This window comes from Clostridium sp. LS3 (genome assembly GCF_055330225.1).
This window is the reverse complement of the sequence record NZ_CM143921.1, coordinates 3,520,456-3,632,500: the sequence shown is the minus strand read 5'-3', so window position 1 is coordinate 3,632,500 and position 112,045 is coordinate 3,520,456. Positions and strand designations below refer to the sequence as shown.

Annotated in this window: 100 protein-coding genes, 7 tRNA genes, 1 rRNA gene and 2 riboswitches (2 of these 110 running past the window's edge); of the genes, 91 read left to right on the top strand and 17 right to left on the bottom strand. The window is 29.2% G+C overall.

Annotated features, from left to right (window positions below; genetic code table 11):
- From ACZJV1_RS17090 to ACZJV1_RS17055, 8 genes are all read left to right on the top strand, one after another.
- Positions 1-1,443 (top strand): 23S ribosomal RNA (locus ACZJV1_RS17090) (it extends 1,463 nt beyond the left edge of the window).
- 59 nt (positions 1,444-1,502) lie between these two features.
- A tRNA-Asn gene (locus ACZJV1_RS17085) sits at positions 1,503-1,577 on the top strand.
- Positions 1,578-1,771: 194 nt separating this feature from the next.
- Positions 1,772-2,761 (top strand): polysaccharide deacetylase family protein, encoded by a 990-nt coding sequence (locus tag ACZJV1_RS17080; protein ID WP_463650878.1) that lies wholly within the window; start codon positions 1,772-1,774, stop codon positions 2,759-2,761.
- Between the two features lie 90 nt (positions 2,762-2,851).
- A complete protein-coding gene (locus tag ACZJV1_RS17075) occupies positions 2,852-3,526 on the top strand; it encodes a response regulator transcription factor (RefSeq protein ID WP_411169049.1) in 675 nt (224 codons plus the stop codon).
- 2 nt (positions 3,527-3,528) lie between these two features.
- A complete protein-coding gene (locus ACZJV1_RS17070) occupies positions 3,529-4,917 on the top strand; it encodes a sensor histidine kinase (protein WP_460289407.1) in 1,389 nt (462 codons plus the stop codon).
- A 1-nt stretch (position 4,918) separates the two neighbouring features.
- Positions 4,919-6,391 carry a hypothetical protein gene (locus ACZJV1_RS17065; protein ID WP_460289406.1) on the top strand — a complete coding sequence of 491 codons (1,473 nt, stop codon included), beginning with the start codon at positions 4,919-4,921 and terminating at the stop codon, positions 6,389-6,391.
- A 1-nt stretch (position 6,392) separates the two neighbouring features.
- The gene (locus ACZJV1_RS17060; RefSeq protein WP_463650877.1) at positions 6,393-7,772 is read left to right on the top strand and encodes a TldD/PmbA family protein; all 1,380 of its coding nucleotides are present in this window, start codon (positions 6,393-6,395) and stop codon (positions 7,770-7,772) included.
- Positions 7,773-7,783: 11 nt separating this feature from the next.
- On the top strand, positions 7,784-9,127 hold the full coding sequence (locus ACZJV1_RS17055; protein ID WP_463650876.1) for a TldD/PmbA family protein: 1,344 nt from the start codon (positions 7,784-7,786) through the stop codon (positions 9,125-9,127).
- Between the two features lie 115 nt (positions 9,128-9,242).
- Here ACZJV1_RS17055 and ACZJV1_RS17050 read toward each other — a convergent pair whose 3' ends face one another.
- Entirely contained in the window at positions 9,243-11,102 is a 1,860-nt protein-coding gene (locus ACZJV1_RS17050) for an LTA synthase family protein (RefSeq protein WP_463650875.1), read from the bottom strand.
- A gap of 222 nt (positions 11,103-11,324) precedes the next feature.
- Between ACZJV1_RS17050 and ACZJV1_RS17045 the strand changes: the two genes are divergently transcribed.
- Positions 11,325-12,278, top strand: coding sequence for an NAD(P)/FAD-dependent oxidoreductase (locus ACZJV1_RS17045; RefSeq protein ID WP_463650874.1), 954 nt, complete (start codon positions 11,325-11,327; stop codon positions 12,276-12,278).
- A gap of 20 nt (positions 12,279-12,298) precedes the next feature.
- Here the strand turns inward: ACZJV1_RS17045 and ACZJV1_RS17040 are convergent, their stop codons facing one another.
- On the bottom strand, positions 12,299-12,886 hold the full coding sequence (locus ACZJV1_RS17040) for a GDSL-type esterase/lipase family protein (RefSeq protein ID WP_463650873.1): 588 nt from the start codon (positions 12,884-12,886) through the stop codon (positions 12,299-12,301).
- 14 nt (positions 12,887-12,900) lie between these two features.
- A complete protein-coding gene (locus ACZJV1_RS17035; RefSeq protein WP_463650872.1) occupies positions 12,901-13,539 on the bottom strand; it encodes a RusA family crossover junction endodeoxyribonuclease in 639 nt (212 codons plus the stop codon).
- A 226-nt stretch (positions 13,540-13,765) separates the two neighbouring features.
- Here ACZJV1_RS17035 and tsaD point away from each other — a divergent pair, with 226 nt between their 5' ends.
- The 5 genes from tsaD (at position 13,766) to eutH (ending at position 18,957) form a co-directional block, all read left to right on the top strand.
- The gene (gene tsaD, locus ACZJV1_RS17030; RefSeq protein WP_411169040.1) at positions 13,766-14,776 is read left to right on the top strand and encodes a tRNA (adenosine(37)-N6)-threonylcarbamoyltransferase complex transferase subunit TsaD; all 1,011 of its coding nucleotides are present in this window, start codon (positions 13,766-13,768) and stop codon (positions 14,774-14,776) included.
- A 21-nt stretch (positions 14,777-14,797) separates the two neighbouring features.
- On the top strand, positions 14,798-15,826 hold the full coding sequence (locus tag ACZJV1_RS17025) for an alpha/beta fold hydrolase (RefSeq protein ID WP_463650871.1): 1,029 nt from the start codon (positions 14,798-14,800) through the stop codon (positions 15,824-15,826).
- A gap of 92 nt (positions 15,827-15,918) precedes the next feature.
- On the top strand, positions 15,919-17,163 hold the full coding sequence (locus tag ACZJV1_RS17020) for a S1C family serine protease (protein ID WP_411169038.1): 1,245 nt from the start codon (positions 15,919-15,921) through the stop codon (positions 17,161-17,163).
- 192 nt (positions 17,164-17,355) lie between these two features.
- Entirely contained in the window at positions 17,356-17,766 is a 411-nt protein-coding gene (locus ACZJV1_RS17015) for a carboxypeptidase regulatory-like domain-containing protein (RefSeq protein WP_322459093.1), read from the top strand.
- 108 nt (positions 17,767-17,874) lie between these two features.
- A complete protein-coding gene (gene eutH / locus ACZJV1_RS17010; protein ID WP_463650870.1) occupies positions 17,875-18,957 on the top strand; it encodes an ethanolamine utilization protein EutH in 1,083 nt (360 codons plus the stop codon).
- 11 nt (positions 18,958-18,968) lie between these two features.
- Here the strand turns inward: eutH and ACZJV1_RS17005 are convergent, their stop codons facing one another.
- Positions 18,969-20,012 (bottom strand): FAD:protein FMN transferase, encoded by a 1,044-nt coding sequence (locus ACZJV1_RS17005; RefSeq protein ID WP_463652174.1) that lies wholly within the window; start codon positions 20,010-20,012, stop codon positions 18,969-18,971.
- A 113-nt stretch (positions 20,013-20,125) separates the two neighbouring features.
- Complete coding sequence (locus ACZJV1_RS17000) at positions 20,126-20,557, bottom strand: FMN-binding protein (RefSeq protein ID WP_411169036.1); 432 nt, start codon at positions 20,555-20,557, stop codon at positions 20,126-20,128.
- A 318-nt stretch (positions 20,558-20,875) separates the two neighbouring features.
- Between ACZJV1_RS17000 and ACZJV1_RS16995 the strand changes: the two genes are divergently transcribed.
- The 4 genes from ACZJV1_RS16995 (at position 20,876) to ACZJV1_RS16980 (ending at position 24,843) form a co-directional block, all read left to right on the top strand.
- Positions 20,876-22,753, top strand: a complete 1,878-nt coding sequence (locus ACZJV1_RS16995) for an FAD-dependent oxidoreductase (RefSeq protein ID WP_411169035.1) — start codon at positions 20,876-20,878, stop codon at positions 22,751-22,753.
- A gap of 142 nt (positions 22,754-22,895) precedes the next feature.
- The gene (locus tag ACZJV1_RS16990) at positions 22,896-23,276 is read left to right on the top strand and encodes a NusG domain II-containing protein (RefSeq protein WP_460289398.1); all 381 of its coding nucleotides are present in this window, start codon (positions 22,896-22,898) and stop codon (positions 23,274-23,276) included.
- 9 nt (positions 23,277-23,285) lie between these two features.
- Positions 23,286-23,798, top strand: coding sequence for a Gx transporter family protein (locus ACZJV1_RS16985; protein ID WP_460289397.1), 513 nt, complete (start codon positions 23,286-23,288; stop codon positions 23,796-23,798).
- A gap of 79 nt (positions 23,799-23,877) precedes the next feature.
- Complete coding sequence (locus tag ACZJV1_RS16980) at positions 23,878-24,843, top strand: polyprenyl synthetase family protein (protein ID WP_460289396.1); 966 nt, start codon at positions 23,878-23,880, stop codon at positions 24,841-24,843.
- An 8-nt stretch (positions 24,844-24,851) separates the two neighbouring features.
- Here ACZJV1_RS16980 and ACZJV1_RS16975 read toward each other — a convergent pair whose 3' ends face one another.
- A complete protein-coding gene (locus ACZJV1_RS16975; RefSeq protein WP_411169032.1) occupies positions 24,852-25,739 on the bottom strand; it encodes a LysR family transcriptional regulator in 888 nt (295 codons plus the stop codon).
- A gap of 137 nt (positions 25,740-25,876) precedes the next feature.
- On the opposite strand from ACZJV1_RS16975, the gene ACZJV1_RS16970 reads away from it, so the two are divergent.
- A complete protein-coding gene (locus tag ACZJV1_RS16970) occupies positions 25,877-26,983 on the top strand; it encodes an ABC transporter substrate-binding protein (protein WP_463650869.1) in 1,107 nt (368 codons plus the stop codon).
- Here the strand turns inward: ACZJV1_RS16970 and ACZJV1_RS16965 are convergent.
- Complete coding sequence (locus ACZJV1_RS16965; RefSeq protein ID WP_460289393.1) at positions 26,980-28,101, bottom strand: glycosyltransferase family 4 protein; 1,122 nt, start codon at positions 28,099-28,101, stop codon at positions 26,980-26,982. The genes ACZJV1_RS16970 and ACZJV1_RS16965 overlap by 4 nt on opposite strands.
- A gap of 153 nt (positions 28,102-28,254) precedes the next feature.
- Between ACZJV1_RS16965 and ACZJV1_RS16960 the strand changes: the two genes are divergently transcribed.
- From ACZJV1_RS16960 to ACZJV1_RS16950, 3 genes are read left to right on the top strand one after another with little or no spacing between them, the layout of a single operon-like run.
- Entirely contained in the window at positions 28,255-29,250 is a 996-nt protein-coding gene (locus tag ACZJV1_RS16960; protein ID WP_460289392.1) for a CotS family spore coat protein, read from the top strand.
- A 9-nt stretch (positions 29,251-29,259) separates the two neighbouring features.
- A complete protein-coding gene (locus ACZJV1_RS16955; protein WP_460289391.1) occupies positions 29,260-30,012 on the top strand; it encodes a hypothetical protein in 753 nt (250 codons plus the stop codon).
- Between the two features lie 15 nt (positions 30,013-30,027).
- Positions 30,028-31,074: a CotS family spore coat protein gene (locus tag ACZJV1_RS16950; RefSeq protein ID WP_460289390.1), complete on the top strand. Its 1,047-nt coding sequence runs from the start codon at positions 30,028-30,030 to the stop codon at positions 31,072-31,074.
- A 62-nt stretch (positions 31,075-31,136) separates the two neighbouring features.
- Here ACZJV1_RS16950 and ACZJV1_RS16945 read toward each other — a convergent pair whose 3' ends face one another.
- Positions 31,137-32,255 (bottom strand): glycosyltransferase family 4 protein, encoded by a 1,119-nt coding sequence (locus tag ACZJV1_RS16945; protein WP_463650868.1) that lies wholly within the window; start codon positions 32,253-32,255, stop codon positions 31,137-31,139.
- 105 nt (positions 32,256-32,360) lie between these two features.
- On the opposite strand from ACZJV1_RS16945, the gene ACZJV1_RS16940 reads away from it, so the two are divergent.
- The 27 genes from ACZJV1_RS16940 to rho all read left to right on the top strand — a co-directional run bounded on the left by ACZJV1_RS16940 (position 32,361) and on the right by rho (position 65,664).
- Complete coding sequence (locus ACZJV1_RS16940; protein WP_463650867.1) at positions 32,361-33,362, top strand: CotS family spore coat protein; 1,002 nt, start codon at positions 32,361-32,363, stop codon at positions 33,360-33,362.
- A gap of 86 nt (positions 33,363-33,448) precedes the next feature.
- Positions 33,449-34,339 (top strand): sporulation peptidase YabG, encoded by an 891-nt coding sequence (gene yabG, locus ACZJV1_RS16935; RefSeq protein ID WP_411169024.1) that lies wholly within the window; start codon positions 33,449-33,451, stop codon positions 34,337-34,339.
- A gap of 259 nt (positions 34,340-34,598) precedes the next feature.
- Positions 34,599-34,835, top strand: coding sequence for a Veg family protein (locus ACZJV1_RS16930; protein ID WP_322413704.1), 237 nt, complete (start codon positions 34,599-34,601; stop codon positions 34,833-34,835).
- A 375-nt stretch (positions 34,836-35,210) separates the two neighbouring features.
- Positions 35,211-36,794 (top strand): DUF3794 and LysM peptidoglycan-binding domain-containing protein, encoded by a 1,584-nt coding sequence (locus ACZJV1_RS16925; protein WP_463650866.1) that lies wholly within the window; start codon positions 35,211-35,213, stop codon positions 36,792-36,794.
- Between the two features lie 144 nt (positions 36,795-36,938).
- Positions 36,939-37,775, top strand: a complete 837-nt coding sequence (locus tag ACZJV1_RS16920; protein ID WP_463650865.1) for a cyanophycinase — start codon at positions 36,939-36,941, stop codon at positions 37,773-37,775.
- The gene (gene cphA / locus ACZJV1_RS16915) at positions 37,756-40,380 is read left to right on the top strand and encodes a cyanophycin synthetase (RefSeq protein WP_463650864.1); all 2,625 of its coding nucleotides are present in this window, start codon (positions 37,756-37,758) and stop codon (positions 40,378-40,380) included. The genes ACZJV1_RS16920 and cphA overlap by 20 nt, the downstream gene beginning before the upstream one ends.
- Positions 40,381-40,501: 121 nt before the next feature.
- On the top strand, positions 40,502-41,344 hold the full coding sequence (gene ispE / locus ACZJV1_RS16910; RefSeq protein WP_460289384.1) for a 4-(cytidine 5'-diphospho)-2-C-methyl-D-erythritol kinase: 843 nt from the start codon (positions 40,502-40,504) through the stop codon (positions 41,342-41,344).
- A 60-nt stretch (positions 41,345-41,404) separates the two neighbouring features.
- On the top strand, positions 41,405-42,058 hold the full coding sequence (gene spoIIR / locus ACZJV1_RS16905; protein ID WP_463650863.1) for a stage II sporulation protein R: 654 nt from the start codon (positions 41,405-41,407) through the stop codon (positions 42,056-42,058).
- Between the two features lie 92 nt (positions 42,059-42,150).
- Complete coding sequence (locus ACZJV1_RS16900; RefSeq protein ID WP_463650862.1) at positions 42,151-43,140, top strand: tRNA 4-thiouridine(8) synthase ThiI; 990 nt, start codon at positions 42,151-42,153, stop codon at positions 43,138-43,140.
- Positions 43,141-43,153: 13 nt separating this feature from the next.
- Positions 43,154-43,570 (top strand): YwiB family protein, encoded by a 417-nt coding sequence (locus ACZJV1_RS16895; protein WP_460289380.1) that lies wholly within the window; start codon positions 43,154-43,156, stop codon positions 43,568-43,570.
- A gap of 133 nt (positions 43,571-43,703) precedes the next feature.
- Positions 43,704-44,006, top strand: coding sequence for a hypothetical protein (locus tag ACZJV1_RS16890; protein WP_463650861.1), 303 nt, complete (start codon positions 43,704-43,706; stop codon positions 44,004-44,006).
- A 172-nt stretch (positions 44,007-44,178) separates the two neighbouring features.
- A complete protein-coding gene (locus tag ACZJV1_RS16885; RefSeq protein WP_460289378.1) occupies positions 44,179-45,783 on the top strand; it encodes a CTP synthase in 1,605 nt (534 codons plus the stop codon).
- Positions 45,784-45,911: 128 nt separating this feature from the next.
- The gene (locus ACZJV1_RS16880) at positions 45,912-47,663 is read left to right on the top strand and encodes a sensor histidine kinase (protein WP_460289377.1); all 1,752 of its coding nucleotides are present in this window, start codon (positions 45,912-45,914) and stop codon (positions 47,661-47,663) included.
- 11 nt (positions 47,664-47,674) lie between these two features.
- Positions 47,675-48,424 carry a response regulator transcription factor gene (locus ACZJV1_RS16875; RefSeq protein WP_463650860.1) on the top strand — a complete coding sequence of 250 codons (750 nt, stop codon included), beginning with the start codon at positions 47,675-47,677 and terminating at the stop codon, positions 48,422-48,424.
- 203 nt (positions 48,425-48,627) lie between these two features.
- Complete coding sequence (locus ACZJV1_RS16870) at positions 48,628-49,710, top strand: BMP family lipoprotein (protein WP_463650859.1); 1,083 nt, start codon at positions 48,628-48,630, stop codon at positions 49,708-49,710.
- A gap of 14 nt (positions 49,711-49,724) precedes the next feature.
- The gene (locus ACZJV1_RS16865; protein WP_411169011.1) at positions 49,725-51,029 is read left to right on the top strand and encodes a pyrimidine-nucleoside phosphorylase; all 1,305 of its coding nucleotides are present in this window, start codon (positions 49,725-49,727) and stop codon (positions 51,027-51,029) included.
- A 37-nt stretch (positions 51,030-51,066) separates the two neighbouring features.
- Positions 51,067-51,732 (top strand): deoxyribose-phosphate aldolase, encoded by a 666-nt coding sequence (deoC, locus tag ACZJV1_RS16860; protein WP_463650858.1) that lies wholly within the window; start codon positions 51,067-51,069, stop codon positions 51,730-51,732.
- Between the two features lie 59 nt (positions 51,733-51,791).
- Positions 51,792-52,616: a transketolase gene (locus ACZJV1_RS16855; RefSeq protein WP_460289373.1), complete on the top strand. Its 825-nt coding sequence runs from the start codon at positions 51,792-51,794 to the stop codon at positions 52,614-52,616.
- Positions 52,617-52,618: 2 nt separating this feature from the next.
- On the top strand, positions 52,619-53,542 hold the full coding sequence (locus tag ACZJV1_RS16850) for a transketolase family protein (RefSeq protein WP_460289372.1): 924 nt from the start codon (positions 52,619-52,621) through the stop codon (positions 53,540-53,542).
- Positions 53,543-53,638: 96 nt separating this feature from the next.
- Positions 53,639-54,661, top strand: coding sequence for a LacI family DNA-binding transcriptional regulator (locus tag ACZJV1_RS16845; protein ID WP_460289371.1), 1,023 nt, complete (start codon positions 53,639-53,641; stop codon positions 54,659-54,661).
- A gap of 109 nt (positions 54,662-54,770) precedes the next feature.
- Complete coding sequence (locus ACZJV1_RS16840) at positions 54,771-55,859, top strand: BMP family lipoprotein (protein ID WP_463650857.1); 1,089 nt, start codon at positions 54,771-54,773, stop codon at positions 55,857-55,859.
- Between the two features lie 76 nt (positions 55,860-55,935).
- A complete protein-coding gene (locus tag ACZJV1_RS16835; RefSeq protein ID WP_463652173.1) occupies positions 55,936-57,456 on the top strand; it encodes an ABC transporter ATP-binding protein in 1,521 nt (506 codons plus the stop codon).
- A complete protein-coding gene (locus ACZJV1_RS16830) occupies positions 57,456-58,547 on the top strand; it encodes an ABC transporter permease (protein WP_463650856.1) in 1,092 nt (363 codons plus the stop codon). Before ACZJV1_RS16835 ends, ACZJV1_RS16830 begins: the two co-directional genes overlap by 1 nt.
- Positions 58,547-59,494: an ABC transporter permease gene (locus ACZJV1_RS16825; protein WP_411169004.1), complete on the top strand. Its 948-nt coding sequence runs from the start codon at positions 58,547-58,549 to the stop codon at positions 59,492-59,494. Before ACZJV1_RS16830 ends, ACZJV1_RS16825 begins: the two co-directional genes overlap by 1 nt.
- 23 nt (positions 59,495-59,517) lie before the next feature.
- The gene (gene fsa / locus ACZJV1_RS16820) at positions 59,518-60,165 is read left to right on the top strand and encodes a fructose-6-phosphate aldolase (protein ID WP_463650855.1); all 648 of its coding nucleotides are present in this window, start codon (positions 59,518-59,520) and stop codon (positions 60,163-60,165) included.
- A gap of 233 nt (positions 60,166-60,398) precedes the next feature.
- Complete coding sequence (locus ACZJV1_RS16815) at positions 60,399-63,932, top strand: 5'-nucleotidase C-terminal domain-containing protein (protein WP_463650854.1); 3,534 nt, start codon at positions 60,399-60,401, stop codon at positions 63,930-63,932.
- 307 nt (positions 63,933-64,239) lie between these two features.
- Complete coding sequence (gene rho / locus ACZJV1_RS16810; protein ID WP_460286520.1) at positions 64,240-65,664, top strand: transcription termination factor Rho; 1,425 nt, start codon at positions 64,240-64,242, stop codon at positions 65,662-65,664.
- Between the two features lie 38 nt (positions 65,665-65,702).
- Here the strand turns inward: rho and ACZJV1_RS16805 are convergent, their stop codons facing one another.
- Positions 65,703-66,803, bottom strand: coding sequence for an MGDG synthase family glycosyltransferase (locus ACZJV1_RS16805; protein ID WP_463650853.1), 1,101 nt, complete (start codon positions 66,801-66,803; stop codon positions 65,703-65,705).
- 174 nt (positions 66,804-66,977) lie between these two features.
- Complete coding sequence (rpmE, locus tag ACZJV1_RS16800; protein ID WP_008676589.1) at positions 66,978-67,184, bottom strand: 50S ribosomal protein L31; 207 nt, start codon at positions 67,182-67,184, stop codon at positions 66,978-66,980.
- A 151-nt stretch (positions 67,185-67,335) separates the two neighbouring features.
- Between rpmE and ACZJV1_RS16795 the strand changes: the two genes are divergently transcribed.
- From ACZJV1_RS16795 to mreB, 24 genes are all read left to right on the top strand, one after another.
- Positions 67,336-67,923 (top strand): thymidine kinase, encoded by a 588-nt coding sequence (locus ACZJV1_RS16795; protein ID WP_411168999.1) that lies wholly within the window; start codon positions 67,336-67,338, stop codon positions 67,921-67,923.
- A gap of 17 nt (positions 67,924-67,940) precedes the next feature.
- Positions 67,941-69,704, top strand: a complete 1,764-nt coding sequence (gene prmC, locus ACZJV1_RS16790) for a peptide chain release factor N(5)-glutamine methyltransferase (RefSeq protein WP_463650852.1) — start codon at positions 67,941-67,943, stop codon at positions 69,702-69,704.
- Positions 69,705-69,767: 63 nt separating this feature from the next.
- Positions 69,768-70,853, top strand: a complete 1,086-nt coding sequence (gene prfA / locus ACZJV1_RS16785) for a peptide chain release factor 1 (RefSeq protein ID WP_411168997.1) — start codon at positions 69,768-69,770, stop codon at positions 70,851-70,853.
- A gap of 52 nt (positions 70,854-70,905) precedes the next feature.
- Positions 70,906-71,493: a hypothetical protein gene (locus ACZJV1_RS16780; protein ID WP_411168996.1), complete on the top strand. Its 588-nt coding sequence runs from the start codon at positions 70,906-70,908 to the stop codon at positions 71,491-71,493.
- Between the two features lie 20 nt (positions 71,494-71,513).
- On the top strand, positions 71,514-72,563 hold the full coding sequence (locus ACZJV1_RS16775; RefSeq protein WP_463650851.1) for an L-threonylcarbamoyladenylate synthase: 1,050 nt from the start codon (positions 71,514-71,516) through the stop codon (positions 72,561-72,563).
- 77 nt (positions 72,564-72,640) lie between these two features.
- Positions 72,641-73,090 (top strand): ribose 5-phosphate isomerase B, encoded by a 450-nt coding sequence (gene rpiB, locus ACZJV1_RS16770; protein ID WP_463650850.1) that lies wholly within the window; start codon positions 72,641-72,643, stop codon positions 73,088-73,090.
- A gap of 31 nt (positions 73,091-73,121) precedes the next feature.
- On the top strand, positions 73,122-73,751 hold the full coding sequence (upp, locus tag ACZJV1_RS16765) for a uracil phosphoribosyltransferase (RefSeq protein ID WP_411168993.1): 630 nt from the start codon (positions 73,122-73,124) through the stop codon (positions 73,749-73,751).
- Positions 73,752-74,241: 490 nt separating this feature from the next.
- Positions 74,242-75,393, top strand: coding sequence for a non-hydrolyzing UDP-N-acetylglucosamine 2-epimerase (gene wecB, locus ACZJV1_RS16760; protein ID WP_411168992.1), 1,152 nt, complete (start codon positions 74,242-74,244; stop codon positions 75,391-75,393).
- Positions 75,394-75,501: 108 nt separating this feature from the next.
- Positions 75,502-76,683, top strand: coding sequence for an acetyl-CoA C-acetyltransferase (locus ACZJV1_RS16755; protein WP_463650849.1), 1,182 nt, complete (start codon positions 75,502-75,504; stop codon positions 76,681-76,683).
- Between the two features lie 636 nt (positions 76,684-77,319).
- Positions 77,320-77,682 carry an ATP synthase subunit I gene (locus ACZJV1_RS16750; protein ID WP_460286530.1) on the top strand — a complete coding sequence of 121 codons (363 nt, stop codon included), beginning with the start codon at positions 77,320-77,322 and terminating at the stop codon, positions 77,680-77,682.
- Positions 77,683-78,381, top strand: a complete 699-nt coding sequence (locus ACZJV1_RS16745) for a F0F1 ATP synthase subunit A (protein WP_322412599.1) — start codon at positions 77,683-77,685, stop codon at positions 78,379-78,381.
- Positions 78,382-78,456: 75 nt separating this feature from the next.
- A complete protein-coding gene (gene atpE / locus ACZJV1_RS16740) occupies positions 78,457-78,687 on the top strand; it encodes an ATP synthase F0 subunit C (protein WP_008676605.1) in 231 nt (76 codons plus the stop codon).
- Positions 78,688-78,726: 39 nt separating this feature from the next.
- Complete coding sequence (locus ACZJV1_RS16735) at positions 78,727-79,209, top strand: F0F1 ATP synthase subunit B (protein WP_411170729.1); 483 nt, start codon at positions 78,727-78,729, stop codon at positions 79,207-79,209.
- Positions 79,209-79,748 carry a F0F1 ATP synthase subunit delta gene (locus tag ACZJV1_RS16730; RefSeq protein WP_460286531.1) on the top strand — a complete coding sequence of 180 codons (540 nt, stop codon included), beginning with the start codon at positions 79,209-79,211 and terminating at the stop codon, positions 79,746-79,748. Before ACZJV1_RS16735 ends, ACZJV1_RS16730 begins: the two co-directional genes overlap by 1 nt.
- A 10-nt stretch (positions 79,749-79,758) precedes the next feature.
- On the top strand, positions 79,759-81,273 hold the full coding sequence (gene atpA, locus ACZJV1_RS16725) for a F0F1 ATP synthase subunit alpha (RefSeq protein WP_411168988.1): 1,515 nt from the start codon (positions 79,759-79,761) through the stop codon (positions 81,271-81,273).
- A 36-nt stretch (positions 81,274-81,309) separates the two neighbouring features.
- The gene (gene atpG, locus ACZJV1_RS16720; protein ID WP_460286532.1) at positions 81,310-82,161 is read left to right on the top strand and encodes an ATP synthase F1 subunit gamma; all 852 of its coding nucleotides are present in this window, start codon (positions 81,310-81,312) and stop codon (positions 82,159-82,161) included.
- Between the two features lie 15 nt (positions 82,162-82,176).
- Positions 82,177-83,568 (top strand): F0F1 ATP synthase subunit beta, encoded by a 1,392-nt coding sequence (gene atpD / locus ACZJV1_RS16715; RefSeq protein ID WP_411168986.1) that lies wholly within the window; start codon positions 82,177-82,179, stop codon positions 83,566-83,568.
- A gap of 11 nt (positions 83,569-83,579) precedes the next feature.
- Entirely contained in the window at positions 83,580-83,984 is a 405-nt protein-coding gene (locus ACZJV1_RS16710) for an ATP synthase delta/epsilon chain alpha-helix domain-containing protein (RefSeq protein WP_411168985.1), read from the top strand.
- A gap of 205 nt (positions 83,985-84,189) precedes the next feature.
- Positions 84,190-84,837 carry a hypothetical protein gene (locus ACZJV1_RS16705; RefSeq protein ID WP_460286534.1) on the top strand — a complete coding sequence of 216 codons (648 nt, stop codon included), beginning with the start codon at positions 84,190-84,192 and terminating at the stop codon, positions 84,835-84,837.
- 21 nt (positions 84,838-84,858) lie between these two features.
- Positions 84,859-86,118 carry a UDP-N-acetylglucosamine 1-carboxyvinyltransferase gene (gene murA / locus ACZJV1_RS16700; protein ID WP_411168983.1) on the top strand — a complete coding sequence of 420 codons (1,260 nt, stop codon included), beginning with the start codon at positions 84,859-84,861 and terminating at the stop codon, positions 86,116-86,118.
- Positions 86,119-86,491: 373 nt separating this feature from the next.
- Complete coding sequence (spoIID, locus tag ACZJV1_RS16695) at positions 86,492-87,538, top strand: stage II sporulation protein D (protein ID WP_463650847.1); 1,047 nt, start codon at positions 86,492-86,494, stop codon at positions 87,536-87,538.
- Positions 87,539-87,809: 271 nt separating this feature from the next.
- Positions 87,810-88,541 carry a peptidoglycan DD-metalloendopeptidase family protein gene (locus ACZJV1_RS16690; protein ID WP_411168981.1) on the top strand — a complete coding sequence of 244 codons (732 nt, stop codon included), beginning with the start codon at positions 87,810-87,812 and terminating at the stop codon, positions 88,539-88,541.
- Between the two features lie 95 nt (positions 88,542-88,636).
- Positions 88,637-88,888, top strand: a complete 252-nt coding sequence (gene spoIIID, locus ACZJV1_RS16685) for a sporulation transcriptional regulator SpoIIID (protein WP_195262752.1) — start codon at positions 88,637-88,639, stop codon at positions 88,886-88,888.
- 138 nt (positions 88,889-89,026) lie between these two features.
- Entirely contained in the window at positions 89,027-90,061 is a 1,035-nt protein-coding gene (gene mreB, locus ACZJV1_RS16680; RefSeq protein ID WP_411168980.1) for a rod shape-determining protein, read from the top strand.
- Between the two features lie 60 nt (positions 90,062-90,121).
- Here the strand turns inward: mreB and yyaC are convergent, their stop codons facing one another.
- On the bottom strand, positions 90,122-90,643 hold the full coding sequence (gene yyaC / locus ACZJV1_RS16675; RefSeq protein ID WP_463650846.1) for a spore protease YyaC: 522 nt from the start codon (positions 90,641-90,643) through the stop codon (positions 90,122-90,124).
- A 109-nt stretch (positions 90,644-90,752) separates the two neighbouring features.
- Between yyaC and ACZJV1_RS16670 the strand changes: the two genes are divergently transcribed.
- The 8 genes from ACZJV1_RS16670 (at position 90,753) to metK (ending at position 93,579) form a co-directional block, all read left to right on the top strand.
- On the top strand, positions 90,753-91,187 hold the full coding sequence (locus ACZJV1_RS16670) for a hypothetical protein (protein ID WP_463650845.1): 435 nt from the start codon (positions 90,753-90,755) through the stop codon (positions 91,185-91,187).
- 299 nt (positions 91,188-91,486) lie between these two features.
- Positions 91,487-91,571, top strand: a tRNA-Tyr gene (locus ACZJV1_RS16665).
- A 25-nt stretch (positions 91,572-91,596) separates the two neighbouring features.
- Positions 91,597-91,671: transfer RNA gene (locus ACZJV1_RS16660), tRNA-Thr, on the top strand.
- Between the two features lie 6 nt (positions 91,672-91,677).
- Positions 91,678-91,762: transfer RNA gene (locus tag ACZJV1_RS16655), tRNA-Tyr, on the top strand.
- Between the two features lie 22 nt (positions 91,763-91,784).
- Positions 91,785-91,860, top strand: a tRNA-Val gene (locus tag ACZJV1_RS16650).
- A gap of 17 nt (positions 91,861-91,877) precedes the next feature.
- Positions 91,878-91,952, top strand: a tRNA-Thr gene (locus ACZJV1_RS16645).
- A gap of 5 nt (positions 91,953-91,957) precedes the next feature.
- Positions 91,958-92,042: transfer RNA gene (locus tag ACZJV1_RS16640), tRNA-Tyr, on the top strand.
- A gap of 150 nt (positions 92,043-92,192) precedes the next feature.
- Positions 92,193-92,301: riboswitch (SAM riboswitch) on the top strand.
- Between the two features lie 102 nt (positions 92,302-92,403).
- On the top strand, positions 92,404-93,579 hold the full coding sequence (gene metK, locus ACZJV1_RS16635; protein ID WP_411168977.1) for a methionine adenosyltransferase: 1,176 nt from the start codon (positions 92,404-92,406) through the stop codon (positions 93,577-93,579).
- 39 nt (positions 93,580-93,618) lie between these two features.
- Here metK and nagA read toward each other — a convergent pair whose 3' ends face one another.
- Positions 93,619-94,749, bottom strand: coding sequence for an N-acetylglucosamine-6-phosphate deacetylase (nagA, locus tag ACZJV1_RS16630; RefSeq protein ID WP_411168976.1), 1,131 nt, complete (start codon positions 94,747-94,749; stop codon positions 93,619-93,621).
- A gap of 122 nt (positions 94,750-94,871) precedes the next feature.
- On the opposite strand from nagA, the gene recD2 reads away from it, so the two are divergent.
- The 6 genes from recD2 (at position 94,872) to prfB (ending at position 103,601) form a co-directional block, all read left to right on the top strand.
- Entirely contained in the window at positions 94,872-97,100 is a 2,229-nt protein-coding gene (gene recD2 / locus ACZJV1_RS16625) for an SF1B family DNA helicase RecD2 (RefSeq protein ID WP_463650844.1), read from the top strand.
- A gap of 14 nt (positions 97,101-97,114) precedes the next feature.
- Positions 97,115-98,140: a hypothetical protein gene (locus tag ACZJV1_RS16620; RefSeq protein ID WP_411168974.1), complete on the top strand. Its 1,026-nt coding sequence runs from the start codon at positions 97,115-97,117 to the stop codon at positions 98,138-98,140.
- Positions 98,113-98,757 carry a ComF family protein gene (locus tag ACZJV1_RS16615; RefSeq protein WP_460286541.1) on the top strand — a complete coding sequence of 215 codons (645 nt, stop codon included), beginning with the start codon at positions 98,113-98,115 and terminating at the stop codon, positions 98,755-98,757. The genes ACZJV1_RS16620 and ACZJV1_RS16615 overlap by 28 nt, the downstream gene beginning before the upstream one ends.
- A 442-nt stretch (positions 98,758-99,199) precedes the next feature.
- Positions 99,200-99,736: a ribosome hibernation-promoting factor, HPF/YfiA family gene (hpf, locus tag ACZJV1_RS16610; RefSeq protein WP_411168972.1), complete on the top strand. Its 537-nt coding sequence runs from the start codon at positions 99,200-99,202 to the stop codon at positions 99,734-99,736.
- 178 nt (positions 99,737-99,914) lie between these two features.
- Entirely contained in the window at positions 99,915-102,428 is a 2,514-nt protein-coding gene (gene secA, locus ACZJV1_RS16605; protein WP_411168971.1) for a preprotein translocase subunit SecA, read from the top strand.
- Positions 102,429-102,499: 71 nt separating this feature from the next.
- Positions 102,500-103,601 (top strand): peptide chain release factor 2 gene (prfB, locus tag ACZJV1_RS16600; RefSeq protein ID WP_460286544.1). Its coding sequence is split into 2 segments (ribosomal slippage): positions 102,500-102,574 and positions 102,576-103,601, totalling 1,101 coding nucleotides; the frame shifts between segments, so codons are not numbered across the junction.
- Positions 103,602-103,630: 29 nt separating this feature from the next.
- Here prfB and ACZJV1_RS16595 read toward each other — a convergent pair.
- On the bottom strand, positions 103,631-104,986 hold the full coding sequence (locus ACZJV1_RS16595) for a M28 family metallopeptidase (RefSeq protein ID WP_463650843.1): 1,356 nt from the start codon (positions 104,984-104,986) through the stop codon (positions 103,631-103,633).
- Positions 104,987-105,071: 85 nt separating this feature from the next.
- Complete coding sequence (locus ACZJV1_RS16590; RefSeq protein ID WP_411168968.1) at positions 105,072-105,413, bottom strand: hypothetical protein; 342 nt, start codon at positions 105,411-105,413, stop codon at positions 105,072-105,074.
- A 209-nt stretch (positions 105,414-105,622) separates the two neighbouring features.
- Here ACZJV1_RS16590 and ACZJV1_RS16585 point away from each other — a divergent pair, with 209 nt between their 5' ends.
- From ACZJV1_RS16585 to ACZJV1_RS16570, 4 genes are all read left to right on the top strand, one after another.
- Entirely contained in the window at positions 105,623-107,797 is a 2,175-nt protein-coding gene (locus ACZJV1_RS16585; RefSeq protein WP_463650842.1) for a Tex family protein, read from the top strand.
- 50 nt (positions 107,798-107,847) lie between these two features.
- Positions 107,848-107,965, top strand: a riboswitch (FMN riboswitch).
- Positions 107,966-108,178: 213 nt separating this feature from the next.
- Entirely contained in the window at positions 108,179-108,781 is a 603-nt protein-coding gene (locus ACZJV1_RS16580) for an ECF transporter S component (protein ID WP_460286548.1), read from the top strand.
- Between the two features lie 204 nt (positions 108,782-108,985).
- On the top strand, positions 108,986-109,399 hold the full coding sequence (locus ACZJV1_RS16575) for a MarR family winged helix-turn-helix transcriptional regulator (protein ID WP_463650841.1): 414 nt from the start codon (positions 108,986-108,988) through the stop codon (positions 109,397-109,399).
- A gap of 43 nt (positions 109,400-109,442) precedes the next feature.
- Entirely contained in the window at positions 109,443-110,819 is a 1,377-nt protein-coding gene (locus ACZJV1_RS16570; RefSeq protein WP_463650840.1) for an MATE family efflux transporter, read from the top strand.
- A gap of 30 nt (positions 110,820-110,849) precedes the next feature.
- On the opposite strand, the gene rimI is transcribed toward ACZJV1_RS16570, so the two are convergent.
- The 3 genes in view from rimI to tsaE are tightly spaced (each overlapping or abutting the next) and all read right to left on the bottom strand, a layout consistent with a single transcriptional unit that may run on beyond the window.
- Positions 110,850-111,308, bottom strand: a complete 459-nt coding sequence (rimI, locus tag ACZJV1_RS16565; RefSeq protein ID WP_460286551.1) for a ribosomal protein S18-alanine N-acetyltransferase — start codon at positions 111,306-111,308, stop codon at positions 110,850-110,852.
- Entirely contained in the window at positions 111,292-112,008 is a 717-nt protein-coding gene (tsaB, locus tag ACZJV1_RS16560) for a tRNA (adenosine(37)-N6)-threonylcarbamoyltransferase complex dimerization subunit type 1 TsaB (protein ID WP_463650839.1), read from the bottom strand. The genes rimI and tsaB overlap by 17 nt, the downstream gene beginning before the upstream one ends.
- Positions 112,005-112,045, bottom strand: partial view of a tRNA (adenosine(37)-N6)-threonylcarbamoyltransferase complex ATPase subunit type 1 TsaE gene (gene tsaE, locus ACZJV1_RS16555; RefSeq protein ID WP_463650838.1) — the final stretch only. It continues 421 nt past the right edge of the window; 41 of the gene's 462 nt are visible here — the last part of the coding sequence; its start codon lies beyond the right edge, outside the window; it ends in the stop codon at positions 112,005-112,007. The genes tsaB and tsaE overlap by 4 nt, the downstream gene beginning before the upstream one ends.

Sequence of the window (112,045 nt, the reverse complement as noted above, 5' to 3'; positions counted from 1 at the left end):
ACGGAGAAGGATAGGATGTGCTAGCGATTGGAAATGCTAGTCTAAGCATTTAGGGAGTTAAGACAGGAAAATCCGTCTTAACAATTCTGAGGTGTGATGGGGAAGGCCAATTTGGCCGAAGTATCTGATTCCATGCTTCCAAGAAAAGCATCTAGAGAGAGAAGTAGTGCCCGTACCGCAAACCGACACAGGTAGATGAGGAGAGAATCCTAAGGCCATCGGAAGAATTGCAGTTAAGGAACTAGGCAAATTGACCCCGTAAGTTCGCGAGAAGGGGTGCCTGCGAGAGCAGGCCGCAGAGAATAGGCCCAAGCAACTGTTTAGCAAAAACACAGGTCTCTGCTAAAGCGTAAGCTGATGTATAGGGGCTGACGCCTGCCCGGTGCTGGAAGGTTAAGGGGAACACTTAGCGCAAGCGAAGGTGTGAACTTAAGCCCCAGTAAACGGCGGCCGTAACTATAACGGTCCTAAGGTAGCGAAATTCCTTGTCAGGTAAGTTCTGACCCGCACGAATGGCGTAATGACTTGGGCACTGTCTCAACTGCAAATCCGGCGAAGTTGTAGTGCGAGTGAAGATGCTCGCTACCCGCGATTGGACGGAAAGACCCCGTAGAGCTTTACTGTAGCTTAGCATTGAGTTTCGATATTGTCTGTACAGGATAGGTGGGAGACTGAGAAGCTAGGGCGTCAGCCTTAGTGGAGTCATCCTTGGGATACCACCCTGACAGTATTGGGATTCTAACCGGACGCCATGAATCTGGTGACGGGACATTGTTAGGTGGGCAGTTTGACTGGGGCGGTCGCCTCCAAAAAAGTAACGGAGGCGCCCAAAGGTTCCCTCAGAACGGTCGGAAATCGTTCGAAGAGTGCAAAGGCAGAAGGGAGCCTGACTGCGACACCCACAAGTGGAGCAGGGACGAAAGTCGGGCTTAGTGATCCGGTGGTACCTCGTGGGAGGGCCATCGCTCAACGGATAAAAGCTACCTCGGGGATAACAGGCTGATCTCCCCCAAGAGTCCACATCGACGGGGAGGTTTGGCACCTCGATGTCGGCTCGTCGCATCCTGGGGCTGTAGTAGGTCCCAAGGGTTGGGCTGTTCGCCCATTAAAGCGGCACGCGAGCTGGGTTCAGAACGTCGTGAGACAGTTCGGTCCCTATCCGTCGCGGGCGTAGGAAATTTGAGAGGAGCTGTCCTTAGTACGAGAGGACCGGGATGGACTGACCTATGGTGCACCAGTTGTTCTGCCAAGAGCATGGCTGGGTAGCTAAGTCGGGAAGGGATAAACGCTGAAAGCATCTAAGCGTGAAGCCCCCCTCAAGATGAGATTTCCCATAGCATAAGCTAGTAAGACCCCTTGAAGAACACAAGGTTGATAGGTCAGAGGTGTAAGTGTGGTAACATATTTAGCTGACTGATACTAATAGGTCGAGGGCTTGACCAATAATTAAAGATTTTGGCTCTAATTCATGTGCAATTTTCAGGGAACAAACTCTGAATTATTCCGTGGTAGCTCAATGGTGGAGCACTCGGCTGTTAACCGATAGGTTGGAGGTTCGAATCCTCTCCACGGAGCCATTTTAATTTTAAGAGTTTTATAAGAGTAGATTTAAATCTATTGTTATAAAACTCTTTTTTGATGTGGTTAATTGGAAAAAATGTAACTTTTTTGTAACTTTTAGTTAACGAATTGTAATGACTTGTAGAAAAAAATTATATATAATTAAATTATGGGACAAGCAATATCTAAAAAAAGAGAAAGAGTGGGTTTTATGGCTAATAGAAGTAGAGTAATGAGAAAGAAAAGATTTATTATATTTACAGTTGTCTTAATAGCATCTATATTTGCATTATCATTGATTTTTTATGAACTAAAGGAAAATATTTTTTATATAAAGGCAGAGACTTTAGGCAGCAATGTTGAAAATTCTAACGATAAGAAAAATGAAGAAAATGATATAGATTCTGAAAATACTAAACATTCTGACGAACAAACAGATAATATAGTTAATGCTGAGGAAGTTGAAAGTGAAGATTTAAATACTTTAGATAATTCAGGTTATCTGCCACTAGATAAGGATCCAAATGCAGATGATGCTTCAGTAGTTCTCCCTAAAACTATGTATGAATGGAATTTTTATAGAGAAGATGGAAGAAAAATTGCGTATCTTACTTTTGATGATGGACCTTCTAAACATGCAACTGAAAAAATTTTGGATATATTAGCAGCAAATAATGTAAAGGCTACATTTTTTACATTAGGCAGTTCAATTGAGCATAATAATCAAGCAGCAGATATATTAAAAAGGATTGCTAGGGAAGGGCATTCTATAGGAAGTCATGGATATTCACATGATTATTCTATACTTTATCCTAACAGAACAGTAAATGTAGATGCTTTTATAAATGACTTTGAAAAAAATGATAGAATATTGAAGGAAATATTGGGAAAAGATTTTAATACAAGATTAATAAGAATGCCTGGTGGACATGCTAGCTGGAACGGAACAGCAGCATTGGATGAAGTATTGACTAAAAAAGGAATTTATCAAACGGATTGGAATTCATTAAATGGAGATGCAGAAAGTAAGGATTTTCCAACGGAGCATCTATTGAACAAATTAAAGGAAACTGTTGGGGATAAAGATGTAGCAATTGTATTAATGCACGATACTGATGCTAAAAAAGGAACAGTTCATTATTTACAAAGTGCTATAGATTATTTAAAATCAGAAGGATTTGAGTTTAGAACCTTGAAATAAAAAAGGGACGGATATCCGTCTCTTATTTGCATATATAAGAGTATAAATCATTAAAAAAGTTAATAATATTATATATTTAGGGGGAATAAGATGAGTAAAATATTACTAGTAGAAGATGAAGAAAGTATAAGAGGATTTTTAAAAATAAATTTACAAAGAAACAATTTAGATGTAATTGAAGCTAAAAGTGGTGAAGAGGGTCTGAAACTTGCAGCTATAGAAAAGCCTGCAATTGCAGTTTTAGATGTTATGTTACCAGGAATAGATGGCTTTAAAGTATGCAATAAATTAAGAAATGATTTTCCTGACATTGGAATAATAATGCTAACAGCAAAAGGTCAAGATATGGATAAGATTATGGGATTAGAATACGGGGCAGATGATTATATTGTAAAACCCTTTAATCCATTAGAGGTTGTTTTAAGAATAAAAGCATTGATGAGAAGGCTTGGAAATGAGAAAAAGGAAAAGTTGCAATTAGGAGCATTTTTAATAGATATGTATTCTCAGAAGGTTTTAAAGGACAATATAGAAGTAGATGTAACTCCAAAAGAATATTTGTTAATGAAGATATTTTTAGAGAATCCTAATAAAGCTTTCACTAGAGATGAGCTATTAGATTTAGTTTGGGGAAAAAACTATTTTGGAGATGCAAAAATAATAGATGTTAATATTAGAAGGTTAAGGGCAAAAATAGAAGAAAATCCTTCAGAACCTAGATATATAGAAACTATATGGGGCATAGGATATAGGTGGAAGTCATAAGAATGAAGAGTATAAAGAATGAGTTACTAAAAGGAATATTTATAATTATTTTTTCAACTGTTATGTTTTTAAATATTTTACTAATGATATTTATTCGAAAATATTATTATGATAATACTGAAGATCTATTAAAAAATAGAATACAAGTATCTATAAACTTTTATACTAAGTATTTTTCTTCAAAGTCATTAGCTGAAACTATTTATGATAATGTTGATACTTTTTGGAATGATAATAATGCCCAAGTTGAAATTTTTGATTCAGAAGGTAATTTATTAATGGATTCTATTGGAATTAATGATAGTAAGTTAATCAATACACCTGATATAACTAAAGCTATTAAAGGTGAAGCAGCTAGGTGGATAGGAAAAGTTGATTATTATGATAGTAAAGTTATGGCAGTATCATATCCATTAATTATAGATGGAGAAATAATAGGTGTAATTAGATTTATAACTTCATTAGAAGCTATAGATATGGTAATAACTAATATAATCCTTATATTTTTTGCTATATCAATCGTTGTTTTAATATTGGGAATAGTATTAAGTATATTACTATCAAATAGTATAATCAATCCAATTAAATATTTAAATAAAGTTGCAGAAAAAATGGGGAGTGGAAATTTAGGAATTAGAAGTAATCTTAATAGTGAAAATGAAATTGGACAATTATCAAATACTTTAAACTTCATGGCAAATGAGATAGAAAAAAGAGAACAATTAAAAAATGAATTTATATCTTCAGTGTCCCATGAATTAAGAACACCGTTAACAGCTATAAAAGGTTGGACCATAACCCTAAATAATGATGAAACTGATAAAGAAACGTTAAAGTTAGGTTTTGAAATAATAGAAAAAGAAACGGATAGGTTATCCTCAATGGTAGAAGATTTATTAGATTTTTCTAGATTAATAAATGAAAAAATAACGTTAGACTTAAAAAGTATAAATATAATTGAGTTCATGAATCATATAGAATCTTTTATAAAACCTAGAGCAAAAAGAGAAGGTATAAATTTAAAATTTGTAACAGAAGCTGAAGGTTGTATGTGTGTAGATAGTAATAGATTGAAACAAGTATTCATTAATTTGTTAGATAACTCATTTAAATTTACTGAAGAAGAAGGTAGTATAATTTTTACAACGATAAAAATTAATGATAAAATAAAATTTATAATAGAAGACAATGGTTGTGGAATATCTGATGAAGACTTACCTAGAGTAAAAGAAAAATTTTTTAAAGGAAAGAATTCTAAATCTCAAAGTGGCATAGGATTATCAATTTGTGATGAGATAATAAAATTGCATAAAGGTATATTTAATATATATAGTAAATTAGGAATAGGTACAAAGATTGAAATTATTATTCCAATAAGTAAGGAGCAATAGTATGAAAAAATTTTTATTTATATTTGTTATACTAATACTTACTATGAGTATAGGTTGTAGCAAAGTAAGTGGAAAAGATACACAGGCAATAAAAGCTCCTGATAATAATAATCTTAAAATAAAAGGAGTATGGAGTATAGAAGATATTAGTATACTAGATAATGAAATTGAAAATAAAGAAGAGATAATGAATTTAAAATCTTCTTTAATAAGTATAACAAACAATAAATTTTCTATACTTAATAAAGTGTATTCAAATCCAAAATACAAATTAAAAGTTGTTGATGAGACGTATGTTTTGTCATATGAATTAAATTTAAAATTAGGAGATGTATTAGAGGAAGAATCAAAACTAGATTTAATATCAATAATAGATTCTAATACAATTGTAGGAGACTTTATTTCAGTAGATGATGAAAATGGATATATATTTTATGATGGAATACTATTTAAATTAGTCAAAAAGGAGAGTAACCCAAAAGATATAGATTATGAAAATAATATGGTTGAGGCAGAGGTAATAAAAGAAGATTACAATAGCGATATAGGGGTTATGATAGCTTTAAAGACCCCTAGAAAAAAATTAGATAATGGTACCTTTACAGAAGAAAAATATAAAACATTGTGGATATCATTTAAGAATGATAAGCTACAACCTGTTTTAGAAAAGGAAAATATAATATTCCCAAGAATGAATGGAATATGGAGTATTAAAAGTAATTTAATTGAAAATAATGCTGAGCATATAGAATATTTTACTGCTGCACCTTTAGAAGGGAAGCAAGAAATAAAACTAGAAGCAAGTGAGCCTAAGGATGTATATAAAAATATAAACTTCATCTCAAATGATTATATTTCTATTGAAAAATATGAAGGAGATAATTTTCAAAACATATTTCCTATATATCAGACTATTCCTATAGATAATATAAATTCAAAGAAGGGACTTAATATTGAAGAAATATACTCAATTGAGGCTAAAGAAAAATATAAAAAAGATTTTAATTCAACTCTCGATACTTTGTCAGAAGAGAAGAGAAACAGTTTAAATAAAGATATAAATTACAGTAATTTTACTATAAAAAGAGTTGAAGGGAAATGGAGCTTAGTTGGAAATATTCCATCAATTAATACAGATTATAATGGAATAAGTTATAGAATATCTTTAAATCCAAGTAAGAAAATATTAAATTATGATACGCTATTAATTTCATGGAAGGATTTAAAATGGAAATTTCCTTTCATAAAGGATGCTTATACATCTCCAACTGGAAGGTTAGCTGTAATATTATCCAATAATAAATTATTGGTATATGAAATGGAAGATCGAGATGTAAAGGGTAGTCCATTAATAAGTATAGAATTAAATGAAGATGAAGAAGTAATAATGGCTGAGTGGGCTAGTGGTAGTTATGTAGATTCATGGGCAAAGGCATTTAAAGATGGAAAAGAGATAGGCATGGAGGAGGAGTAATATGTTATCAAAAAATATATTGTCTAGTGTTTTAGCTAGATGTTTAATAACAGGTGGAGATTTTGCAGAAATTTTTGAAGAAGATACAATAGATACTTCTATAAGTATTTTAAATGGAAAGGTAGAAAATTCTATATCGGGAAGAACTCATGGAATAGGTATAAGAATTTTTAAAGGTTTTAAAAGTGTTTATGCATACACTAATAATATTAGTTTAGATGCTTTATTAGATACAGCACAAAAAGCAGCATTAGCTCTTGGAGAGTTAAAAGAGGATATAAGTGTAGTGCTTAATGAAAAAACTATATATAATAATAATCCAATTATATATATTCCTTCTTCAATAAGTGCGCAAAAAAAGATAGAAGTTATGAAAATTGGATACAAAGCAGCAAAGGAATATCATGATGAAATAAAGCAAGTATCAGTGGGGTATTTAGATAAAGAACAAAATGTATTAATAGCTAATACAGAAGGTTTATATACAGAGGATAGAAGAGTTAGAACAAGACTTTCAATAAGCTCAGTAGCATCATTAAATGGAGAAAATCAAACTGGTTTTGAAGGACCAGGTGCACATAAAGGATTTGAGTTATTTAATGATATAGATCCAGAGTATTATGGTAAAGAAGCATCTAGAGTTGCTTATACAATGTTACATGCTAAGAATTGCCCAGCAGGTAAAATGCCTGTAGCAATAGATAATGGATTTGGTGGTGTAATATTCCACGAGGCTTGTGGACATTCTTTAGAGGCAACAGCTGTTGCAAAAGGAAACTCAGTATTTACAGATATGCTTGGTAAACAAATAGCATCAACAAAGGTGACTGCAATTGATGATGGAACTATACCTAATGCATGGGGGTCATTAAATATAGACGATGAAGGAAATAAAACTAGAAAAAATGTGTTAATAGAAAATGGTATATTAAAAGGATATTTAATTGATAAATTAAATGGAAGAAGAATGGGGATGGAGGCAACAGGAAGTTCAAGAAGACAAAATTATAAGTTTGCTCCTACTTCAAGAATGACAAACACATATATAGCAGCAGGAACTGATAACGAAGCTGAAATAATTAAATCAATATCAGATGGTTTATATGCAAAGAAAATGGGTGGAGGTTCAGTAAACCCAGTGACAGGAGAGTTTAACTTTGCAGTATCTGAAGGATATATTGTAAAAAATGGTGAAATACAAGAGCCAGTTAGAGGTGCAAGTTTAATTGGTAAAGGTAGCGAAGTATTAATGAATATAGATATGGTAGGCAAGAATTTAGAACAAGGTCAAGGTATGTGCGGATCAATTTCAGGAAGTATCCCAACTAATGTAGGTCAACCTATGATTAGAGTAAAAGAAATTACAGTAGGTGGAAGATAGGGGGAGTAGATGTGGAATTAAAAGTATTTATAAATAAATTATTTGAAGAAGCTAAAAACTCTGGCTTCAATGAATACGAAGTTTATTATGTAGATAGAGAAAGCTTAAGTATAAATGTATATAATGAAGAAGTGGAAAAATACAATTTAACTACCTCATATGGATTATCTTTTAGAGGAAAAATAAATGAAAAAATAGGATATTCATATACAGAAATACTAGATGAAGACGCAATAAAAATGCTTGTTAAAAATGCTAAAGAAAGCGCATTAGCTATTGAAAATGAAGATATACAATTTATTTATGAAGGAGATAAAGAGTATAAAGAGGTCAACACCTATTATAAGGCTTTAGAAAACCTTCCAGCAGATAAATTAATAGATTTAGCACTAAGTATGGAAAGAGAAGCAAAAAAATTAGACGATAGAGTAGTTAGCTTTGGAGGATGTGGAATAGGATATAACAAAGCAAAGTATGGAATAATTAATTCTAAAGGGTTAAATTTAGAGAATAAGTCTAATTTATTAAGCGCTTATGTAGTTCCGATAATAAAAGATGGAGAGAATATGCATGATGGAATAGGGTATATTACAGCTAAATCTTTAGATGAAGTAAACTCAAAAAAATTAGCTGATGATGGAGTTAATGAAGCATTATCAAAAGTTGGAGGTAAATCAGTCCCTTCAGGAAAATATAAAGTAATTATAAATAATGAAGCAATGGTTTCATTATTATCTACATTTGCAGGGGTGTTCAGTGGAGATGCAGCTCAAAAAGGTTTAAGCTTATTAAAAGGGAAAGAAGGAGAGATAATAGCAAGTAAAAAAGTAACTTTATTAGATGATCCTCACTTAGAAGATGGATTAGCATCAGTTCCATTTGATGATGAAGGGGTTTCAACAAAGAAAAAGGATATAATACATGAAGGAAAGCTTATTACTCTTTTGCATAATTTAAAGACAGCTAACAAAGGTAATACAAAGTCTACAGGTAATGGATTTAAAAATTCATATGGATCTCCAGTAGGAGTATCTCCAACTAATTTATACTTAAAGAATGGAGAAAAATCCTTTGATGAATTATTAAAAGAAGTAGGAGAAGGTTTAATAATAACGGACTTTGCAGGATTGCACTCAGGAGCAAATTCAATAACAGGAGATTTCTCACTAGCTGCAAAGGGGTTTTATATAAAGGATGGTAAAAAAGATTGTCCAGTAGAACAAATTACAGTAGCAGGAAACTTCTTTAATCTTTTAAAGGACATAGAAGAAGTAGGAAATGACCTAAAGTTCCCTATGAGTAGTATAGGAAGCCCATCTGTTAAAATTAGTGAATTATCAGTAGCGGGAAAGTAATAAGAAAATAAGAAGTAATAACTAGAAGTAGAAGTTTTAGAAAATATATAAGAGCTTTTTAATATATAACAAAAGCGAAGGTATTATCCTTCGCTTTTGTTATATATAATTTTAATTATTTATTTTCTAAATAGTTGCTTCTTATCATTTTATCTGATAATTCAACTATATTTGTATACATTTCTTTTTCTTCATCAGTTAAATCTTCACCTATAACACTTTGGTTAGTAAGCACTGCAAAGGACTTATTAGTATTTAATAGATTTCTACCCAAAGCAGTATTTATATATTTATCATTTGGTACGCCCATTAGGTATAGTAAAGTAGGCATAATATCAACTTGTCCACCTATAGTTTCAAAAGTCTTTGGTTCTTTAATATCCTTTGACCAAATTATAAAAGGTATAGTAGGATTTCCATTATCTGAATACCAATCTTCTTTATTAGTAAGCTTATCTATTGAATTGTTATAGTATTTATGAACACCAGTATGATCGCCTTCAATAACAACAACTGTATTATCTAGTAAACCTTCTTTATCTAGAAGCTCTAAGAATTTACCAATTTGAGTATCTGTGTACTTAACACTTTCAAAATATCCACCAAGTTCGTTTTGATCAAGCTCTGGATCTAAGTTTAGAACTCTTTTTTCTTTAGGTAAGTCAAAAGGTCCATGGCTAGTTAATGTAACTGTAAATGCATAAAATGGATCCTTTAGATTTTTTAGCATTGGAGTAACTTGTCTAAAGTAGCTTTCATCAGATAAACCAAGACCGATTTCTTCGTCTATATTAAATGAATAGTAATCAACAAAATGTTTAAATCCAATACCTGTTAATCCATTTACATAGTTCCAGAAAGAGCCCTTATCAGGATGGATTGCTATAGTTTCATAACCATCTTCCTCTAATAAAAGAGGTAATGAGTTGTACTTAGTTGAAGGATATCTAAAGAAAGTACTTCCTCTTCTTAATGGGAACATAGAAGTATTAATCATTAAATCTGAATCGGAGCTTGTACCTTCATTAACTTGCTCATATACATTAGGGAAGTACAATCCTGTTTTAATTAGTTCATCCATAACAGGAGTTATTTTTTGACCATTTGTTTCTTTTCCTATTATAAAGCTTTCTAAGGATTCAACTTGTATAACTAAAAGATTTTTGTCTTTAAATATCCCCTTATATTGATTATCAGGTAAATTTTCTTTTTGATTAAAGAATTCATCTATCTGAGCTTTTTCATTTTTAGTTAGTTCATACGGCTTAGAATCCTTATAAACATTAACTACATCAAATATGTGGTAACCTATAGATGAAAAGTATCTTGCAGTATTAGTCGGATCATAATTTGAAAATATATATCCATTTTTAACATCTTCATTTTTAAGTACATATAGATTAAAAGGAACGTATCCTATATATAAAATACTTGATAGTAGTATAACTATAAAAGTAATAGGGGCTCTCCTTTTAACTTTTGTATAAGATTTTCTAGTAAAGAACACAAATATTCCAAGCACTATAAAATCAATAACTAATAAGAAATCCTTATTGCTAAACATTGAAGATATGGTACCACCCATATTATCTAAATTTGCTGTTTGAGTTAGTAATAAGGCTGAAGGCATTGTTAAGAAGCCTCTAAAATACCCTAAATCTAATAGTATTAGCAAAGTTATTATTAAATCTATAATAAATAGATATATAACTCGTCCTTTACCTTTAAATAGTAGTGAGAAACTAAGAAAAATTAAAGCAAAGGAATAATAATAATTAATAAATGGCTTTGCTGAATTATATCCAAGAGTAATATCTAAAGTATAAGGATCTTGATTGACTACAAATCCCTGGAACAAGATACCCTTAAAAATAATAGCTGTAAGGGGAATTAAAAATAGTATGGCTCTTATAATGGTATCAAAGCTAAGAGTACTATAAAAATAGTTTTTTATTTTAACAAAAAAATTGTTCAATTTATCACCTCGTTTATATATAATGCTATGCTATTTATGTTTACAATACTTAAATTATATTATAGTAATTTTCATAAAGCAAATTACATTAATATTAATTTTTTAACCAATATAAAAACTAATTTCAATAACAGAGATAATTTTACAAAATATATTATAACTTAAGAACATTATGTTATAATAATTATATGTTTTTATTTAACATTGATATGGAGGTTATATATGCTTCAATATGATTTAACTATAATTGGAGGGGGAGCATCAGGACTTTCAGCTGGAGTTTCTGCTCTAAGAAATGGAATTAAGAAAGTTTTAATTTTAGAAAGAGAAAATGATTTAGGTGGAAATTTAAACTTATTTATACATATGGGCTTTGGAAGGTATTACTTAGAAAAAGATGTTACAGGACCGGAGTTAAGTAGCAAGCTTATTAAAGAATATAAGGCTTTAGGTGGTGTATATAAGGTAAATACAGAAGTACTAGAAGTAACAAAAAACAAGGTTGTTTCCTATGTTAATCCGCAAGATGGAATACAGGAGATAAAAGCAAGCTCTATAATACTTGCTTCTGGGCGAAGAGAAAGATTTACTGGAAATATAAATATACCAGTTCATAAATATACAGGTATATTTACATTAGCTTCAGCACATAGGCTTATAAATTTACAAGGATTTTTACCAGGAAAAGAAATTGTTATAATAGGAAATAACAACTGGTCATTAATTATAGCAAGAAGGCTATTAATAGAGGGAGCTAGAGTAAATGCTATTGTAGATGATTCTAGGAATGGATTTTTAGATGAAAATGGGATTAAATTTATAGAAGGTTTTAATATAGATATAATAAAAAACTGTAATGTTCTTGAACTTTATGGCAATGAAAGAATAGAAAGTATAGACATAGAAAATTTAGAAGACGGAAGTATAAAAAATATAGGTTGTGATTCCTTAATATTAACAGTTGGATATTATCCCGAAATATCTTTTATGAGAAAAACAAATATATTATTAGAGGAAAATAATATACCATTAGTTAAAAATTATGAAACCTCTATAAACGGAATTTTTGCATGTGGTACACTTTTAACTGGAGATAAAGGTATATTAAATAGTGGAGAAAATGGTTATGAAGTTGGAAAAATAGTATCAGAGTATATAAAAAAATATATGTATTAAAGGATAAGGGGAATGAATTTTTAATATACATTCCCCTTAATATTTAATGAATTTATAAATTCATTAAATATTAATAATTGCCCTTTAGCATTTAAATGGATTCCATCAATAAATATATCATTATGAGAATGGTTTAATGTAACAGTATAAAAATCAACATATTTAATATTATATTTATCGCAAAGTTCAATTATACAACATCTTAGTAAAGGAAGTTGTTTTTCGCAATAATCATACGTAGGAGAAGGCATAAATAAATTGTAGGCATCTTCTTTTAATATAGTAGGGGGAATTCCTATTATTATTTCTTTAGTTAAAGTTAATGCCTCCTTTATTATTAATTCTATATTTTCTAATACTGCATTTATTGGTCTATTGGAAAGAAAATCATTAGTTCCTCCCATAATGAAAATCTTTTGTGGTGAAAGGTAGAGGACATCTTCTGTAAATCTATTTAACATATCTGTAGTTGTATTTCCGTTTACACCTTTATTTATTATAGTCAGTGGTTCAATATTAATTAATTTTTCAACCCAATTAACATTCTTATTTACTCCATATCCATAAGTTAAACTATCTCCAATAAAGATAAAAGAATTTTTATTCAATTAAAAGTTCCTTTCTAAAACAATTTATTAAAACAAGTACGGCAAATTAATGTTTTACCACTATTAGCTTTAATAATATTGCTATCATTAATTTTTTTGCTACAAAATTCGCATATTAATATTTTAGTAGTATCGTCAGATTTAATACTAGAAGATTTAGAGTTAATATTTTTTGATGTCTTAGATGCACCTTTTTTTATTGAAGAATAAATCTTTTTAAGACTAGTTTTTTTTCTGGGTAAAATCGAATAAGAAATTTCAAATTCACTTTCTCCAAAAAACTCTAATTCGAAACGTGGATTTTCCTTGTCATAAAATTCCTCTGTAATAATTCTTCTTATTTGCGCATCATTAACTATGAGACCGCTTTTTTCAATCCCGTCAAAAATACTTTTAGTTATATTGGCAGTATCAGGATGCCTTTTTTCACTCTTATAATAAACTTTAAGAACAGCTATAAGTGACTCTTCTAGAACTATATCTGGATTTTGTATTCTGGAATAGTATGCAATTTCTTCTTCATAAAGTGCATACCTATCATGAGCTTTTCCAGTATTATAAGGAAGTATTGCTCTACCATCCTTATTATGTAATTTAAAATTAGATTTAGATATGGGTGAACCTGGTACAATTACTTTTGCATAAGAACTCATTATGAAAACTCCTTTAAAATAATATTAATATATCCTTAAAAATCCATTAATTCTAATAAAAAATAATGAATAATTTGTTTATTCAGTATATAATAAACAATGGTAATAATACGAAATAAGCTTTATTTTAATATACAATAATGAACTTATTTTAACAAGAAAACAAATATAAATATAAATTTGTAATATTTTAATATAAATATAATTAGATTAAGAGGTATTAGTTATGGAAAGTAAATTAATATTATCAATAGAATCAAGCTGCGATGAAACATCAGCAGCTGTAGTTAAAGATGGAAGAGAGGTACTATCTAACATAATAGCTTCTCAAATAGAAACCCATAAAAAATATGGAGGGGTAGTGCCAGAAGTTGCATCTAGAATGCATATAGAAGTAGTAAATGGTGTTGTAATGGAAGCATTACAAGAAGCAGGAGTAAGTTTAAATGATATAGATGCTATTGGAGTTACTTATGGGCCAGGATTAGTAGGAGCCTTATTAGTTGGACTACAATATGCTAAGGGGCTTGCATATGCAGCTAAAAAGCCTTTAGTTGGAGTAAATCATATAGAAGGTCATATTTGTGCTAACTATATAGAACATAAGGATTTAAAGCCTCCTTTCGTATCCTTAGTAGTATCAGGAGGACATACCTTTATAGTTCATGTTAAGAATTATGGTGAATATGACGTTATAGGGCAAACAAGGGATGATGCAGCTGGAGAAGCTTATGATAAGGTTGCAAGAGCTCTAGGATTAGGATATCCGGGAGGCCCTAAAATAGATAAATTAGCTAAAGAAGGAAATGAAAATGCAATAGAATTTCCGAAAGCTAATTTTCATGATGAAACACTAGATTTTTCATTTAGTGGAGTAAAATCAGCTGTATTAAATTATTTAAATAAATGTAAAATGCAAAATATAGAAATAAATAAAGCTGATGTTGCGGCATCATTCCAAAAGGCTGTTGTTGATGTGTTAAAACAAAATGTATTAAAAACTTGTAAGAAAAAGAAGGTTAATAAAATTGCAATAGCTGGTGGTGTAGCATCAAATTCAGCACTTAGAGCATCTCTTATTAAGGCAGCAGAAGAAGAAGGGATAGACGTATTATTTCCTTCACCAATATTATGTACAGACAATGCAGCTATGATAGGTAGTGCAGCTTATTTTAATTTTATTAGGGGAGAAGATAGTTCTTTAGATATAAATGCAAAGCCAAATTTAAAGCTATAATCTATAAGGGGGAGTGGTATCGTGAAACTTTTACCACATTCAAATGGTGTTTATAAGGTAAATATGAAAAATAAATTAAAGCCAAAGGATATAATAAGAAATGTAGTAGTAGGCATAGGAATATTAATTACTATAGGATTCCTGTATCAAAGAATAAGTAACTTCGTAGCAAAAGAAAAACTTAAGCAAAGAGTAGATTATGCTAGAGTAGACGATAAAAGATTAGATTATAGAATGAGTGGTGAGGGAAAATATACTGTTATATTTGATGGAAATATAGGAGCTAACTTAAATCAATGGAATAGTATAACAGATACGTTAACTACAGATTATAGTGATATAACTACATTTGTTTATAATAGAAGAGGATATGGATATAGTGATGGTGGTAGCATAAGAACTCCAAAAGAACAAGCAGAGGATTTAAGAATATTACTTAGAAAGTCAGCTGCTCCAGCTCCCTATATATTAGTTGGAGAAGAATATGGAAGCTTAGTGTTAACTGAGTTTGCAAAGGCTTATCCAGATTTAGTAGCAGGGGTTGTTTTAGTAAATCCGTTAGTTGAGGATAGTATTAATACTGATGAATTTAGAAAGAGTCTTATTGTAGAGAATATAAGAAGAGATATAGAAAAGGTTGGTTCAAGCATAGGATTTACTACATTAATATACAAATTGAATTTGGCTTGTGATACAGAAGAATTTGAAAGTAAACTAGATGAAATAAATTTAGAAGAATTTAAAGTACATAGAACAAAAAGAGATTATACAAGTGCAGTTTGCAATGAGTTAGAGAATATAACTAGTGGGAAAAATAATAGTCAAGAAGATAGCGTATTTAGTGGAAAGCCATATTATTTAATAGCTAAAGAAGGTCAGGAACAGTTAAAATCACTAGGAGATGAATCTTTAACAAAGGTATATAATACTACATCTAAAAGCAATATATTATCTATGTACGAGCCTGACGCAGTTATAACAGGAATAAGGCAAGTTGTTAAGCAAGCAAATGAAATTGAAAGAGCAGAGAAAAAAATAAATAAGAATTAATTACTATAGAGTATATGTCATATAATTGTCACAAAAAAGGGGTATATTAATAACTGTAAAAGTGATTTATAAATGCTTAGGAGGAGTTTGTGATGAGTGATAATAACATATATGATGTAGACAATTATGAAGAGGTTAGTAATGAAAGGTCTTCTTTAGAGAATACTACAAAGGAAGATTATATTGAGGAAGATACATTACTAGAAAAAAATACTACTTTTGATATGAATAAAAGTAATGGGAATAATAAAAAGGAAAAGAAAAAGGGAAGCTTTAAAATAATAGCAATAGCGCTTATAGCAGGTCTTCTAGGAGGAATTATAGGTGGAGGAAGTATATATTATGGAATGAAGGATAGTAATATAAAGAATCAATCTAGTAACCTTACACCTAATCCGCAAACATTTAATACTCAAGAAGGGGCACTAACTGCAAGTGAGGCTTTCGAAAAAGTTGCTCCAGCAGTAGTTATTGTTTCAGCAAATGGAGTAACAGATTATAGTGGAATTATACCTCAACAAGTAGATGGTATTGGATCAGGATTTATAATAAATGAGGAAGGTTACATACTAACTAATTACCATGTTATAAAAGGAGCAAAAGAAGTTGTTGTAACTTTATCTGATGGTAGGGATGTAAAAGCTAAAGTTATTAATTATGATGAAAATCAAGATATTGCAATGTTAAAGCTAAATGATGATAATATTAAGGTACCAGCAATAGTTCAACTAGGTGATTCTGATGTATTAAAACCAGGAGAACAAGTTTTAGCTATAGGGACACCTTTATCTAAAGATTTTAACCAAACTATAACAGGAGGACTTGTTAGTGCTGTTAATAGAACTGTTGAAACAAGTAATGGAGTTAAACTTAATTTAATACAAACAGATGCAGCTATTAATCCTGGAAATAGTGGAGGACCACTTATAAATACTAAAGGTGAGGTAGTAGGAATAAATACATTAAAAATGTCAGGTGGAGCAGAAGGAATAGGATTCTCAATTCCAATAAATGAAGTTAAAGATAGAATAGATGCTTTATCTAAACCAATATTAAATTTAGGGGTATCAATAAGAGAAATAGATCAAAAACTTGCAAAGCAATATGATATGCAAGAAGGGTTATATATAGTTGAAGTATCAGATTTTTCTCCGGCAGAAAAGGCAGGATTAAAGAGTGGGGATATAATAGTTAAATTCGATGGACAAAGAGTTAAGACATTTAATGAATTAAGAACTATTAAGAATACTAAAAAGGACGGCGACGTAGTTAAAGTAGAAGCTGTTAGAAATGGTGAAAATAAAACTTTCGATGTTCAATTAGAAGCAAAACAATAATAGTTATATAGTATTAATAACTTAAATATTAAAAAGACTAGTATTTAGAAATAAAATATATCTAAAGATAGAGTATATTTTATTAAGACTAGTCTTTTTTTATTAAAACTATTATTACTTAAATCACAATTTATGGATAACGGAATAGATTATACTATGAGAATTTAAAATTTAAACTTAGGAGGCAAAGTTATGAGCGGAAGAATAGCATCATGCGAATTAAAAACAGGGTGTAATGAACAAATAGAAGCAATCGTTAGATTACCAGAGGAGAAGAGATCAGTTATATTTGGAACAGTTTTGGACAGTAACAGAATGCCTGTAGCAGACGCAGTAGTAAAATTATTACAAATAGTTGATGGATGTAGATATCCTTATCCACTAACTCATACCTTTACAGATTGTCATGGTCAATTTTTATTAGGACCTCTATGTCCAAATACAAAATATATGCTAAAAATATATAAAGACAATATAGTGATAAGATGTGCAGAATTAGAAACTTCATCATACAACGGAAAATGTATAGGCAAACCAGATAATGGTGGACACAAATCTCCGAAACTATTTCAAGACAAAACCTCAAGTGAATGTGATTGTTAGATAACTGAATAGGTAGTAACAAAAAAAAGCTTCTTAATTAATTTAAGAGGCTTTTTTATTATTAGAAATTTTGGTAGAATTGTTTTAGATTAATTAAGGGGAGATAATATGGAAAAGATAATGCTATATATAGTAGGGGTATTCTTTGCAATAGGAGTAGTAGATTATATATTTGGAAATAGATTTAATTTGTTTAAAGGAATAGAAGATGGAGTAAAAAGTATGGGATCATTAGCTTTATCTATGATAGGAATACTTTCTATAATACCTATTATTTCAGACAGTATTACTAAATATATGTTACCTATTTTTAAAAATAGTTTAGTAGATCCATCAATAGTGATATCTTCGTTTATTGCTGTCGATATGGGAGGATATAAAATTACACAAGCTATAGCTATGGATAAATCAATGATATATTTTTCAGGAATTTTAATATCATCAATACTAGGGTGCACTATAAGTTTTACTTTACCATTAGCATTAGGAATTATTGATGAGAAGTATTTAAACATATTATGTAAGGGTATTCTATGTGGAATAGTTACATTGCCAATAGGATTATTTATTGGTGGGATTTTATTAAAGATGAATTTAAGTAATATAATAATTAATCTTTTACCTATTATTATAATATCTATATTAGTAGCTGCAGGATTATATAGAAAGCCAAATAAAATGATAAAATACTTTACTTATTTAGCAAAAATGATTGTTATATTAGGGGTAATAGGGTTAGGAATACAAGGTTTTTCATCAATAACAGGAATAGTAATAATAAATAATTTGCTTCCACTTGAAGAAACATTAACTATAGTTGGAAAAATAGCAATTTTTTTAGGTGGAGCCAATGTAATGCTAGAGATTATAAAAAGAGTATTTAGAAATAGTATAAGTAATTTAGAAAAAATTTTAGATATTAATTCAGACTCAGTTGCTGCATTAATTGGAAGTTTAGCTTCAGCAGTAATAGTATTCACTGATTTTCATAAGATGGATGATAGAGGAAAACTAATATGTTCAGCCTTCTCAGTTTCAGGTGCTTATGTATTTGGAGGACAGTTAGCATATGTTGCCATAGAGGCTAAAGAAATAGTATTAGTATATGTATTAGTAAAACTAATAAGTGGATTTTTAGGACTAGCATTAGCACTTAAAATAAGTAAAAAAGAGTTAAGAAAAGTTTCTTAACTCTTTTTAGACTAATTAGCTAATGTAAAATCTGTATTAGTTAATTTAAATATATCTCTGATTCCATCAGTAATATAAATTTTATTATCTTTTGTTACAAAGATTGCATCTGTATTTGGTAAAGTATTTACAAACTTCATTCCTTCCTCAACACCCATTGCAAAAACAGAAGTTGATAAAGCATCACCATCAATTGATTTATCACTTACAATGGTTATTCCAGCAATTTCATTATCATATGGATAGCCATTTTGGGGACTTAATATATGGTGATATTTAACTCCATCTTTTTCAATATATCTTTCGTAAATACCAGAAGTAACTATAGATTTATTTTTTACTGTAATGGTACCAATTATATCACCACGATCGGAAAATGGATTTTGAATACCTATTTTCCAGGACTCACTATTAACTTTTTCACCGTGAGCATATATATTTCCACCTAAATCTATAATTGCACTTTTAACATTATTATTTGAAAGTATGTTAGAAATAACATCAGCAGTATATCCTTTAGCTATACCACCAAGATCGATCATCATACCTTTTCTTTTTAGAAATATAGTTTTCTCAGTATCATTTAACTCTAAATCGTTGTAACCAATAAGTGGAAGTTTTGAATTTATTTCTTCCTGAGTAGGAACTTTAGCTTCTGGTAAGCCGATATTCCAAAGTTTAACTATAGGACCTACTGTTATATCAAATAGTCCATTAGAAAGCTTAGAATACTCTACCCCTTTTTTTATTAATGTATATGTATCGGGATCTACTTTAACAGGCTCTATTCCAGCAGATTCATTAATTTTATCTACTAATGTACCATTTTCATTAATACTTAAAGTGCTTTCCAACTCTTTAACTTTGTTAAAAACTTCATCTAAAATTTTCTCATCTTTATTATCGTAAAGAGTAACACTAACAACTGTTCCCATTAAAAGTTCGCTTTTAGAAAGGGGCTCAGAGGCTTTGTTATCTTTTGAACAACTAGTCAAAAGTGAAAGAGAAAAAATTAACAAAATAGATATAGTGAAAAGGTTTAAATGCTTTTTCATCATAATTGATCCTCCTAAATAATATGTCGTTTACTATATATATTATAAATAAAAAACTTTAAAAATACAAAAGACTTTAGGTAAAAACCTAAAGTCTAATATGTTACTAATTATTATTTAGCACCTTCTAAAGCTTTTTCAGCTAAAGTTTTGAATTGATTACTTGAATTTGTAGCACCAGTTACTACATCAACTTTAGAAGCATCTTGCTTTTCAACTAATGAAGCTTCTAATTTTGGGAAAGCTTCTTTTGGATTAGTCTTACTTTTTTCTTTCATTGACGTATTGTAGCCTTCATTAGTAAGCTTGCTACCGTCTTTATCACTAGCTTCATCATATTTAACTGTAGCTATTTTTCCATCTTTAACTTCGATTTCTATAGATCCCTTGTATCCTCTGTCATCAGCTTCTGATTCTTTTTTATATGTTCCGTTTTTTAATCCAGCCTCTTTTTTAGCTTCTTCTTTTTTGTCTCCGCATCCTACAAATACAGTAGTAGCTAATGCAGCAACTGCTAATAAGCTTATAATTCTTCTTGATTTCATTGATAAAATCCCCCTTAAACTTATTTTAAAATATTGAAATATTTCCAATTACTAAATAATTATACACAATATTAAGATAAGTTGATATTCAAATTTCTTATAATACATAAGAAAAACTGATAACGTTAAAAAATATACAATCAGTACAACTTATTGTAACATAAGGGTTTAAGCTCAAATATAGGTTTATTTTTCTTGAAAAAAATTGTTAAAAAAACCACAAAAAATAATGTGACCTATATAGACATATTATAAAATAGTGTATAGAATTAAATATGCTATTTTAGAATTATTTATAATGAGGGGATGATGTGCAACATGTCAAAAAATAAGATACTTGTTCTTGGTGCTGGATATGGTGGTGTACGTACTGCTAAAAAGCTAGCTAAGAAGTATAAGAAAAACAATGATGTGGAAATTACATTGATAGATAGAAATCCATATCATACATTAATGACAGAATTACATGAAGTTGCAGGGGGAAGAGTTCACCCTGAATCAGTTCAAGTAGAACTATGCAAAATTTTTGGAAAATCAAAAGTTAACGTAGTTACTGACTTTATAGAAAAAGTTGATACAGATAAGAAAGTAGTTAAAACAACACATGGAGAATATTCATATGACTACTTAGTAATAGGTACAGGTAGTGAACCAGCATTTTTCGGAGTGCCTGGAGTAAAAGAAAATGGATTCACTTTATGGTCATTTGAAGATGCACTAAAAATAAGAAAGCATATACAAGACATGTTTGCTAAGGCAAGCTTAGAAAGAAATGCTGGTAAGAGAAAAGAAATGCTTACATTTATAGTTGCAGGATCAGGATTTACTGGTATAGAAATGGCTGGAGAACTTTTAGAATGGAAAAGTAGATTAGCAAGAGAGTATAATGTTGATGAAAACGAAGTCACTCTAAAAGTTGTAGAAGCTATGGGAACTATCTTAAATATGTTAGATAGAAAACAAGCAGATAAAGCAGAAAAATATATGGTTAAGCATGGTATGGAGATTTTAAAGAACTCTCCAATTACAGAAGTAACTGAGGATAAAATAATACTTAAGAGTGGACAAGAAATTAAAACAAGAACATTAATATGGACTTGTGGAATACAAGCAAATCAAGATTCTAAAGAGTATGGATTAGATACAGCTAGAGCAGGAAGATTACAAACTAATGAGTTTATGCAAGCTGTTGGAAAGAAAGATGTATTTGTAGTTGGAGATATGGCTTATTTTGAAGAAGAAGCAGGAAAAGGAACTCCTCAAATAGTTGAAGCTGCAGTTCAAACAGCAGATACAGTAGTTAAAAATATAATTGCATCAATAGAAAATAAAGAAATGCAAAAGTTCTCAGGAAAATATCATGGATTTATGGTTTCAATTGGTGGAAGATATTGTGTTGCTAACTTAATGGGACTTAAATTATCAGGCTTCTTTGCAATGATAATGAAACATTTAGTTAATATACATTATTTATTTGAAGTAAATGATGTTCATGCTATATATAGTTACCTACAACATGAGTTCTTTACTATGGAAGATAGAAGATCTATAATGAGAGGTCATTTATCATCTAAGGCAAATAGATTGTGGTTAGTTCCATTAAGATTATATATAGGATCATTATGGTTAATTGAAGGTTTAAAGAAATTACTTGGTGAAGGTACATGGGATTCAATGTGGAAAGCTAATAACATAAGCGATTTCTTTAACAGAGTAACTATTGGTGCTGATAGCTGGACTAAGGCTGGAAATGTTAAAATGCCATTTACTTGGTTACAAGATGCAACTTCAGGAGCATCAGCAGGAGCTTCAGCTGGAGAAGCTGCAGCAGAATTTGCAAAACCAATTATAAAGGAAATTCCAGGTTGGTATTCAGCAATAATGCAAGTAATGATGCCAAATCCTGAAGTAGCTGTATGGTTCCAAAGAATTGTCGTATTAATGGAAATAGGAATGGGATTATGTTTAATTGCTGGATTATTTACATTTATATGTAGTGGAGTATCAGCTGGTATGGTAGTAAACTTTATTTTATGTGCTATGGCTGGTTGGGATATTTTATGGTTCTTCTTTGGTTCAATTGCATTAATGGGTGGTGCAGGTAGAACATTTGGATTAGATTATTATATAATGCCATGGATTACTAGGCTTGCAGATAATTTCTGGCATGGCAAGAAGCAACCAATATATAAATAGAATGATATAGGGATTATTAGTTAAAAATATTCTCATATTGCATAAAGATTTTATGAGGTAGAGTTTTTGCTCTACCTTATAAAATTACAAAAGTTTATGTTACAAATTCATCCAATTATATTATAATGGAGATGATAAATTTATGTTTAAAAAATTAGATTTTGTTATAATAGCAGTGCTAATGTTATTATCCTTTTTACCTGAGATTATTTTAGGTGCTTCAGTAGGTAGGGGGTATAGCAATACATATGCAGAAATAACGATTGCTGGAAAATTATATAAGAATGTTCCTTTATCTGAGCATAGAGGTGAGGACATTATAGAATTAAAAACCAAAGAAGGACTAAATATTATAAAGATAAAGGATGATAAAATAGGTATAATAGAGGCAGATTGCGCTGATAAAGTATGTATGAATCCAGAGTATATAGATAAAGCAGGACAAAGCTTAGTATGCCTTCCTCATAAAGTTATGATTGAAATAAAAGGAAAAAGTGAAGATGATATTATACTATCACATTAAGGAGGAGTTATGAAAAAGACTAGTAAAATAGTATATATAGGATTGTTAGTAGCTCAAGCCTTAGTATTACATATTTTTGAGAGAATGATTCCTGTACCTTTTGTAACACCAGGAGCTAAACTAGGATTAGCAAATTTAATTACTGTTATTGCTCTATATACTTTAAATAGCAAAAAAGATGCTTTTTTAGTATTATTTTTAAGGCTTACATTAGCAACAATGTTTGGTGGTAATTTATCATCATTTATGTATAGTGCAACAGGTGGAATTTTAAGTTTCCTTGCAATGGTTTTTGTAAAGGACTTATTTAAAGATAAAGTTAGTATTATAGGTGTAAGCTCAGCAGGCGCAATATTTCATAATGTTGGACAGCTGGTAATTGCATCATTAATAGTTAGAAACATAGGAGTTATGCTATATTTACCTATACTATCAACAGTAGGTATAGTTACAGGTATCTTTATTGGAATAACTGCAAATTACGTTGTGGAACACTTAAAGAAATTACCGATGTTTAGATAACAGGGGAAAATAATTATATTAACTAGGTGAAATAATACTAAATATATTATTTAGATTGTCACTAAGAAGGTGGATTATAATGGACAAGATTTGGAATAAGTATCCTGAATTAAAGCAAGAACTTGTTTGTGTAATAAATTTAATGAAAAAAAATGTTAAATGCAAAGACAAAAGGATTGAAAACTCCATATTAGAATTAATAGAATCAGGTGGTAAGTTATTAAGACCTGCTTTTGTTTTAATAGGATCAAAATTTGGAAATCCTGATAAAGAAAAGTCTATTCCAACTGCAGCAGTAATAGAAATGTTACATATGGCAACATTAGTACATGATGATGTTATAGATGATTCAAAGCTTAGGAGAGGACAAGAAACTATTCAATCTAAGTATGGAAAGGATTATGCTGTTTATATAGGAGATTATCTTTTCTGTGTATGTTTTAAAATCTTAGCAACAAATTCTTCATTACAGGCTATAAAAATGGATTCAAGAGCAATGTCAAAGATTTGTATGGGAGAAGTTAATCAGTTAAATTCAAGATTTTCTATGAAATTATCTGTAAAAGACTATTTGAGTAGAATATCAGGAAAGACTGCTGAATTATTTTCAATATCACTATATTTGGGTGCAGCTGAATGTGATGCAGATAATAAGATTTGTAGGGAACTTGGAAATATAGGACATAATTTAGGGATGGCCTTTCAGATAATAGATGATATTTTAGATTATGAGGGTAGCGATAAAAGTATTAAGAAGTCTGCAGCAAATGATTTAAAGCAAGGAATATATACAATTCCGTTTATATATGCATATAAAAATAATAAATCTTCATTTGAAGAAATTTTAGAAAAAGACTTTTATACTGAAGAAGAGATAGGCAAAATAATAGACTTAGTTAAAGCAAATGATGGAATTAAAATGGCTAAGGATTTAGCTGGAAAGTATATGAAAAAATGCTTTAAGGGTATAGATAAACTTCCTGAAAATGAATATAAGAATGTATTAAAAGAAATAGCAGAATGGCTATTATTAAGAACATATTAAAGGGTTACTTAGGATAAGTAACCCTTTAATATGTTATTTAATGATTTAATAAAGTCTGAATTAGTTTTATAAAATGATTCAGTATAGCTTATGTATATTGGAAGTGAAACTGAAAAGTCTTCTATTTTAATTCTCTTTATATTAGTTGTAGAGCAGTAGTTATTATATATACTCATAGGTATAAAAGCTACAGCTTTACTTGATAATACGCCATTTAAAGCCGAAAAATAAGAATTAGAACTATAAAGAATATTTACATGCTCTAAATCTTCTTCATTAAAGTTTAAGGCTGAATATAGTGAATTTTTTAAGCAACTTTTATTAAAAGTAAATATTAGTGGCAAATCAAATAGCTGTTCCTTTTTTATAGTGTTAATTGGGAAATTAGAATTGCTTATCAAAACGATTTCGTCAAATCCTATTTGCTTTGTTATAATGCCTTCAAATTCTTCAGGCTTTTTATAACATATATAAATATCACAAATATTATTAGGTAAATTCATGTTTGAGCAGCATTCAATAGTATCTGAATTTATTGTGTAGAAATCATATACTTTTTTCAGCTTAGATATAGCTACTGGTAAAATAGTCAGACTTATTGATTCCACAGCTTCAATTGATATGTATTTTTTTTTATTAATAGAGCTTAATATCTCTTCTTGCATTTTATTATAAGCACTAAGTATAGTTTCGCAATGCTTAAATAGAATTTCTCCTTCAGTAGTTAGGGTAACACCTTTATTACTTCTATTTAATAGTTTTACATTTAACTCATTTTCTAATTTTAGTATTTGTTGACTTAGTGCAGATTGGGATAGATGTGCATTTTTCGCTACAGTTGAAATACTTTTAGAATTAGCAACTTGGAAAAAATAATTTAAATTATCTATATGCATAACAATCTCCTAACTAATAATCTGTATATTTAATTATTATAGTATAATAATCTTTAGAAAGCAAAATTATTTAATATTAATAAATGTATAGGAATAGAGTATAATTTTATTAGATATAATTTTAGGATGTGTTAAAAATGAAGATTAGAAAGAAAATAATAGTTTATTTATTAATAATAGTATTTATTATGGGAGGAATAAGTGTATTTATAAGTAAATCTAATACTAGTTTAATAAAAGGAGATATAGTTATATGGACAAACGATAAGTATTTTTCCTATTTTAATTCCATTTCAAGGGAATTCAAAAAGAATAATAAAAGAGTTAATATAGAAGTAGTTAGTATAAAAGAAGAGGATTATCTAGATAAAATTTTAAATACAGAAAAAAAATTGTTACCTAATATAGTTCATTTAAACTTTATGGAGATAGACAATATAAAGGATAAGATTAATTTTACAGCAGAGAATAAAGAAATAATAGAAACATATAGTAAAAATTTTAATAAAAGTAGGCTGCAAGAAGTGAAAATAGATGACAATTACTACGCAGTTCCTTTTACATCTAATCCAATAGGGTTGTTTTTAAGAAGTGATATATTAAGCGAATTTGGATATAGCGTAGAGGATGTTAGTACTTGGGAACAATTATTAAAAATAGGAAGCGATATATATAATAAGAGTAATGGTGAAATAAGTATATTCTCAAGCAAGGATAGAGACAATATAAATCTTTTATTAGCGGCTCAATTAGTAGATTTACAAAATAAAAATTATTCAAATAGGGAAATTATAGATAATATAAATTCAATATATAATAGTAATTTTACGAATGATAATAATTATATATGTAGATTAGATTCTTTAAATTTTTATAAGGAGTTAAATGATTCAAATATAGATGGGGTATGGGAATGTAGGAACCCTCCAACATTTAATATAGGTGAAAATAGATTTTATGATATAGGTGGTGAAAACTTAGTAGCATTAAAAATTGACAATGAAGAAGCTATAAAAAGTTTTATTTCATATGCTGCTACTAATAAAGAGCTACTTTCCAAGGAATTATTAAATTCTAATTTTGTTCCAAGTTCCTTATATTCATTAAAGATAAAACAGTTAAATGAAAATGTGGATAATTCAGGAAACAACCCTTTCTTAGTATTAAGTAATATAGTAGAAAGGGCACCTGAAATAACGAACTATGAGCTTTTTAAAGATATAGTTTATGATATATACCATTAGAGCCTAAGTATTTTTTCATAGGCCTCTAATGTTTTCATGGCAGTTTGTCTCCAAGAAAATTGGAGACTTCTTTCATATCCTTTTTTAGATAAATCTAATTTTAGATCATTATTATTTAGTAGATTTAACAAGGCACTTTCAAGATCAGACATATTAAAAGGATTTATTAATATACAAGCATCTCCAGTAACCTCAGGGATAGAAGTTATATTAGAGGTTATAACAGGAGTCATACAACTCATTGCTTCTAATGGGGGGAGGCCAAATCCTTCATAAAGTGAAGGATAAACAAAAGCTTCAGCTCCATTATATAGTGTAGGTAAAAGGGAATCTTCTATAAATCCTGTAAAGAGTATATTTTCCTTGGATGATAACTTTTCTACCATATTAACAAGTTTTTTTCCTTCATCTTTAATAGAGCCAGCTAAAAGCAATATATGAGGCTCTTTTAAATCTTTATTTATTTTATCAAAAGCTAAAATAAGTTCTCTAGCATTTTTACGTGCACTAAATCCACCTATGTATAGTATATATGGTTTATCAAAATTAAATTTTTCTTTAATATAGTTTCTACATTGGGCTCTATCCAATGGTTTAAAATTTGAGTTAGCGGCTAAAGGAGTAACAATTATTTTTTCTTCAGGAATATGATTAAAAAACTTTAAAATATCCCTTTTAGAATACTCAGAAACTGTAAGTATTCCTTTAGAGTTATCTATTATAGAAGGCATATTTCTTAAAAATCTCTCTAAGTATCCTCTACCAGTAGTTTCTGGTAAAGTATATGGAATTAAGTCATGAATAGTAACTATACAATTGTTCTCATAATTTTCACAATATCCAATTCCATTTTGAGGAATATGATGAATTTGGATATCATTATTTTTTATGAAGTTGGGAAAATAGTAGTTCTCATAAAATCCACCATGTTTTTTAGAGGTAAATATTATTTTACTATTTTCTTTTTTAAATCTTTCATAGTTTTTCCCTGTCCAAAATAATGAATAATTATTTTTATTATCTATATTAAGCAATTCGGTAACTAGATTTTCTGTATAAGTTCCAATACCAGTTCCGTTATATAAATTGATACCTCTGGCATCTATAGATATTTTCATAGTAATCCTCCTAAAATTATCCTATATATTATAGATATTATGATTTTCATTATATATAACAGGATATTATTAATAATTTAATTATGTGATAGTAAACACAATAAAATATGTATTTTCATATAATGGCATAGAATAAGTCTTAAGGAGAATTACATGGAGATTTCATATATAAAAAATAAGATTCAATCTGAGTATTCCTTAAATATAGATAGTATAGAAAAGGTTAAAAATAGTTATAGACTTAAAACGAATGAGGGAGAGTATGGTATTAAAGTAGTTAAGTACCAATTTCCTCATTTTTATTTTATATTTTCAGCTATAAAGCATTTAGAAAAGAGAGGTTTTAATAAAATACCTAAAATTATTAGTACGAAAGATGACTTTGGTTATATAAAACTTGGAAATTGTTATGCATATTTAACAGAATGGATTAACTCTAGAAATTGTAACTATAAAAATTTAGATGATTTAAGATTAGCAGCAAAAAAACTTGGAGAATTGCATAAGTGTAGTGAATGCTTTACTTTAAATGAAAATATGATGCCTAGAATAGGATGGTATTCTTGGATTACTGTGTTTGAAACAAGATGCAATGAAATACTAGATTTCAAAAATAGAATTTATCAAAAAGCTTATAAATCTGAATTCGATAATATATATTTAAATACTATAAATGAAGAGCTGGATAGAGGAAAGAAAGCAATAGATGAGATAAAATCAAATAGATATATAGAGATAATGAATAAAGAGGTGCTAAAAAGAGGCTTTTGCCATCATGATTATGCTAATCATAATATATTGATAGATACTAACGGAGAGTTAAATATAATAGATTTTGATTATTGTATGCTAGACTCACATATACACGATTTAGCATCGCTATTAATTAGAAGTATGAAAGATGGAAATTGGAATAACGATAAAGCCCAATTAATATTAGAGAATTACTCTAAAACGCACTCTTTATACGATGAAGAAATAAGACTTATGAAAGGCTTTATTAGATTCCCTCAAGGTTTTTGGCAAATTGGTCTTCAATATTATTGGGAGCAGCAACCCTGGGGAGAGGAATTTTTAGTTAATAAGATAAACAAATATTTAAGAGATAGAAATGAAAGAGAAAAATTTGTTGATAATTTCTTTAGTTGAGGTGATGAAATGCAAAGTTTAGAACTAAAGTCATATCTAGAAGAAAAAAATATTTATATAGTAAATGACAAAGTAAATCAATCTAAGTATAAAAGTTCTGATGATATATTGAAACAAGTTGAAAATATAATTTGTTTTCATAATAAAATAGGGGAATATAAGGAAAATTTATTACCTAGAATAGGAGCTTCTATTGGAAGAGAGATTGATAATTATACTGCACAGATATTTTTAATTAATAGGTATCTTAAAGAAATAGAAAATAAAGATAGTTTAAATTCAATAGATTTTTATTTAATAAAAAATGGAGAACTCTTGCTAAATAAAGGTAAGAAAGCATTAAATCATTTATACTCTAATAACTATAGAAAATTAATTGAACGAAGTATGAAAAACTATGAAATTTGCTTAAGTAGAGTAGATGAAAGTAATTTAACTATATCAGATGATAATAAAATATTTATAGGAACTATAAAATATTTAACATACAACATTAAAGAACATGATATATATTCATATATAAAGAAAATGAAGAGAAAAGATATAGATATAAGTATAGAAAAAATAATAGATTTTTATGTTAATGAGGAAAATTTAGGAGTTGATAGCAGAGAATATTTAAGGGCACTAAGTTCTTATCCAAATGAGGAACTAAGGGTTTTAGAAAAATATATAATTGGAAAAACAAAGTTGAGTGAAAATGAAGTTTTAGAGAGCTTAAGTAAAGCAAAGAGTATGGATTTTAGGTGTTTAATAATTTAATGGGGGATCTAAGAAATGAATAAATTTAGATATGTAGATAAGGATATATTGTGTCAATATGACTTAAATGAAGAATTTTTAGGAAAACTATCCTTAGAGATAGAAGATATAATACCACTAAGAAAGGTATTTGTTTTACTAACTAATAAAGGGAAGAAGATATTAAAGATCACAGATTCAAGTGAAGACAGAATAAAATTTATAAATGAAGCCCTAAAATATATATCTGAAGAATATAGTGATGTACTTAGTTATTATATAAGTGACAAAGGAGATATAACTTATAAATTTGGTGATAAAACTTATGTATTATTAGATATGATAGAAGGAAGAGAGGCTACATTTACTAATCCAGTAGAAATTGAAATGTGTTCAAAAAGTATAGCAAGTATGCATAAAGCTTCAAAGGGAATATTTAATAAATTAAGTGGAGAAGTTATTAAGGGAAACTTAGGCGAATATTTACCATATCAATTTAGTAAAGCTAAGGAAGATTTGGTGAGTATTAAAGGATATGTTGAAAGATTTAGGCATAAAAGTGAATTTGATAAAATATTTTTAGAGAATGTAGATAGCAATATTAATCAAATACAGAAATCTATGGAGCTTTTAGCTATGTGTGAATATAATTTCATTTTAGAAGATTATAATAAAAGAGTTCTATGCCATAATGACTTAGCGCATCATAACTTTATCGTTGATGGAGATAAGATTAAAATAATAGATTTCGATTATTGTAAAATAGATACTAGATCATTGGATATAGCTAACTATTCTATTAAGGTAATAAAAAATAGTTGCTACGAAATTAATAAGTTTAAATCCATAATAGATTCATATAATTCTATAGAAAAATTAGATAAACAAGAGATAAAATTAATATATGCAATTTTATGTTTTCCAAAAGACTTTGTTACAATATCAAGAGATTATTACTATAAACAAAAGAAATGGGAATATGAAGTATTTATAAATAGGCTAAAGGATAAGATTAGCAATGAAAATTATAGATTAGATTTCATAAATAGTTTTATATTAGAGATGAATGAATATTTTTATTAATAGACTAAAAGGACATCACTTATTATCTTAAGAAGATGTCCTTTTAGTTTTGTTTTATTATTTTAAGATTTAATAACTTTTTCATAAGCTTTTAAGGTAGTTTCAGCAGTTATATTCCAAGAGTAGTTAGAACTCTTAACAAGTCCTTGCTTAATCATTTCTAACCTAAGTGAATCATCTGTCAAAACTTTTTCTATTGCACAAATCAACTCATCTATATTATAGGGATTGATAAGTAAAGCTGAATCACTACAAACTTCTGGGAGAGAAGTTACATTAGAAGCTATCACAGGTGTGCCACAAGCCATGGCTTCTAGTGGAGGCAATCCAAAACCCTCATAAAAGGATGGATATGCCAATAATTCAGATGCATTATAAAAAATAGGCAAACTTTCAAGGGGAATGAAATCAGTAAAAATAATTTCATTTTCTATATCAAGGTCTATAGTTCTTTTTTTGTATATTTCATATGAAATTCCCTTTTTTCCTGTTATAACTAATTTTAAGTTTCTTTTTATGCTTTTAGAAATAAGAGAAAAAGCTTCTATAAGTCCTAATATATTTTTTCTAGGGCTGAATCCACCTACATAAAGAACAAAATCATCCTTTATGCCATATTCCTTTTCGATTATTTTCTTGCATTCATACTTATCTAATGGTCTATATATATCCTCAGCAGCAAGATGTGTAACAAAAATTTTATCTTGTGGAAAATTAAACTCTTTTGATATATCTTGCTTTGAAAATTCAGAAACTGTTAAAATACCATCACAATCATTTATTATTTTAGGTAGTTCGTTATTAAATATATACAGATATCTATCACTAACGGTTTCTGGCATTCTCAATGGGATTATATCATGCAATGTAATAATTTTGTGACAATTTATGTGGGGAGAGAGACCAACACCATTTTGAGGGACATGATAAATATCTATATTCGTATCATTTAAAATATTAGGAATTCTAACTTCATCCCAAAAGTTAGAATTCGAAGTGGCCTTTACTGGTTCAACTTTAAAATTGTCACTTAAATCTAGAGCTGAATGTTCAGGTAGAAAAACTAAGTAGTCATTAATTTTATCAACCTTATTTATACTGTTTATAAGTTGATAAGTATATGTGCCAATTCCAGTCCCTCTATACCATTTTGCAGCCCTGCCATCTATGCCTATCTTCATGATTTAATCCTTTCACATTGTTTTTAATTTATTATATTAAAGATAGGAATAAAATGTTAATAAAAGAATAGATATAGTCATATAAATATAAAGGGGGTGAGCGTTATGATGAGAGAATTTGAAATCGAAAGGCAGTTTGACATTAAAATTGAAGTTATAAAAGCGAATAAAGGAGTTTATTATTTAAAAACTAATAAGGGAGAGAGATGCTTAAAAAAGATAAATTATGGGCCTCAAAAGCTATTATTTGTTTATGGTGCTAAAGAACATTTAATAAATAATGGTTTTAAAGGAGTGGATAAGTATTTTTTAAACATAGATGGGGATCCATACGCCCTAGTTAATGAAGATCTTTATACATTATCAGAATGGATAGATGGTAAAGAGTGTGATTTTCATAACATAGACGAGGTGAAATTAGCATCAAAGACTCTTGCTAGCTTACATGAGGCATCAAAGGGATATGATCCTCCGGAAAATTCTAAGTTAAAGAGTGATTTGGGTAGGTGGACTCACCTTATGAATAAAAGAATAAAATCCTTTGATAAAATGAGAGATATGGTAAGAAAGAAGAATAATAAAAATAATTTTGACTTGCTATATTTAAAATCAATGGAATTCTATAAAGATATAGGTAAAAAGGCTCTAAAAACATTAGAAGAATCAGATTATATTAAGTTATGTGAAATAGCAGAAAGTGAAAAAAGTTTTTGTCACCATGATTTCACATATCACAATATAATTATAGATGAAAATAATAGCTGTAATGTTATTGATTTTGATTACTGTAAAAGAGAAGTAAGAACCTTTGATATATCTAATTTTATGATAAAAGTTCTTAAAAGGGTTGATTGGGATATTAATTTTGCTAAAGCAATAATAGAGTCCTATAATGAAGTTTCACCGCTTTTAGACTGTGAGTATAAAGTACTATATGCATATTTACAGTTCCCACAAAGATATTGGAGACTTGCAAATAGGTATTATTATAATGAAGTAAATTGGGGCCAAAATACTTTTGGAAATAAAATAGAATCTATAATAAGTGAGCAGGAACTTATGCTTAGATTTTTAGAAGAGTTCAAAAAAGAATATAAGTTAGATTAGAAAAAGTGCCGTGAGCACTTTTTTTATGTACAAATAATTAAAATTCGACATAGGATAATATAAAGCAATATACTAAGAGGTAAAAAATGCAGATAGGAGATTTAGTAGTTAGAAAGTCATATGATAAAGATATCACCTTTAAAATAATAGACATCAAAGAAGATGAAAATGGGAGACCAGTTTATGTATTAAAGGGAATTAGTATTAGAATTATAGCAGATTCAAAAAAAGAAGATTTAGAAAAGGTTGATGGGCAATATATTGGAAGCAAAGAAAAAATATTAAATACAAGAGTTGATGAAGCTATAAAAAAAGCGGTATCAATGAGAGGGGATACAGAAGCTATAAGTAAAATGAATAGCCTAACAAGGGGGAGTAAATCCTCTAAAGTGCAACAAAATAAAGAATTGATATTTGGAAGGCCAGGGAAGATATTGCATATAGATGGTGATAGTGAGTATCTAGAAATGTGCCTTAAAGTTTATAAACAGTTGTCTTTAGAGGCGGTAGGTAGATCTATTCCGGAAAGAAAACAGCCTGAAATAATAGTAGATTTAGTTAAAGAAATAAAGCCTGATATAGTTGTTTTAACAGGACATGATAGTGTTTTAAGAAGTACAGATGACTATTTAAATTTAGATAATTATAGAAATTCAAGATACTATATAGATTCAGTTAAAGCTTTAAGGAATTATAATTCAAGTTATGATGAGCTAGTCATCTTTGCAGGAGCTTGTCAAAGTTGTTATGAATGTATGTTAGATGCAGGAGCTAATTTTGCAAGTTCTCCTAATAGAGTATTAATTCATTGCTTGGATCCGGTATTTGTATGTGAAAAAATAGCATACACAAGAATTGATAAAGTTGTATCTATAATAGAGGTTATAGATAATACAATTACAGGGATAAAAGGAGTTGGAGGATTGCAAACTAGGGGGAAGTATAGAGAGGGATACCCAAGATCTCCATATATTTAAAAATATTTTAACTAATTAAAAATCTACTGAAATCTCAGTAGATTTTTAATTTCTGCACTAAAATGTGACTAGTTTCTTAGAAATATATATAAAATGTATAAAAAAATTAAAGATAGGTATAATAGTAAATGTATATTAGAGGGTTAAAAAAGGTAAAAGTTTACATTGACAACTTATATTAAAGGTGATAAAATATAAATTTTATTTGACAAAAATAGGGTTTGGGTGTATAATATAATTAAGAAAGAAGGTGTTTATGATGGAAAAAGTAAAGACTATCGCCGCTATAAAGAGGGATATAGAAGATCATATAGGGGATAAGGTTACTCTAAAAGCAAACGGTGGAAGGAAAAAGATCCTAATAAACAACGGAGTAATAGAAAGTGCTCATCCAAGCATTTTTGTAGTAAGGCTAGAAAATGATATTCAAAGGACAGTAACATACAGCTATTCAGATGTATTAACAAAGACAGTACAATTATATTTTGCTTTATAGAGAATAGAGCTTCGAAAAAACGAGGCTCTATATTTTTTTGTAAAAATATAAAAAAAGAAAGATGGTGGGTTTCCATCTTTCAACTATGGTATAAAAGGGTATTGAGAATTTATGAGAGGTTATATGGTCAATAACCATATTTATAATACGACATATTTTAATATATGTCAACATTTTATTTAAAAAAAAGTAAAAAAAACTTAAATTATAATTATAATTCGACATTTATCAATATAATCAATCCCATAATGTAAATAAGAGTAGTAAAATTGTTGAATTTTGAGTTTTTTATTTTAGAAACATTATATAAAAGTTTGAATAAATATATAGCGTTAGAAATATATTTGATAATAGGTATTGTATGGGAGGGATTATATGTCACAAATAGATGTAATAAAAGAGGTCGTTCATTATGAACAATTACTTAGGGAAAACTTAACAAATCATGTACTAAAAGGAGAATATTTAATAAGAGATTCACAATACCCTGATATGAAACAAGTATTGGGGGTAGATGCAAAAGCTACTATAACAAATAAAGAGACTCTTGGAGACAAGGTTATGGTAGAAGGTCAGTTAAATTATTTAGTATTTTATTTACCAAAGGATGAAGCTATATCAGAATCTCCATCAAATAAAATACACTCAGTTATTTTTACTGATAAATTTGCCAACTATCTTGATCTTAATAATGATGAACATAATATATTATGCGATGTTGAGTGTGAGATAGAACATATTGAAGCTAATTGGATGAATGAGAGAAAAGTGGGACTTGACGGTATAATGACCTTGAGGTGGGAAGTATACAAGGATGGAGAATTTGAATATGTAAAAGATATAGAAGGCAAAGGAGATATACAAACTCAGAAAAAAGAAGAAATGCTTAACGGAGTAAAGGGAGAAAAAGAAGTAGATCTAATGGGTAAATCTATGTTGAAAGTAACAATGGATAAGCCTGAAATAGAAGAAGTATTAAAATGTTCTATGAATCTTCATAAAAAAGAAATAAAGGTTGTAGAAGATAAAGTATATGTTGGATGCTATTGTAGAATTGAGCTTCTATATAAGGGAAAAGAGAATAAAGAACTTGTAACTTTACAGGATGATGTTTATTTATCAAAAGAAGAAGAAATGCCAGGAATATCAGGTGATATGCTTAGTTCATTAAATATGAATATCAAAGATCATCAATATGCTGTTAATTTAGATGACTTAGGGGAAAATAGAGTAGTTGATATAGAGTTCTTGATTAAGGGCAATGTGAAGGTTTATTCAAAGGATAAAATAGAAATGCTGAAGGATGCATATTGTCCAACTATGAATATTGACTTGGAAAAGGATGCAAAAGAGTTTGGAGCAATACATTCGATAACAAATATGGAATCCATGGTTAAAGATAACGTTGAATTAAGCGGTAAAGATGATAGATTAGAACAAATTATAAGTGTAACAGGAACTCCTTTTATAACAGATAAAATGGTTGAAGATAATAAGGTTAAAGTTGAAGGCGTAGTTAAGATATTAGCTATTTATAAGCTTGCAGGAGATGAATTAAATTACGGAATAGCAAATGGAGAAATCTCCTTCATTACAGCAGCTGATATAAAAGATGCTAAAAAGGGAATGAACGCTTTAATTAAGGTAACTTTAGAAAATATAGATGCGAGTATAGAAGGTAATTCAATAGCTGTAAAAGCTAATGTTGGATTAACTATTAAGCTTTGTTATAAAATGAATAAAGAGTGTGTTGTGGGTGTAGTTGAAGGCCCTGCAGAAGCAAAAGATAAAAAGGCTTCAGTAACCATATATGTTGTTGGTGAAGGAGATACTTTATGGAGTTTAGCAAAAAAATATAACACCACTATGGATGAATTAAGTAAATTAAATGAGTTAGATATAAATCAAAACATAAAACAAGGAGATAAGTTAATAATACCAGGAAGAGCTATATTTTAATATTTAAACCTAGATGAGGATGGAAATCTTTTAGATTTTCATCCTCATTTTTAGTTATATCTAAAAATGGCCTCTTAATTACTTTTAATGAATAAGATTATGTTAGTGTGGATAAAATAAAGATGCATGATAAGAGGTGAGTTTATGTCGGAAAAAATTAAGGGAGATTTAATAATAATTGGAGGGGCGGAAGACAAAGAGGGAGATAAAGAAATATTAAAAAAAGTTTGCAGCTCAATAAATAAAGAAAAAGATGTTATTTTAATAGCCACAATAGCAACAGAATACCCTAATGAAGCTTTAGATAAATACACTAAGGTTTTTAATGGACTAGGAGTTATAAATATAAAAGGATTAAATATAAAAGAAAGGTCAGATTCCTTAAATAAAGAAAACATTAAGATCATAGAGCAAGCGTCACTTATATTTTTTACAGGAGGAGATCAATTAAGGATAACAAGCTTAGTAGGAGGAACTCCTATTTATGATGCTTTAAAGGAAGCAAGTGAAAGAGGCTGTATAATAGTTGGTACATCTGCAGGTGCATCTGTTATGAGTGATACTATGATTGTTAAAGGAGATGATGAAGAGTCTCCTAGAAAATGTACTTTAAAAATGGCACCGGGATTAGGTTTTGTTAAAGGTATAATGATAGACCAACATTTTGCTCAAAGAGGAAGAATTGGTAGATTATTAACAGGAATAGCTCAAAATCCTGAGGTTTTAGGAATTGGTATAGACGAAGACACGGCAATAGTTGTGAAAGATACTGGAGAAACTCAAGTTATTGGAACTGGAGCTGTATATTTTTTAGATGCTAGAAATATAACTCGTAGCAATGTATCAGAGCAATATTCAGATGAAGTATTAAGTATGTTTAACGTTAGTTTACATGTATTAAAGGAAGGAGACAAATTTAATCTCCTAACTAAGTTACCTTTTGAGGAGGAAAATTGTAAAAATGAAAATAATAGAGACTAAAGTCTTTAAAGGAAAAAATATTTATTCTCATAAAAAATGTATAAGGATAGATGTTGATTTAGAGGGATATAGCGAAACTCCAAGTAAGGATATAGAAGACTTTAATGAAAATTTAATTAATATGATTCCTGAATTAAATACTCATAGATGTGGTATTGATGAAGAAAGAGGTTTTGTAAAAAGACTAAGAGAGGGAACGTATTTAGCTCATATATGCGAGCATATAATAATAGCTATACAAAATAAATTAGGAATAAATATACACTATGGGAAATCTAGAGAAATAAAAAATGATCATTATTATCTAGTCTATCAATATATATATGAAAATGTTGCTTTAGAAACAGCTAAGCTTTCAATAGATATAATAAATGCTTTAATAAAAAAAATACCAATAAATTATGATGAAAGAATAGAGTTTTTAAAAAGTATTTTAAAAGATGAGATTATGGGACCTAGTACAAGGTCTATATGTGACTATGCTTGTAGAGTTGGATTACCAATTACTAAACTTGGAACTGGAGATTTTTATCAAATAGGATATGGTAAGCAAGGTAGAATAATTGAAGCATCAATTGGGTCAAATACAAGGTGTGTATCAGTAGATATATCTTGTGATAAGATGCTAACTAAGGAATTATTAAGAATACAAAATATTCCTGTTGCAAGAGGTGCAAAAGTTAATAATATAATAAGCTTATTAAAAGAAGCAGAGAATATGGGATATCCAGTTGTTTTAAAACCTCAATATGGAAATAAGGGAAATGGAGTAATATTAAATATTAAGAATGAAAAGGAGCTATTAGTAGCTTATAAATCATTGCAAGAAAAGTTTAAAGATCTAATTATAGAAAAACATCATAAGGGAAATGATTTTAGAGTTTGTGTAATAAATTATAAAGTTGTAGCAGTATCATTAAGAGTTCCGCCCTGTGTAGAAGGTGATGGAAAAGATACAATATTAGATTTAATAAATAAATTAAATGATAATCCTGATAGAGGAGAAGATCATGAAAAGCCCTTAACTAAGGTTAAAATTGACGATGAGGTTATTAAGTGTATAAATGAGCAAGGAAAAGAATTGAATCATATATTAAGGGTTAAAGAGAAAATATATTTAAGAAAAAATGCTAACCTATCTACAGGTGGAGAAGCTATAGATTGTACCGATGTAATATGCGATGAAAATATTAATTTGTGTATAAGAGCAGCTAAGGCATTAAATCTTGATATTTGTGGTATAGATATATGTGCTGAGGACATATCTAAACCTATTTTTAATAATGGTATAATAATGGAAGTTAATGCAGCTCCTGGATTAAGAATGCATCTTAATCCAAGTAAAGGTAAGGCAAGGAATGTAGGAAAAGAAATAGTAAATATGCTGTATGATGGTAAGCCTTTCAATATTCCAGTTATATCTGTAACAGGTACAAATGGAAAAACAACAACTACAAGAGTTATAAGTCATACTTTATCTAAGATGGGATACAGTATAGGAATGACAAGTACTGAGGGTATTTATATAAATAATGAATGCATTGATTGCGGAGATGATACTGGGTTTGAAAGTGCAAAATCAGTACTATTAAATCCTGATGTAGATATTGCTGTTTTAGAGACAGCAAGAGGTGGAATGATAAGAAAAGGGCTAGCTTATGATTTAGCTGATGTAGCAGTAATTACAAATATAAGAGATGACCATTTGGGAATTGATGGAGTAGATAGCATGGAGAAACTCTGCTATGTAAAATCTTTAGTTGGAGAAGCAGTTAAAGAATGTGGCTATGTTGTATTGAATGCAGATGATTATTGGAGTAAATCCATTTTAAATAGAATAAAAGCTAATATAATATTTTTTAGTAAGGACTGTAATAATCCTTTATTAAAACAAAATAAGATAAGTAGTATATCTGTATATTTAGAAAACAAAGATATAGTTGTTGTTAATGAAGGTAAAAAACATATAATATGTAGAGTGGATGAGGTTCCAATAACCTTAGATGGAAAATTAGAGTTCAATATTGAAAACATATTAGCTGTTTGTGGAGCTTTGGTTGGTATGAAAGTAGACTATTGTATGATAAAGAATGGTATTACAAGCTACTTACTAAACTCTGATAAAAACTTAGGGAGATTTAATTGTTATGATGTAAATGGAATTAACGTAATTTTAGATTATGGACATAATTTAGATGGATATAATGCAGTTCTTTCAGCTGTAAGAGATATGAATAGAGGGGCTATATATGGAGTTGTTGGAATACCTGGTGATAGAAGTAACGATATGGCTTTAGATATAGGTAAGATATCATGTGAATATTTAGATTATATAATTGTTAAAGAAGATAAAAATTTAAGAGGTAGAAAAAAGGGAGAAATAGCGGAAATAATAGTTAATGGAATATTAAGTAAAAATAGCAAAAGGAAATACGAAGTTGTATTAAAAGAAGAAGAGGCCTTAGTTAAAGCTCTTAATATAGCAAAAAAAGGAGATACTGTTGTAGTGTTCTTTGAGGATATTGAACCTCTTGTTAGTATTATAAAAGAATTTTCAGATTATAAAGATGAAAAAATTAATCTAAGTTTTGGTTATACCAATTAGTTGATTAATTATTCCTAGTTTACTATATTATTAAAAAAATATATAATTAAAATAAACTTCAGAGTTAAACCCTGAAGTTTATTTTGAAATATTTATATTATAGTTGAAAGGAAACGAAAGTATGAGAATTAAAGCTTATGCTAAGGTGAATATATCTTTAGATATAATAGGAAAAAGAGAAGATGGATATCATTTATTAGAGATGATTATGCAATCTATAGACTTATATGATGAAATTAGCATAGAAGAACAAAAAGAAGGAATTAATATAAAATGTAATAGGCCTTATGTACCAACAGATGAAAGGAATTTGGCTTATAAAGCGGCTAAGTTGTTTAAAGAAACATATAATATAGATAGTGGAGTAAATATATACATAAAGAAAAATATACCTGTTTGTGCTGGATTAGCAGGAGGAAGTACGGACGGTGCAGCAGTTTTGAAAATAATGAACAATTTATTTAATATTAATGCATCTGATGAAGAGCTAATGGAATTAGGGTTAAAACTTGGGGCAGATGTTCCTTATTGTATAAAAGGTGGGACTGCTTTATGTGAGGGGATAGGAGAAAAGGTAACTGAACTTACAAGATTTAAAGATAAGATTGTAGTATTAGTAAAACCACCATTTGGAGTTTCAACTAAGAGTGTATATCAAGAATTTAATTTAGATAGAGCCAAAAATCATCCTAATACACAAGTTTTAATTGAGGCTATAAAAAATGATGATTTAAAAACAGTATGTAATAATATGAGAAACTTATTAGAGAACGTAACTTTAAGAAAGCATAAAGTTTTAATAAATATAAAAGAGGAAATGAGATATTTTGGAGCAGTAGGAACTATGATGAGTGGTAGTGGGCCTACAGTTTTTGCCTTTTTTGATGATATGCTTAAGGCTCAAAAATGCTTTGAGAAGATGAAAGAAAAATATAATGATGTATTTATTACAAGAACAATTTAATTTATAAGTATAGACCTCCTAAAAAATGGTAATAATTTAGCTATGAGGAGGTTTTGCAATATGAAGAAGATTATAGTGGTGATTAGTTTAATGTTTTTTATGTTTGGTATCTCAGGTTGTTCAAGTTCTGTTATTGGACAAGGCTTAGAAGAAGATAGGGAATTAGTTTATGAGGATATAGTTAATGAAATAATAAGATTTCATGTAATAGCTAATAGTGATAGTGAAGAAGATCAAAATTTAAAGTTAAAAGTTAGAGATAAGGTTATAGAATATGTTTCAGGAAATTTAAAAAATTGTAAAGATTTAAGTGAGGCAAGAAAGTTTATTATAGATAATAAAGATAATATAGAATATATAGCTAGAAGTGTAGTGAACGAGAATGGATATTCTTATGAGGTAACGAGTATGCTTTCGAGAGAAAGTTTTCCAGATAAAGCTTACGGAGATTTAATTTTTCCACAAGGTGAATATGAAGCTTATAGAATTCTTATTGGTGAATCTAAAGGACAAAATTGGTGGTGTGTAATGTTTCCTCCTCTATGTTTTGTTGATGGAACTAAGGATGCTGTTGACTCTAAAAATATTGAGGAAATGTTAATTAATGAAAAAAAATACGGCAATAAAAAAAGTAAAAATAAAGATAATAATATAAAATTTAAATCTAAAATCTTTGAGTTTTTATCTAAAAATAATGAAGCAGAGGATAAATAAACTTTAAAAGTTAAAATATAAATGTTGATAAATTTTAGTAATAAATTTAAACTATATGATAGATATAAATGTCAAGTTTAGGGGGAAATTAAATGACGAGAGCATTAGCTATGATATCTGGTGGACTAGATAGTATTTTAGCAGCAAAATTAATAAAGGATCAGGGGATAGATGTTATAGGTATTTGCTTTAAATCTTATTTCTTTAGTGAAGAAAGTGCAAAGAAAATGACTAAACAAATAAATATACCACTAGAAGTAATTGATTTTTCTAATGAACACATGAGTATGGTTAAAAAACCAAAACATGGCTTTGGTAAGAATATGAATCCTTGTATAGATTGCCATGCGATGATGATGAATTATTCAGGATATATGTTAAAAAAGTTTAATGCTGATTTTATAATTACTGGAGAAGTGTTAAATCAGAGACCTATGTCTCAAAATAGACAAGCATTAAATATAGTTAAAAAAGAATCAGGCTTTAGTGATAAAATATTAAGACCATTATGTGCTAAAAATTTAGAACCTACTGAAATGGAGTTAAATGGACTTGTAGATAGAGAGAAACTTTTAGATATATCAGGAAGATCCAGGAAAATTCAAATTGAGCTAGCAGATAAATGGGGAATAAAGGAGTACCCATCTCCAGCAGGTGGATGTAAGCTAACAGAACCTAATTATGCTGTAAGACTTAAAGATCTACTGTTTAGAAATGAAAATATTACTGAGAATGAAATATCATTATTAAGATATGGTAGACATTTTAGAATTGATGAAAATACAAAGATAATATCAGCAAGAACAGCTGAGGAAGCAAAAGAAATAAAGAAATATTTAGATAAAAATTATACGAGGTTCTTAGTTTCAAATTTCTCAGGATCTTTAGTTGTACTTATTGGGGATGAAACAGAAGAAAATATAGAATTGGGTGCTAGGATAGCAGCTAGATATAGTAAGGGAAAAGATGAAAAAGAAATAGAAGTTAAACATGGAAGCTTTGGAAGTAGATTTACTAAATCCAGAATAGTAAATTCTATAGAGGAAAAAGAACTTTTAAAATATTTAATTTCTGTAAAATAAACGGAGGTAGTAAATGAATAAGAATGCGGTTATATCATTAAAGAGTTTTAATGAATTAGATACAGAAGACGTAATAGAAGTTGTAACACCTGGAGAGTTCTTTGTTACTGAAGATGGATTTAAAGCAGTATATGAGGAAACAGAGATATCAGGTATGGATGGGACGACAACTATTTTAACAATGTTAGATGATGCATTAATTCTTGAGAGAGAGGGAAGTACTAGTGCAAAAATGGACTTTAAAAAGGGTGAAACATCAATATCCCTATATAATACCCCTTATGGAGTTTTAGATTTACAGATACATACTGAGGATTTAGATATTGCTATTGACAAGAATGGTGGAAATATAGTAGCTAAATATTCTCTTGAACTTGCAGGTCAACCTCCTATAACGACTAAATTAGCTGTAAATATAAAAGCTAATTAATAATTAAAAATCTTAGTGATAAAGCAAATAAAGATAAAGCTTTATTACTAAGGTTTTTATTTTATAATAAAGTGTTCTTATTGAATAAATGCTATGAAATAGGGTAATAATATAAAAAATAAGAGGTGATATTGTGAATTGTGCAAATAATTTAGACAAAGCGAGTATAGTTATAAATGTTTTATGTGCACACTTAGGAATTGACGCAACAGAAATGAGTAAAATATTAAAAAAGAAAGAAAATAAATATTTATTTCTTTTGTTATTAAAGAATTATAAATGCCTTGATAAAGAGAAAGTAAAGCAAATGTTAGAAATAATTAGTGATAAGAGTATTAATTATAATATTAATAAAGCTCAAGAAAAGTTATTGGTTAATAAAGAGTTTAGAGAAATGTATTTTAAAATAGAAGAGGGTTTAAATAAAATAATATAAAATAAATAACAAAAAAACACTAGATTTTATTGTTTATTTGTGATATTATACTACTTATTGAATTTAGGCATTATAAACCCATCATAAATAGTGAGGTAATTATGATTATATCAAACAGGGGATTTAGTGTCAAGAAAATAAATTAAAAATTTTATTTTTTTGGAGGAATAGTATGAAAACTAAATATGTATTTGTAACAGGAGGAGTAGTATCTTCTTTAGGAAAGGGCATAACTGCAGCATCATTAGGTAGATTATTAAAGAATAGAGGACTAAAGGTTTCTATACAAAAATTTGATCCGTATTTAAATGTTGATCCAGGTACAATGAGTCCATATCAACACGGTGAAGTATTTGTAACAGACGATGGTGCTGAAACAGATTTAGACTTAGGACATTATGAAAGATTCATAGATGAAAATTTAAGCCAAAGCAATAATGTTACAACTGGTAGAATATATTGGTCTGTAATATCTAAGGAAAGAAGAGGAGAATATCTTGGTGGAACTGTTCAAGTTATACCGCATATTACAAATGCTATAAAAGAAAGGGTTTATAGAGTATCTAAAGAAAAAGATGTAGATGTAGTAATTACAGAAATAGGGGGAACAGTTGGAGATATTGAGTCCCAGCCATTTCTTGAAGCTATAAGACAAATTAAATATGAAGTTGGAAGAGAAAATGTATGCTTTATACATGTTACTTTAGTTCCATACTTAGGGAAAGCGGGAGAGTTAAAAACTAAGCCAACTCAACATTCGGTTAAAGAATTAAGGAGTATAGGAATACAACCAGACATAATTGTTTGTAGATCACAAAAGGAGTTATCTGAAGATATAAAATCCAAGATAGGATTATTCTGTAACCTAGAAGCTAGATGTGTTATACAAAATTTAGATGCGGAACATTTATATGAAGTTCCACTTATGTTACATAAAGAAGGATTAGATAGATTAGTTTGCGAAAAACTTGAACTAGGATGTAGAGATATAGATAATTCTGAATGGATTGATATGGTTCAAAAAGTAAAGAACTTAAAAGAACATGTTAAGATAGCTTTAGTTGGTAAATACGTAGAGTTACATGATGCATATATATCAATTGTTGAAGCTTTAAATCATGGTGGTTTAGCTAACAATTGTAATGTAGAAATTAAGTGGATTAATGCAGAGGATGTTAATAGAAATAATAGTAATGAAGCCTTAGGAGATTGTGATGGAATTTTAGTTCCTGGAGGCTTTGGAGATAGAGGAATTGAAGGTAAAATAGAGGCCATAAGGTTTGCAAGAGAAAATAAAAAGCCTTTCCTTGGAATATGCTTAGGAATGCAATGTTCAGTAATTGAATTTGCTAGAAATGTATTAGGATATGAAGGGGCAAATAGTGCAGAGATTGATTGTGAAACTAAATATCCAGTAATAGATATAATGCCTGATCAAAAAGATGTAGAAGATTTAGGTGGAACAATGAGATTGGGATTATATCCATGTAAATTAGATGAGAATAGTACAGCTTATAATGTTTATAATGATAAATTAATTTATGAAAGACATAGACATAGATATGAATTTAATAATGAATATAGAAAAGTAATAAAAGAAGCTGGTATGGATATTACAGGAACTAGCCCAGATGGAAGGTTAGTTGAAATTGTTGAAATTAAAGATCATCCATGGTATGTATCTGTTCAATTTCATCCTGAGCTGAAGTCAAGACCTAATAGACCACATCCATTATTTATTGGATTAATAAAGGCTTCATTAATGAAATATAATTAAAAAATGTTGAAAATACTGAGAGGTTATAGAACTCTCAGTATTTTTTATTTAAATAATAGATAGACATATATAATATAAATTTAGTAAAATGATTTGTATAAAAGAATGGTAAAGAGGAATAAGAATTTATGAAAATAAAGAGTATAACTTTAAAATTGTGTTTGCTTTTAATTCTATTCATAATAACTATTTCAGTAGTAATAGGAGTTTGGGCAATAAAGGATACTAATAAAATAGTTCAAATAGAAATTGGAAAAATGAATAATGAAATTCTACAAGAAATATCAGATAATATCTCAATACTCTTATCTAATATTGAAGAGATAGGCAATAATATTGTTGAAGATAATAAATTAATTAGTGTATTATCAATTCCTAAGGAAGAAGTAATGAAGAGAGATGAGGATTTTATAAATGCTGATAAGTATGTAGAGGGACTACTTAATGAACAGGTATGGAAATATGGTAAGTATAACATGAAGCCTGAACTATATGTAATTTCTGAAAACGATTTGAATTTTAGTACTTATGCTAAAAATAAATATAACATAAACTCTATAAAAGATGAAATTTGGTATAATGAAATAGTAGAAGCTGATGGGAATACTGTACTTATTAGCACTTTTGAAGATGAAGAGGGTATAGGCCCATACAAATGTATATTTAGAATGGGTAGATTAATAAAGGACTTAATTACAGATGAAACATTAGGCGTTTTAATAATGGATGTAAGTGAAAAAATGTTATATGATAGATATAATAAAATAATAAAAGATGGTAGAAATATATATATAATAGATTTAAAAGGCGATATAATATCAAGTAGAGACAAAAGATTAATAGGTAATAATTATTATAAAGAATTAGATTATGGACAGCATTTAAAAACTGAGGAATGGTACTCTATATTTGAAAGAGACGGTATAAAGTATATGAAAATGGTGTCAACTCTAGATAGGTATGGATGGTCAATAGTAGAAGAAATTCCATTACATATAGTTAGGCAACCTATAAAGCAAATAACACAAAAGTTTTCATTAACTCTAATTTTAGTAATAATTATATCATTTATAGTTATATATAAAATTTCCGTGTGGGTTACTAAGCCAGTTATAAATATAAAAAATACCATGGGAAAGGTTATGAATGGAGACTTAAAAGCTAAGGTTGAAGTTGATAGAGATGATGAAATAGGTAAATTAGAAGAATCTTTTAACGATATGGTTAAGTGGTTAGATGATTCAATAGAAGAAATAAAGGAAAAAGAGAAGCAAAAACGTATTGCAGAATTAAGCTTTTTACAAGCTCAAATTAATCCTCATTTTTTATATAATACATTAAGTGGTGTTAGATTTTTGGTTTCTATGAATAAAAATGAAGAGGCAGAGGAAATGCTATATAAATTTTCCAAGCTTCTAAGAAATATACTGCCGAGGGCTAGTGAGTTAATTTCTTTAGAGGATGAAATAGAAATAATTAAGACATATGTAGAACTCCAAAAAATAAGATATCCTAATGGATTTACAGTTGATATTGATATAGATAATAAAATAAAAAGTGTGATGGTTCCAGCATTAATATTACAACCAGTTGTAGAAAATGCTATATTTTATAGTATGGAAAGTGAAAATAATAGAGGGATAATAAAAATAAAAGGATATATAGAAGATAAATTTATAAAATTAGAAATAATTGATAATGGCAAGGGTATGAGCAGTAGTCAAATAAATAATTTATTTAACAATAAAGAGTCTATAAATAGAGTTGGATTAATTAACGTACATGAAAGAATACAACTAAATTACGGAAAAGAATATGGAATAGAAGTTATAAGTAAAGAAGGAAATGGAACAAAGGTTATATTTAAATTACCTAAATAAGGAGGATTTATATGTTGAATATATTAGTTGTTGAAGATGAGGCTCCAATAAGAGAGTGGATAGGATATACTATAAAAAATATTTCAGATGAGTTTAATGTAATAGGTAGTGTAAATAACGGTAAAGAAGCCTATGATCTAGCTATAAGTTCCAAGCCAGATGTTATTATAACAGATATAAAAATGCCAATAATGGATGGAATAGAGTTATCTAGAAAAATAAAAGAATTAATGCCAGAAGTATATATAATAATCCTAACTAATTTTGCCGAATTTTCATATGCGAAGGAAGCAATAAGTTGTGGGGTTTACGAATATCTAATAAAATCAGATATTAGACCAAAGGAACTGAAGGAGATACTAAGCAAAATTAATAATAAAATAAAAGTTCAAATTAATAAAAAAGAAGAAGAGGTATTAGACTCCCAAGAAATTATTAAGTCTAAGAAATATTCCAAATCTATAGAAAAGGCCTTAAAGTATATAGATGATAATTATAAAAATCATATTTCATTAATAGACGTGGCTAAACATGTATATTTATCACATGAGTATTTCTCTAGACTTTTTAAAGAAGAAGTTGGTGAAAATTTTAGTACTTATCTAACAATTTATAGAATAAAAAAAGCTAGTGAGCTTATAAAAAAGACAGATATGAAGATATCTCAAATTGCATTAGAGGTAGGATATTCAAATGCAGGATATTTTTCCAAAAACTATAAAAAGTACACTGGAGTTTCTCCAGAAGAAGATAGATATTGATTACATTATAATGAAATGTCAAATAAATTCTGAAAAATCAATATATTACAAGTGTATATTAGAAATTATACTTTAACAGTAAAATTATATCCAAATAATTATAAATAATATCAATATTATTTATATAAAGTAATCGTTTATTTATGTATAATTATATTAACAAAAAAATATTATAGGTTATTATCCAATGAAAAGGAGCGTAAATGATTAAAAAAATAGATACAATATTAATAGTTTCATTAATATTAGCTTTAATAATATTTTTTGCAACATCCTTAGGTGTTAATATGAATAATAATCTAAAGGAAAGAAAAGATTTAGAAACTTTAAAGATAGCAGTAGTTTTTACAGGTAGTGGATTAGGTGATAAATCATTTAATGACTTGATCTATGATGGTTTATTAAAAGCTCAAAAGGAGTTAGGTATAGAATTTGATTATGCTGAACCAATATATCCTGAGGAATATGAAAAGAGTCTAATGGAATTTTCAGAAACAGAGGAGTATCAATTAATAATTGCTATTGGTCCTGAACAAGAAAATGATGTGAAAGCGGTTTCAGAAATATTTCCAAATCAGAAATTTACTTTAATAGACTCTAAGCTTGAAGCAAATAATGTAAGCTCTATTTATACAAGATGGGAAGAACAAGCATTTTTAAATGGTGTTATTTCAGGTATATTAAGCAAAAAAGAGTATGAAGCTAGTGGTTTTATGCCAAAGGCTGGAATAATATTAGGAATGGAAGTCCCTCATTTAAGAGAAGGAGCAATTGGATTTGAGGCAGGATTTAAATATGTTAATCCTGAAGGGGAAGTTATGTCTGCAGTAGTAAACGATTTTAAGAATCCGTTAAAGGCTAGAGAAACTGCACTTTTAATGTATAGTAAAGGTGTTAAATATATTCAACATTTAGCAGGAGCTTCTGGACTAGGAGTATTTTCAGCAGCAAAAGAATCTGGAGGATATGCCTTTGGAGTAGATGAAAATCAGAATTTTTTTGAACCTAATGTTATAATTTCCACAGCTACAAGATATATGAATCAAATTATATTTAATGAAATTAAATATGTAAAGGATAACAGTTGGAATGATGGTGTTCATTTATCGGGATTAAAAGAAGGAATTATAGATATTACTAGAGAAGGGTCGCAAGTGGAATTAGATCCATATGTAATGAAAACAGTTAAAAAAATAAAATCAAAAATAGTAAATGATGAGTTAACTATACCTAAAAGCAAGGAAGAACTTGATGACTGGGTTAAAGTAAATAAATATAAAGATTAAATGGAGGGGTAAACATGAGAGCATTTGATATTATAGCAAAAAAAAGAGATAATAAAGAATTAAGTAAAGAAGAGATAGAATTCTTTATAGAGGGATATACAAAAGGAGATGTAACAGATTACCAAGCATCGGCATTACTAATGGCTATATATATAAATGGCTTCAGCAAGGAAGAAACAGTTAACCTTACTATGGCTATGATAAAATCTGGAGATGTAGTTGATTTAAGTGAAATAAATGGTATTAAAGTTGATAAACATAGTACTGGTGGTGTTGGAGACAAAACTTCTTTAATATTAGTTCCAATGGTAGCAGCAGCAGGTGCAAAAGTAGCTAAGTTATCAGGAAGAGGTTTAGGACATACTGGTGGAACACTTGATAAGCTTGAAGCAGTACCAGGATTTGATATAAATGTAAGCAAGGAGAATTTTATTAATTTTGTTAATAAATCAGGACTTGTTATAGCAGGCCAAACACAAAATATAGTTCCAGCAGATAAAAAATTATATGCACTTAGAGATGTTACTGCAACTATAGATAGTATTTCATTAATAGCTGCAAGTATAATGAGTAAAAAGATTGCATCAGGTTCAGATGCCATATTACTAGATGTTAAATATGGTGATGGAGCATTTATGAAGACTAAAGAAGATGCTGAAAAATTAGCTGAAGCAATGGTATCTATAGGTAAAGGTTTAAATCGTAATACTTCAGCAGCTATAACTTTAAATGGAGAACCTCTAGGACATGCAATAGGAAATGCATTAGAAATACAAGAAGTAATTGAAGTGTTAAGTGATAAAGGACCAGAAGATTTAAGAGAATTATGCTTAAGACTTGGTGCTCAAATGCTTAAGCTATCTAATGTAGAAGAAGATGTAAATAAGGGTAGAGAAGTATTAGAAGAAGTACTTAGAAATGGACAGGCTCTTGAAAAATTAAAAGAACTTGTTATAAATCAAGGTGGAGATGTAAAAGTAATTGAAAATAAAGACTTATTTACTATTTCAGAAGTAGTACATGAAGTTAAGGCTCAAGAAGAAGGCTATGTATATGAGCTTAATGCAGAAAAAGTAGGAATAGCATCATTACTAGCTGGAGCTGGAAGAGAAACTAAAGATGATTCAATAGATTATGGAGCTGGAATAATATTAGCTAAAAAGATGGGTAGTTATGTTAATAAAGGAGATTTATTAGCTACAATATACACTAGTGATAAAAATAGAATCGAAAAATCTGAAGAAATGTTATTATCAGCATATACAATTTCAAATGAAAAACCATCTAAAAATGAAATAATATATAAAATAATTGAGTAGTTTAATAAATACAAATAAAATAGATAGGAGATAAATAATGGATATAAAAGAAATCTTAAAGACAGTTGATCATACATTACTTTTACAAACATCAACATGGGGTGAAATAAAAGATATATGTGATGATGGAATTAAATATGGAGTAGCATCAGTTTGTATTCCACCATCATTTATAAAAAGAGTTAAAGAATATGTAAATGATGATTTGAAAATATGCACAGTTATAGGATTTCCTAATGGTTATAATACAACTGAAGTGAAAATTTTTGAAACTAAGGATGCAATAGAAAAAGGTGCAGACGAAATTGATATGGTAATAAATTTAGGTATGGTTAAAGATAAAAATTATGATTTTATAACTGATGAGATAAAAAAGATAAAGGAAGCATGTGGAGATAAGATATTAAAGGTTATAATAGAAACTTGCCTTTTAACAGAAGATGAGAAAATTGAGTTATGTAATTGTGTAACTAAGGCTGGTGCAGATTTTATAAAAACATCTACTGGTTTTAGCACAGGTGGAGCAACAATAGAAGATATTGAGTTATTTAGAAAAAATGTTGGTAAAGATGTAAAAATTAAAGCTGCTGGTGGAGTAAAGAGTATTGAGAAAGCAGAAGAATTTATAGACAAGGGTGCTTCAAGGCTTGGAACAAGTTCTATAATAAAGATAATGAATAACGAAGAAGTTAAAGGTTATTAATATCAAAAATTTTAATATAGGATTCCTAATCATCTAAATAATTTGTAGGAGGCATTCTTATGTATAATGATTTAAAAGAACATTCTATAAATATAAGAAAAAATATAATAGAAATGATAGCTGAGTCAAAATCAGGACATCCTGGTGGATCATTATCAGCTGTAGAAATACTAACATATCTATATTTTAAAGAAATGAATATAGATAAAAATAATTTAGATAGTAAAGAAAGAGATTATTTTGTATTAAGCAAGGGGCATGCAGCTCCTGCTTTATACTCAACCTTGATTGAAAAGGGTTTAATTGATAAAAATGAAGTGAAAAACTTAAGAAAGATTGGATCCATTTTACAAGGTCATCCAGATAGTAAAAAGATAAAAGCTGTAGATATTTCTACTGGATCATTGGGACAAGGAATATCTAATGCAGTAGGTTTAGCTATAGCTTCAAAAATAAATGAAGATAGAAATAGAGTTTATGCTATCTTAGGTGATGGAGAACTACAAGAGGGAATAGTTTGGGAAGCATTTATGAGTGCAGCGCATTATAAGTTAGACAACTTAGTAGCATTTATAGATAATAACAAACTGCAAATAGATGGGAAAAATGATGATGTAATGAAGGTTCAGCCTTTAGATGAAAAGTTTAAGGGATTTGGATGGAATGTAGAAATAGTAGATGGACATAAATTTGACGAAATAGAAAATGCGTTAGAAAAAGCTAGAGAGTCAAAAGGTAAGCCAACCGTTATTATAGCTAATACCATAAAAGGTAAGGGAGTTTCTTTTATGGAAAATAAAGTTGAATGGCATGGAACAGCTCCTAATAGTGATCAAAAAGAAAAAGCATTATATGAAATAGAAAATGAAATAAGGGAGGAATAAATATGGGAATAGCTACACGTGAGGCATATGGAAAAGCACTTCTTCAGTTAGGAAAAGAAAATGAAGATATAGTAGTTTTAGATGCAGATCTTTCTAAATCTACAAAAACATGTGACTTTGCAAAAGCTTATCCTGAAAGATTTATAAATGCAGGAATTGCGGAGCAAAATCTTATAGGGATGAGTGCTGGATTAGCTAGATATGGAAAAATTCCCTTTGCCAGTACATTTGCAGTTTTTGCATCTGGTAGGGCTTTTGAAGTAATAAGAAACTCAGTATGCTATCCTAAGGCTAATGTAAAAATAGCAGCAACTCATGCTGGAATAACGGTTGGTGAAGATGGTGGTTCTCATCAATCTATAGAAGACATAGCACTTATGAGATCATTACCTAATATGACGATATTAGTTCCAGCAGATGAAAAAGAAACTATAGAAGCAGTTAAGTTTGCAGCTAACTATAAGGGACCTATATATATAAGATTAGGGAGACTTAATAGTGAAGATATATTTGATGATGATTACAGTTTTCAATATGGCAAGGGGATTTCTATAGAAGAAGGTAATGATTGTACTATAATCTCTACCGGTATAATGACAGCTATGGCGAAAAAAGCAGTTTCTAACTTAAAAGAAAGAGGAGTTAATGTAAGATTAATTCATATGCCAACTATAAAACCTATAGATAAGGAAATCATAATAAAGGCTGCCAAAGAAACTAAGTTTATACTTACATGTGAAGAACATTCAATAATAGGAGGACTTGGAGAATCAGTAGCTAGCGTTACAGCAGAATTTGAGCCAACAAAGGTTATTAAGCTTGGAATAAATGATTTGTTTGGTGAATCAGGTACACCTAATGAATTATTAGAAAAGCATGGACTTACATCTGAGAATATAGAAAAAATTATCAAAAGTTATATATAATAAAATTTAGGGCTAGTATAAGTGAATGAAATAGATATATAATATGGATATAAGGGAAATTTTGCTAATCTCATTAAATGTATAAGGAGAATTGAAATGGCAGTAACTATAGATGATATAGCAAAAAAAGCAGGTGTTTCTTCTGCAACTATATCTAGGGTCTTAAATAATTCATCATATGTAAAAGATGAAACTAAGGAAAAGGTTTTAAAAGTTATAGAAGAAATGAATTATGTTCCAAGCGCTATAGCTAGAAGCCTTTCAAGAAGGGAGACTAGCACTATAGGAATAATAGTTCCTGATATAACAAATCCTTATTTTGGAGAAATAATAAAGGGTATAAGTAAAATTGCAGAAGAAGTTGGTTTAAATATAATACTGTTCAATACTAATAACGATATAAAAAGCGAATTAAAGGCATTGGATGAAGTTAAGAAACATAGATTAAAAGGTGTAATAATGACTCCAGGTTTTGGAGACACTAAGTTCGAAGATATATTTATAGATATTATAAAGAGTACAAGTATGCCTATTATACTAGTTTCTGCAGATTTAAATTATATAAATTTAAATGGAGTCTTTGTTGATGATATTAAGGGTGGATTTGATGCAACTGACTTATTAATAAAAAAAGGTCATAAAAAAATAGGTATAATAACAGGAATAATAAGCTCAAGTTCGGCAATAAATAGATTAAATGGATATAAAAAAGCATTAAAGGAAAATAATTTACCCATAATAACTAAATATATAAAAGAAGGAAAATTTAATCTAGATAAAGCTTATGAAATAACTAAAGAGTTTTTAGAAATGGAAGATCCACCTACAGCATTAATTGCATGTAGTAATATGATGACTTTAGGTGCAATTAAAGCTTTATTTGAAAAAAATAAAAAAATTCCTAAAGATATGGCTTTAGTTGGTTTTAATAAAATTGAATTCATAGATATAGTTGGAATTAATTTAACTTATGTAGAGGATTCACCTATAGAACTAGGAAGGTCAGCTATTAAACTACTTTTAGAGATATTTGAATCAGAAGAAAAAAATAAAATAACTCGTATAAAAATACCACCTAAATTAATTTTAAATGGATCTGAAGAAAAAGTAAGTAAATAAAACTTTAACTTTATTTGTAAGCGGTATCAATCGCAAGTATTATAATTTAAAACGATGCATTTCTTTGTAGATCAAAGATTGCTATATATTATTTTATGGAGGGATTATTATGAAAAAAAAGCTAATAGCACTAACACTTTCAGCACTTATGGTTACTGGTTTAGTAGGTTGTGGTAACAAAGGTGGAGAAGCATCAAAGGAAACTAGAAAAGACTTAAAAGTAGGTATGGTTACTGATGCAGGTACTATTGATGACAAGTCATTTAACCAAGGTACTTGGGAAGGTATAAAGAAGGCACAAACAGATTTAAAGGTTGAAACTAATTATTTAAAACCAACTGGAACAACAGAAGCTGATTATATTAAAGAAATAGGAAATCTTTATGACACAGGATATAAATTTATAGTTACTCCTGGATTTAAATTTGAAACAGCTGTATTTAAAGCACAAGATAAATATAAAGATGCTAAATTTGTAATACTAGATGGTAATCCACATAGTGGAGACTTTAAACCAGTTGTAGCTGATAATACAGTTGCTATATTCTTTGCTGAGCAAGAAACTGGATTCTTAGCAGGTGTTGCAACAGCACTTCAATTAAAAGAAGGAGAACTAGGATTTATAGGTGGTATGGAAATACCAGCACCTCAAAAGTTTAACTGGGGATTCCAACAAGGTGTTAAATATGCTAATGAAAATTTTGGAACAAAAATGAATATAAAGAAAGAAAATGTAGTATATCAAGGATCATTTGATAATGTTGCTGCAGGTCAACAATTAGCTGCAACTATGTTTGATAATGGAGTTAAAGCAATATTTACAGCAGCTGGTGGAGTTGGAGTTGGAGCTATAAATGAAGCTAAAGCTAGAGCTAACGCTGGAAAAGAAGCATGGATAATAGGTGTTGACAGTGACCAATATGCAGATGGTATTTATAAAGACAATAAATCTGTAATATTAACTTCAGCTATGAAAATGATAGATACAGCTGCTTATGATATGATTAAAGCTGAATTAGATGGAAACTTCCCAGGTGGAAAAACTTTAATATTTGATGCTAAAAATGATGGTATAGGACTTCCAAAAGAAAATCCTAATTTAAGTAAAGAAACTTCAGATAAAGTTGATGAAGTACTTAAACAAATTAAAGACGGAAAGATTACTGTATCAGATAAGCAAGGAGATTTAATTAAGTAGTTTTATAAGGAAATTTAAAGGCTAAGCCTTTAAATTTCCTAAATTAAGTATTAATAAGGAGAAAGCGGTGAATTATATGGAATATGTAGTAGAAATGCTTAACATTCGAAAAGAGTTTCCAGGGATTGTAGCAAATGATAATGTAACTTTACAGCTAAAAAAGGGAGAAATTCATGCTCTTTTAGGAGAAAACGGTGCTGGTAAATCTACATTAATGGGAATGTTATTTGGAATGTATCAACCAGAGGCTGGAATAATAAAAGTAAATGGAAAAGAAGTGAAAATTTCTAGTCCGAATGTAGCAAATGATTTAGGAATAGGTATGGTTCATCAGCATTTTAAACTAGTTGAAAACTTTACTGTAACAGAAAATATTATATTAGGTCTTGAACCAAAAAAATTCTTAACAGTTGATGTAAAAAGTGCAGCTAAAAGAATAGACGATTTATCAAAAACTTATGGCTTAAATGTTGACCCATATGCAAAGATAGAAGATATATCTGTCGGTATGCAACAACGTGTTGAAATCTTAAAAATGTTATACAGAAACGCTGATGTGCTTATTTTCGACGAGCCAACGGCAGTTTTAACTCCTCAAGAAATAGAAGACTTAATTGAAATAATGAAAAACCTTATAAAAGAAGGTAAATCAATAATATTAATTACACATAAGCTAAAAGAAATAAAAGCCGCTGCAGATAGATGTACTGTTATAAGAAGAGGTAAATGTATAGGAACAGTTGATGTAAAAACTACTACTGAAGCTGATATGGCAAAAATGATGGTAGGTAGACAAGTATCCTTTAAAGTAGATAAAAAACCTTCAACCCCAGGGGAAGAGGTATTAAGAGTTGAAAATTTATCAGTTAAAAATAATAAAAAAGTATTAGGATTAAAGGACTTTTCTTTAGAAGTAAGAAAAGGAGAAATAGTTGGTATAGCTGGTGTAGAAGGAAATGGACAGACTGAGATAGTTGAAGCTATAACGGGAATGAGAGAAATAGAAAGTGGAGCAATATTCTTTAACGGAAAGGATATTACTAAAACTTCAATAAGAGATAGAATTGATGATGGAATAGCACATATTCCAGAAGATAGACATAAAAGAGGACTAATTCTTGATTATACTATGGAAGATAACATGGTTCTTAAAGTTTATAAAAATGAACCGTTTTCTAAAAATGGACTTATAAATAGAAGTAAAATAACAGAATATGCAAATAACATTATAGAAACCTTTGATGTAAGATCAGGTGAAGGTGGAAAATCTATGGCTAGATCTTTATCAGGTGGGAATCAGCAAAAAGGAATTATTGGACGTGAAGTTCAATCAAATCCAGATTTATTAATAGCTGTTCAACCAACAAGAGGGTTAGATGTAGGATCAATAGAATACATACACAAAAGGCTTGTTGAGCAAAGAGATAGTGGGAAAGCTGTACTTTTAGTATCACTAGAATTAGATGAAGTACTAAATGTTTCAGATAGAATTGCTATTGTTAACAATGGTGAACTAATAGGAGTAGTAAATGCCTCTGAAACAGACGAAAACGAAGTTGGATTAATGATGGCAGGAATAAAGAGAGGTGAAAGCTAATGGAAAAAAATCAAGGTTTAAAATCTGTAATGGCTGTAATCTTAGGTCTTATTGCAGGTGCCATATTAATGGTAATCATGGGATTTAATCCTGTTGAAGGGTACGAGTATTTATTTAAAGGCGGATTAATGAATTTAGAAAGAATAGGTAACACTATAGCTACTGCAACTCCATTAGTGCTTACAGGACTTTCAGTTGCCTTTGCATTTAAAACAGGATTATTTAATATAGGGGCGCCTGGACAAATGCTATTTGGAGGATTTTGTTCAATAGCTGTAGGTTTAACACTGGATTTACCTAAAGCTTTACTTGTTCCTATAGTTGTATTAGTAGGAATTATAGGAGGAGCAGTATGGGCTACAGTTCCAGGATTATTAAAGGCTAAATTCAACGTTCACGAAGTCGTATCATCAATAATGATGAACTGGATAGCTTATTGGATAGTTTACTATAACATTCCAAAATATTTTAAGGGAGAATTCTTAGAAACTGAATCAAGAATGTTACCAGAAACAGCTACTTTAAGAGCTTCTTGGTTATCAAGTATATTTAGTGGATCATATATAAATTTAGGGATTTTCTTAGCAATAATAGCAGTTTTTGTTGTTTGGTTTATATTAAATAAAACAGTTTTAGGATATGAATTAAAAGCTGTTGGATTTAATAGATTTGGAGCAGAATATGCTGGTATGCCTGTTAATAGAAATATAATTATTTCTATGATGATAGCTGGAGCATTATCAGGTCTTGCAGGTGCTATACAATATACAGGTAACGCAAATATAATGCAAATAGGAGTTATGCCAACTCAAGGTTTTGATGGAATAGCAGTTGCATTACTTGGAGCAAGTAACCCTATTGGAGTTTTCTTCTCAGCGTTATTCTTTGGAGTACTATATGTTGGAAAAGGATTTATGAATGCTGCGGTAAAGGTACCACCAGAACTTGCAGACACTATAATGGCAACAATAATTTACTTTGCAGCAACAAGTATGATAATGGATAAAGTAATAAAAAGATTTAAAAAATCAAAAAAAGATGACGATTCAAAAGGTAAAAATAGTTCTGCTGAAAGGGTGGTGGAAAAATAATGTGGAGCATAATACAACAAATTTTTCCATATGCAATTTCTTTTACAGTGCCTCTTTTAATAACAGCGTTAGGAGCACTTTACTGTGAAAGAAGTGGAGTTATAAATATAGGATTAGATGGGCTTATGATAATAGGTTCATTTGCTGGAGCATTAACAGTATCAAAACTACAAGCAAACGGAGTTGCAGGGGCTTTATGGATAGGTCTTTTAGTTGCAACTTTAGCAGGAGTTTTATTTTCCTTATTACATGCATTTGCAAGTATAAACTTAAATGCTAATCAAGTAATTAGTGGTACAGCAATAAATATGATAGCTGGAGCATTAACAGTATTCTTAGCAAGAAATATGACAGGTAGTGGTAATATAAGAGTAACAAATGGATTTATTCCAAAAGATATACCAGTATTATCAAATATACCTGTAATAGGACCACTTTTCTTTACTAAAACTTATGCAACAACATGGCTTGTAATAGCAATTTTAATACTAAGTGTATTCTTATTATATAAAACAAGTTTTGGATTAAGATTAAGAGCTTGTGGGGAACATCCGCAAGCGGCAGCGGCAGCTGGTATAAGCGTATTCAAAATGAGATATATAGGTGTCATGATATCTGGAGGATTATCAGCTTTAGGTGGAGCTATAATATTAGTAACATATTCTGGTGAGTTTAACGGAAATGTTGCTGGTCTTGGATTCCTAGCTTTAGCAGCATTAATATTTGGACAATGGAAACCTATGGGGATACTAGGAGCAACTTTATTCTTCGGATTTGCTTCAACTATAGCAAACGTATCTCAAGTTATACCATCATTAGCATCTATACCAGGTGTATTATTAAAGATTTTCCCATACGTTGTTACTTTAATAGCGTTAGTACTATTCTCTAAATCATCACAAGCTCCAAAGGCTTCTGGTGAACCATTTGATGCTGGTAAGAGATAAGAAAGAATATGGAGGTTTAAGCTATGAAAATATTTATAGATACAGCAAATGTAGATGAAATTATATCTGCAAATGATATGGGGGTGATTTGTGGTGTTACCACAAATCCTTCTTTAATAGCAAAAGAAGGAAGAGATTTTAAGGAAGTTATAAAAGAAATAACTACTATAGTTGACGGACCTATAAGCGCAGAAGTAATTAGTCTTAAATATGATGAAATGGTAGATGAAGCACTTGAGCTATCTAAAATTCATCCAAATATTGTTATAAAGGTACCTATGACCATAGATGGGCTAAAGGCAGTTAAAATATTATCTTCTAAGGGAATAAAAACTAATGTTACATTAATATTCTCTACTGCACAAGCTTTATTGGCTTCTAGAGCCGGAGCTAGTTATGTAAGTCCTTTTATTGGAAGAGTAGATGATATAGGAAGTAAAGGTATTGAACTTGTAAAAGAAATTGCATCAGTTTTTAAAACACATAATATAGAGACTGAAATTATAGCCGCAAGCGTTAGAAATCCTATACACAGTATAGAGGCTGCTTTAGCTGGAGCTCATATAGCTACAATACCATACAATGTTTTAGTTCAAATGACTAAAAATCCATTAACTGACATAGGGATAGAAAAATTCTTAAGTGATTGGGAAAATAGTAATAAGAAATAGAGAAATATATAATTTTATTATATGGTATGGTCATTAACTGTTAATTTATTTTTTAATCATATTAATGAAGTAAAAGCATTAATATGATTAAAATAATAAATTTTAAAACTACTTTTATTAACGACATCTGAAGTATTAACTAGAGATAATATAATTTATATCTAAGTACTTTAGATGTCTATTTTTATGGTTATTATTAATAATAACATAAATAAAAAATTAGGAGGGGTAAAATGAGAATTAAGAGAAATCTAAAAAAATTCTTAGCTTCTGCAGTAGCTTTTACTTTTATAATGGGTAATTTGCCAATGAATTTAGTAAAAGCAGCTGCTGAAGAATTAAACGCTAAAACAGTTCAAATTCTTGCAACTACAGATTTACATGGAAAATTTGTTCCGTATGATTATGCAAGAGCAACAACATCATATGGAGGATTAACTCAAATATCAACATTAGTAGACCAACAAAGAGAGAAAAATCCGAATACTATACTTGTTGATAATGGAGATAACATTCAAGGAAATTATAATCATTTATTTTTGAATGATGAAAAAAATCCTATGATGCTAGCAATGAAAGATATAGGATATGATTCATTTAATTTAGGAAATCATGAATTTAATTTTGGTATGGACAAGTTATTTAAAATAACGAATCAAATCAAAGATGATGTAAAGGTTTTATGTGCCAATTTATACAAGGATGGAAATAGAGTTTTTGATGCATATACAATCAAAGAATTACCTAATGGAATAAAAGTTGCAACAATTGGTGTTGCTACTCCACATATTGACAAGTGGGATGGGCCAAATTTAGTTGGTTATACACCTACTAATCCAACTGAAGAAGTTGCGAAGGTTATCAATGAAATAAAAAAAGCTGGTGGTGCTGATGTATATGTAGTTACAGCACATATGGGTTTCAATGGTGAATACGGCAAGGGAGATTCAGCAAAGGAACTTGCCGAAGCAAATCCAGATGTTGATGTAATTGTTATGGGACATAGTCATGAAACCGATGTTAAAAAAACAGCTGGAAATGCAATTTTAATTCAACCAACCAATAATGCCGGAAGTTTAGGCAAAGTAGAAATTACTTTAAAAGCAACTGAAAATAATGGATATGAAATAAAAGATAAAGTAGGATCATTTATATCTGTAAATAAGGATGTAGCTGAAGATAAAGCTTTATCAGAAGCTTTAAAAGAATATGACAATAAGGCAAAGGCAGATGCTAGTATCGTTATTGGTAAATTAGAAGGACCAAGTTTAGCAGACAAAAATGAAATAGCTGATATTCCAGAATCTTTGGTTAGAGATCAAGGTATAACAGATTTGGTTAATGAAGTTCAATTATATAACAGCAAAAAACACTTAGAATCAAAGGGAATAGATCCTAATTCAGGATATCAAGTATCTGCAGCTGCATTGTTTGATGCAAGTTCAAATATGTTATCTGGAGACATAAAGAAATCAGATGTATCAAATATATATAAATATGATAATAAACTTTACACAATAAAAACAAATGGAAAGCAACTTAAGAGATTTATGGAATGGACATCATCCATATATAATACATTTAAAACTGGAGATTTAACAGTATCATTAAATCCTGATATAAGATTGTATCAATATGATATGTTTGATGGTATTAGTTATGAAATAAATATTTCTAAGCCAGCAGGAAAAAGAATTGAAAATGTAAAGTTTGAAAAAGATGGAAAAGCTGTTGGAGATAATGATATAGTTTATTTATCAGTAAATAACTATAGATATGATTCAATACTTAATGCAACTACAAATCCTGTATTTGAACCAGGAACGCATGAAAAAATATATGATACAAATAATGATAAAATCTCAGATATGAGAGATTTAATAACTGATTATATAGTTAAAGTTAATGGTGGAACTATAAAAAGAAATATAGATAACAACTGGAAGTTAACAGGGGTTACTTATGATGAGGCCTTAAGAGCACAAGTAGTAAAACTAGTTAATGAAGGAAAATTACAAATACCTAAATCAGAAGATGGAAGAACTCCAAATGTAAAGAGTTTAACTTGGAATGATGTTTTAAAGGCTCTAAATACAAAGAGAGTAGATATAATGAGCTTTAATGATTTTCATGGAAATGTAGAAGAAAGTGGTAAAAATGTAGGAGCTGCTAAGTTAGCAACTGCTATTAAAGATAGAACATCTTTAAATGATTCAGCAAATTATGAAGCAATCCCATTATCAGCAGGAGATTTATATCAAGGAACTGCTATATCTAATTTAACTCATGGAGCACCTGTAACTGAATTCTTAAAGGAAATAAAATTAAAAGGATCAGCAATTGGTAATCATGAATTTGACTGGGGAAGAGAAAATATACAAAGATGGGCTAAAGAAGGTGAATTTGAATTCTTAGCGGCTAATATCGTTGATAAGGCAACAGGAAAAGCTGTAGATTGGGCAAAACCTTATAAGATTATTGAAGCAGATGGTTTAAAAATAGGTATAATAGGAATAACAACACCAGAAACTGTTTATAAAACAACACTAGAAAACGTAAAGGATTTAAGTTTCTTAGCTCCAGCAGAAGTAGTTAATAAATATGCAAAACAACTAAAAGAGCAAGATAAAGTAAATGCAGTGGTTGTGCTTTCACATTTAGGAGCTAAACAAGACTCTGCAACAAAAGAAGTAACTGGAGAAGCGATAGATTTAGCTAAGGCTGTAACTAATGTAGATGGAATAATAGCAGCACATGATCATCAATTCACTAAAGCTAAGATTAATAATATAAATATAATTGAAGCTGGATATAATGGAAGAGGATTAGGAACACTTTCATTTGATTTTGATGAATCTGGTAAACTTCTAGCAGTTAATTCTAATTTAGATGAACTATATAAGAGAAGTGCAAATATAGTTCCAGATGAAAATGTTTTAAATATAGTTAATAAGTATAGAAATGAATTAAAGCCTATACTAGATGAAAAGATAACAGACTTAAGTGTTGATTTAGAGCATGATAGCTATAATGGATTAACACCACTTGGAACAGTTATATCAGAAGCAATGAGAAAAATAACTAATTCAGATATAGCTATAACAAATGGTGGCGGAATAAGAGCTCCATTATTAGCAGGTGTTTTAACAATGGGAAATTTATATACAATAATGCCATTTGATAACACTTTATTTACAATGGAGTTAAAAGGATCAGATATCAAAGCTGCTATAGAACACGGAATAATGCCAGGTAATATGGGATGGGGTCAATTCTCAGGAATAAAGGTTTGGTATGATAAAGATGCTAAAGCAGGTGAAAGAGTTACATCTATTAGGTTAGCAGATGGTACACCTTTAGATATGAATAAATATTATAAGGTAGTAACTAATGACTTTATGGCAAGTGGCGGAGATGGATATGACTTTAGCAATGCAAGAAACATGTTAGATACTAACTTAGTTATGAGAGATGAGATAATAAAAGAGTGGAAAGCTAATGGTGTAAATACCAATATACAAGAACTTTTAATAGCTGGTGTTGATGATACAAAGGATAATACAAAACCTGAAGAAGGCGGAAATACAGGAGAAAATGGAAGTACAGGAGAAACAGATAATAATGGAAATAAGGGGGATAACAATAACCCAAACAATTTACCAACTACAGGAGGACAAAATTCAATGAATTTATTAATATTTGCTTTATTAATATCTGGAGTTGGATATGTTATGTTTAGAAAGAAGACAGAAGAAAAAGCTAATTAGCAATAAATAATTGTTTAAAGAACTATCTTATAATCTAAGATAGTTCTTTTTAAACATGTAAGTATTAAAATGATAAATTAGGAAATAATAGTAATAAAGCAATTAATAAAATTATCTTGAAAAAATAATTATATTAATTCATAATATAGGTACATATATAAAATCTATGAGATTCATATCTTTAAATTTATATCTGAAAATATCCCAAGTGAAATTAATAAACTATTTAAAACTTTGATTTGTATCATAGTTAATTTTATTAACTATAATTATGCTATAAATAAAAATAATATATGGAGGTGTAGTTTTGACTAAAGAAACATATGAAAGAAAAACTTTAGCAGAATTAAAAGAAATAGCCAAAGAGCTTAACATAAAAAATATAAGCAAGCTTAAAAAAAGCGAATTAATAGATGCAATAATTGAGAATTCACCAAAAAGTATAGAAAAGAATGGTGTAATATTACAAGAAAAGATAACTCCTAAGGTAAGAGTAGAAGATATAAGCGCAACAAATAATACTTTTACTAAGGAAAATAAAGAGGAAAATAAAGAAGAAAATAAAGAAGAGAAAAGAGAAAGATTAAAGGTTATGATAAATGAATCTAATACTGCAAAAGGAGTATTAGAGATATTAGAAAATAATAGCTTTGGATTTTTAAGATGTAGCAATTATCAAACAGGTGAAAATGATGTTTATGTATCGCCTTCTCAAATAAGAAGATTTAATCTTAGAACTGGGGATGAGGTAGAAGGAAAAGTTAGAGAAGCAAAAGAAGGAGAAAAATTCAAGGCGTTACTTTATGTTGAAAGAGTAAATGGAGAAAATCCTGAAAGAGCTGTTGGGAGAAAATCTTTTGAGACTCTAACACCTATTTATCCACAAGAGAGATTACATTTAGAAACTGATAATGAAGGTGATTTATCATCAAGACTTATGGATATAATTTGTCCTATAGGTAAAGGGCAAAGAGGAATAATAGTTGCTCCGCCTAAGGCAGGTAAGACTACTTTATTAAAGAAGGTTGCTCAAAATATATCTAAAAATTATCCAGATGTAAAGCTAATAGTTTTACTTATAGATGAAAGACCAGAAGAAGTAACAGATATGAAGAGATCTATAAATGGAGATGTTATTTACTCAACTTTTGATGAGGAGCCTCAAAACCATGCTAAGGTTTCTCAAATGGTATTAGAAAGAGCTAAAAGAATGGTTGAGCAAGGAAAAGATGTAGTTATATTATTGGATAGTTTAACAAGATTATCTAGAGCATATAATTTAACTATTACTCCAACTGGTAGAACTTTATCAGGTGGATTAGATCCAGGAGCATTAATAATGCCTAAAAAGTTCTTTGGAGCAGCGAGAAACATAGAAGAAGGTGGAAGTTTAACTATACTTGCAACTGCTTTAGTTGATACAGGTTCTAGAATGGATGATATGATATTCGAAGAGTTTAAAGGAACAGGAAACATGGAAGTGCATCTAGATAGAAAGCTTCAAGAAAGAAGAATCTTCCCAGCAATAGATATATACAAGTCAGGAACTAGAAAAGAAGACTTAATTCTATCAGAAGAAGAAAAAGAAGTTGCATATTCTATAAGAAGAGTTATGTATAGAGATGGAAATGTAGAAAATGTAACAGAAAAATTAATAAATATGCTTTCCAAAACTAAAAGTAATAAAGAGTTTATAAGTATATTTACAAAAAGTGAAATAGAAAAGAAATAATAAAATGCGTATAAGGGAATTACTCTTATACGCATTTATTACTTTAATATTAATTTATCAGCTAAATCTACTATACTTTGTTTAGAATAACAAGAAGATAATTTAGATAGTTTAAAACGCATTTGTTCTAATTCTTTAGGGCTAGAAATTAAATTATCTATTTCTAAATTTAATTCAAGTAGATTATCTACATATAGGGCATAGCCGTTAGAAGTTAAAAATTCTACGTTTTCTGTTTCTTGCCCAGGAATAGCAAATGGAATTAATAAAGGTAAGTTTTTATTTATAGCTTCACTTACTGTCAAACCACCAGGTTTACTTATTATTAAATCAGAGTATTCCATTAAAGAATCTATATCTTTAGAAAAACCTAATATGTGAAGTTTTTTATCTTTAATTGAATACTTATATTCATTTAGTAAAGTTTCTTTTAGATTTTCATTTCTACCACAAACTACCGTTATCCTAAGTTTATTTGAATTATTTAACAATTCTTTTAAAACGTAAGAAATATTTTTTAGTCCCATGCTACCACTCATTAATAAAATATTAAAGTAATCATCATTTTTAGCAGTTTTAACGTCAAAATTATTTTCTAAAAATTCATCTTTTACAGGAATTCCAAATGGAAAAATTATTCTAGAATCTATTCCTCTATTAGATAACTCTTTTCTTGTATATTCACTTGCTGTTATATACGCATCTATATTCTTATCAATATAAGTTGAATGAGCTTTAAAATCCGTTACTATAACTATAGTTGGTTTATCTAGGCCTTTTCTTTTAAGAGAGCCCATTATATTTACAGCAAATGGATGAGTAACTAAGATAATATCAGGATTAGTAGAGTTAATAAGCTTTGACAACTTTTTTCTAGTAAAAGAAAATACTATAGATAATAGTTTGTTCGTAAGCTTTGTATCTGTAATTTTGTATCCAACCCCATAAGTTTTAGGAAATAATGAAGCTGATATTTCATATCCTGTAATAAATAATCTAGTTAGAATTTTACTATTGTTCTTTAAAAAGTCATGACGTATTATTTCGTAACCAGACTTTTCAAAGGAACTAGATATAGAACTTGCTGCTTGATTATGACCTTCTCCTGTAGAAGTAGTTAATATTAAAATTTTCTTCATGATCATATAACACTCACTTTTCTAAAATAACATAATAAATAATTACCATTATATTATAATACAAATTTTAAAATAAAGCATAGAAAAGTAAAATTCTAAGAGAAATTTAAGAAACAAAAGAAAAATTTAAGAAATAAAAGAAAAATGGGAAAGACTAAGTCTTTCCCAGAATTTCTATTTGTTAAGATTAAATCTCTTATTGAATTTGTCAACTCTTCCGCCAACATCAATGATTTTTTGTTTACCAGTGAAGAATGGGTGGCATTTAGAGCATATTTCTACTTTAAGTTCATCTTTAACTGAACCAGTTGTAAAAGTATTTCCACATGCACACTTAACTACAGCTTCGTGGTTGTATTTTGGATGTATGCCTTCTCTCATATTTTTCACCTCTTTCGACTACTTAAATAACCATTTGAGTATATCATAGGAGCATAGTTGAGTCAAGTTGGTTACATAATAAAAATATCTTTGATTAGTTGTAATATAAAATGCTATAATCGTAATATATCTAAGGAAAAGGAGACGTATTATGAGTAAATTATATTTTAGATATGGAGCTATGAATTCTGGAAAATCAACACATCTTATGCAGGTAGCACACAATTACGAGGAAAGAGGAATGAAAGCTATACTAATGAAACCTTCTACTGACAAAAAGGGTGGAGAAAATTTAGTTTCTAGATTAGGTGTTGAGAGAAAAGTAGATTTAGTTATTTTTAATGATGACAATATATTGGAAAAGGTTCAAGAATATAGAGATATCAACAAAGATATAGATTGTATATTAGTAGATGAAGTACAATTTTTAAAATCAAATCAAATAGACCAGCTATTTGAATTAGCAGTTGTATTAGATATACCGGTGATTTGTTATGGTTTAAGAACTGATTTTAAAATGCAAGGTTTTGAAGGAAGTACAAGACTACTATTACTTGCTCATAGCATAGAAGAAATGAAAACAATATGTAAGTGTGGAAGAAAAGCTGTGCTGAATGGAAGAAAAATTAACAATAGATTTGTTTTTGAAGGAGAACAAATTGCTATAGATAATGTAGATGATGTAGAATATGAATCTTTATGTGGACACTGCTATTTTAAATACAAAAATAATTTATAAATAGGAAGAGTGGTAAAATGAAAAAGTATGATGTTGGAGGACAAGCTGTTATAGAAGGTGTTATGATGAGAGGGAGTAAAGGCCAAGCTACTGCTGTTAGAACACCTAATAAAGAGATCGAAATAGATTTTAAAAAGATAATTCCTATAACTAAAAAATATAAATTTTTAAATATTCCTTTTATTAGAGGCATATTCGTACTTGTTGATTCATTAATTACAGGAATAAAAACATTAAATTATTCAGCATCTTTTTTTGAAGACGAGGATGAAGGTGAATCAAAATTTGAACTTTGGCTTAAAAATAAGTTTGGCGAAAAAAGTAATGACTTAATAATTGGTGGAACTATGATTTTATCTTTTGCCATTGCTATAGGACTATTTGTAGCTTTACCTACTGCAATTGCATCCTTGTTTAAATTATTAAACTTATCTCCTATAGCTCTAAATTTAATAGAAGCTATAATTAGAATAATTATATTATTAGTTTATATGTACTCTATAAGCAAAATGGATGATATATATAGAGTATTTCAATATCATGGAGCAGAGCATAAATCAATATTTTGCTATGAGGCTGGGGAAGAGTTAACTGTAGAGAATGTAAAAAAATTTAGTAGATTTCACCCTAGATGTGGGACTAACTTTTTATTTTTAATTATGCTTGTAAGTATAATAATATTTACCTTCACAGGATGGGGAGGATTTTTAGAAAGATTAACATTAAGAATATTACTAATTCCTGTGGTATCTGGAATTACGTACGAGTTAATAAGATGGCTTGGTAAAAATAATAATAAATTATCTAAAGTAATAGCATATCCAGGTTTAAAGCTTCAAGAACTTACAACAAAAGAACCTGATGATGATCAAATAGAAGTTGCTATTGCAGCTCTTATGAGTGCAGAGGGAATAAAGCCAAAAGAAAATACCATAGGTGAGTTACTTCAAATAGGCTCAAAGAGATTAAAGAGCAAAAAAATAGAAAACTATATGTTAGATACACAATTATTATTAGGAAATGTTTTAGCAAAGGATAAATTGTATATAATAACAAATAGAGACAAGAAGGTTTCTATTAATGACGAAAAAGAATTTTTTAAGTTAATAGAAAAAAGGGAAAATAGAATGCCTATTAAGTATATCTTAGGTGAAACTGAATTTATGGGTTTAGATTTTAGTGTAAAAGAAGGAGTTTTAATTCCAAGAGGAGATACAGAAATTTTAGTCGAAGAGTTATTAAAGCTTATTCCTGAAGATAAAATTTTGGATGTTTGCGATTTATGTTCAGGAAGTGGTGCTATCGGAATAGCTCTTGCTCATTACAGAAAAAATATAATGGTTGAAGAAATAGATTATTATAAAACTCCAGAAGAAGTAACCAAGGAAAATATTATTAAGCAGGGTTTAGAAGATAGAGTTAAATTTATCAAAAGTGATTTATTAAAAGAGCCTATAGCTAAAGGAAAAAAATATGATATTATTGCATCAAATCCACCATATATAAGAGAAGAAGAAATAAGTAGTTTAATGGATGATGTTAAAGAGTATGAGCCTCATACAGCTTTAGATGGAGGGGTAGATGGGTTAGACTTTTATAGAAGAATAATAGAAGAAAGTAAACTTGTTTTAAATGAAAATGGAATACTTGCATTTGAAATAGGTCATGATCAAGGTGAGGAAGTCACAAAACTGATGAGTTTATCAGGCTTTAATAGATTGAAAGTATTTAAAGATTTGGCAGGATTAGACAGAGTTGTACTTGGTTACTTTACTTATTGATAAATTTCTATCTTTTGTGATATAATAGGTAGATGTTAAAAAATATAGTACGGAGTGATATTTATGTTATTAGATAAATTGGCTTTTATAGAAAATAAATATGATGAATTATCTGTAAAGATATCAGATCCTTCAATTATGGCTAATCAAACAGAATGGAGAAAGCTATGTAAGGAACACGCTGATTTAGAAATTATAGTTAATGCATATAAGGAATATAAAACTGTTGTAGAAGATTTAAGTGCAAATAAAGAGATGTTATCAGAAGAAAGCGATAGAGAAATGAGAGAAATGCTTTCAGAAGAAATATCAATGCTAACAGCTAGAGAAGAAGAGTTAGAGAAGCATATACAAATACTTCTATTACCTAAAGATCCTAACGATGACAAGAATGTTTTTGTAGAAATCAGAGGGGGTGCAGGTGGAGATGAAGCTGCTTTATTTGCAGCAAATCTTTTTAGAATGTACACAAGATATGCAGAAACTCAAAGATGGTCAGTAGAATTAATGAGTGCAAATGAAACTGATATAGGTGGATTTAAAGAAGTAGTATTTATGATTAAAGGTAATGGAGCTTATTCAAAACTTAAGTATGAAAGTGGAGTTCACAGAGTACAAAGAGTTCCTGATACAGAATCAAGTGGTAGAATTCATACCTCAACAGCAACAGTAGCAGTTTTACCAGAAGTTGATGATGTTGAAATAGAAATAAGCGAAAAAGATTTAAGAATAGATGTTTATAGATCTTCAGGTAATGGAGGACAATGCGTTAATACAACAGATTCAGCGGTAAGAATTACACACTTACCAACAGGAGTTGTTGTTGCTTGTCAAGATGAAAAGTCTCAATTAAAAAATAAAGAAAAAGCTATGAAGGTTTTAAGATCTAGATTATATGAAGCTGCAGAAGCTGAAAGAAGTGCTGGTATAGCAGAAGATAGAAAAAGTCAAGTTGGCTCAGGAGATAGAAGTGAAAGAATCAGAACTTACAACTATCCTCAAGGAAGAGTTACTGATCACAGAATCGGATTAACACTTTATAAGTTAGAATCATATTTAAATGGTGATATAGAAGAAGTGATTAATGCATTAATTACAGCTGATCAAGCTGAGAAAATGAAGAATATGGGTAATACTGACGCTATTTAATAAAAAAAGCCTTGCATTTAATTATGTAGGGCTTTTAAAGTAGGTGGGAAGAATGAAAATAAACAAAGCATTAAAAAAAGAAAAGAACCATAAAAAGCAATTCTTTATATTAATGTTAATATTATTTACAATACTTCCTTTAGTAGCTTTCTTATCACAAATTAATGGTATATTTTTATGGATATATTTAGCTATAATAGAATGTTTAATAATAATAGCTTGTATAACAAAGCTAAATTATCATAGGCTAAAATTTACTTGTAACAACAATAAGCTTAAGTTTAAAAGTGGATTGTTTTTTAAAGAGTCAGTAATTATATGTGATAAAGTGGCAGTGGTACATACAGATAGAACTAAGGAAGATATGGATATAATACTAATAACTACTGTTAAGTTTAGAAATAAATATTTAAAAAAAATAACAAAAGGATTTATTAAAAGGTATCCAGAAGCTGCAGAAGAATATTTAAAGGCTAAAAAAATAAATCCAGAAGAAACATACTATTTCCAAGTTATAAAAAGAGGTGCTCTTAAAAAGTATAATTTATTAGATGAAATATATAAAAATTGTGTTAGGGCATCCTACACATCTTCAGCTATAGAAAATATAAAGATAGCTAGAGAGCAAATAGAAATATAAAAAGAAAGAAGGTAAGACTTTTGGAAACAAAGGTAGCTATTATCAAAGATATTAATGATGATATTAAATACATAGAAGAAGCAGCTAAAATTATAAAGGATGGAGGAATTGTTGCATTTCCAACAGAAACTGTATATGGATTAGGAGCTAATGCGTTAAATGTTAAAGCTGTAGAAAAAATATTTAATGCGAAAGGAAGACCGCAAGATAATCCTTTAATAGTTCATGTTTCATCAAAGGATATAAATAATTTGGTAAAGAATGTACCAGAAGTAGCACAAAAGCTTATAAATAAATTTTGGCCAGGGCCATTAACAATAATATTAAATAAAAAAGAAATAATTCCTAGTAGAACTAGTGCTAATCTGGATACAATAGGTATTAGAATGCCTGATAATGATATCGCATTAAAGCTTATAGAGTTATCAGGATGCCCGATTGCAGGTCCTTCAGCTAATATTTCAGGAAGACCAAGTCCGACAGAAGTTGAAAGATGTATTGAGGATTTAAATGGAAGAGTTGACTATATTGTTGGAGGAGAAAGAAGCAATGTTGGAGTGGAGTCTACTATAGTTGACTGTACAGTTAATCCACCAGTAGTATTGAGACCTGGTGGGATAACATTAGAAATGTTAAAGGAAGTTAATAAAGATATAGATATTGATGAAGCTATAAAAGGAAAACCAAATGAAAATTTAAAGCCAAAAGCTCCTGGAATGAAGTATAGACATTATGCACCGAAGGCAAAATTAAAAATAATAAAGGGAAATAAAGAAAAAACTATTGAAAAAATTAATGAAATGGTACAAAATTATATAGATAATCAAAAAGAGGTTGTAATATTATCAACTGATGAATTATATAATAATTTTAATAATTGCAAAGTAATTTCTTTAGGAAGTGAAAAAAATCTATACGAAGTAGCGAGGAATCTTTTTGAGTCGCTTAGAGCTTGTGATGATTTAATTGTTGATGTGATTTTATGTCAGGCTTTTGATGAAAAAGGTGTAGGGCTAGCTATAATGAATAGATTAAATAAGGCATCAGGTTTTGATATAGTAGAAGTATAATTAGGGAGGGAAGGGGGAGACCTTTTCCTTTTTATTATATAAAATTTACCATTATAATGGTTAGGAGGTACATTCTTATGAAGATAGCATTAGGCTCAGATCATGGTGGAGTTGAATTAAAGGAAGAAATAAAAAAATATTTAACTCAAGAAGGATATGAAATAAGGGATTTTGGAACTAATTCCAATGAGTCATGTGATTATCCAGATTATGCTATACCAGTAGCAGAAGCAGTAGTAGCAAAAGAATTTGATTTTGGAGTTTTAGTATGTGGAACAGGAATAGGAATAGGAATTGCAGCAAATAAGATTCCAGGTGTAAGAGCAGCTTTATGTAGTGATACGTTTAGTGCACATGCCACAAGAGAACATAATGATGCAAATATATTAACTATTGGACAAAGAATTGTTGGGCCTGGATTAGCTTTAGACATAGTAAAAACATTTTTAAATACTAAATTTGAAGGTGGAAGACATCAAAATAGAATTAATAAAATAACAGAGTTAGAAAAAAGATATAATAAATAATATAATTGTTAATGCAATAGGAGGAATATAAATGAGTAAAGTAACACAAATAGATCATCCATTAATATTACATAAGTTGGCTTTTATAAGAAGTAAGGAAACTGGTTCAAAGGATTTTAGAGAACTAGTAGAAGAAGTTTCAATGCTTATGGCTTACGAAGTAACAAGGGATTTAAGTACAGAGGAAGTAGAAATAGAAACTCCAATTTGTAAAACAAAGTGTAAGATGTTAGCAGGTAAAAAAATGGCTATAGTTCCTATCTTAAGAGCAGGCCTTGGAATGGTAGATGGTATGCTAAAGCTTATACCAGCAGCAAAGGTTGGTCATGTAGGATTATATAGAGATGAAGAAACTCTTCAACCAGTAGAATACTTCTGTAAGTTACCTCAAGATATAGCAGAAAGAGATGTAATAGTAGTAGATCCAATGTTAGCTACAGGTGGATCAGCAGCAGATGCTATAACTATGTTAAAGAAGAGAGGAGCTAAGAATTTAAGACTTATGTGCTTAATAAGCTCTCCAGAAGGTATAGAGTTTGTTCAAAAAGCTCATCCTGATGTAGATATATATGTTGCTGGAATAGATGAAAAATTAAATGAACATGGATATATAGTTCCTGGGCTTGGAGATGCAGGCGATAGATTATTTGGAACTAAATAATTAAATTAATATAAATAAGGAGTAGCTTTTTATAAGTTGCTCCTTATTTAATGTCGAGGAAAGTATAAAAATTTAAAGTTTTGAAAATGTGATTATATAAGGCTTTTAGTAATTCAATGTAAAAAAGTAGAGTTGTTTTATACTTTCCTAACCTTCAGTTTGTAAGTGACATATGTAAGTTTGCGTTGACTTGGAGCGGAGCGAAGGAATAAGTAAACTTACATATGGCTACTTTTTTATTATTGAGCATAAAAAAGATATCTTAAATATATTTAAAAAAGTTAGATTAATAGAGTTTAAATATAGAAAAATTAAGGCTTAAGATAGAGCAATATTTGTTTATTTGCTAGTAAGAGTGTATAATTATATAAGCATTGAATTTACGAAAATATGTAATAATTAAACTAGAATAAAGCTTATAAAAAATAGAAATAGTAAATATTAATAATGGAAATAATTTAATTTATATATAAATCAGGAGGAATCTAGAATGAATAAGAAAAAAGTTATAACTATATTTGGAACCAGACCAGAAGCTATAAAGATGGCTCCTTTAGTAAAAGAACTAGAAAAAAGGGAAGGAATAGATTCAAAGGTTTGTGTAACAGCACAACATAGAGAAATGTTAGATCAAGTATTAGATTATTTTGATATAAAACCAGATTTTGATTTGAACATAATGAAGAGCAAGCAAACTTTAACTGGAATAACTAATAGGGTTCTAGAAGGATTAGAAGAAATATTTTTAGAAGAAAAGCCTGATATGATACTTGTTCATGGGGATACGACTACTACATTTTCAGGAGCACTTGCAGCCTTCTATCAACAAATTAAAGTTGGGCATGTTGAAGCAGGTCTCAGAACCTTTGATAAATATTTTCCATTCCCTGAAGAAATGAATAGAAAACTTACGGGAGCATTAGCAGATTTACATTTTGCACCAACAAAAGGTTCTAAAGCAAATCTTTTAAGAGAAGGTGTTAATGAGAGAGATATCTACATAACTGGTAACACTGTTATTGATGCTATGCTTCACACAGTAAAGGAAGAATATATATTTGAAAATGATATACTAAACACGATAGATTTTGAAAATAAAAAAGTTATAATGATTACTGCTCATAGAAGAGAAAACTGGGGGCAAGGAATAGAAAATATATGTGATGCATTAAGTAAGATAGTAGAAGAAAATAAGGATGTAGAGCTAGTATATTTAGTGCATTTAAATCCAGTTGTTAAGGATGTTGTAAACAGAAAATTAGGAGACAAGGAAAGAGTTCATTTATTATCACCATTAGATACTAAAGAAACTCATAATTTAATGAATAAGTGCTTTATGGTAATGACCGATTCAGGTGGACTACAAGAGGAAGCACCACACCTAGGAAAACCAGTATTAGTTCTTAGAGATGTAACAGAAAGGCCAGAAGCAGTTGAATATGGAACTGTAAAATTAGTAGGTACTGATATTGAAAAGATAATAACTGAAGCTAATAATTTAATAAATAACAAAGATGAATATACTAAAATGAGTAAGGCGGCTAATCCTTATGGAGATGGTTTAGCATCAAAGAGAATTGCAAATATAATTGAAAATTATTTTAACATAAGAACGTTAGAAATAGAGGAATTTTTAAGATAGATTTTGAAAATTATGGTTGAATAAAAGGGATAAAGTGATATAATTAAATTGTGTTAATTGTTTAACAAATTAGATAATTCTGACTATTATATGGAGGAGATGTGGATTATGAGAGAAGTTATAATTGCAAGTGCAGTAAGAACTGCTATTGGTTCATTTGGAGGAGCATTAAAAGACGTATCAGCAGCAGAATTAGGAGCAGTAGTAATAAAGGAAGCTGTAGCTAAAGCAGGTATAAAGGGTGAATTAGTAGAAGAAGTTGTAATGGGTAATGTTATTCAAGCAGGGCTTGGACAAAATGTTGCAAGACAAGCAGCTATAAAAGCTGGATTACCAGTAGAAGTACCTGCTATGACAATAAATAAAGTTTGCGGATCAGGTTTAAGAACGGTTGCATTAGCAGCTCAAATGATAAAAGCAGGAGACGCAGACATAGTTGTAGCTGGTGGTATGGAAAATATGTCTCAAGCACCTTATCTATTAAAAACATCTAGATGGGGCCAAAGAATGGGCGATGGAAAAATGGTTGATTCTATGATAAATGATGCCTTATGGGATGCATTTAACAATTATCACATGGGAGTAACTGCAGAAAACATAGCTAAAGAATGGAATTTAACAAGAGAAGAACAAGATGAATTTGCACTTAACTCACAATTAAAGGCTGAAGTTGCTATTAAGGCAGGTAAATTTAAAGATGAAATAGTACCAGTTGTTATACCACAAAGAAAGGGAGAGCCAAAGGTAGTTGATACTGATGAATATCCAAGATTTGGTGCTACAATTGAAGGAATGGCTAAGTTAAGGCCTGCATTTATAAAAGATGGCACAGTAACTGCAGCTAATGCATCTGGTATAAATGATGGAGCAGCAGCTTTCGTAGTTATGAGTGCTGAAAAAGCAGAAGAATTAGGTATTACACCATTAGCAAAAATAGTTTCCTATGGACAAAAAGGATTAGATCCTTCAATTATGGGATATGGACCTTTCCATGCAACAAAAAAAGCTTTAGAAGTAGCAAATTTAAAAATTGAAGATTTAGATTTAATAGAAGCCAATGAAGCTTTTGCAGCTCAAAGTTTGGCAGTTGCAAAAGATTTAAATTTTGATATGAGTAAAGTTAATGTAAATGGAGGAGCCATAGCATTAGGCCATCCAGTTGGAGCATCAGGTGCAAGAATATTGGTTACATTACTTCATGAAATGCAAAAGAGAGATGCTAGAAAAGGTTTGGCAACTTTATGCATAGGTGGAGGAATGGGAACAGCTCTTATAGTTGAAAGAAAATAACTTTATATATAAAAGCTCTCGATATAAAATCGAGAGTTTTTATTTTGATATGAATTATAAAGATATTAATAGATAATAATAATAAATGAGAAAATATAATATTTACAATATAAAAGTGATATGTAGAACTGTATAAAATTTAAAGTAATATCTATAATAAGATTATTAAAACCTATATAACTGTTATATATATATATAATATAAATACATACAAAAATATTTAGGAAAAATTATAAAGAAAAAAACTAAAAAATGAATAATCGAATAAATATTTATTCATCCTTTAAAATAGGCACTAATAAATTATTACAGTATAAATGAATAAAAATTCATATAAACAAACAAAAATTGAAAAAAATGTAAATTTAATTTAAAAAAACTATTATGAAAATGATAACAACGGTAAAAATCTATATTTATAATATTCTGAATATTCTTTAAAATGAATAATAATTCTTTGATTTTACTACACTAGAAGAAAATAGATGTAAAAATGAAGTTTGTTAAGTAAATAGAACTTAAATACTTAAAATCGTTAAATATAGATGTTAAATGTATTATATGAATAAATATAAGATTTTCATTAATGTTTTCAGAGTAATATAATAACAAGAGTTAGTTGGGAGTGAGGATAAAATGAGTAGAGAAATGAATAAGTTAATTTCTAATATGATAAAATATGATTTAATAGCAGGATTCATTTTTGTACTTATATTATCCTTTCTAATAGACTTAAAAGTGGCTTGTGTATTTTTATTAGGATTAATAGTATCATTAACAAATTCTATAGTTAGTGGATTAATCTTAGAATATTCTTTAAATAATGATAAAAGTATATTTTTAATTCTTGGATATATTATAAGAATATTTACTATCATTGTTATAGCATTGCCATTTTTAAATAACTTAATACAACTTATATCATATCTTACAGGATATTTATCACATTTTGTTTTGATAGTATTCTATTGGATAAAAACAGGGAAAGGAAGTGATTAAGTGGAACCACTAGAACCAATATGGTCTTACGTTGCTGGGCCAATTAAGATTGAAATAGTTCCAGAGGTGGTAATGCAGTGGATAACCATTGTGTTAATAGCTATTATTGCTATATGGTCAACAAGAAATATGAAGCTCAGACCTAATAAAAAGCAAGCAATAGTAGAATCTATATATACTATGTTAAAAAATGTAGTAACGGCTAATATGGGAGAAGAGTTTTTAGACATTATTCCTTTTATAGGAAGTTTAGCGGTATTTTTATTGTTTATGAATTTTACTGGATTAATAGGACTTCCTGTACCAACAAAGAACTTTACTGTAACAGTGGCATTAGCCTTAATAACTTTTTATATGGTACAATTTTATACTATACGAAAATACGGTTTGAAAAGTTATTTCGGAGGATATACATTCCCTCTTGCTATAATTACACCAATAAATATATTAGAGAGAATAATGCTTCCAGTATCATTGGCACTGAGACTATTTGGTAATATACTAGCAGCTACATTCTTAGTAGAATTGTGTTATGAAGCATTGCATCACATAGGATTTATAGCACAGATAGGAGTTCCTGTACCGTTACATGCATATTTTGATATTTTTGACGGTGGTATTCAAACAGTAATATTTGTAATGTTAACGATGATAAATATTAAAATGATAGCAGAACATTCAGGACATACAGAGCATTAATTTTTAGTTAAGTATTATATTAATTTATTAATTATATAATTATTATATTGTTTTATATTAAAGGAGGATTTTATTATGGAAATATCAATGAGAGCATTAGGAGCAGCTATAGCTGTATTAGTAGGTATAGGAGCTGCAATTGGAATAGGAAATGCAACAGCTAAGGCTGTAGAAGGAATATCAAGACAACCAGAAGCTAGTGGTAAGATAACTACTGCATTAATGCTTGGATCAGCTTTTGCAGAAGCAACTGCGATTTATGGCTTATTAGTATCAATCCTTTTAATATTCGTTGGAGTAAAATAGTGTCTTATGGCTCCAGAAGGGAGGTAGTTATATATGTTAATGGAAATAAATCCTAGCACCCTTATAGCCACTATAATTAACTTTATTATTCTTTTTGCAATTTTAAAATATTTCTTTTTTGCTAAGGTTGAGGCTATTGTTAGTGAAAGGGAAAATCTGATTAATGATCAACTAGATAATGCAGAAGAAGAATCAGAAAAAGCAAGAATGCTAGCAATAGAAAATGAAAGAGTATTAAAAAATGCTAGAGAAGAAGGTAAAAAAGTTACTGAAAGATATAAACAAAAAGCAGAAAAAATATATGAAGAAATAGTTGAAGAGGCTAATCAAGAAGCTAAGGTTATTTTAGAGAGGGCAAAAGTAGAAATCAATAGAGAAAAGGAAAAAGTAGAATATCAATTAAAGAAAGAGGCTATAGATTTAGCTATTGAACTTTCTAAAAAGGTTATAGAGAAAAATATAGATGAAGAAAAGAATAGAGAGTTAATTGGAGAATTTATAACCAAGGTAGGTAATTCATAATGTATGAATATTTAGACCGTAGATATGCATTAGCTCTTTACGAAGTAGCAGAAGAAAAAGGAAAAGTTCAACAGTATCTTCAAGATTTAAGAGAAATTTGTAACCTTATAGAAACAAATAAAGAATTCTACGAAGTAATTAAACACCCTCAAATTAGTACAAAAAAGAAAAAAAGGACTTTTATAAATATATTTAAAGGTCATATAGATGAGGAATTATTATCATTTTTATTAATTCTTATAGAAAAAGATAGAATACTTTATTTAAAAGAAAAGTTAAAGGAAATGGAAAAAATAGATTTAGAGAGAAAAAACACTCTAAATGGAATAGTAAAGACCACAGTTCCTTTAAATGAAGAAGAGTTCAGTAATTTAAAGTCTAAATTAGAAGAAAAGTATAATAAGAATATTATGCTTGAACAGATTATTGATGAAAGCATTCTTGGAGGAATATACGTAAGAGTTAATAATGATGTTATAGATGGAACAGTTAAATCTAAATTAGATGAGCTAAGAGATTTGATGCTTAGAACAGAATAGAGGTGAAGGTATGAATATTAAGCCTGAAGAAATAACTTCCATAATCAAAAAGGAAATAGAGAGATATGAAAAAGAAATAAAAACTGTAGACTCGGGTACTATAATCCAAATTGGTGATGGTATAGCAAGAGTTTACGGGTTAGATGATTGTATGGAAGGTGAATTATTGGAATTCCCTAACAATGTTTATGGAATGGCTTTAAACTTAGAGCAAGATAACGTAGGTTGTGTTCTTTTAGGATCAGAAGAAGGAATAAGAGAAGGCGATATCGTTAAAAGAACTAATAAAATTGTTGAAGTACCAGTAGGTGAAGCTTTATTAGGAAGAGTAGTTAACTCATTAGGAGATCCTATAGATGGAAAAGGTCCTATAAATAATTCTGGTTATAGATCAATAGAAGTACCAGCTCCTAGTATTATAGACAGAAGCTCTGTTAATGAGCCTTTACAAACAGGTATAAAAGCAATAGATTCTATGATACCGATAGGAAAAGGCCAAAGAGAGCTTATAATTGGAGATAGACAAACAGGTAAAACAGCTATAGCTTTAGATACAATATTAAATCAAAAAGGTAAAGATGTAATTTGTATTTATGTTGCTATTGGACAAAAACAATCAACTGTTGCAAATATAGTTAATACTTTAGAAGAGTTTGGTGCATTAGATTATTCTATAGTAGTAAGTGGTACAGCTTCAGAATCAGCACCATTACAATATTTAGCTCCATATGCAGGATGTAGTATGGGTGAATATTTTATGCATCAAGGAAAAGATGTACTTATAATTTATGATGATCTTTCTAAGCATGCAGTAGCTTATAGAACAATGTCATTATTACTTAGAAGACCACCAGGCAGAGAAGCTTATCCAGGAGATGTTTTCTATATTCACTCAAGATTACTAGAAAGAGCAGCTAAGCTTTCAAAAGAGAATGGTGGAGGATCTTTAACAGCTCTTCCGATAATTGAAACCTTAGCAGGTGATGTAACCGCATATATACCAACTAACGTTATCTCAATAACAGATGGTCAAATATTCCTAGAAGCAGATTTATTCCACTCTGGACAAAGACCAGCAGTAAATGCAGGTATATCAGTATCAAGAGTTGGGGGAAATGCTCAAATTAAAGCTATGAAACAAGTATCTGGTACTTTAAGATTAGAGCTTGCACAATATAGAGAGCTTGAGTCATTTGCTCAGTTTGGATCTGACTTAGATAAAGATTCTAAGAAGAGATTAGAAAAGGGTAAGAGATTAGTAGAGATATTAAAGCAAGATCAATATTCACCTATGGCAGTTGAAAAACAAATAGTAATTTTATATGCAATAGTGAAAGACTTTTTATCAGATGTCAAAGTTAGTGATGTTAGAAAGTTTGAGAGAGAGCTTTTAGAATATATGGATACTCATAATAGAGAATTATTAAAGAAAATAGTTGAAGTTAAGTCTTTAACTGATGAAATAAATGTAGAATTAGAAAAATCTATATTAGAGTTTAAGAAAATATTCTTACAAGATGCATAGCTTAAATAGCTATGCACTTCTTTAGGAGGTGGAAATTTGGGATCAGCAGGACTTATAGAAATAAAAAGAAGAATAAAGTCGGTTGAAAGTACAAGAAAGATAACAAAAGCTATGAATCTTGTAGCCACTTCTAAACTTAGAAAAACAAGGAAAGAACTTAATGATAATGAACAATACTATAGTTTATGTCAAGAAATATTAGATAATCTAATGGCTGTTTTACCACAAGATTATGAAAGTCCTTTCTTTAAAGAAGATTCTAAGAATTTAGATAAACTATATATTGTTATAGCTTCAGATACAGGTCTTTGTGGAGGCTTTAATGGTAATATAGCTAATATAATGAATGAAATGATTAAAGATAAAGGGTCATCAAAAGTAGTTGTGGCAGGAAGTAAGGGAATTTCTTATATGAAAAAATACGGATTTGATACTGTAAGAGAATATGTAGAAATTCCAGATATCCCTACTATAAAAGAAGTAAGGGCTATATACGAAGATTCTTTATATATGTTTAAAAGGGGAGAAATTGGAGAAGTTAATATAGTTTTTACAGAATTCATATCCCCAATAAAGCAAGAGGTTAGAATAGAGAAATTATTTCCTTTGCAAATAGAAAGTAAAGAGTCACAACAATTTTTAATTGAGCCTAGTTTAGAAGAGGTTTTAAATTCAAGTTTAGATGCATATTTTAAAAGCAAATTAAGAAGAGCTATGTTGCATTCAAAAGTTAGTGAGCAAAGTGCTAGAATGACTGCTATGGATGGAGCAACACGAAATGCTAATGATATATTACAATCTTTAAATCTTAAGTATAACAGAATAAGACAAGGAATGATAACACAAGAGATATCTGAGATTGTAGGAGGAGCAGAAGCTCAAAAATAGTAAGGAGGTATTGCTATGCCTGAAAAAGTAGGAAAAGTAGTTCAGGTAATTGGACCTGTAGTAGATATAAAATTTAATTCAGATGATTTACCTAATATCTATAACGAAATAAGAATAGATATGGAAGAAAAGTTATTAGTAGTTGAAGTTGAACAACATATGGGAGATGACATTGTTAGAACTATAGCTATGGAATCTACTGATGGCTTAAAAAGAGGTATGAAAGCTGTTGACATGGGAAGATGTATATCTGTTCCCGTAGGTAGGGAAGTTTTAGGAAGAGTATTTAATGTTCTTGGTCATCCTATAGACAATGCTGGTAATGTAGAAATTAAAGAGATGTATCCAATTCATAGACCAGCACCTAGCTTTAAAGAACAAGCATTAGAACCACAAATGTTTGAAACTGGAATTAAAGTTATAGACTTATTAGCTCCATATCAAAAGGGTGGTAAAATAGGTTTATTTGGAGGAGCTGGAGTAGGTAAAACAGTTCTAATACAAGAGCTTATTAATAATATAGCTAAAGAACATGGAGGTCTTTCTGTATTTACAGGGGTTGGAGAAAGATCAAGAGAAGGTAACGACTTATATTATGAAATGAAAGAATCAGGAGTTATCGATAAGACAGCTCTAGTATTTGGTCAAATGAATGAGTCACCAGGAGCTAGAATGAGAGTATCATTAACAGGTCTAACTATGGCTGAATATTTTAGAGATCAAGGTCAAGATGTTCTTTTATTTATAGATAACATATTTAGATTTACTCAAGCAGGATCAGAAGTTTCTGCTTTATTAGGAAGAATTCCTTCAGCTGTTGGATATCAACCAACTCTTGCAACTGAAATGGGAGCACTTCAAGAAAGAATAACATCAACTAAGAATGGATCAATAACATCTGTTCAAGCAGTATATGTACCTGCAGATGACCTTACAGACCCAGCTCCAGCTACAACATTTAGTCACCTTGATGCAACAACAGTTTTATCAAGAAGTATAGCAGAGCTTGGAATATATCCAGCAGTTGATCCATTAGAGTCTAATTCAAGAATATTAGATCCAAGAATAGTAGGAAGAGAGCACTATGATATAGCTACAGAAGTTAAAAATATCTTAGAAAGATATAAAGAGTTACAAGATATAATTGCAATCTTAGGTGTAGATGAATTATCAGATGAAGATAAAAAAGTAGTTGCAAGAGCAAGAAGAATTCAAAGATTTTTATCTCAACCATTTACAGTTGCGGAGCAATTTACAGGAATGCAAGGTAGATATGTTCCAGTAAAAGAAACAGTAAGAGGATTTAAAGAGATTTTAGAGGGCAAGTATGACGATCTTCCAGAATCAGCATTTTTATTTGTTGGATCTATAGAAGAAGCTATAGAAAAAGCTAAGACCTTAAGATAGGGGATGATGTTATGAGTAAAACTTTTAGTGTAACTATAATAGCCCCTGGAAGAGAAGCTTTAGTAATGGAAGCAGAAAGATTGACTACTTTAACTAAAGATGGTGAAATTGAATTTAGAGCAAATCATACTCCAATAATAGTAAGTACTATTCCAACTACAACATTAGTAGTTAATGGAGGTAATAAGCAAGAAATGTTCACATCATCAGGAATAATTTATATAAAAAATAATGAATTAAAGTTCTGTTGTGATGCCGTAGAGATGCCTTCAGATATTGACATTGATAGAGCACAAGAATCAAAGGTCAGAGCGGAAAGAAGATTAAAAGAAGGTAAGGATATAGATGTTGAAAGAGCTAAAAGATCATTAGCAAGAGCAAATGCAAGAATTGGTACCTTAGATACGAATAATTAACTTTAAGATTAAAAATAGAGTAATAAAAGAATTATGAAATTCTTTTATTACTCTATTTTTCATTTTACTAAAATACTATAAGTGTAAATAGTGACAATTAATCACAAAATTCAACCTAATCTATATATTATATTATAGCTATAGATTTTGAATAAAAAAGAATAAATTGGACAATACTTAAAAAAGAAAGGTATGGGGGGAATTTATGAAAAAAGTCATAAAAGTTATATCTTCTTTAATCTTCTCTTTGTTAATTATTGGGGCATTTCCAATTAAATCTGAGTCCATTTCCAATAAATTTAATTTAATAGAAACTCAGTTAATGGATACAAATGACTTTGTTGAAAATGGCGTTAAGATCGAATATAGTGTAAATCAATCTATATATAAAGAGAAAATTCTAATTGAAGAGCAATTAAAAAAAGTCTTTGGAGAAAATGTAGATATAAATAATAATAGTATTATTTATAGAGATGACTCCAAAGAAATAAAAGTATTATTATGGAGTGATAATGAAAATACAAAAGTTCAAATCACTTATATAAATAATAATAAGAATACCAATACTCTTGAAATTAGAAAAGAATTAAAAAAAATCCAAAATATTTCAGCAAAAAATATAAAATATTTTGATTTTGTAAGGGTAAAAATAATAGAGGATCAAAAACAACATCTGTTGGAGGTACTAAGGAACAATATAAAACAGGATACTTTAGAAATATTAGATATTTATAATGGTTCTGTAGCAAAGGGAAGATTATATGATGGAAATAGAATCAGTATAGGTCATATTAAATATGATACAGGAGAATATCTAATTATAGGAACACCAGTGATATTCGTAACATACTAACAATTCATTATGGAGGATAATATGGAAAAAATTGTAGTTGAAGGTGGTAATAAACTAAGAGGTGAAGTGAATATTAGTTTAGCTAAAAATTCTGTTTTACCAATAATAGTTGCAGGTATTTTAAGTCCAAATGATATTATTATCAATAATGCACCTATGTTAGAAGATGTAGTAGTTTTAACAGATTTGTTATTAGGAATGAACTGTGATATAGAAAATGACTCAAAAGGTAATTTAAAGATAAATACTTCTAATATTAAAGCAATTGATATGAATACTGAGTTAATAAGAAAAATGAGAGCATCTTTTCTAATTATGGGACCAATGCTATCGAGATTTGGAAGATGCAAAATTTCCATGCCTGGAGGATGCAATATAGGTAGTAGGCCTATAGATTTACATTTAAAAGGATTTAAGCTTTTAGGGGCAGAGATTGAAATAGGACATGGTTTTGTAGAAGCGAAGGCTAAAAAACTTAAAGGAAATAGAATATATTTAGATTTTCCATCTGTAGGTGCAACTGAAAATTTGTTAATGGCGTCTGTTTTGGCTGAAGGCACAACAATTATAGAAAATGCTGCAGAAGAACCAGAAATATGGGACTTAGCTAATTTTCTAAATTCAATGGGAGCTAAAGTTCAAGGAGCAGGAATGGGGAAAATAACAGTAGAAGGCGTAGATTCTTTAACTGGGATAAGCTATAAACCTATATATGACAGAGTTGAAGCAGGAACCTTTATGGTTGCAGCAGCTATAACAAATAGTAAGATAATCATAAATGGAGCTAATGAAGACCATTTAAGACCTACAATAGAGAAATTAAAAGAGTGTGGAGTAAAGTTTGAGAGTATAAAAGAAAATGTTATGTTAGTTGATGGAACAGATAAGAAGAGACCTGTTGATATAAAGACATTACCTTATCCTGGTTTTCCAACTGATATGCAAGCTCAAATGATGACATTATTGTCGGTAACAAAAGGATCAAGTATTATAACAGAAACGATATTTGAAAATAGATTTATGCATGTTGCAGAATTAGTAAGAATGGGAGCAAATATAAAAATTGATGGAAGAACAGCAATTATAGAAGGAGTAGATTCTTTAACAGGATGTGATGTTAAAGCTACTGATTTGAGAGCTGGAGCAGCTATGATACTAGCTGGGTTAGTGGCTCAAGGAAATACAGAAATTAGTGATATATATCATATAGATAGAGGTTATGTGAATATAGAAGAAAAATTTAGAGGCTTGGGAGTTAATGTATATAGAGTTGATAAATAGATATATTATAAATAATTATAGCTATATTAGCCTAATTAAAGAACTTAGATTTATTCTAAGTTCTTTAATTTTATACTTTAATATATAGGAAAGCATAAAGATTTGAAATTTTGAAAATATCAATATATAAGGCTTTTAGGAATTAGATTTAGAAAAGTAGATTTGTTTTATACTTTTCTTACCTTCAGTTTGGAAGTGGACATATGTAGGTTTGTGTTGATTTGGAGCGGAGCGACGGAATAAGTAAACTTATATATGTTCACTTTTTTTATTATAATGATTTAAATAACTCAACATAAAGAATAAAAAATAAAGTATAATTAGGAAATTTTAACATATATTAAATTGTATTAGTTAAAGGGAGGCGATGTTTTTGAAAAATAAAATAAGTTCAATGAGAGATTTAGTAGAACTTGGACTTTTCAGTACTTTAGTTTTAATATTTATGATTGTAATTCCAATGATTGTAATCAAATCTTCTTCAGTAAGTGCATTAGAGGAAATTTCTCAAAATGGTATAGAAGATAATGTTGGTTCAAACGAAAATAAGTTTATAACTTTATCTGGAAATGATGTTATAAAAGTTTATATAACTAATGAAGACAAGATAGTAGATATACCTTTAGAAGAGTACGTAAAGAGCGTAGTTTCAGGAGAAATGCCAGCAAGCTTTGAAATAGAAGCTTTAAAAGCACAAGCTATAGCAGCAAGAACTTATGTATCTGCAAAAAGAACTAGACCCTGTAATAATGCTAAAGGTGGCGATGTTTGTGATACTACACATTGTCAAGTGTATATAAGTAAAGAAATTAGGTTAGAAAAATGGGAGAATAGTAGTAGTGAGAACTGGTCAAAAATTTCAGAGGCTGTTGATGCTACAAAGGGACTGGTTTTAGCATATAATAGTGAATTAGTTCAATACCCACAATTTTTCTCTACAAGTTCAGGAAAAACAGAAAATGCTGTGGATGTATTCTCGAGCGATGTTCCTTATTTAGTTTCTACTGAAAGTAAAGGGGAAGAAATAGCTCCTAAATACACAGATGAATCCAAATTTAACATAGATGATTTTGTAAATAAAATAAATTCCAAATACGCAGATGCAAATATTAGTAAGGATAATTTACAAGGTAATATAGAGATTTTATCTAGAAGTGATGCTGGTGGGGTAAAAGAAATAAGATTTGGTAAAGCAAAAGTAAAGGGAACAGATTTCAGGTTATCTTTTGGCCTAAACTCAACAAATTTTGATTTTAAAATAAGTGGAAATGAAGTAATATTCAATTGCAGGGGCTATGGACATGGAGTTGGTATGAGCCAATGGGGAGCAAATGTTATGGCTAAGGATGGTAAAAAATATGATGAAATTTTAAAACATTATTATACAGGTATTGATTTAAAGGAAGTAAAATTTAATTAAGAATCATAAGTATGTTTAAGTAAGTAGTAAAAAGTAATGGAAATTTAATTAAAAGTTTTAATTTTTAAAAGACAATATACATGTTTATTTTAAATAGGCATATATATTGTCTTTTTATATTTTACATATTTAAAGTGAATACAACAACTAGTTAGATGATAGTTTAGATGAGGTTTTTTGTTATTAAATGTAGAAATTTGATGTAAATAAATCAATTTGCATTTGTATTAATTTATGATAACGGGCAAGAATACAAAAAGGAGGTGTTGATATGGACCAAAATAAGAAAGACAAGGTAAAAGACTTTTTCAGAAAGGAGGGCTTTTATTTAGTACTATTCCTTTGTTTGTGTGTAATTGCAACTGTTGCAGTAGTTACAACGAAAAGAAATAAAGCTTTAGAACAAAGTAATAAAGCAGAAAATGAATTCACTTTAAATATTGATGATAAATCTACTTCAGAAGTTCAAAAGCAAAATGCTGACAGGGTTGAAAATAATCAAAACAATGAATTAGCACAAGAACAAGAGGTAGCATCTACAGAACAAGATGTTAATGTTTCTGCTGGAACGAATGTAGAGGTTAAATTTAAAAAACCTTTAGAAGGATCAATTGCAAGAGAATATTCTTATCCAAAGCCACAAGCTATGAGCGATGGAAGCAGTAGGAATATTAGAGGAATAGATATAAAAGCTAGTGTTGGAACTGAAGTTAAATCTGCTGCAGTGGGAGAAGTGAAAGAAGTTTCAAGCAAAGTTGAAGAAGGAAGCTATGTAGTTATTGCTCATGCTAATGGATTATATACAAAGTATTGTAATTTATCCAAAGACATAAGAGTAAATGTTGGAGATAAAGTAACAGAAGAAACTGTTATAGGAACTGTTGGAAACAGCTCAAAAATATTTACCAATGATGAATTCGGTGAACATTTGAATATACAAGTTCAAGATGTAAATGGAAAAGATTTAAATCCAACAACATATTTTACGTTTAATCAAGAATAATAAATAATTCATCAGTCATTTGGTTTAAATGACTGATGAATAAATTAGATACTAATGGTCACATATTAATAGTTTATCCAAAGGGAGGTAATATTTTGAAGGATTATATAGAAGAAAGAGTTTTAGAGGTTGCTAAATATATAATAGATTCTAAAGATACAATTAGGAAGACAGCTAAGGTATTTGGAGTTAGTAAAAGCACTATTCATAAAGATATGACAGAAAGATTACCAAAGATAAATCCAGCTATAGCAGAACAAACTCACTCTATATTAGAGTTAAATAAAGCAGAAAGACATATTAGGGGCGGAAAAGCCACTAAAATGAAATATAAAACAGCAGAGTAAGTAAATGATTACGAATTTAAGTACAAACATATTGAAGGATTACCATATTCCATATATAATAATAAATATGCTAATAATGCAAAATAAGAGAAATTTTGAAAGATTTTATAGTGCGAAAAGAGTAGGAGTGAACAAGGAATGTGGTTTTGGAGAAGTGGGAGCGATCTAGGAATAGATTTAGGAACAGCAACAGTTTTAGTTTATGCAAAAGGTAAGGGGATAATATTAAAGGAACCATCAGTTGTTGCAATAAATAAAAATAATAATAAAATACTTGCTGTTGGAGAAGAAGCAAGGAAGATGATTGGAAGAACTCCAGGTAATATAGTTGCAGTAAGGCCATTAAGAGATGGTGTTATATCAGATTATGACATAACTGAAAAAATGTTAAAAGAATTTATTAGAAAAGCATATGGAAAAAGTAAAATTACAGCTCCTAAAGTAATGGTATGTGTTCCATCACAAGCAACGGAGGTGGAAAAAAGAGCAGTTATTGATGCTGCCAGAAATTCTGGAGCAAAGAAAGTACATTTAATAGAAGAACCTTTGGCTGCTGCAATTGGTGCAGGATTAGATATAACTAAACCTAGTGGCTCTATGGTAGTAGATATTGGTGGTGGAACTACTGATATAGCTGTAATATCCTTAGGGGGAGTTGTAGTAAGATCATCAATAAAAGTAGCTGGAGATTCATTTGACGATGCTATAATAAAGTATGTACGAAATAAGTACAAGATAATGATAGGTGAGAAAACGGCAGAAGAGTTAAAGGTAAATATAGGATCAGCATTTAATGGATCAAGAAACTTAACTGCTATGATGAAAGGTAGAAATTTAATTACTGGATTACCAGATGAGGTTTCTATTACATCAGAGGAAATAATTTATGCACTAAAAGAATCAGTATCGTTAATTGTCGATAATGTTAAATTTGTATTAGAAAAAACACCACCTGAACTTGCTGCTGATATAATAGAAAAAGGCATTTTAATGACTGGTGGAGGATCTTTATTAGATGGATTAGATAAGCTAATAGAGCATGAAACAGGAGTCAATGTCGATGTTGCTAATAACTCTGTAGAAGCAGTAGCAGAGGGTACAGGCAAGGTTTTAGGATATCTAGATAAAATAGAATCTAGTCTATCAGACAAGGAAATAACTTTGATAGAGTAGTAGAATATTATACATATTATATATAATTGATTGTAAAAGGGAGTATTTTATTGCTCCCTTTTATTTATTAACAATCTTATATGCTTCAATAATTGAAGAAGAAATCACTTTAGCCATTTCCATAACTAAATTTAGACGAATGCTTCTAGATGTGAAAATTTCTGCATTTTCACTTGAATCTATTATTCCTATTATTGAGGCAATTCCAACATCAGGTAAATTTTTACCAACACCTTTTCCAGGATGTATTGGATAATCTCTGGTATGTATTTCACCAATTGAGCTATATTCACCTAAGCAAGCATCTATACCTATAGTTAAGGATTTAGGATGCAATTTATTAATTTCATTCAATATTTTATTTATATTTAAAGCATGTATTGGAGATTCTATTGTTCCGTACACTGGGAGAGGGAAGGCTTTTTCTGTTAGAAATGTGCCAACCATTGGACCTAAGCAATCACCAATACATTTATCTGTTCCTATACAAACTATTATAGTATTTTCCGTAATATAATTTTTAATAGAATTTGCTATTTCAATATGAGAATTATAAGAGTTATATAATACTTTACGCTTCACTAAAATTCACCCCCGCCATAAAAGTATATGTTTGATAAAGATTAATTATAATAAAATGTATAAAAATCATAAAAGAGGAAATTAATCAAATAAAAGGAGATGAAATAGAATGAAGAGATTACTATTTTCTACCATTACCATAATAATTAGTATAGTTATCCCAATATATTTTTTATTAGTGTGGGAGCCATTAAAAAGTGAAGAAGTTATTAGTGAAAATGTAGTAAAATACAATAAAGAAGAAGAGTTTATTAGTGAGGAAAAAAATAAATCTACAATTATTATAAATCAAGTAGATTCCTCTAATAATTTGTTTGGACATTTAGATAAAGCTAGAAAAGAAAAAATAAATGTATTAATTAGAAATTTAGCTATAGTAGATATAATAAAAGTTAATAACTATTTTTCGGATAGAGAAAATACAGTTAACATTACAAAAGGTATGTCTTTAGTAAAGCAAAGAATGTCAAATAAAGAATATGAAGAGTTTAAGGATATTATAAGTGATTATATTGATTTAGATATTATAGAAAAAGAAGTATAAGAAATTATTATTTAAAAAATTATTTTACTTATAGCAATATATATTTATTAAAAATTATTACAAGTTGAAGGGATGTTTATTTAATATCTAATATAGAATAATTATGACAGAAAAATTGTTAATAAAAAAGATATTAGTATTAATTAGAAGAAAATAAAAGAAAAACAGAATAAATTAAATATAGTTTCTTTAAATGAGTGAAAATTGTACTTGAAATTAAGATATAATAAATATATACTAATCATTGTCGGTTGAGAAGATACAAAGTTTACTTAACTGAAATTAAATAAATTTTAAACGGGGGAGTTCCCGAGTGGCCAAAGGGGGCAGACTGTAAATCTGTTACGTTTCGTTTCGATGGTTCGAATCCGTCCTCCCCCACCATTTGAAATTTATTAATTTATAATATGCTGGCATGGCTCAACGGTAGAGCAGCTGACTTGTAATCAGCAGGTTGTAGGTTCGATTCCTATTGCCAGCTCCATAAAATGGGGGAGTTCCCGAGTGGCCAAAGGGGGCAGACTGTAAATCTGTTACGTTTCGTTTCGATGGTTCGAATCCGTCCTCCCCCACCATTTTATAAAATTTTATTCTTATGGAAGCATAGCTCAGCTGGGAGAGCATCTGCCTTACAAGCAGAGGGTCACAGGTTCGATCCCTGTTGTTTCCACCATTTTAAAAATTAAATATGCTGGCATGGCTCAACGGTAGAGCAGCTGACTTGTAATCAGCAGGTTGTAGGTTCGATTCCTATTGCCAGCTCCAAATGTGGGGGAGTTCCCGAGTGGCCAAAGGGGGCAGACTGTAAATCTGTTACGTTTCGTTTCGATGGTTCGAATCCGTCCTCCCCCACCACAAAAGGCAAGTTTACTTGTCTTTTTTTATATTTTTAAATAATTTAATATTTTATCAGTTAAAGAATCTAAATATGTAATTATTTTAGGTTCTGTAGTTGACTATTAATATTAAAGATGATATAATCTGAAAAGTAAAATTTGATATTAGTTCTTATCCAGAGAGGCGGAGGGAAAAGGGCCCGATGAAACCCGGCAACCTACTTCAGTAATTTTGAGTGTGGTGCCAATTCCTGCAAAGTAATTTTGCAAGATAAGAAAGATTATGACTTTTAACATCTCTTCTTATCGAAGAGATTTTTTTATTTTATAAATTAAATTAATTAGAATTAATATCAAATAAAATGAAAGGAGAAATGAAAATGAGAAGATTATTTACATCAGAATCAGTTACAGAAGGGCATCCAGATAAGATCTGCGACCAAATTTCAGATGCTGTATTAGATAGTATTTTAGCTAAAGATCCTATGGCAAGAGTTGCTTGTGAAACAGCTGTTACAACAGGAATGGTATTGGTTATGGGAGAAATATCAACTAATTGTTATGTTGATATTCCAAAGTTAGTTAGAGAAACTGTAAAAGAAATAGGCTATGATAGAGCTAAATACGGTTTTGACTGTGAAACATGTTCAGTACTAACATCAATAGATGAACAATCAGGTGACATTGCTATGGGTGTTGATGAAGCATTAGAATCTAGAGCAGGGCAAAAAGATGATGTTGAAGCAGTTGGAGCAGGAGACCAAGGAATGATGTTTGGTTTTGCAACAAATGAAACAGAAGAGTATATGCCATTACCAATAGCTATGGCTCATAGATTATCAAGAAGATTATCAGAAGTAAGAAAGAACGGAACTTTACCATACTTAAGACCGGATGGAAAGACTCAAGTTACAGTTGAATATGATGATAATAAAGTTATAAGAATAGATGGAATAGTAATATCAACTCAACATAGTGAAGATGTATCTCAAGAACAAATAAGAGAAGATTTAATGGAGCATGTAATTAAAGCTGTAGTTCCAGCAGAATTATTAGACGATAGCACAAAGTATTACATAAATCCAACTGGAAGATTCGTTGTTGGAGGACCACAAGGAGATAGCGGATTAACTGGAAGAAAGATAATAGTTGATACTTATGGTGGATATGGAAGACACGGTGGTGGTGCTTTCTCAGGGAAAGATCCAACTAAAGTTGATAGATCAGCAGCATATGCGGCTAGATGGGTTGCTAAGAATTTAGTAGCAGCTGGAGTAGCTGATAAATTAGAAATTCAATTAGCATATGCAATTGGTGTTGCTAAGCCAGTTTCTATAGAGGTAGAAACATTTGGAACTGGAAAGAAATCAGAAGAAGAAATAATTTCAATAGTTGAAAAAGTATTTGATTTAAGACCAGGAGCTATAATAAGAGATTTAGAATTAAGAAGACCAATCTACAAGCAAACAGCTGCATATGGTCACTTTGGAAGAAATGATTTAAACTTACCTTGGGAAGATTTAAATAAAGTAGAAGAAATAAAGAAGTATCTTTAAAATAAAAAATGCTCCAATTTTGAATTGGAGCATTTTTATTTATACTAATACTTTACCAGCAACTATAACATTTTTTACATTTATGTCTTCATCAAATAAAACCAAATCTGCATCGAAGCCTTCTTTTATAAGACCTTTTCTATCTTCAACTTTACAATGTCTAGCAGCATTAAAAGTTGCCATTTTTACAGCTTCGTTTAATGAAAGACCAACATTTTTATATACATTTTTAATAGCTTTATCTAGAGTTAATATTGAACCAGCTAAGCTTCCACTTAAAAGTCTTGCAGCTCCATCTTTAACGACAACCTCTTGACCTCCTAATGCATACATACCATCAGGCATCGCACATGCCATCATTGCATCAGTAACTAATAAAACTTTATCAGTTGTCTTTTGATTGTAAGCTATTCTAAGTGATGGATATGATATATGGATACCATCAGAAATTGTTTCTGTAGTTACTTCGCTATCAAATATAGCACCTACAACTCCAGGTTCTCTATGAGCAAATGGTGTCATTGCATTAAATAAGTGAGTTGAGTGGCAGCAACCACATTTAATTCCTTCCATAGCTTCATCGTAAGTAGCTTTAGTATGACCTATAGAGCAAACTATTCCTTTTTTTGATAACTCTTTTATTAGTTCCTTAGCGCCAGGAACTTCAGGAGCAATTGTAATTGATACAACAGCATCTTCAGCATCTCCTACCATAGCATTAAAGTTTTCTATTGTTGGAGGAATCAAAAAGTTAGGGTTTTGAGCTCCAATAGCTTTTGGGCTTATGAAAGGTCCTTCAAGATGAGCACCTAAAACGATAGCACCATCAGTACCATTTTCTTTAGCTTCTTTTATAATTTCCATTGATTTTCTTATATCATCTATTGCTACAGTCATTGTAGTTGGAGTAAATGAAGTAGTTCCATGTTTAACTATAGTTTTAGAAATCTCATTAATTGCTTCAAATGTGCCATCCATCGTATCATGACCACCAGCACCATGGATATGAACATCTATAAAGCCTGGAGATAAATATAATCCTTCTGCATCAATTATTTCATTATCATTCGTATTCTTTGGGTTTATTTCTTTGATCTTTCCATTTTCAATTAAAACAGATCCCTTTTCTATCTTATCAAGATATATTATGTTGCAATTTTTTATTATCATGTAAGCACCTCCATATTGCTAATATTGTATAATATTAAGAATTTAAAATTTTTAAATTATGATATAATTATATAATAAAATTGTAAATATTAAAATATCATTGAAAGATTTGGAGAGATAGCATGGAATTTCTAAATGGAATAGTAGAATCTATTGTATTCAAAAGTGATGATACAGGTTATGTAGTATCAAAAATAAGATCAGATAAAGAGTGCATAAGTGCAGTTGGGATAGTTCCTTTTTTAAAAGAAGGGCAATATGTTAAATTAAAAGGACAATGGGTATTACATAAACAATTTGGGCGTCAATTTAATATAGAAGAATATGAAGAAATACTACCAGATTCTGTGGAGGGGATTGAGAAATATTTAAGTACTGGAATAATTCACGGAATAGGGCCTATAACAGCGAAAAAAATTGTCAAAAAGTTTAAAGAGAAAACATTAGATATATTAGATAACAATATAGAAAGACTACAAGAAGTTGAGGGTATTGGAGAAAAGAAGTTTAAGATAATATATGAATCATATATAGAACAAAAAGATTTAAAAGATATAATTATATATTTTCAAGGGCATGGTATGACTACAAATCAGTGTATAAAAATATATAAGAAATTTGGAGTAGATGCTAAGTCTATAATTTTAGAAAATCCTTACATACTTTCAGATGAAATATCAGGGATAGGATTTATAACTGCAGATAGGATAGCAAAAAGCCTTGGTATAGAAACAATATCACCATTTAGAATACAAAGTGGCATAAGATATATATTAAATCAATTTTCAGCAGCTGGAAATACATATATGCCAAAAGAAAATTTAATAAATGAAGTATCAAAGATTTTAGTAGTTCCATCAGAGCTAGTAGAAGAAAGTTTGTATAATTTAGCTTTAGAAACAAAGATAAAAATTGAAAAGATAAATGATATAGAAGCAATATTTTCACTACCATATTATTATTGTGAGCTTGGAGTAACAAATAAAATAATAACATTAAGTATAGAAAATTTTAGGACTATAAATTCAGACATTGAATTTGAAATTGAAGCTTTTGAAAGAAAAAATAATATAAAATTTGCTTCTTCACAAAGAGAAGCAATAATTGGGGCGTTTGAAAATGGAATAGAAATAATAACAGGGGGACCAGGAACAGGTAAAACTACGATAATAAAATCTATAATAGAAATATATGAAAATAGTGGAATGAAGGTTTTATTAGGAGCCCCAACAGGAAGAGCGGCTAAGAGAATGACTGAATCTACTGGAAGAGAAGCAAAAACAATACATAGATTGCTAGAAATGGGAGTAAGTGAAGAGGAAAATTCTTATTATGGAAAAGGAGAATCAGAACCATTAGAGGCAGATGTAATTATAATAGATGAGGCATCTATGATAGATATAATGCTTATGCATAGTTTGCTTAAAGCTATAAAGCTTGGAACAAGATTAATAATAGTTGGAGATGTAGACCAGCTTCCTTCTGTTGGTGCTGGAAATGTATTAAAGGATTTAATAGAAAGTAATTTTATAAAGGTAGTAAGACTTAGAGATATATTTAGACAAGGAGAAGAAAGTCTAATTGTGACAAATGCCCATAAAATAAATAATGGAGAAATGCCATATATAAATAGAAGAGATGGAGATTTTTTCTTTGAAAATAAGGAAGACCTTGATGAAATATTACTTACAATAATTGATTTAATAAATAGAAGATTACCTAATTTTAATAAATCCTGGGATAAATATAGAGATATTCAAATACTAACACCTACAAGAAAAGGGATACTAGGAGTACAAAATTTAAATAATAAACTTCAAGAAATCTTAAATCCTAAATCTAATAATAAAAGGGAAAAGGAATTAAAAGATGTTATTTTTAGAGAAGGTGATAAAGTGATGCAAACTAAAAATAATTACTCTTTAAAATGGATTAGAATCAATGGAGAAGGAGATAATGAAGGTGTAGGGGTATTTAATGGTGATATGGGGTTTATAAAAAGTATAAACGAAGAAGAAAAAACAATGACAATAATATTTGATGATGAAAGAAAAGTAGTTTATGACTATATTTATCTAGATGAATTGGAGTTAGCTTATTCGATAACAATACATAAAAGTCAAGGAAGTGAGTTTAAAGTAATAATTACACCTGCTTTTATGGGATCTCCATTTTTAATGAATAAAAATTTATTATATACAGCTATAACTAGAGCAAAGGAATTAGTAGTTGTGGTTGGAATCCCTAAGGCTTTAAAATATATGGTTTCTAATACAAAAAGTATGGAAAGATATTCTTCACTTAGAGATAGAATTGTAGATATTACAAGTAAAGATATTTTTATTGAATAATGAGGAGAGGTTAAATGTTAGATAAAAGGTTAATAAGCCTTAAAGAATTGAATGATTGTAAATCTAAGATAAATAAATGGTATAACAAACAATCAAAAATATTAACTATTATAACTAATCCATACAATACTGCATTAGTGTATTTAGATCTAATAAGTTCATTATTAAAAGAGAATAAAAGAATATTGTATGTATGGGGTGAAACAGATGTAAATAAAGAAATAATAGAGGGTTTAAAAGAGAATGAATTAAAGTTTAAATATTCTTATATAAATGAAAAAGAAGGAAAAGAAAATTTGATTTTTACAAACTTTAAAAATATTAATAAAATAAATGATTATTATGATTTATGTATAATTGATGATATAAGTAAATTTTCTACAACTTCAAAAGAAGAGATTAGAGAGTACATGGAATACTTATACCTATATAGCAATAGAATTTTAATACTATCTGTAGAAAAAATAGTTAGTATGGGAAGAAGTATATTTTTATCAGACTTAACAAGAAATAAGCCTTTTGTAGAGCCTAGGATAATAACTACTAGAGTAAAATTAGATGAAGATATGCCGTACACGCTATATGACTATTTAATGTGGTTTAAAAATAACAATAGAAAAGTTATAATTTTTATTCCATCGGAGGAAAAAATAAGTAAACTATATAATTACTATACAGAGGATTTAAAGATTGAAGATGTAAAAATAATCAAATTTTTAAAAAATGATAACCTAAAAAAAATAGATTTGCTTTATAAATCAAAAAACAGAAGCATATTTGTAATTACAAACAATATAAGAAGTTATGTTAAAGATACAAATGATATAGATATAGTAGTACTATTTTCAGATGATATATTTTATAGTTACAAAAAGATAATATATTTTTGTGCTGAGGTAGGAAAGAATATTAGTAATGATAGTAGAATAGGGGAAGTTCTTTTGGTGTCTAAAGAAATATCAGAAGACATGGACAAGGCTAAGGAAATAACAAGGGGTTATAACAAAGAGATATGGGAAAAAGGTTTATTAAATTATTAAAAGTATTTATTAATGAATTATTAGATATACTATATCCACCTAAGAATAAATGTATAAGTTGCGATAATGAGTATATTGGTTTGTGTAAGACCTGTCAAAAGAAAATAATGAGAGTAAAAGAAAGCTCTAAAATTTTATCATATGGATACTATAGTGGAGTAATGAAAAATTTAGTATTAGAATTTAAATATAGGAAAAACTTTTTGGCAGGAAATATATTAGCCAATTATTTATATGAATTAATAAAAGAAAATAATATTAAAGCTGATGGGATTTTTTTTATTCCAAGCAGTAAAAAGTCACTAAAAGAGAGAGGATTTAATCAGTGTGAATTTATAGCTAAAATAGTAGGGGATAGACTAGGTGTACCAGTTTATAAAGATATAATAAAAATAAAGAATATAAAAGAACAAAAAACATTATCTAAAGAAGAAAGATTGAAAAATATAAGTGGAGCTTTTGAGGCTGTAAGCAATATTAATATAAAAAATAAAAAGGTAATTTTAATAGATGATGTGGTAACAACTGGGGCAACATTATTAGAATGTGAAAAATTATTTATAAAAAATGGAGCTTGTTCTATAAAAATGTTGACAGTTGCCAAAAGTTATATATAATAATTAATGTAAAGCTAGGTCTGTGGATGAAAGTCGATGCTAGTCGCAGGCAAAACGATCCACGTAAGTTGGAAAAAATTTCTAATGAGCATGGTGCGGTATAGAAGTAAGTCCTACCAAGAAAATTGAGAGAGTTAGTAGTGAGAGGTTAATTCCGAGTAGCAAAAGCTCCAGTAGGCGAGTGTGGGGGCAAAAGCCAGGTCAGCTAGTTTTAAAAAATATCCATTAGTTTTAAAAACTAATGGATATTTTTTTAGCAAAATTTATAAAATATAGAGAAAATAGAAGTTATGTTGAGTAAAATAAAGCGAATTTTCTGTCAATTAACCTTGAACACTCTTGCTTAAAAAGATTCCAAGGTGGTATAATATATATATAAAACAAATAAAAATTTTAAATCTACTGAGTAAGATTTAATCTTACAGAGAGGGGATGAACTTATATGAAAGTTTCAGTAATAGCAAAAAATACTACAGCAACACCAGCATTAAAGGATATGGTGGAAAAAAAGCTTTCAAAGGTGAAAAGATACTTTGATCCAGAAGTAGAGGCAAAAACTACTTTATCAGTACAAAAAAATAAACAAAAGGTAGAAATTACAATACCATTTAATGGAGTAATATTAAGAGCAGAAGAATCAACTGAAGATATGTATAAATCAATAGACTTAGTAGTTACAAAATTAGAAAGACAAATTAGAAAGCAAAGAACAAAGTTATCTAGAAGAAATCATGAGTCATTAAGATTCCCGCAGTTAGATGAGGCTACTTTAAGTGATGAAGTGGTAGAAACAAATGGGGAGGTTGTTAAGGTTAAAAAGTTTGGAGTTAAGCCTATGTCAGTAGAAGAAGCTGTACTTCAAATGGAATTAATAGGACATAACTTCTTTGTATATCAAGATTCAGATGAAAATAAAATATGCGTTGTATATAAGAGAAAAGATGGAGATTATGGTTTATTAGAGCCAGAATACATTTAATTAATAAAAGGAAGTGCATTGCGCTTCCTTTTTAGTTATAATATTATTAAAAAGTAAGTTATTCCTTGAATTAATTGTTATTAAAATGGTATAATTTATAAATGAAATTTAATAATTAGAATCTTTAGGTACGATAAAACTAATCAAATAAAATAAAACGATTGGAAGGAAAATAAGTATGGGATTTTTGGAAAAAGTATTTGGTTCATATAGTGAAAGAGAAGTAAAAAAGTTACAAAAAGTAGCAGATAAAATAGAAGAACTAGATGAAAGTATGCAAAAGTTATCAGATGAGGATCTTAAAGCTAAAACTGATGAATTTAAAAAAAGAATACAGAATGGAGAAACTTTAGATGACATCTTACCAGAAGCCTTTGCAGTTTGTAGAGAGGCTGCATGGAGAGTGCTAGGGATGAAGCATTATAGAGTTCAACTTATAGGTGGCATGGTTCTTCACCAAGGAAGAATTGCAGAAATGAAAACTGGTGAAGGTAAGACTTTAGTTGCAACATTACCACTATATTTAAATGCTTTAACAGGAGAAGGAGTTCATTTAATAACAGTTAATGATTACTTAGCAACAAGAGACGTAGAATGGATGGGTAGGCTATATAATTTCTTAGGTTTAAGCACTGGCTGTATAGTTCATGGCTTAACATCTGAACAAAGAAGAGCAGCTTATGGAGCAGATATAACTTATGGAACTAATAACGAGTTTGGTTTTGATTACTTAAGAGATAATATGGTGATTTATAAAGAAGAAAAAGTACAAAGAAAGTTAAACTTTGCAGTTGTTGACGAAGTTGACTCAATACTTATTGATGAAGCTAGAACTCCACTTATAATTTCAGGAGCTGGAGAAAAATCAACTAAGTTTTATAATGTTGCAGATAACTTTGTAAAGCAATTATTAGCAGAAAAGGACTATACAATAGATGAAAAAGCTAATTCTGTAATGCTAACTGATTCTGGAGTAGAAAAAGCAGAAAAAGCATTTGGAATAGATAACTATGCAGATGCAGAGCATTTAGAGTTACAACATTATATAACTCAAGCATTAAAAGCAAATTATGGAATGAAGATAGATAAGGACTATATGGTAAAGGATGGTCAAGTAATAATAGTTGACGAGTTTACAGGTAGACTTATGGAAGGTAGAAGATATTCAGATGGACTTCATCAAGCTATAGAAGCTAAAGAAGGAGTTAAAATAGAAAGAGAATCAAAAACTCTTGCTACAATAACATTCCAAAATTACTTCAGAATGTATAAAAAGTTATCAGGTATGACAGGTACAGCATTAACAGAAGAAAATGAATTTAGAGAAATCTATGCACTAGATGTTATAGTTGTTCCTACAAATAGAGCTATTGCAAGAGCAGATAGAAGTGACTTAATATATAAAAATATAAAAGGTAAGTATAATGCTATTATAGAGGATATAATAGAAGCTAATAAAAAGGGTCAACCAGTTTTAGTAGGTACAGTAAGTATAGAAAGGTCAGAATATTTATCATCTCTATTAAAAAAGAGAGGGGTTAACCATAAAGTACTTAATGCTAAGTATCATGAGCAAGAAGCTGAGATAATTTCTCATGCTGGAGAATTAGGTAGTGTTACTATAGCTACAAATATGGCAGGTAGAGGTACAGATATTAAGCTTGGAGAAGGCGTAAAAGAATCTGGTGGATTAAAGATAATTGGTACAGAAAGACACGAATCAAGAAGAATAGATAATCAGTTAAGAGGTAGATCTGGTCGTCAAGGAGATCCAGGGGAATCTGTATTCTATATATCATTAGAAGATGACTTAATGAGAATATTTGGCTCTGAAAAGATTCAAGGTTTAATGGATAAATTAGGTTTAGAAGATGATGAAGCTATTGACCATAAAATGGTGAGTAAGGCTCTAGAAAATGCTCAAAAGAAGGTTGAAGGTAATAACTTTGATATAAGAAAGAATCTTATAGGGTATGATGATGTTATGAACATGCAAAGAGAAGTTATTTACAAGCAAAGATCTGAAGTTCTAGAAGGTAAGGACTTAAGGGAACAAATTAACGGAATGGTAAATGAAATAGTTTCTGATGCTGTTAAGGCTCACTTAGATGGTGTAAATGAAAATTATGAAGAAGAAATAGGAAAACTAATTCAATACCTAGAAGATATATGTTTACCTCATGGTACAGTTAAAAGTGAAGATTTAATAGATTTATCTAATGATGAAATAATTACTAAATTAATAGATATATTAATGAAAGTTTATCTTGAAAAAGAATTAGAATTTGGTGAAGAGCAATTTAGAGAAGTTGAAAGAGTAATACTTCTTAGAGTAGTAGATCAAAAGTGGATGGATCATATAGATAATATGGATCATTTAAAACAAGGAATTGGATTAAGAGCATATAAGCAACTAGATCCAATACAAGCATACCAAATGGAAGGTAGTGCTATGTTTGAAGAAATGATAAATGGAATAAAGTTAGATACAATTAAGTTCCTATTCCATATTCAAGTTCAAAAGCCTGTTGAAAGAGAAAGAGTAGCAGAAGAAACTTCAGCAAGTCATGGCGAGGGTGGTTCAGAAACAAAGAAACAACCAGTTAGAAATGAACCTAAGGTAGGTAGAAATGATCAATGTACATGTGGAAGTGGTAAGAAGTATAAAAATTGTTGTGGAAGAGAAGTTTAAAAAAGTGCCTACATGGCACTTTTTTAAAACTTTAATATATTAATAATAAATAAAAAAGATAGGGTGATTATATGATAATTAAGTTAGAAGCAGAATTACTAAAACTTAATGATATAAAAAAAGTTACAAAAGAAATGGGGGCTTCTCTTTGACAAGGAAGCACTTGAAAAGCAAGTAAAAGAGTTAGAACTTCAAATGCAAGAAAGTGGATTTTGGGAAGATATAAAAAGAGCTGAAGGAGTTACAAAGGAAAGTAAGAGAGTTAAGGATAAAATAGACAGATACGAGTCATTAGTTTCTAGAATTGATGATGTTGAAGTATTATCAGAATTAGTTGATGATGAAGATCAAGAATCTATTGATGAAGTAATAAAGGAAATTAGATTAATAGAAAAAGATGTAGAAGAATATAGAGTAGAATTACTTTTATCTGGGGAATATGATAGAAATGATGCTATATTGAATTTACATGCTGGAGTTGGCGGTACAGATGCAAATGATTGGACTGAAATGCTTCTTAGAATGTATACAAGATGGTGTGAGAAAAAAGGATTTAAAGTTGAAACCATTGATTATCTAGAAGGTGATGAAGCTGGAGTAAAAAGCGTAACATTAAAAGTTAAGGGTGAATTTGCTTATGGCTATTTAAAAGCAGAAAAGGGAATACATCGATTAGTAAGAATATCTCCTTTTAATGCTAATGGTAAAAGGCAAACTTCTTTTGCGTCAATTGAAGTTCTACCAGAGCTAACAAAAGATCAAGATATAGAAATAAAATCAGATGACTTAAAAATAGATACATATAGGGCAAGTGGAGCTGGTGGTCAGCATGTTAATAAGACAGAATCTGCAATAAGAATAACTCATATACCAACTGGAATAGTTGTTCAATGTCAAAGTGAGAGAAGCCAATTTTCAAACAAGGATACAGCAATGTCGATGTTAAAGTCTAAGCTTATAGAATTAAAAGAAAGAGCACATAAAGAAAAGATAGAAGACTTAACAGGAGAATTAAAGGATATGGGATGGGGAAGCCAAATAAGGTCATATGTATTCCATCCATATAATTTAGTTAAAGATCATAGAACAAATGAAGAAACAGCAAATTTAAATGCAGTTATGAACGGAGAAATAGATAACTTTATTACAGCTTATTTAAAAAATAGCAATTAAAAGGATTTAGCAAAGCTAAATCCTTTTAATTATCCTAATTTTCTCTTTTTTATATGATTTATAAAAGGTGCAGAAACTAAGAAGCCGAATAGAATAGCAAATATAAATAAAGAAGCTTTACTATGAAAAAATACAGTAAACGGACTATAACAGTAGGCATTTATTTTATCTTCTATAACATTATAAGCACTATCTATAGCATCAGTACTTATATGTTCAACGGTGTCATTAGGGGTATGAATTTTAGACATATCGCTATGACAAAAGCTTAGAGCATCTATACCTAAATTATTAAAGCTTGCATGATCACTTGAATCCTCATATATAACATTTGTAGATACATTATTTTTCTTAGAAATCTTTTCAATAGACTTCAAAAGCTCTGATTCATTATCTTTAAATGAGGCTCCAAGCATTAAAGTAAGAGGATAGTCTTTACTACCAATCATATCAAAATTTACTACTTGAGCTCCTTTTAATTTATCAATATTGCTTTCAGCAAAACTTTTAGAGCCTAGCAGTCCAAATTCTTCTGCATTCAAAGCTGCAAAAATAATATCTCTCTTAGGAGTTCCATAATTAGATAATGTTTTTTGAAGTTCTAATAAAAATGCAGTGCCTGATGCATTATCTAAAGCCCCATAATAGGTATTCTTAAGTCCATCTTGGCCTAAGTGATCGTAATGAGCAGTTAAAACAAGTGGAGAAAGATTCTTAGAAGATCCTTTTAAAACTCCAACTATATTTACTAAGTCTTTTTCACATGTTGAAAATGGTAAATTAACAGATACAGTCAATCCTTCTCTTATAGAGTCTAATATTTTATTATAGGTATTAGTAGTTATTAAAACCATCATGTCATACGGGAAATTACTTATAAATGAACTTCTAAATGAAAATTCATTATTAGGAGCAACATAAAATAAACAATTACCGTCTTTTGTTATTACTTCTATAGAGTTTGTATAAATATTTACCTTATCCTCTTTAGAAAAACTTAAATTATGAATTCTAAAGTTAATCATATCTTCTTTATAATCAACACCATATTTTAAGGATTCTATAACTTTATCCTCTGAAGAAACTTTAAGATAAGGAGAGCTATTATTATTTATTGGACATGTTGTTTTAAAGTCTTCTTTAAAACTTTCATTAAGTGGAACTAATTTATTATCTTCAAAGTTTTTTCTTATTATTTCTCCCACAAGTAAATTTCCATTACTACCTGCTAGTCTACCTCCGTAAGTTTCTGAAGATAATATAGCAATATTTTCCTTTACGTTATCAGCATTAAATGGCGAATATGTAACGTTAAAAAATATAGAAGTACATAAAAGTACTAGACTGGTAATTAGTGATATTGAATAAAATATTTTCTTTTTCATAAAATATACCTCAAATAATAGTTATATTTAATACTATTACGTGAGGTATAAAATTATGAAAATAAATAAAAATAAGGAGATATATTTAAGCTTTTTTATAAATTAGCTCTATAAATCCATAAATTAAAGAAGACAGAATACAAATATAAATTAAAATGTTTATTTGATTTGTAACAATTGAAAAAACACCACCAACTATTGATGAAAATAATATTATACAATTTATAAATTTGGACAATCCTGATTTATTAATTATTATTTCTTTAGTTGATGATATAAGAATTAATATTAAGGTTAAGAAATATAAAACATATCTTAAAGTATTAGAAAATTCAATTATGTAATATTCATTTAGAATTATAAAAACTATGAAGAATATAAGTAAAATATTTATTATCTTATTAATTAAAATTATAAACTTATTCATATACATCACCCATCTGTAAAAATTTTACAATTATAATTATAAACCTTATTTTACATAATATCAATATTGTAATTGTATTTAATATTTAATATTTTATATATGTGTGCACAAAAAAGTGAATTATATGTTACATAAATGTGCAATATTGTATTATAATATCATTATGTAAATTTTGGAGAAAAATTTCTAATATATTTTAGGAGGACTTTATGGTTGATATTGTTGAAAGATTATCATCTGAATTAGGAATAAGTATGACTCAGGTAAATAACGTAATAACTTTACTTGATGATGGTAATACAGTTCCGTTTATTTCAAGGTATAGAAAAGAGCAAACAGGTGCTTTAAGTGATGAAGTATTAAGAAAATTTCAAGAAAGACTTACATATCTTAGAAACTTAAAGGATAGAAAAGAAGATGTGTTAAGACTTATAGAGGAACAAGGGAAATTAAATGATGATATATTAAAAGCTTTAGAAAGTGCTAAGACATTGACAGAGGTAGAGGATATATATAGACCTTATAAACAAAAAAAGAGAACAAGGGCTACTATGGCATTAGAAAGAGGGTTAAAACCACTTGCTGATATAATATCTGGTGGTGAATTTAAGGGAGATGTTAATAGTGAGGCAGTTAAGTTTATAAACGAAGAAAAAGATGTTAGTAGCATAGAAGATGCAATTAATGGTGCCTTGGATATAATAGCAGAAGAAATATCAGATGAAGCAAAATATAGAAAATGGATAAGAGAATTAGTATTCAAAGAGGGAAAGATACAATCAACAGGAGAAAGTGATAAACATACACCTTTTGAAATGTATTATGAATATGGTGAAGAAATATATAAAATACCACCACATAGAATTTTAGCTATAAATAGAGGAGAGAATGAGAAAATATTGTCTGTTAAGATAGCTGTAAATGAAGATAAAATAATAAATTATTTAGAAAAAGAAATATTAAAAAACATTATAGCTACTGATGAATATTTAAAAATAGCGATAAGAGATTCATTAAAAAGACTAATATATCCGTCTATTGAAAGAGAAGTTAGAAATGAACTTACTAACATAGGCGAAGAAGGAGCTATAAAAATATTTAAGGAAAACTTAAAAGCATTATTAATGCAACCACCTATTAAAGGAAAGGCTGTTATGGGGTATGACCCAGGGTTTAGAACAGGTTGTAAAATAGCTATACTAGATAGTACTGGAAGATTTTTAGATAAGTCTACAGTATATCCGACAGCACCACAAAATAAAGTTAAAGAAACTAAGAAAATATTAAAAGAATTAATAAACCAATATAATGTTGAAGTTATTTCATTAGGTAATGGAACTGCTTCAAGAGAATCAGAAGAAGTAATATCTGAAATAATATCTGAAGTAAAAAAAGAAACAGGAAAAGAAATAGCATATGTTATAGTATCAGAGGCAGGAGCATCAGTTTATTCAGCTTCAGAACTTGCTACAAAGGAATACCCAGATTTAGATGTTACGGTTAGAGGAGCTATTTCTATAGGAAGAAGATTACAAGATCCTATGGCAGAATTAGTTAAGATAGATCCAAAGGCTTTAGGTGTTGGACAATATCAACATGATGTTACTCCTAAAAAGCTTGATGAATCTTTAAAAGGTGTTGTTGAAGATTCTGTTAATAAAGTCGGAGTAGATTTAAATACTGCGACACCATCATTACTTACTTATGTTGCAGGGGTAAATTCAAGTATTGCAAATAATATAGTAAGTTACAGAGATGAAGTTGGTGCATTTAAAAGTAGAAAAGAATTGTTGAAGGTTAAAAGGCTTGGACAAAAAGCTTATGAGCAATGTGCAGGTTTCTTAAGGGTTATGGAAAGTAAAGAATCTTTAGATAATACATCAGTACATCCAGAGTCTTACGATGCTGCAAGAAATTTAATACAATTACTGGGATATACTAAAGATGATTTAAAAGAAAATAATCTTAAAGATATAGATGAAAGAGTAAAGGATAAAGGGCTTTTAAATGTTTCTAAAGAACTAGAAATTGGGGAACTTACTCTTTCTGATATAATAAAAGAACTTAAAAAGCCAGGCCGTGATCCAAGAGAAGAAATGCCAAAGCCTATTTTAAAGACAGGAGTAATTGATTTAAAAGATTTAGCAGAAGGTATGATACTTATGGGAACAGTAAGAAATGTATCAGACTTTGGAGCTTTTGTTGATATTGGAGTTCACCAAGATGGTTTAGTTCATAAAAGCCAGATGGCAGATAGATTTGTAAAGCATCCGTTAGATATTGTAAAGGTCGGAGATATAGTAAAAGTTAAAATATTGGAAGTAGATAGTAAAAGAAACAGAATTTCCTTATCAATGAAAGGAATAAAAGAAGAAGATTGTTAAAAATCTGCTTGCAAAAATGTATAATTAAACATATAATAATAGTATAAATAAATTATCTTCAGGGCGGGGCGTAATTCCCCACCGGCGGTATAGCCCGCGAGCTAAATTTTAGCATGATTCGGTGAAACTCCGAGGCCGACAGTATAGTCTGGATGGAAGAAGGTAAGTGGTTAGATATTGCTTGATATTTATGTTAAGCACATCTTATTTCTTATGGATTTTATGCCCTGATATATTTTATATATCAGGGATTTTTTTATTAACATGAATCTAAATAAGATAAGATGGTAAAATTAATAAAGAAAATTGTTAAAATAATATCATTTTATTGAAGTGATCTAACCTATTGCCCCAGAGGATAGACTTTTGGGAGGAGAAAAAATGAACAATCAACAAAACAAAAACCTAAACAAATTTATTAAAATTTCACTTTTAGGTGCAATAGCAGTGGTGCTTATGTACTTCGATTTTCCAATACCGTTTTTACCATTTCCATGGCTTAAGATTGACTTAAGTGATATTCCGGCACTTATGGGAGCATTTGCATTTGGACCAATGGCAGGTATTGTTGTAGAATTGATAAAGAACTTATTGATTTTAATAGTTAAGGGAACAGCAACAGGTTTTGTAGGAGAAACAGCTAACTTTATAGTAGGTATTTCTCTAGTAGCTCCAGCGGCATGGGTTTATCACAGAAATAAAAGCAAGAAAACAGCTTTACTTGGAATGATTTTAGGAATAATATCAATAGAAATTGTAGGAATATTAGCAAATGTATATTTCTTATTACCAGCATTCGGAATGCAAATGGCAAAAGAAGAGTTAATAAGATATGTTACTTTAGGATTACTACCTTTCAATGGTATAAAATCAATATTAGTATGTGGAATAACTTATGTTTTATACAAAAGAGTTTCAGTAGCAATTTTTAATGTAGATTCAAATTTTGACAATTCTAAAAAGAGAAAGTTAAATTCAATATAGCAATAAGGCTAACTGTTAATTTGTTTAATAGTTAGCCTTATTTATATTTATTATGTTTTTTAGATGTTTATTTTAATACACCTTATTGTATAAATAAAAATATCTTTATTAAATTGGAAATATAAAATAGTTGCATATACAACTAAATATGATATAATCTAAAATGGTTGTATATGCAACTATTTTGAAAGGTAGGTAAACATAGTGGGAAACTTAAAATGTGAAAATATAGCTAGATATATTTCTCAAATACAAAGGAAAGCAAATATATTTTTCTTAAAGGAATTATCCCATTTAGGAATTGGATATGGGCAATTTCTTTTTTTAATGGAACTATATAAAGAAGATGGCGTAAGACAAGAGGATTTATCCGAAAAACTTAATATAGATAAAGGCACAACTGCGAGAGCTATAAAAAAGTTAGAATGTGAGTCATTTATATATAGAAATGAAGATAAAAATGACAGAAGAGCTTATAGAGTTTTCTTAACAGAAAAAGGAATTGAATTAAAGGATGAGATATATAAAGTAGCTATAAAGTGGGAAAATAATCTCACTAAAAATCTAACATTAGAAGAAAAAAATATTATGTTAAACTTACTGAAAAAATGTATATAGATAAAATTTTATATAGACAAAATGTTAAAAAAGAGGTGATTTAATGGGAACTCAACAATTACTTGCAAATGAATCAATAGGTAAATTATTATTGAAGTATTCTGTACCTGCAATAATAGGTATGATTGTAAATGCTTTATATAATGTTGTTGATAGAATATTTATTGGAAATATACCAGAGGTAGGTTCACTAGCTATTACGGGAGTTGGCGTAACTATGCCTATTACAACTATAATTCTTGGGTTTGCAATGCTTATTGGTATTGGAGCAACTACATCAATATCAATAAAACTTGGGCAAGGCAAAAAAGAGGAAGCATCTAAGGTAATTGGAAATGCAATAACTTTATCAGTAACTATTTCAGTTATATTAACTATTATAGGATTAGTTTTTGGTGATGTAATACTAAGTAAATTTGGAGCAAGCAGTGAAACTTTATATTATGCCAAATCATATATAAACATAATTTTACTAGGAACAATATTTAACTTAATAGCATTTACTATTAATAATACAATAAGAGGGGATGGAAATCCTAAATTAGCAGCAATTATTATGGTAATTGGGTGTATAACAAATATAGTTTTAGATGCAGTATTTATTTTTATATTTAATTTAGGAATACAAGGTGCAGCGATAGCAACTGTTATATCTCAGTTTTTAACTGCAGTTATAGGAATTAGTTATTATGTTAGTGGAAAATCTAACTTAAAATTTGTTAAATCAAGCTTAAAATTAGATAAAGAAATAACTATTGAAATATTATCAATAGGGGCAGCTCCTTTTTCTATGCAAATAGCAGCAAGCTTAGTTCAAGTTATATCTAATAATGTTTTAAAGACATATGGAACTGATTTAGCAATAGGAGCAATGGCTACTATATCATCAGTAGCATTAATGTGTTTAATGCCTATATTTGGTATAAATCAAGGAGCACAACCTATAATTGGATTTAATTATGGAGCAAAACAAGAGGAGAGAGCTAAGAAGGCTTTTAAGCTTTCAGCTTTAGTAGCCACAATAATATTAACATTTGCATTTATAATAGTTCAAATATTCCCAGAAGCCATAATAGGGATATTTAACAAAGATCCTAAGTTTATGGAAATATCAGTTAAAGGAATGAGAATATACTTGCTTATGCTTCCTATAATAGGAATATCAATAACAGGATCAAATTATATTCAATCTATAGGAGAAGCAAAAACAGCAATGTTTTTAAGTTTGCTTAGACAAGTAATTTTATTGATTCCATTTATATTAATTTTACCAAGAATTTTTGGATTAGGACTAAATGGAGTTTGGATTGCGCAACCAGTTAGTGATGTTTTATCAACTACAATAACTGCATTAATATTGGTAAAAAGTATGAAAACAAAAGAAGAAAAAGAAGAGCCATTACTAAAAAAGGCTAATTAATAGAAAAAAGGTATAAACTTTATATAGAGTTTATACCTTTTTATTATTAAAGTAAGTCATTAAAATAGCATCTTCTTTAGTGTCCTCATAATATCCTTTTCTAAGACCATTTTCAATAAAAGAAAATTTTTTATAAAGATTTTGAGCAGAAATGTTTGAAGCTCTTACTTCTAAGTTAATTAATGAACAACTTAGATCATCACACATGTTTATTAGTGAAGATAATAATTTACTACCTACTCCAAGTTTCCTATAGTTTGGATGAACAGCTATGTTAGTTATATCAGCTTCTCCAACTATAATCCAAACTCCAACGAAACCTATAACAGAGTTTTTTTCTATATCTTTAGCTATTATATATTTAGCTAATGGATTATTTAATTCACCTGAAATGGAACTTCTACTCCATGGGGTAGAAAAACATAAGTTGGTTATATTTAAAACACCATCAATATCTTCGTCAGTCATTAAACTATAGCTTACCTTCATTTTCTAAAGCTAACCTCTTTTCTAGTTCCCTCTGAGCTTGAGGCTTTTTTAAATAAAATGGAGAAGAATTTAATTCATCATATTTATTATCTAGTAATAATTTAATGCCTAAGTCACCTAAAGATGAGGCTCTTATTACACTTAAATGATTAGGTGCAAAAGAAGCATTAGGAAGATTTTTTGATAAATAATCTCTATGCTTGATTAATCCATCACCTGTAAATATCACTTTTTCATTTTTGGTTTTTAATAACTCAATTAATTCATCTAACTCAAGGGCAGAATAATCAATTAAAGCTTCTAAGTTTCCATTATTGTTTCTGTATAGACAGGTATATACACTATCTCTTAAAGCATCCATTATAGGGCATATTATTCCATCAAAGCTTATAAGAGAATATGCAAGAGCATCTAAACTTGATACACTAATATAAGGTTTATTTGACCCAAAACTTAAGCCTTTTATTGTAGCCATGCCAATTCTTAAACCTGTAAATGAACCTGGACCTTTTGAAACAACAAATCCATCTACATCATCAATCGATAGATTTGAATCTTTTAATAATTTATCTATAATATCCATTATCAAAGTTGAATGTTCCATTTTATTATTTAATGTATATTCAGCTATTAAAGCATTTTCACTTAAAAGTGCAGCGGTTGCTACTTTAGAAGCTGAATCAATACTTAAAACTATCATAAATTTAACTCCTTTATATAATTATATCGGTCTCCAT

What these genes read in the sequence shown, in the direction of transcription:
- ACZJV1_RS17080 (WP_463650878.1), top strand. Translation starts at nt 1,772, where the DNA reads ATGGCTAATAGAAGTAGAGTAATGAGAAAGAAAAGATTTATTATATTT.
- ACZJV1_RS17075 (WP_411169049.1), top strand. Translation starts at nt 2,852, where the DNA reads ATGAGTAAAATATTACTAGTAGAAGATGAAGAAAGTATAAGAGGATTT.
- ACZJV1_RS17070 (WP_460289407.1), top strand. Translation starts at nt 3,529, where the DNA reads ATGAAGAGTATAAAGAATGAGTTACTAAAAGGAATATTTATAATTATT.
- ACZJV1_RS17065 (WP_460289406.1), top strand. Translation starts at nt 4,919, where the DNA reads ATGAAAAAATTTTTATTTATATTTGTTATACTAATACTTACTATGAGT.
- ACZJV1_RS17060 (WP_463650877.1), top strand. Translation starts at nt 6,393, where the DNA reads ATGTTATCAAAAAATATATTGTCTAGTGTTTTAGCTAGATGTTTAATA.
- ACZJV1_RS17045 (WP_463650874.1), top strand. Translation starts at nt 11,325, where the DNA reads ATGCTTCAATATGATTTAACTATAATTGGAGGGGGAGCATCAGGACTT.
- ACZJV1_RS17035 (WP_463650872.1), bottom strand. Translation starts at nt 13,539, where the DNA reads ATGAGTTCTTATGCAAAAGTAATTGTACCAGGTTCACCCATATCTAAA.
- tsaD (WP_411169040.1), top strand. Translation starts at nt 13,766, where the DNA reads ATGGAAAGTAAATTAATATTATCAATAGAATCAAGCTGCGATGAAACA.
- ACZJV1_RS17020 (WP_411169038.1), top strand. Translation starts at nt 15,919, where the DNA reads ATGAGTGATAATAACATATATGATGTAGACAATTATGAAGAGGTTAGT.
- ACZJV1_RS17015 (WP_322459093.1), top strand. Translation starts at nt 17,356, where the DNA reads ATGAGCGGAAGAATAGCATCATGCGAATTAAAAACAGGGTGTAATGAA.
- eutH (WP_463650870.1), top strand. Translation starts at nt 17,875, where the DNA reads ATGGAAAAGATAATGCTATATATAGTAGGGGTATTCTTTGCAATAGGA.
- ACZJV1_RS17005 (WP_463652174.1), bottom strand. Translation starts at nt 20,012, where the DNA reads ATGAAAAAGCATTTAAACCTTTTCACTATATCTATTTTGTTAATTTTT.
- ACZJV1_RS17000 (WP_411169036.1), bottom strand. Translation starts at nt 20,557, where the DNA reads ATGAAATCAAGAAGAATTATAAGCTTATTAGCAGTTGCTGCATTAGCT.
- ACZJV1_RS16995 (WP_411169035.1), top strand. Translation starts at nt 20,876, where the DNA reads ATGTCAAAAAATAAGATACTTGTTCTTGGTGCTGGATATGGTGGTGTA.
- ACZJV1_RS16990 (WP_460289398.1), top strand. Translation starts at nt 22,896, where the DNA reads ATGTTTAAAAAATTAGATTTTGTTATAATAGCAGTGCTAATGTTATTA.
- ACZJV1_RS16985 (WP_460289397.1), top strand. Translation starts at nt 23,286, where the DNA reads ATGAAAAAGACTAGTAAAATAGTATATATAGGATTGTTAGTAGCTCAA.
- ACZJV1_RS16980 (WP_460289396.1), top strand. Translation starts at nt 23,878, where the DNA reads ATGGACAAGATTTGGAATAAGTATCCTGAATTAAAGCAAGAACTTGTT.
- ACZJV1_RS16975 (WP_411169032.1), bottom strand. Translation starts at nt 25,739, where the DNA reads ATGCATATAGATAATTTAAATTATTTTTTCCAAGTTGCTAATTCTAAA.
- ACZJV1_RS16970 (WP_463650869.1), top strand. Translation starts at nt 25,877, where the DNA reads ATGAAGATTAGAAAGAAAATAATAGTTTATTTATTAATAATAGTATTT.
- ACZJV1_RS16965 (WP_460289393.1), bottom strand. Translation starts at nt 28,101, where the DNA reads ATGAAAATATCTATAGATGCCAGAGGTATCAATTTATATAACGGAACT.
- ACZJV1_RS16960 (WP_460289392.1), top strand. Translation starts at nt 28,255, where the DNA reads ATGGAGATTTCATATATAAAAAATAAGATTCAATCTGAGTATTCCTTA.
- ACZJV1_RS16955 (WP_460289391.1), top strand. Translation starts at nt 29,260, where the DNA reads ATGCAAAGTTTAGAACTAAAGTCATATCTAGAAGAAAAAAATATTTAT.
- ACZJV1_RS16950 (WP_460289390.1), top strand. Translation starts at nt 30,028, where the DNA reads ATGAATAAATTTAGATATGTAGATAAGGATATATTGTGTCAATATGAC.
- ACZJV1_RS16945 (WP_463650868.1), bottom strand. Translation starts at nt 32,255, where the DNA reads ATGAAGATAGGCATAGATGGCAGGGCTGCAAAATGGTATAGAGGGACT.
- ACZJV1_RS16940 (WP_463650867.1), top strand. Translation starts at nt 32,361, where the DNA reads ATGATGAGAGAATTTGAAATCGAAAGGCAGTTTGACATTAAAATTGAA.
- yabG (WP_411169024.1), top strand. Translation starts at nt 33,449, where the DNA reads ATGCAGATAGGAGATTTAGTAGTTAGAAAGTCATATGATAAAGATATC.
- ACZJV1_RS16930 (WP_322413704.1), top strand. Translation starts at nt 34,599, where the DNA reads ATGGAAAAAGTAAAGACTATCGCCGCTATAAAGAGGGATATAGAAGAT.
- ACZJV1_RS16925 (WP_463650866.1), top strand. Translation starts at nt 35,211, where the DNA reads ATGTCACAAATAGATGTAATAAAAGAGGTCGTTCATTATGAACAATTA.
- ACZJV1_RS16920 (WP_463650865.1), top strand. Translation starts at nt 36,939, where the DNA reads ATGTCGGAAAAAATTAAGGGAGATTTAATAATAATTGGAGGGGCGGAA.
- cphA (WP_463650864.1), top strand. Translation starts at nt 37,756, where the DNA reads ATGAAAATAATAGAGACTAAAGTCTTTAAAGGAAAAAATATTTATTCT.
- ispE (WP_460289384.1), top strand. Translation starts at nt 40,502, where the DNA reads ATGAGAATTAAAGCTTATGCTAAGGTGAATATATCTTTAGATATAATA.
- spoIIR (WP_463650863.1), top strand. Translation starts at nt 41,405, where the DNA reads ATGAAGAAGATTATAGTGGTGATTAGTTTAATGTTTTTTATGTTTGGT.
- ACZJV1_RS16900 (WP_463650862.1), top strand. Translation starts at nt 42,151, where the DNA reads ATGACGAGAGCATTAGCTATGATATCTGGTGGACTAGATAGTATTTTA.
- ACZJV1_RS16895 (WP_460289380.1), top strand. Translation starts at nt 43,154, where the DNA reads ATGAATAAGAATGCGGTTATATCATTAAAGAGTTTTAATGAATTAGAT.
- ACZJV1_RS16885 (WP_460289378.1), top strand. Translation starts at nt 44,179, where the DNA reads ATGAAAACTAAATATGTATTTGTAACAGGAGGAGTAGTATCTTCTTTA.
- ACZJV1_RS16880 (WP_460289377.1), top strand. Translation starts at nt 45,912, where the DNA reads ATGAAAATAAAGAGTATAACTTTAAAATTGTGTTTGCTTTTAATTCTA.
- ACZJV1_RS16875 (WP_463650860.1), top strand. Translation starts at nt 47,675, where the DNA reads ATGTTGAATATATTAGTTGTTGAAGATGAGGCTCCAATAAGAGAGTGG.
- ACZJV1_RS16870 (WP_463650859.1), top strand. Translation starts at nt 48,628, where the DNA reads ATGATTAAAAAAATAGATACAATATTAATAGTTTCATTAATATTAGCT.
- ACZJV1_RS16865 (WP_411169011.1), top strand. Translation starts at nt 49,725, where the DNA reads ATGAGAGCATTTGATATTATAGCAAAAAAAAGAGATAATAAAGAATTA.
- deoC (WP_463650858.1), top strand. Translation starts at nt 51,067, where the DNA reads ATGGATATAAAAGAAATCTTAAAGACAGTTGATCATACATTACTTTTA.
- ACZJV1_RS16855 (WP_460289373.1), top strand. Translation starts at nt 51,792, where the DNA reads ATGTATAATGATTTAAAAGAACATTCTATAAATATAAGAAAAAATATA.
- ACZJV1_RS16850 (WP_460289372.1), top strand. Translation starts at nt 52,619, where the DNA reads ATGGGAATAGCTACACGTGAGGCATATGGAAAAGCACTTCTTCAGTTA.
- ACZJV1_RS16845 (WP_460289371.1), top strand. Translation starts at nt 53,639, where the DNA reads ATGGCAGTAACTATAGATGATATAGCAAAAAAAGCAGGTGTTTCTTCT.
- ACZJV1_RS16840 (WP_463650857.1), top strand. Translation starts at nt 54,771, where the DNA reads ATGAAAAAAAAGCTAATAGCACTAACACTTTCAGCACTTATGGTTACT.
- ACZJV1_RS16835 (WP_463652173.1), top strand. Translation starts at nt 55,936, where the DNA reads ATGGAATATGTAGTAGAAATGCTTAACATTCGAAAAGAGTTTCCAGGG.
- ACZJV1_RS16830 (WP_463650856.1), top strand. Translation starts at nt 57,456, where the DNA reads ATGGAAAAAAATCAAGGTTTAAAATCTGTAATGGCTGTAATCTTAGGT.
- ACZJV1_RS16825 (WP_411169004.1), top strand. Translation starts at nt 58,547, where the DNA reads ATGTGGAGCATAATACAACAAATTTTTCCATATGCAATTTCTTTTACA.
- fsa (WP_463650855.1), top strand. Translation starts at nt 59,518, where the DNA reads ATGAAAATATTTATAGATACAGCAAATGTAGATGAAATTATATCTGCA.
- ACZJV1_RS16815 (WP_463650854.1), top strand. Translation starts at nt 60,399, where the DNA reads ATGAGAATTAAGAGAAATCTAAAAAAATTCTTAGCTTCTGCAGTAGCT.
- ACZJV1_RS16805 (WP_463650853.1), bottom strand. Translation starts at nt 66,803, where the DNA reads ATGAAGAAAATTTTAATATTAACTACTTCTACAGGAGAAGGTCATAAT.
- rpmE (WP_008676589.1), bottom strand. Translation starts at nt 67,184, where the DNA reads ATGAGAGAAGGCATACATCCAAAATACAACCACGAAGCTGTAGTTAAG.
- ACZJV1_RS16795 (WP_411168999.1), top strand. Translation starts at nt 67,336, where the DNA reads ATGAGTAAATTATATTTTAGATATGGAGCTATGAATTCTGGAAAATCA.
- prmC (WP_463650852.1), top strand. Translation starts at nt 67,941, where the DNA reads ATGAAAAAGTATGATGTTGGAGGACAAGCTGTTATAGAAGGTGTTATG.
- prfA (WP_411168997.1), top strand. Translation starts at nt 69,768, where the DNA reads ATGTTATTAGATAAATTGGCTTTTATAGAAAATAAATATGATGAATTA.
- ACZJV1_RS16780 (WP_411168996.1), top strand. Translation starts at nt 70,906, where the DNA reads ATGAAAATAAACAAAGCATTAAAAAAAGAAAAGAACCATAAAAAGCAA.
- rpiB (WP_463650850.1), top strand. Translation starts at nt 72,641, where the DNA reads ATGAAGATAGCATTAGGCTCAGATCATGGTGGAGTTGAATTAAAGGAA.
- upp (WP_411168993.1), top strand. Translation starts at nt 73,122, where the DNA reads ATGAGTAAAGTAACACAAATAGATCATCCATTAATATTACATAAGTTG.
- wecB (WP_411168992.1), top strand. Translation starts at nt 74,242, where the DNA reads ATGAATAAGAAAAAAGTTATAACTATATTTGGAACCAGACCAGAAGCT.
- ACZJV1_RS16755 (WP_463650849.1), top strand. Translation starts at nt 75,502, where the DNA reads ATGAGAGAAGTTATAATTGCAAGTGCAGTAAGAACTGCTATTGGTTCA.
- ACZJV1_RS16750 (WP_460286530.1), top strand. Translation starts at nt 77,320, where the DNA reads ATGAGTAGAGAAATGAATAAGTTAATTTCTAATATGATAAAATATGAT.
- atpE (WP_008676605.1), top strand. Translation starts at nt 78,457, where the DNA reads ATGGAAATATCAATGAGAGCATTAGGAGCAGCTATAGCTGTATTAGTA.
- ACZJV1_RS16735 (WP_411170729.1), top strand. Translation starts at nt 78,727, where the DNA reads ATGGAAATAAATCCTAGCACCCTTATAGCCACTATAATTAACTTTATT.
- ACZJV1_RS16730 (WP_460286531.1), top strand. Translation starts at nt 79,209, where the DNA reads ATGTATGAATATTTAGACCGTAGATATGCATTAGCTCTTTACGAAGTA.
- atpA (WP_411168988.1), top strand. Translation starts at nt 79,759, where the DNA reads ATGAATATTAAGCCTGAAGAAATAACTTCCATAATCAAAAAGGAAATA.
- atpD (WP_411168986.1), top strand. Translation starts at nt 82,177, where the DNA reads ATGCCTGAAAAAGTAGGAAAAGTAGTTCAGGTAATTGGACCTGTAGTA.
- ACZJV1_RS16710 (WP_411168985.1), top strand. Translation starts at nt 83,580, where the DNA reads ATGAGTAAAACTTTTAGTGTAACTATAATAGCCCCTGGAAGAGAAGCT.
- ACZJV1_RS16705 (WP_460286534.1), top strand. Translation starts at nt 84,190, where the DNA reads ATGAAAAAAGTCATAAAAGTTATATCTTCTTTAATCTTCTCTTTGTTA.
- murA (WP_411168983.1), top strand. Translation starts at nt 84,859, where the DNA reads ATGGAAAAAATTGTAGTTGAAGGTGGTAATAAACTAAGAGGTGAAGTG.
- ACZJV1_RS16690 (WP_411168981.1), top strand. Translation starts at nt 87,810, where the DNA reads ATGGACCAAAATAAGAAAGACAAGGTAAAAGACTTTTTCAGAAAGGAG.
- mreB (WP_411168980.1), top strand. Translation starts at nt 89,027, where the DNA reads ATGTGGTTTTGGAGAAGTGGGAGCGATCTAGGAATAGATTTAGGAACA.
- ACZJV1_RS16670 (WP_463650845.1), top strand. Translation starts at nt 90,753, where the DNA reads ATGAAGAGATTACTATTTTCTACCATTACCATAATAATTAGTATAGTT.
- metK (WP_411168977.1), top strand. Translation starts at nt 92,404, where the DNA reads ATGAGAAGATTATTTACATCAGAATCAGTTACAGAAGGGCATCCAGAT.
- nagA (WP_411168976.1), bottom strand. Translation starts at nt 94,749, where the DNA reads ATGATAATAAAAAATTGCAACATAATATATCTTGATAAGATAGAAAAG.
- recD2 (WP_463650844.1), top strand. Translation starts at nt 94,872, where the DNA reads ATGGAATTTCTAAATGGAATAGTAGAATCTATTGTATTCAAAAGTGAT.
- ACZJV1_RS16620 (WP_411168974.1), top strand. Translation starts at nt 97,115, where the DNA reads ATGTTAGATAAAAGGTTAATAAGCCTTAAAGAATTGAATGATTGTAAA.
- ACZJV1_RS16615 (WP_460286541.1), top strand. Translation starts at nt 98,113, where the DNA reads ATGGGAAAAAGGTTTATTAAATTATTAAAAGTATTTATTAATGAATTA.
- hpf (WP_411168972.1), top strand. Translation starts at nt 99,200, where the DNA reads ATGAAAGTTTCAGTAATAGCAAAAAATACTACAGCAACACCAGCATTA.
- secA (WP_411168971.1), top strand. Translation starts at nt 99,915, where the DNA reads ATGGGATTTTTGGAAAAAGTATTTGGTTCATATAGTGAAAGAGAAGTA.
- ACZJV1_RS16595 (WP_463650843.1), bottom strand. Translation starts at nt 104,986, where the DNA reads ATGAAAAAGAAAATATTTTATTCAATATCACTAATTACCAGTCTAGTA.
- ACZJV1_RS16590 (WP_411168968.1), bottom strand. Translation starts at nt 105,413, where the DNA reads ATGAATAAGTTTATAATTTTAATTAATAAGATAATAAATATTTTACTT.
- ACZJV1_RS16585 (WP_463650842.1), top strand. Translation starts at nt 105,623, where the DNA reads ATGGTTGATATTGTTGAAAGATTATCATCTGAATTAGGAATAAGTATG.
- ACZJV1_RS16580 (WP_460286548.1), top strand. Translation starts at nt 108,179, where the DNA reads ATGAACAATCAACAAAACAAAAACCTAAACAAATTTATTAAAATTTCA.
- ACZJV1_RS16570 (WP_463650840.1), top strand. Translation starts at nt 109,443, where the DNA reads ATGGGAACTCAACAATTACTTGCAAATGAATCAATAGGTAAATTATTA.
- rimI (WP_460286551.1), bottom strand. Translation starts at nt 111,308, where the DNA reads ATGAAGGTAAGCTATAGTTTAATGACTGACGAAGATATTGATGGTGTT.
- tsaB (WP_463650839.1), bottom strand. Translation starts at nt 112,008, where the DNA reads ATGATAGTTTTAAGTATTGATTCAGCTTCTAAAGTAGCAACCGCTGCA.